The 113,303-nt window shown below is 70.3% G+C and carries 104 protein-coding genes (1 of these 104 running past the window's edge); 48 read left to right on the top strand and 56 right to left on the bottom strand.

The annotated features are described in order from the left end of the window. Both Aco03nite_RS36540 and Aco03nite_RS36535 read right to left on the bottom strand, forming a co-directional pair. Positions 1–242: the 5' portion of an alpha/beta hydrolase family protein gene (locus Aco03nite_RS36540; protein ID WP_203804418.1), read on the bottom strand. It extends 820 nt beyond the left edge of the window; 242 of the gene's 1,062 nt are visible here — the first part of the coding sequence; its start codon is at positions 240–242; its stop codon lies beyond the left edge, outside the window. A gap of 45 nt (positions 243–287) precedes the next feature. Then, complete coding sequence (locus Aco03nite_RS36535) at positions 288–1,145, bottom strand: Clp protease N-terminal domain-containing protein (RefSeq protein WP_203804415.1); 858 nt, start codon at positions 1,143–1,145, stop codon at positions 288–290. Positions 1,146–1,330: 185 nt separating this feature from the next. Here Aco03nite_RS36535 and Aco03nite_RS36530 point away from each other — a divergent pair, with 185 nt between their 5' ends. The 3 genes from Aco03nite_RS36530 to Aco03nite_RS36520 all read left to right on the top strand — a co-directional run bounded on the left by Aco03nite_RS36530 (position 1,331) and on the right by Aco03nite_RS36520 (position 4,506). Then, the gene (locus Aco03nite_RS36530) at positions 1,331–2,899 is read left to right on the top strand and encodes a methyl-accepting chemotaxis protein (RefSeq protein ID WP_203804413.1); all 1,569 of its coding nucleotides are present in this window, start codon (positions 1,331–1,333) and stop codon (positions 2,897–2,899) included. Positions 2,900–2,993: 94 nt separating this feature from the next. Further along, positions 2,994–3,587, top strand: coding sequence for a DedA family protein (locus Aco03nite_RS36525; protein ID WP_203804411.1), 594 nt, complete (start codon positions 2,994–2,996; stop codon positions 3,585–3,587). Between the two features lie 10 nt (positions 3,588–3,597). Next, positions 3,598–4,506, top strand: coding sequence for a DUF1295 domain-containing protein (locus Aco03nite_RS36520; RefSeq protein ID WP_203804409.1), 909 nt, complete (start codon positions 3,598–3,600; stop codon positions 4,504–4,506). Here the strand turns inward: Aco03nite_RS36520 and Aco03nite_RS36515 are convergent, their stop codons facing one another. Further along, a complete protein-coding gene (locus Aco03nite_RS36515) occupies positions 4,507–5,139 on the bottom strand; it encodes a hypothetical protein (protein ID WP_203804407.1) in 633 nt (210 codons plus the stop codon). Between the two features lie 41 nt (positions 5,140–5,180). Between Aco03nite_RS36515 and Aco03nite_RS36510 the strand changes: the two genes are divergently transcribed. Next, positions 5,181–5,882 (top strand): VOC family protein, encoded by a 702-nt coding sequence (locus Aco03nite_RS36510; protein ID WP_203804405.1) that lies wholly within the window; start codon positions 5,181–5,183, stop codon positions 5,880–5,882. A 358-nt stretch (positions 5,883–6,240) separates the two neighbouring features. Here Aco03nite_RS36510 and Aco03nite_RS36505 read toward each other — a convergent pair whose 3' ends face one another. The 4 genes from Aco03nite_RS36505 to Aco03nite_RS36490 are packed head-to-tail and all read right to left on the bottom strand — an operon-like array spanning position 6,241 to position 10,161. Continuing rightward, positions 6,241–7,062 carry an ABC transporter ATP-binding protein gene (locus Aco03nite_RS36505; RefSeq protein ID WP_203804403.1) on the bottom strand — a complete coding sequence of 274 codons (822 nt, stop codon included), beginning with the start codon at positions 7,060–7,062 and terminating at the stop codon, positions 6,241–6,243. After that, the gene (locus Aco03nite_RS36500) at positions 7,059–8,093 is read right to left on the bottom strand and encodes a FecCD family ABC transporter permease (protein ID WP_203804401.1); all 1,035 of its coding nucleotides are present in this window, start codon (positions 8,091–8,093) and stop codon (positions 7,059–7,061) included. The genes Aco03nite_RS36505 and Aco03nite_RS36500 overlap by 4 nt, the downstream gene beginning before the upstream one ends. Continuing rightward, entirely contained in the window at positions 8,090–9,124 is a 1,035-nt protein-coding gene (locus Aco03nite_RS36495) for a FecCD family ABC transporter permease (protein WP_203804399.1), read from the bottom strand. The genes Aco03nite_RS36500 and Aco03nite_RS36495 overlap by 4 nt, the downstream gene beginning before the upstream one ends. Further along, positions 9,124–10,161 carry an iron-siderophore ABC transporter substrate-binding protein gene (locus Aco03nite_RS36490; RefSeq protein ID WP_203804396.1) on the bottom strand — a complete coding sequence of 346 codons (1,038 nt, stop codon included), beginning with the start codon at positions 10,159–10,161 and terminating at the stop codon, positions 9,124–9,126. Before Aco03nite_RS36490 ends, Aco03nite_RS36495 begins: the two co-directional genes overlap by 1 nt. Before the next feature lie 116 nt (positions 10,162–10,277). On the opposite strand from Aco03nite_RS36490, the gene Aco03nite_RS36485 reads away from it, so the two are divergent. The 4 genes from Aco03nite_RS36485 to Aco03nite_RS36470 all read left to right on the top strand — a co-directional run bounded on the left by Aco03nite_RS36485 (position 10,278) and on the right by Aco03nite_RS36470 (position 13,874). Continuing rightward, on the top strand, positions 10,278–10,892 hold the full coding sequence (locus Aco03nite_RS36485) for an alpha/beta hydrolase (protein WP_203804393.1): 615 nt from the start codon (positions 10,278–10,280) through the stop codon (positions 10,890–10,892). A gap of 89 nt (positions 10,893–10,981) precedes the next feature. Further along, positions 10,982–11,770, top strand: a complete 789-nt coding sequence (locus tag Aco03nite_RS36480) for an RNA polymerase sigma factor SigF (RefSeq protein ID WP_203804390.1) — start codon at positions 10,982–10,984, stop codon at positions 11,768–11,770. Between the two features lie 12 nt (positions 11,771–11,782). Beyond that, positions 11,783–13,348, top strand: a complete 1,566-nt coding sequence (locus Aco03nite_RS36475; protein WP_203804388.1) for a DUF885 domain-containing protein — start codon at positions 11,783–11,785, stop codon at positions 13,346–13,348. A gap of 61 nt (positions 13,349–13,409) precedes the next feature. Next, on the top strand, positions 13,410–13,874 hold the full coding sequence (locus Aco03nite_RS36470; protein WP_203804385.1) for a hypothetical protein: 465 nt from the start codon (positions 13,410–13,412) through the stop codon (positions 13,872–13,874). Positions 13,875–14,115: 241 nt separating this feature from the next. Here Aco03nite_RS36470 and Aco03nite_RS36465 read toward each other — a convergent pair whose 3' ends face one another. The 7 genes from Aco03nite_RS36465 to Aco03nite_RS36435 all read right to left on the bottom strand — a co-directional run bounded on the left by Aco03nite_RS36465 (position 14,116) and on the right by Aco03nite_RS36435 (position 20,286). Continuing rightward, complete coding sequence (locus Aco03nite_RS36465; RefSeq protein WP_203804382.1) at positions 14,116–15,309, bottom strand: BNR repeat-containing protein; 1,194 nt, start codon at positions 15,307–15,309, stop codon at positions 14,116–14,118. 150 nt (positions 15,310–15,459) lie between these two features. Further along, positions 15,460–16,563, bottom strand: coding sequence for an NAD(P)-binding domain-containing protein (locus tag Aco03nite_RS36460; protein ID WP_203804378.1), 1,104 nt, complete (start codon positions 16,561–16,563; stop codon positions 15,460–15,462). A gap of 65 nt (positions 16,564–16,628) precedes the next feature. Then, complete coding sequence (locus Aco03nite_RS36455; protein ID WP_203804375.1) at positions 16,629–18,035, bottom strand: WD40 repeat domain-containing protein; 1,407 nt, start codon at positions 18,033–18,035, stop codon at positions 16,629–16,631. After that, a complete protein-coding gene (locus Aco03nite_RS36450) occupies positions 18,032–18,583 on the bottom strand; it encodes an RNA polymerase sigma factor (RefSeq protein ID WP_203804372.1) in 552 nt (183 codons plus the stop codon). Before Aco03nite_RS36450 ends, Aco03nite_RS36455 begins: the two co-directional genes overlap by 4 nt. A gap of 2 nt (positions 18,584–18,585) precedes the next feature. After that, positions 18,586–18,804, bottom strand: a complete 219-nt coding sequence (locus tag Aco03nite_RS36445; protein WP_203804368.1) for a hypothetical protein — start codon at positions 18,802–18,804, stop codon at positions 18,586–18,588. 169 nt (positions 18,805–18,973) lie between these two features. After that, a complete protein-coding gene (locus Aco03nite_RS36440) occupies positions 18,974–19,321 on the bottom strand; it encodes a MerR family transcriptional regulator (RefSeq protein WP_203804365.1) in 348 nt (115 codons plus the stop codon). A 17-nt stretch (positions 19,322–19,338) separates the two neighbouring features. Next, the gene (locus Aco03nite_RS36435) at positions 19,339–20,286 is read right to left on the bottom strand and encodes an MDR family NADP-dependent oxidoreductase (protein ID WP_203804362.1); all 948 of its coding nucleotides are present in this window, start codon (positions 20,284–20,286) and stop codon (positions 19,339–19,341) included. A gap of 123 nt (positions 20,287–20,409) precedes the next feature. On the opposite strand from Aco03nite_RS36435, the gene Aco03nite_RS36430 reads away from it, so the two are divergent. Further along, positions 20,410–20,610, top strand: coding sequence for a hypothetical protein (locus Aco03nite_RS36430; protein WP_203804359.1), 201 nt, complete (start codon positions 20,410–20,412; stop codon positions 20,608–20,610). 105 nt (positions 20,611–20,715) lie between these two features. After that, positions 20,716–22,266, top strand: a complete 1,551-nt coding sequence (murJ, locus tag Aco03nite_RS36425; protein WP_203804471.1) for a murein biosynthesis integral membrane protein MurJ — start codon at positions 20,716–20,718, stop codon at positions 22,264–22,266. 39 nt (positions 22,267–22,305) lie between these two features. On the opposite strand, the gene Aco03nite_RS36420 is transcribed toward murJ, so the two are convergent. Further along, a complete protein-coding gene (locus Aco03nite_RS36420; RefSeq protein ID WP_203804356.1) occupies positions 22,306–24,477 on the bottom strand; it encodes a DUF4132 domain-containing protein in 2,172 nt (723 codons plus the stop codon). A gap of 102 nt (positions 24,478–24,579) precedes the next feature. Between Aco03nite_RS36420 and Aco03nite_RS36415 the strand changes: the two genes are divergently transcribed. Beyond that, positions 24,580–24,960: a PPOX class F420-dependent oxidoreductase gene (locus Aco03nite_RS36415; protein ID WP_203804353.1), complete on the top strand. Its 381-nt coding sequence runs from the start codon at positions 24,580–24,582 to the stop codon at positions 24,958–24,960. 57 nt (positions 24,961–25,017) lie between these two features. Here the strand turns inward: Aco03nite_RS36415 and Aco03nite_RS36410 are convergent, their stop codons facing one another. From Aco03nite_RS36410 to Aco03nite_RS36395, 4 genes are all read right to left on the bottom strand, one after another. Then, positions 25,018–25,404: a DUF2750 domain-containing protein gene (locus Aco03nite_RS36410; protein ID WP_203804350.1), complete on the bottom strand. Its 387-nt coding sequence runs from the start codon at positions 25,402–25,404 to the stop codon at positions 25,018–25,020. A 181-nt stretch (positions 25,405–25,585) separates the two neighbouring features. After that, positions 25,586–26,962 (bottom strand): S28 family serine protease, encoded by a 1,377-nt coding sequence (locus Aco03nite_RS36405; protein WP_203804348.1) that lies wholly within the window; start codon positions 26,960–26,962, stop codon positions 25,586–25,588. A gap of 69 nt (positions 26,963–27,031) precedes the next feature. After that, positions 27,032–27,802 (bottom strand): tyrosinase family protein, encoded by a 771-nt coding sequence (locus Aco03nite_RS36400; RefSeq protein WP_203804346.1) that lies wholly within the window; start codon positions 27,800–27,802, stop codon positions 27,032–27,034. 63 nt (positions 27,803–27,865) lie between these two features. Continuing rightward, complete coding sequence (locus tag Aco03nite_RS36395; RefSeq protein WP_203804344.1) at positions 27,866–28,390, bottom strand: tyrosinase family oxidase copper chaperone; 525 nt, start codon at positions 28,388–28,390, stop codon at positions 27,866–27,868. Positions 28,391–28,635: 245 nt separating this feature from the next. Here Aco03nite_RS36395 and Aco03nite_RS36390 point away from each other — a divergent pair, with 245 nt between their 5' ends. The 3 genes from Aco03nite_RS36390 (at position 28,636) to Aco03nite_RS36380 (ending at position 31,576) form a co-directional block, all read left to right on the top strand. Continuing rightward, a complete protein-coding gene (locus Aco03nite_RS36390) occupies positions 28,636–29,154 on the top strand; it encodes a tyrosinase family oxidase copper chaperone (RefSeq protein WP_203804342.1) in 519 nt (172 codons plus the stop codon). Positions 29,155–29,341: 187 nt separating this feature from the next. Further along, on the top strand, positions 29,342–30,751 hold the full coding sequence (locus Aco03nite_RS36385; protein WP_203804340.1) for an amino acid permease: 1,410 nt from the start codon (positions 29,342–29,344) through the stop codon (positions 30,749–30,751). Between the two features lie 225 nt (positions 30,752–30,976). Beyond that, complete coding sequence (locus tag Aco03nite_RS36380; protein WP_203804338.1) at positions 30,977–31,576, top strand: STAS domain-containing protein; 600 nt, start codon at positions 30,977–30,979, stop codon at positions 31,574–31,576. 121 nt (positions 31,577–31,697) lie between these two features. Here the strand turns inward: Aco03nite_RS36380 and Aco03nite_RS36375 are convergent, their stop codons facing one another. Then, positions 31,698–32,447, bottom strand: a complete 750-nt coding sequence (locus tag Aco03nite_RS36375) for an AfsR/SARP family transcriptional regulator (RefSeq protein WP_203804335.1) — start codon at positions 32,445–32,447, stop codon at positions 31,698–31,700. A gap of 227 nt (positions 32,448–32,674) precedes the next feature. Between Aco03nite_RS36375 and Aco03nite_RS36370 the strand changes: the two genes are divergently transcribed. After that, complete coding sequence (locus Aco03nite_RS36370) at positions 32,675–34,426, top strand: serine/threonine protein kinase (protein ID WP_203804332.1); 1,752 nt, start codon at positions 32,675–32,677, stop codon at positions 34,424–34,426. A gap of 136 nt (positions 34,427–34,562) precedes the next feature. After that, complete coding sequence (locus Aco03nite_RS36365; RefSeq protein ID WP_203804330.1) at positions 34,563–35,759, top strand: MFS transporter; 1,197 nt, start codon at positions 34,563–34,565, stop codon at positions 35,757–35,759. A 350-nt stretch (positions 35,760–36,109) separates the two neighbouring features. On the opposite strand, the gene Aco03nite_RS36360 is transcribed toward Aco03nite_RS36365, so the two are convergent. Both Aco03nite_RS36360 and Aco03nite_RS36355 read right to left on the bottom strand, forming a co-directional pair. After that, positions 36,110–36,889: a polysaccharide lyase family 7 protein gene (locus Aco03nite_RS36360; RefSeq protein ID WP_239145733.1), complete on the bottom strand. Its 780-nt coding sequence runs from the start codon at positions 36,887–36,889 to the stop codon at positions 36,110–36,112. 86 nt (positions 36,890–36,975) lie between these two features. Then, positions 36,976–37,977 carry an ArsR/SmtB family transcription factor gene (locus Aco03nite_RS36355; RefSeq protein WP_203804328.1) on the bottom strand — a complete coding sequence of 334 codons (1,002 nt, stop codon included), beginning with the start codon at positions 37,975–37,977 and terminating at the stop codon, positions 36,976–36,978. A gap of 55 nt (positions 37,978–38,032) precedes the next feature. On the opposite strand from Aco03nite_RS36355, the gene Aco03nite_RS36350 reads away from it, so the two are divergent. Continuing rightward, positions 38,033–39,244, top strand: a complete 1,212-nt coding sequence (locus tag Aco03nite_RS36350; protein WP_239145732.1) for an MFS transporter — start codon at positions 38,033–38,035, stop codon at positions 39,242–39,244. Here Aco03nite_RS36350 and Aco03nite_RS36345 read toward each other — a convergent pair. Continuing rightward, complete coding sequence (locus Aco03nite_RS36345; protein ID WP_203804324.1) at positions 39,178–39,741, bottom strand: TetR/AcrR family transcriptional regulator; 564 nt, start codon at positions 39,739–39,741, stop codon at positions 39,178–39,180. The two genes, Aco03nite_RS36350 and Aco03nite_RS36345, sit on opposite strands and share 67 nt — an antisense overlap. A gap of 63 nt (positions 39,742–39,804) precedes the next feature. Here Aco03nite_RS36345 and Aco03nite_RS36340 point away from each other — a divergent pair, with 63 nt between their 5' ends. After that, complete coding sequence (locus tag Aco03nite_RS36340) at positions 39,805–40,623, top strand: SDR family NAD(P)-dependent oxidoreductase (protein ID WP_203804322.1); 819 nt, start codon at positions 39,805–39,807, stop codon at positions 40,621–40,623. 18 nt (positions 40,624–40,641) lie between these two features. On the opposite strand, the gene Aco03nite_RS36335 is transcribed toward Aco03nite_RS36340, so the two are convergent. Beyond that, on the bottom strand, positions 40,642–41,673 hold the full coding sequence (locus tag Aco03nite_RS36335) for an MBL fold metallo-hydrolase (protein WP_203804321.1): 1,032 nt from the start codon (positions 41,671–41,673) through the stop codon (positions 40,642–40,644). A gap of 79 nt (positions 41,674–41,752) precedes the next feature. Here Aco03nite_RS36335 and Aco03nite_RS36330 point away from each other — a divergent pair, with 79 nt between their 5' ends. Continuing rightward, positions 41,753–42,343, top strand: a complete 591-nt coding sequence (locus Aco03nite_RS36330; protein ID WP_203804319.1) for a TetR/AcrR family transcriptional regulator — start codon at positions 41,753–41,755, stop codon at positions 42,341–42,343. Between the two features lie 244 nt (positions 42,344–42,587). Here Aco03nite_RS36330 and Aco03nite_RS36325 read toward each other — a convergent pair whose 3' ends face one another. Then, positions 42,588–44,843, bottom strand: a complete 2,256-nt coding sequence (locus Aco03nite_RS36325) for a WD40 repeat domain-containing protein (protein WP_203804316.1) — start codon at positions 44,841–44,843, stop codon at positions 42,588–42,590. A gap of 54 nt (positions 44,844–44,897) precedes the next feature. Here Aco03nite_RS36325 and Aco03nite_RS36320 point away from each other — a divergent pair, with 54 nt between their 5' ends. Continuing rightward, a complete protein-coding gene (locus Aco03nite_RS36320; protein ID WP_203804314.1) occupies positions 44,898–45,770 on the top strand; it encodes a DUF6461 domain-containing protein in 873 nt (290 codons plus the stop codon). A 45-nt stretch (positions 45,771–45,815) separates the two neighbouring features. Here Aco03nite_RS36320 and Aco03nite_RS36315 read toward each other — a convergent pair whose 3' ends face one another. Both Aco03nite_RS36315 and Aco03nite_RS36310 read right to left on the bottom strand, forming a co-directional pair. Next, positions 45,816–46,814 carry a hypothetical protein gene (locus Aco03nite_RS36315; RefSeq protein ID WP_203804311.1) on the bottom strand — a complete coding sequence of 333 codons (999 nt, stop codon included), beginning with the start codon at positions 46,812–46,814 and terminating at the stop codon, positions 45,816–45,818. Continuing rightward, a complete protein-coding gene (locus Aco03nite_RS36310) occupies positions 46,811–47,140 on the bottom strand; it encodes a PadR family transcriptional regulator (protein ID WP_203804309.1) in 330 nt (109 codons plus the stop codon). The genes Aco03nite_RS36315 and Aco03nite_RS36310 overlap by 4 nt, the downstream gene beginning before the upstream one ends. A gap of 159 nt (positions 47,141–47,299) precedes the next feature. Between Aco03nite_RS36310 and Aco03nite_RS36305 the strand changes: the two genes are divergently transcribed. The 3 genes from Aco03nite_RS36305 to Aco03nite_RS36295 all read left to right on the top strand — a co-directional run bounded on the left by Aco03nite_RS36305 (position 47,300) and on the right by Aco03nite_RS36295 (position 50,353). Then, positions 47,300–48,385, top strand: a complete 1,086-nt coding sequence (locus Aco03nite_RS36305) for an acyltransferase family protein (protein WP_203804307.1) — start codon at positions 47,300–47,302, stop codon at positions 48,383–48,385. Positions 48,386–48,659: 274 nt separating this feature from the next. Further along, complete coding sequence (locus tag Aco03nite_RS36300) at positions 48,660–49,559, top strand: hypothetical protein (RefSeq protein ID WP_203804305.1); 900 nt, start codon at positions 48,660–48,662, stop codon at positions 49,557–49,559. Continuing rightward, positions 49,556–50,353, top strand: a complete 798-nt coding sequence (locus Aco03nite_RS36295; protein ID WP_203804303.1) for a hypothetical protein — start codon at positions 49,556–49,558, stop codon at positions 50,351–50,353. The genes Aco03nite_RS36300 and Aco03nite_RS36295 overlap by 4 nt, the downstream gene beginning before the upstream one ends. A gap of 291 nt (positions 50,354–50,644) precedes the next feature. On the opposite strand, the gene Aco03nite_RS36290 is transcribed toward Aco03nite_RS36295, so the two are convergent. From Aco03nite_RS36290 to Aco03nite_RS36280, 3 genes are read right to left on the bottom strand one after another with little or no spacing between them, the layout of a single operon-like run. Beyond that, positions 50,645–52,972: a putative bifunctional diguanylate cyclase/phosphodiesterase gene (locus Aco03nite_RS36290; protein ID WP_239145731.1), complete on the bottom strand. Its 2,328-nt coding sequence runs from the start codon at positions 52,970–52,972 to the stop codon at positions 50,645–50,647. A gap of 45 nt (positions 52,973–53,017) precedes the next feature. After that, complete coding sequence (locus Aco03nite_RS36285) at positions 53,018–54,775, bottom strand: WD40 repeat domain-containing protein (protein WP_203804301.1); 1,758 nt, start codon at positions 54,773–54,775, stop codon at positions 53,018–53,020. Further along, positions 54,768–55,325, bottom strand: a complete 558-nt coding sequence (locus Aco03nite_RS36280) for a TetR/AcrR family transcriptional regulator (protein ID WP_203804299.1) — start codon at positions 55,323–55,325, stop codon at positions 54,768–54,770. The genes Aco03nite_RS36285 and Aco03nite_RS36280 overlap by 8 nt, the downstream gene beginning before the upstream one ends. A gap of 108 nt (positions 55,326–55,433) precedes the next feature. Between Aco03nite_RS36280 and Aco03nite_RS36275 the strand changes: the two genes are divergently transcribed. The 3 genes from Aco03nite_RS36275 to Aco03nite_RS36265 are packed head-to-tail and all read left to right on the top strand — an operon-like array spanning position 55,434 to position 58,705. Further along, positions 55,434–56,261, top strand: coding sequence for an enoyl-CoA hydratase/isomerase family protein (locus tag Aco03nite_RS36275; RefSeq protein ID WP_203804296.1), 828 nt, complete (start codon positions 55,434–55,436; stop codon positions 56,259–56,261). Positions 56,262–56,288: 27 nt separating this feature from the next. Continuing rightward, positions 56,289–57,386, top strand: coding sequence for a hypothetical protein (locus Aco03nite_RS36270; RefSeq protein WP_203804293.1), 1,098 nt, complete (start codon positions 56,289–56,291; stop codon positions 57,384–57,386). Positions 57,387–57,433: 47 nt separating this feature from the next. Then, positions 57,434–58,705 carry a GDSL-type esterase/lipase family protein gene (locus Aco03nite_RS36265; RefSeq protein ID WP_203804291.1) on the top strand — a complete coding sequence of 424 codons (1,272 nt, stop codon included), beginning with the start codon at positions 57,434–57,436 and terminating at the stop codon, positions 58,703–58,705. Here the strand turns inward: Aco03nite_RS36265 and Aco03nite_RS36260 are convergent. Next, positions 58,702–59,103 carry a hypothetical protein gene (locus tag Aco03nite_RS36260; RefSeq protein WP_203804289.1) on the bottom strand — a complete coding sequence of 134 codons (402 nt, stop codon included), beginning with the start codon at positions 59,101–59,103 and terminating at the stop codon, positions 58,702–58,704. The genes Aco03nite_RS36265 and Aco03nite_RS36260 overlap by 4 nt on opposite strands. Before the next feature lie 83 nt (positions 59,104–59,186). Between Aco03nite_RS36260 and Aco03nite_RS36255 the strand changes: the two genes are divergently transcribed. Continuing rightward, the gene (locus tag Aco03nite_RS36255) at positions 59,187–59,963 is read left to right on the top strand and encodes an inositol monophosphatase family protein (RefSeq protein WP_203804287.1); all 777 of its coding nucleotides are present in this window, start codon (positions 59,187–59,189) and stop codon (positions 59,961–59,963) included. A gap of 3 nt (positions 59,964–59,966) precedes the next feature. Here the strand turns inward: Aco03nite_RS36255 and Aco03nite_RS36250 are convergent, their stop codons facing one another. Further along, the gene (locus Aco03nite_RS36250) at positions 59,967–61,508 is read right to left on the bottom strand and encodes an MDR family MFS transporter (RefSeq protein ID WP_203804285.1); all 1,542 of its coding nucleotides are present in this window, start codon (positions 61,506–61,508) and stop codon (positions 59,967–59,969) included. 100 nt (positions 61,509–61,608) lie between these two features. Here Aco03nite_RS36250 and Aco03nite_RS36245 point away from each other — a divergent pair, with 100 nt between their 5' ends. Continuing rightward, on the top strand, positions 61,609–63,921 hold the full coding sequence (locus tag Aco03nite_RS36245; RefSeq protein ID WP_203804283.1) for a phosphoenolpyruvate synthase: 2,313 nt from the start codon (positions 61,609–61,611) through the stop codon (positions 63,919–63,921). Here Aco03nite_RS36245 and Aco03nite_RS36240 read toward each other — a convergent pair. Further along, a complete protein-coding gene (locus Aco03nite_RS36240; RefSeq protein WP_203804281.1) occupies positions 63,909–65,999 on the bottom strand; it encodes a serine/threonine protein kinase in 2,091 nt (696 codons plus the stop codon). The genes Aco03nite_RS36245 and Aco03nite_RS36240 overlap by 13 nt on opposite strands. A 45-nt stretch (positions 66,000–66,044) precedes the next feature. Between Aco03nite_RS36240 and Aco03nite_RS36235 the strand changes: the two genes are divergently transcribed. Genes Aco03nite_RS36235 through Aco03nite_RS36225 form a run of 3 tightly spaced genes read left to right on the top strand, consistent with a single transcriptional unit; the run spans position 66,045 to position 70,094 of the window. Continuing rightward, entirely contained in the window at positions 66,045–67,232 is a 1,188-nt protein-coding gene (locus tag Aco03nite_RS36235; RefSeq protein WP_203804279.1) for a cytochrome P450, read from the top strand. 53 nt (positions 67,233–67,285) lie between these two features. Beyond that, positions 67,286–67,444, top strand: a complete 159-nt coding sequence (locus tag Aco03nite_RS36230) for a hypothetical protein (protein WP_203804276.1) — start codon at positions 67,286–67,288, stop codon at positions 67,442–67,444. Between the two features lie 40 nt (positions 67,445–67,484). After that, positions 67,485–70,094 (top strand): tetratricopeptide repeat protein, encoded by a 2,610-nt coding sequence (locus tag Aco03nite_RS36225; RefSeq protein WP_203804259.1) that lies wholly within the window; start codon positions 67,485–67,487, stop codon positions 70,092–70,094. On the opposite strand, the gene Aco03nite_RS36220 is transcribed toward Aco03nite_RS36225, so the two are convergent. The 3 genes from Aco03nite_RS36220 to Aco03nite_RS36210 form a co-directional block, all read right to left on the bottom strand. Further along, a complete protein-coding gene (locus Aco03nite_RS36220) occupies positions 70,061–70,282 on the bottom strand; it encodes a hypothetical protein (RefSeq protein ID WP_203804256.1) in 222 nt (73 codons plus the stop codon). The genes Aco03nite_RS36225 and Aco03nite_RS36220 overlap by 34 nt on opposite strands. A gap of 159 nt (positions 70,283–70,441) precedes the next feature. Then, a complete protein-coding gene (locus tag Aco03nite_RS36215; protein WP_203804253.1) occupies positions 70,442–71,713 on the bottom strand; it encodes a multidrug effflux MFS transporter in 1,272 nt (423 codons plus the stop codon). A 97-nt stretch (positions 71,714–71,810) separates the two neighbouring features. Beyond that, positions 71,811–74,480 (bottom strand): hypothetical protein, encoded by a 2,670-nt coding sequence (locus Aco03nite_RS36210; protein WP_203804250.1) that lies wholly within the window; start codon positions 74,478–74,480, stop codon positions 71,811–71,813. Positions 74,481–74,692: 212 nt separating this feature from the next. Here Aco03nite_RS36210 and Aco03nite_RS36205 point away from each other — a divergent pair, with 212 nt between their 5' ends. The 3 genes from Aco03nite_RS36205 to Aco03nite_RS36195 are packed head-to-tail and all read left to right on the top strand — an operon-like array spanning position 74,693 to position 75,955. Further along, positions 74,693–74,971, top strand: coding sequence for an alpha/beta fold hydrolase (locus Aco03nite_RS36205; protein ID WP_203804247.1), 279 nt, complete (start codon positions 74,693–74,695; stop codon positions 74,969–74,971). 8 nt (positions 74,972–74,979) lie between these two features. Next, a complete protein-coding gene (locus Aco03nite_RS36200) occupies positions 74,980–75,690 on the top strand; it encodes a hypothetical protein (protein ID WP_203804244.1) in 711 nt (236 codons plus the stop codon). Positions 75,691–75,748: 58 nt separating this feature from the next. After that, positions 75,749–75,955: a hypothetical protein gene (locus tag Aco03nite_RS36195; RefSeq protein ID WP_203804241.1), complete on the top strand. Its 207-nt coding sequence runs from the start codon at positions 75,749–75,751 to the stop codon at positions 75,953–75,955. Here Aco03nite_RS36195 and Aco03nite_RS36190 read toward each other — a convergent pair. Next, positions 75,952–76,374, bottom strand: a complete 423-nt coding sequence (locus Aco03nite_RS36190; RefSeq protein ID WP_203804238.1) for a hypothetical protein — start codon at positions 76,372–76,374, stop codon at positions 75,952–75,954. The genes Aco03nite_RS36195 and Aco03nite_RS36190 overlap by 4 nt on opposite strands. 212 nt (positions 76,375–76,586) lie before the next feature. Next, positions 76,587–78,194 (bottom strand): peptide chain release factor 3, encoded by a 1,608-nt coding sequence (locus tag Aco03nite_RS36185; protein ID WP_203804235.1) that lies wholly within the window; start codon positions 78,192–78,194, stop codon positions 76,587–76,589. Positions 78,195–78,383: 189 nt separating this feature from the next. Here Aco03nite_RS36185 and Aco03nite_RS36180 point away from each other — a divergent pair, with 189 nt between their 5' ends. Next, the gene (locus Aco03nite_RS36180; protein WP_203804223.1) at positions 78,384–79,217 is read left to right on the top strand and encodes a GDSL-type esterase/lipase family protein; all 834 of its coding nucleotides are present in this window, start codon (positions 78,384–78,386) and stop codon (positions 79,215–79,217) included. Between the two features lie 8 nt (positions 79,218–79,225). Continuing rightward, positions 79,226–80,245, top strand: coding sequence for an SGNH/GDSL hydrolase family protein (locus tag Aco03nite_RS36175; protein WP_203804221.1), 1,020 nt, complete (start codon positions 79,226–79,228; stop codon positions 80,243–80,245). Between the two features lie 46 nt (positions 80,246–80,291). Here Aco03nite_RS36175 and lon read toward each other — a convergent pair whose 3' ends face one another. After that, positions 80,292–82,595 (bottom strand): endopeptidase La, encoded by a 2,304-nt coding sequence (gene lon / locus Aco03nite_RS36170; RefSeq protein ID WP_275415936.1) that lies wholly within the window; start codon positions 82,593–82,595, stop codon positions 80,292–80,294. A 155-nt stretch (positions 82,596–82,750) separates the two neighbouring features. Here lon and Aco03nite_RS36165 point away from each other — a divergent pair, with 155 nt between their 5' ends. Continuing rightward, the gene (locus tag Aco03nite_RS36165; RefSeq protein WP_203804219.1) at positions 82,751–82,915 is read left to right on the top strand and encodes a hypothetical protein; all 165 of its coding nucleotides are present in this window, start codon (positions 82,751–82,753) and stop codon (positions 82,913–82,915) included. On the opposite strand, the gene Aco03nite_RS36160 is transcribed toward Aco03nite_RS36165, so the two are convergent. From Aco03nite_RS36160 to Aco03nite_RS53445, 5 genes are all read right to left on the bottom strand, one after another. Beyond that, positions 82,888–83,796 carry an SDR family NAD(P)-dependent oxidoreductase gene (locus Aco03nite_RS36160; RefSeq protein WP_203804217.1) on the bottom strand — a complete coding sequence of 303 codons (909 nt, stop codon included), beginning with the start codon at positions 83,794–83,796 and terminating at the stop codon, positions 82,888–82,890. The genes Aco03nite_RS36165 and Aco03nite_RS36160 overlap by 28 nt on opposite strands. A gap of 15 nt (positions 83,797–83,811) precedes the next feature. Beyond that, positions 83,812–84,285: a phosphatase domain-containing protein gene (locus Aco03nite_RS36155; RefSeq protein WP_203804205.1), complete on the bottom strand. Its 474-nt coding sequence runs from the start codon at positions 84,283–84,285 to the stop codon at positions 83,812–83,814. Positions 84,286–84,410: 125 nt separating this feature from the next. After that, positions 84,411–84,941: a hypothetical protein gene (locus Aco03nite_RS36150; RefSeq protein ID WP_203804204.1), complete on the bottom strand. Its 531-nt coding sequence runs from the start codon at positions 84,939–84,941 to the stop codon at positions 84,411–84,413. A gap of 30 nt (positions 84,942–84,971) precedes the next feature. Next, a complete protein-coding gene (locus Aco03nite_RS36145; RefSeq protein ID WP_203804203.1) occupies positions 84,972–85,178 on the bottom strand; it encodes a hypothetical protein in 207 nt (68 codons plus the stop codon). Between the two features lie 112 nt (positions 85,179–85,290). After that, positions 85,291–88,095 (bottom strand): glycosyl hydrolase, encoded by a 2,805-nt coding sequence (locus tag Aco03nite_RS53445; protein ID WP_239145729.1) that lies wholly within the window; start codon positions 88,093–88,095, stop codon positions 85,291–85,293. Positions 88,096–88,424: 329 nt separating this feature from the next. On the opposite strand from Aco03nite_RS53445, the gene Aco03nite_RS36135 reads away from it, so the two are divergent. Further along, positions 88,425–89,441, top strand: coding sequence for an aminoglycoside phosphotransferase family protein (locus Aco03nite_RS36135; RefSeq protein ID WP_239145728.1), 1,017 nt, complete (start codon positions 88,425–88,427; stop codon positions 89,439–89,441). 337 nt (positions 89,442–89,778) lie between these two features. On the opposite strand, the gene Aco03nite_RS36125 is transcribed toward Aco03nite_RS36135, so the two are convergent. Then, entirely contained in the window at positions 89,779–90,597 is an 819-nt protein-coding gene (locus Aco03nite_RS36125) for an SDR family NAD(P)-dependent oxidoreductase (RefSeq protein WP_203804202.1), read from the bottom strand. Between the two features lie 60 nt (positions 90,598–90,657). On the opposite strand from Aco03nite_RS36125, the gene Aco03nite_RS36120 reads away from it, so the two are divergent. Continuing rightward, complete coding sequence (locus tag Aco03nite_RS36120; protein WP_203804201.1) at positions 90,658–91,149, top strand: MarR family winged helix-turn-helix transcriptional regulator; 492 nt, start codon at positions 90,658–90,660, stop codon at positions 91,147–91,149. Between the two features lie 84 nt (positions 91,150–91,233). Here Aco03nite_RS36120 and Aco03nite_RS36115 read toward each other — a convergent pair whose 3' ends face one another. Further along, positions 91,234–92,463: a sigma-70 family RNA polymerase sigma factor gene (locus Aco03nite_RS36115; RefSeq protein WP_203804192.1), complete on the bottom strand. Its 1,230-nt coding sequence runs from the start codon at positions 92,461–92,463 to the stop codon at positions 91,234–91,236. A 123-nt stretch (positions 92,464–92,586) separates the two neighbouring features. Between Aco03nite_RS36115 and Aco03nite_RS36110 the strand changes: the two genes are divergently transcribed. The 3 genes from Aco03nite_RS36110 (at position 92,587) to Aco03nite_RS36100 (ending at position 95,897) form a co-directional block, all read left to right on the top strand. Beyond that, on the top strand, positions 92,587–94,080 hold the full coding sequence (locus Aco03nite_RS36110; protein ID WP_203804190.1) for a GGDEF domain-containing protein: 1,494 nt from the start codon (positions 92,587–92,589) through the stop codon (positions 94,078–94,080). A 114-nt stretch (positions 94,081–94,194) separates the two neighbouring features. Continuing rightward, on the top strand, positions 94,195–95,151 hold the full coding sequence (locus tag Aco03nite_RS36105) for a glycoside hydrolase (RefSeq protein ID WP_239145727.1): 957 nt from the start codon (positions 94,195–94,197) through the stop codon (positions 95,149–95,151). A 2-nt stretch (positions 95,152–95,153) separates the two neighbouring features. Beyond that, positions 95,154–95,897, top strand: coding sequence for a hypothetical protein (locus Aco03nite_RS36100; RefSeq protein WP_203804457.1), 744 nt, complete (start codon positions 95,154–95,156; stop codon positions 95,895–95,897). On the opposite strand, the gene Aco03nite_RS36095 is transcribed toward Aco03nite_RS36100, so the two are convergent. The 7 genes from Aco03nite_RS36095 to Aco03nite_RS36065 all read right to left on the bottom strand — a co-directional run bounded on the left by Aco03nite_RS36095 (position 95,898) and on the right by Aco03nite_RS36065 (position 102,496). Further along, positions 95,898–96,143: a MarR family winged helix-turn-helix transcriptional regulator gene (locus tag Aco03nite_RS36095; RefSeq protein ID WP_203804186.1), complete on the bottom strand. Its 246-nt coding sequence runs from the start codon at positions 96,141–96,143 to the stop codon at positions 95,898–95,900. 98 nt (positions 96,144–96,241) lie between these two features. Then, entirely contained in the window at positions 96,242–96,958 is a 717-nt protein-coding gene (locus tag Aco03nite_RS36090) for a hypothetical protein (protein ID WP_203804170.1), read from the bottom strand. Positions 96,959–96,968: 10 nt separating this feature from the next. Continuing rightward, a complete protein-coding gene (locus Aco03nite_RS36085) occupies positions 96,969–97,787 on the bottom strand; it encodes a carbohydrate ABC transporter permease (RefSeq protein WP_203804167.1) in 819 nt (272 codons plus the stop codon). After that, positions 97,777–98,664 (bottom strand): carbohydrate ABC transporter permease, encoded by an 888-nt coding sequence (locus tag Aco03nite_RS36080; RefSeq protein WP_203804164.1) that lies wholly within the window; start codon positions 98,662–98,664, stop codon positions 97,777–97,779. Before Aco03nite_RS36080 ends, Aco03nite_RS36085 begins: the two co-directional genes overlap by 11 nt. Then, positions 98,661–99,887, bottom strand: coding sequence for an ABC transporter substrate-binding protein (locus Aco03nite_RS36075; RefSeq protein WP_203804161.1), 1,227 nt, complete (start codon positions 99,885–99,887; stop codon positions 98,661–98,663). Before Aco03nite_RS36075 ends, Aco03nite_RS36080 begins: the two co-directional genes overlap by 4 nt. A 13-nt stretch (positions 99,888–99,900) precedes the next feature. Continuing rightward, entirely contained in the window at positions 99,901–101,490 is a 1,590-nt protein-coding gene (locus Aco03nite_RS36070; protein ID WP_203804455.1) for an FAD-dependent oxidoreductase, read from the bottom strand. A gap of 1 nt (position 101,491) precedes the next feature. Beyond that, complete coding sequence (locus Aco03nite_RS36065; RefSeq protein ID WP_239145726.1) at positions 101,492–102,496, bottom strand: LacI family DNA-binding transcriptional regulator; 1,005 nt, start codon at positions 102,494–102,496, stop codon at positions 101,492–101,494. A 190-nt stretch (positions 102,497–102,686) separates the two neighbouring features. On the opposite strand from Aco03nite_RS36065, the gene Aco03nite_RS36060 reads away from it, so the two are divergent. Continuing rightward, on the top strand, positions 102,687–103,625 hold the full coding sequence (locus Aco03nite_RS36060; protein WP_239145725.1) for a glycoside hydrolase family protein: 939 nt from the start codon (positions 102,687–102,689) through the stop codon (positions 103,623–103,625). A 10-nt stretch (positions 103,626–103,635) separates the two neighbouring features. On the opposite strand, the gene Aco03nite_RS54280 is transcribed toward Aco03nite_RS36060, so the two are convergent. Beyond that, complete coding sequence (locus Aco03nite_RS54280) at positions 103,636–104,706, bottom strand: RsbRD N-terminal domain-containing protein (RefSeq protein ID WP_203804158.1); 1,071 nt, start codon at positions 104,704–104,706, stop codon at positions 103,636–103,638. Positions 104,707–104,836: 130 nt separating this feature from the next. On the opposite strand from Aco03nite_RS54280, the gene Aco03nite_RS36050 reads away from it, so the two are divergent. The 4 genes from Aco03nite_RS36050 (at position 104,837) to Aco03nite_RS36035 (ending at position 109,978) form a co-directional block, all read left to right on the top strand. Then, positions 104,837–106,063, top strand: coding sequence for a flavin-containing monooxygenase (locus tag Aco03nite_RS36050; protein ID WP_203804155.1), 1,227 nt, complete (start codon positions 104,837–104,839; stop codon positions 106,061–106,063). Beyond that, a complete protein-coding gene (locus Aco03nite_RS36045) occupies positions 106,060–106,884 on the top strand; it encodes an SDR family NAD(P)-dependent oxidoreductase (protein ID WP_239145724.1) in 825 nt (274 codons plus the stop codon). The genes Aco03nite_RS36050 and Aco03nite_RS36045 overlap by 4 nt, the downstream gene beginning before the upstream one ends. Further along, positions 106,881–108,170 (top strand): MFS transporter, encoded by a 1,290-nt coding sequence (locus Aco03nite_RS36040; protein ID WP_239145723.1) that lies wholly within the window; start codon positions 106,881–106,883, stop codon positions 108,168–108,170. The genes Aco03nite_RS36045 and Aco03nite_RS36040 overlap by 4 nt, the downstream gene beginning before the upstream one ends. Before the next feature lie 149 nt (positions 108,171–108,319). Further along, positions 108,320–109,978 carry a GGDEF domain-containing protein gene (locus tag Aco03nite_RS36035; RefSeq protein WP_203804152.1) on the top strand — a complete coding sequence of 553 codons (1,659 nt, stop codon included), beginning with the start codon at positions 108,320–108,322 and terminating at the stop codon, positions 109,976–109,978. Here Aco03nite_RS36035 and Aco03nite_RS36030 read toward each other — a convergent pair. After that, positions 109,916–110,464, bottom strand: coding sequence for a hypothetical protein (locus tag Aco03nite_RS36030; protein WP_203804150.1), 549 nt, complete (start codon positions 110,462–110,464; stop codon positions 109,916–109,918). The two genes, Aco03nite_RS36035 and Aco03nite_RS36030, sit on opposite strands and share 63 nt — an antisense overlap. Positions 110,465–110,771: 307 nt before the next feature. Then, entirely contained in the window at positions 110,772–111,425 is a 654-nt protein-coding gene (locus tag Aco03nite_RS36025) for a tetratricopeptide repeat protein (protein WP_203804148.1), read from the bottom strand. Positions 111,426–111,854: 429 nt separating this feature from the next. Here Aco03nite_RS36025 and Aco03nite_RS36020 point away from each other — a divergent pair, with 429 nt between their 5' ends. Beyond that, complete coding sequence (locus Aco03nite_RS36020; protein WP_239145722.1) at positions 111,855–113,132, top strand: aminotransferase class I/II-fold pyridoxal phosphate-dependent enzyme; 1,278 nt, start codon at positions 111,855–111,857, stop codon at positions 113,130–113,132. The last annotated feature ends 171 nt before the right edge of the window (positions 113,133–113,303 follow it).

Here is a 113,303-nt window from a genome sequence, read left to right as displayed (position 1 = left end):
GGGTTGACGATGGCGGCGATACCGGGGGAGACCCAGTCGGCGCGCCGGTGACCCCGGATCGTGCGGGCCGGGTACCACACCTGGACCATCAGTTCGCGGTACGGCTCGAACGCCACCCACGGGTCGGGGCGGGAGCGGTCGACCAGGTGCGCGACGGCGGTGCCGACGTGCGCCCGGCCGGTCGGATGCGGAAGGACGAGTGCAGTGGTCGCCAGGACGGCGGTGAGAAGTGTCGCCAGCATGCCCCGACTCTCCGGCGTGCCGGGGCACCGCGGTAGTCGCCGATGTCACCGGCCCGATGTGGATTCCGCACCACCGAACCCGTGCGGAATGCACAGTCCCAGGTGACGCAGCAGCCGCACCGACCGGTTGTCCTCGTGCTGGAGCAGCATCCGCAGCAGGTGGGTGGTGTCCCGGCGCTCCCGGCCCGGGTTGGCGAGCAGCCGCTTCGGGCGGACCCGGTCGCGGCCCAGGTCCACCGACGCCGAGACGGCCGCCGCCCGCTCGTGGTCCAGGCCCCGGGCCAACAGCTCCCGGGTGCCGGCGTAGATCTCCGGGGCGCCCATCAGATGCGGGTACGCCTCGGCCACCTCCAGGGTGCCGAGCATCGCCACCAGCACGTCGTCGGTCCGGACCCGCCGGGACTGCCGGCGGGCGATCACCTCGGCCTCCCAGCGCGCCCACATCAGCGGCGCCGGGGCGTAGATGAACGTGATCGGGACGATGCCGAAGGCCCGGAACTTCAGCCCCTTGAACGCCACCCGGCCGAGCAGCCGGTCCCGGCACTCGCGCAGCTCCGGCTTGACCGGGTCGGGACGCTCCGGAACCCGGCCGTCGCGGACCGCGGCCGGATCCACCCCGCACTCGGCGAGCATCAGCGCGGCGTGCGACCGGTCGTCGGCCAGCAGATCGCCGAGCGTCAGCGACTCCCCGTGCACGTCCGGGCCGGACCGGCGATCCGTCTCGGCCCGCAGCACGTGCCCCACGACGTTCGGGGTGACGTCGAAGCGGTTCAGCCGCTCCCGGACCCCGTCGTCGTGCAGGAGCAGGGCGGTCAGCAGGTGGTCGCTGCCCACTCTGCCGCGGGTCTCGTCGTTCTCGTCGGCGAGGGTCGCGGCGGAGCGTCGGATCTGGTCATCGGCCATGCACCGAACAGTAGGGATCCGCGGCCGCCGCCGCCTCGGGCGGGAGACGGACATCCGGCTCTACCGAAAGGCATAGGCGGCGCCCGCGGAGACGTCCGGCGGCCGGAATCCGGCGGCCTGCCGTTCCTCAACTCGGCCCGGGTGGTGCCGATCCCACCATTACGGCAAGTCAAGAGGGAGAAGGAATGGGCATCGGCGGGTTCTTCGACAACCGGTCACTGCGTTTCAAGATCGGGTCGGCGGCCGCGGCGGCCACCGCGGCCGGTCTGCTCGTCGGCGGCGTGGCCATCTCCACCATCGTCGATCTGAACGATCAGGCGGAACAGGAGCTGCGCCGGACCACCCTGATCGACAAATCGGTCGGCAACCTGGGCCGCAGCTTCGAGGCGTACATCGGCGGCGCGTCCGGTGTCCAGCTCTACCCGTCGATCGCGGCCGCGATCACCGCGGGCATGGAGCAGAACAAGAAGGACATCGAGGCGGCGCTGCAGAGTCTCGCCGCCGCGCTGCCCGGCGACCCGGCGGTCACCGCCATGCAGCAGGACTGGGCGAAGTTCCTCGAGTTCGTGACCACCGACCGCAGCAAGCTCAGCAAGACCGAGCTCGCCGCCGCCTTCGAGGAGTACAACACCCTCCACGGCGCCCTGACCGCCGACCAGGCCGCCCTGCAGGCGCGGGTGGAGGCCATGGTCGACCAGCGGGTCGCCGAGGCCGACCAGTCGGCGCGGGAGGCGATGTACCTGATCGGCGGCCTGCTCGCCAGTGGCGTCGGGCTCAGCCTGCTGATCGGTTTCCAGACGGCGTCGCGGGTCCGGCGTACCGTCAACGGGGTCTCGCACGTGGCCCAGGGTCTCGCCGACGGTGACCTGACCCGCACCACCGGGGTGACCAGCACCGACGAGATCGGCCGGATGGCGATCGCCCTGGACAAGGCGGTCGGCCGCCTGCGTGCCGACATCGTGCAGCTGGCCGGCAACGCCGGCAGCCTGCAGGGCTCGGCCGGGCAGCTCACCGCGGTCTCCGGCTCGGTCGACTCGGCCGCCGCCGAGGCGTCCACCCAGGCCCGCAACGTGTCCGACGCGGCCGCGGTGGTCTCCAACCACCTGCAGATCGTGTCGGCCGGCTCGCAGGAGATGGGTTCGGCGATCCGCGACATCAGCGTCTCCACCGCGGAGGCCACCGAGGTCGTCGCGCAGGCCGTCCGGGCCGCCGCGCAGACCAACGCGATGGTCGGCCGGCTCGGCGAGTCGTCCGCGGAGATCGCCACCGTGGTCAAGGTGATCACCGCGATCGCCGAGCAGACCAACCTGCTCGCCCTGAACGCCACCATCGAGGCCGCCCGCGCCGGTGAACTGGGCAAGGGCTTCGCGGTGGTGGCCGGTGAGGTCAAGGACCTGGCCCAGGAGACCGCCAAGGCGACCGAGGACATCTCCCGCCGGGTCGCGGCGATCCAGGACGACACCACCGGGGCGGTCCAGGCCATCGGCGAGATCTCCGAGATCATCGAGCGGGTCAACGGCCTGCAGCTGACCATCGCCTCGGCGGTGGAGGAGCAGACCGCGACCACGCAGGAGATGAACCGGACGCTCACCGACGCGGCCGGCAGCGCCGGTGACATCGCGAACACGATCACCGGGGTGTCGGCCGCGACCGGGCGTACCACCAGCTCGGCCAACGAGACCCGCAAGGCGGCGCAGGAGCTGACCTCGACCGCCGGGCAGCTCCAGGCCCTGGTGTCACGCTTCCGGTACTGACAGCTGACGCTGCGTCAGGTGGTGCCAGCACTACCCGAGAGGGTCGAGCTGGCACCATCGCGCGGGGTGGTGCGCGTCGAATACGGTCGGTCGCATGGTTGACCACCTGATGCCGCTGCTCTCCTCGCCGTGGCTCTACGTGATCGTCGTCGTGCTGGTGACCGTCGACGGGTTCCTGCCCGTCGTGCCGTCCGAGGTCGTCGTGATCAGCCTCGGCGCGCTGTCGGCGACCGGCCGGCCACACCTGCTCCTGCTGGGTGTGGCGGTGGTCGTCGGCGGGGTGACCGGTGACCGGGTGACCTATCTGCTCGGCCGGCGGGCCGGGGCGAGGTTCACCGGCGGGCGGCTGGCGATCGCCCGGCAGAAGGCGGAGGCGGCGCTGAGCCGGTTCGGCGGGGCCGCGATCCTGCTGGGCCGCTTCCTGCCGTACGGGCGGACGGCCACCGGCCTGGTCGCCGGGTCCGCGGCACTGCCGATCCTCCGGTTCGGCGCGGCCAGCCTGGTGGCGAGCATCGGCTGGGCGATCTACTCGATCGGTCTCGGCCGTCTGGGTGGCGAGCTGTTCGCCCACTCGCCGCTGCTCGGGGCCGGCTGCGGGATCCTCTTCGGGATGTCCCTGGCCGGTGTTTACGCGATCTGTGAGAAGCGACGGGCGTCGATCCGCGAACGCGAGCTGATCCGCACATAGCCTCGGAGGCATGTCCAACGCGTCGAGGCCGTTCGGGTTCGCCGTCGTGACGCTGCTCTACGCGGCTACCGGACTGTTCACGTGGCTCGTGGTGGTGGTGCTGCTGCCGGGCCGGCAACCGCTGCTGCTCACCCTCTACGCCGACGTCGCCGCCACGCTGCTGGTGTTCGCGGCCGCCACCGCGGCGGAGAACGCGAGCCTCTACGACCCGTACTGGAGCGTCGTCCCCGCGGTGATCGTGGTGGTGTGGATCCTGACGGCCGGCGGCGGGACCGCCCGGCAGCTGGCGGTGCTGCTGCTGGTGGCGGTCTGGGCGGTCCGGCTGACCGCCAACTGGGCCCGGTCCTGGCAGGGCCTGACCCACGAGGACTGGCGGTACGAACAGCTGCGCGAGGACGGCCCGCCCGGTGTCCCGTTCTGGCTGGTCAACCTGGTCGGTATCCATCTCGTGCCGACCCTGGTGGTCTTCGGCGGGCTGCTCGCGGTCTGGCCGGCCGTCACCGTCACCGACCGCGGGTTCGGTCTGCTGGACGTGCTGGCCGTGCTGGTGACCGCCGCCGCGATCCTGATCGAGACGACCGCCGACCGGCAGCTGCACCGGTTCGCCGCCGAGCCGGGGAATCGCGGCCGGATCATCGACGAGGGCCTGTGGCAGTACTCCCGGCACCCCAACTATCTGGGCGAGATCCTGTTCTGGTGGGGCCTGTGGCTGTTCGGCCTGGCCGCCGCCCCGTCCTGGTGGTGGACGGTCATCGGCCCGATCGGCATGGTGCTGCTGTTCGTCTTCGTCAGCGTCCCGATGATGGACCGCCGGTCGCTGGCCCGCCGCCCGGACTACGCCCGGCACATGCGCCGCGTTCCGGCCCTGCTGCCCCGCCGCCCGGCCGGCGACGACAACGCCCGCCACCGCCGCGACTGATCAGGCGGTCTTCTTGGTCTCGATCTCGGCGCGCAGATCGACGAACTCGGCGACCGCCGGGTCCTTCCGGGAGCCGAGCCAGATCAGCAGGCCGACGCTGCCCTCGTCGGCCCAGCTGCAGGCCGGGTGTTCACTGTCCTCGAACTCGACGAGACCGCACTTCGCGGCGCCGCCCAGGGGGCCGGGGCCGACGTCGTCCACGCCGAGCACGGTGATCTCGGCGTCGTTGAGCATCATGATCTGCCCGAGGGCCGTGCGCTCCTGATCGCGCTCGTCGGTCGGGCGGGCGAAGGCGAGCACCAGGACGTCGTCGCCGGCGCCCGCCGTGCCGTAGACCCGCACGAACGAATCGGTGATCTCGTCGTCATCGGCGATCTCCTTCTTCATTTCGGCGCTCCACGCGTCGAACTGCGCCCCGGTCACCGCGGGACGGCCGCCGAGGGCTGCCGGCTCCACGACGGAGACCGTCGTCTCTTTCGGCCCGCCGGTCTGCAGCCGGATGACGACGGCAGCGACGACGACGGCGCCGAGCGCGAGGGCGATCGCCGCCGGGATCAGGAAGCGGGACTTCCGGTTCGCCGGTGGGGTCGCGCTGTAGTACGGAGGGACGTCCAGAAGAGGGGGGTGCGACACGAGGTCAGGATCATAGTGGACGGTGTGGCAGGATCGGCGGTATGGGGCTGCGACCGGTCATGGTCAATATCAAGGCTGTGGACCACGTGGCCGTCGGGCGGTTCTGGGCCGGGGCGCTCGGCTGGACCGCGCACAGCCGGTCGACCACCTGGGTGGCGCCCGGCGACGAGTTCGTCTGGCCGGATCCGGTGGTGATCGGTGTCGACGTCGTCCCGGTGCCCGGGGCGAAGACCGCGAAAAATCAAGTGCACCTCGACTTGGCGTACGAGAAAGGCCTGGTGGACCGGGTTCGGGACCTCGGCGCCACACCCGTGGACATCGGGCAGGGCGACGTGCCGTGGACGGTCCTCGCCGACCCGGAGGGCAACGAGTTCTGCGTCCTGGAGCCCCGGGACGTCTACCGGGACACCGGGCCGATCGCCGCGATCGTGGTCGACAGCCCGGATCCGCGGGTGTCGGCCCGGTTCTGGGGCGCGGCGATCGACTGGACACCCCGGCAGGTCACCGGCGACTTCGCGGCGCTGCGCGCGGGATCCGGGGACGGGCCGTTCCTGGAGTTCCTGCGGGCGCCCGGTGGTGGCGATCGGCTGCATCTCGACCTGCTGCCCACGGACGAGCATGCCGAGGTGGAGCGGTTGCGGGCGCTCGGCGCTACCGATCTGGACGTGGGGCAGGGTGCTGTTCCGTGGACGGTTCTCGCCGATCCGGCCGGGCTCGGCTTCTGCGTGCTGAACCCGGAATGAGCGACGGGACTCGTTCCGCATACCGCGCATAGGAATCCCCTGGCGAGGACCGCAGATCATTCTCCTCGAAACGGATGCCGACCAGGATGCAACCGGTGGCGGCGGCCGCGAAGAACAGGTGACCCACGGTCATCCGCGGGGTCGCCCAGAACGCGACGACCAGCAGCCAGCCGGCGGCGTAGAGCACCCCGATCCGCTGTCGATCGCCAAGGCCGCCGGGACCGGCAGGCGGGCCGGTCCGTCCATTCCGCCGGCCAGGAAGATCACCGCCCAGACGACGCTACCGAGAAAGGCCGCATAGGCGACCAGCGCGTAGAACATGGTTCCAGCGTCGGCCGCCGGACGGGCCGCTGACCCATCAGCCCACTGTAGGGCCCGGCTCCCGCACGTGGTGGCGGCCGATCGGGAGCATCAGGGGCTTGCCGGAGACCGGGTCGATGATGACGGTGCTGTCCAGGCCGAACACCGCGCGTACACAGTCCTCGGTCAGCACCTCGGCGGGGTCGCCCGCCGCGTGCAGGCCGCCGTCGGCCAGGGCGATCAGGTGGTCCGCGTAGCGGGCCGCCAGGTTCAGGTCGTGCAGGACCATCACGATGGTGGTGCCGCGGTTGCGGTTCAGGTCGGTCAGCAGGTCCAGGACCTCGATCTGGTGGCTGACGTCCAGGAACGTGGTCGGCTCGTCGAGCAGCAGCACGTCGGTCTGCTGGGCCAGGGCCATCGCGATCCACACCCGCTGCCGCTGGCCGCCGGAGAGTTCGTCCACCGACCGGTCCGCCAGCGACGCGGTGTGCGTGGCGTCCAGGGCGGCGGCGACCGCCTTGTCGTCGTCGGCGTTCCAGCGGGACAGGATCCGCTGGTGCGGGTTGCGGCCCCGGCCGACCAGGTCGGCGACGGTGATGCCCTCCGGCGCGATCGGCGACTGGGGGAGCAGGCCGAGGGTGCGGGCCAGCTCCTTGGCGGGCATCCTGTGGACCTCGCGGCCGTCCAGCAGCACGTGGCCGCCGCGCGGGGCGAGCAGCCGCGACATGGAGCGCAGCAGCGTCGACTTGCCGCAGGCGTTGGCCCCGACGATCGCGGTGATCCTCCCGGGCGGCAGGAGCAGGTCGAGCGAGTCGATGACCACGCGGTCGGCGTACCCGACGGTCAGGGTTTCGACCTCGAGGGTGTGTTCGGTGGTCACAGTGAGCCTCCCGCGCGGTTGGTGCGCACCAACAGGAAGATGAGATAGGGAGCGCCGAGCACGCCGGTGACCACGCCGACCGGGAACCGGGTGTCGAAGGCGAACTGGCCGATGAAGTCGGCGAGCAGCACCAGCAGCGAGCCGACCACCGCGGACGGCAGCAGCAGCGAGCCGCCGGGGCCGACCATCCGGGCGGCGATCGGCCCGGCCAGGAAGGCGACGAACGCGATGGGGCCGGTGGCCGAGGTGGCGAACGCGATCAGGCCGACGGCGGCGACGATCGAGATCAGGCGGGTACGTTCCAGCCGGGTGCCGAGGGCCGCCGCGGTGTCGTCGCCGAGCTGCAGCATCGTCAGGTTGCGGGCCTGTACGAGCAGGATCGGCCCGAACACCGCCAGCGCCACCAGCACCGGGACGGCCTCGTCCCAGGTGGAGCCGTTGAGGCTGCCGTTGAGCCAGCGGGTGGCGGCCTGCAGGTCCCACTGCCCGGCCTGGTCGAGGACGTAGGAGGTGGCGCTGTTCAGCATGGCGGCGATGCCGATGCCGATCAGCACGAGCCGGGTGCCCGCCACCCCGTCCTTGAACGACAGCAGGTAGATGAGCACGGCGACACCGAGCGCGGCGACGATGGCGAACGCCGAGACACCCGCCTCACCGAGGTTCAGCACGATGATCGCGAAGGCGGCCGCGGCCCCGGCGGCGGAACTGATGCCGATGATGTCCGGGCTGGCCAGGGGGTTGCGCAGCATGGTCTGGAAGGTGACGCCGCCGATCCCGAAGCACAGCCCGGTGATCAGGGCCAGGACCGCGCGGGGCAGCCGCAGCTCACCCACGGTGAACGAGGCGCCGGGCACGGTCTCGCCGAGGAGCACCCGGAACACCTCGTCCGGGGTGTAGAAGGTCTGCCCGACCATCAGCGAGACGGCGAAGATCGCGACGACGGCCACGGTGAGGCCGCCGAGCACGGCCCGGCGGCGACGGCCGCGCCGGACCCGTCCCCGGGTGACGGCTTCGAGCGTCGTGGTGCTCACAACTCACGTACTTTCTGGCGGCGGACGATGTAGATGAAGAAGGGTGCGCCGATCAGGGCGGTGATGATGCCGGCCGCGATCTCGTCCGGCCGGTTCACCACCCGGCCGACCACGTCGGCGGCGGTCAGCAGGGCCGCGCCGACCAGCGTGGCGAACGGCATCAGCCACCGGTGGTCGAGGCCGACGAGCAACCGGCACATGTGCGGGACGATCAGGCCGACGAATGCGATCGGGCCGGCGATGGCCGTCGCGCCGCCGCACAGCACGACAGCGCCGAAGGCGGCGATGCCTCGGACCAGGGCGACCCGCTCACCGAGGCCGGCGGCGAGTTCGTCGCCGAGCGCGAGGGAGTTCAGGGCGCGAGCGCTGAGCAGACAGATGGCCAGGCCGCCGAGCAGGAACGGCAGCACCTGGACGATGCTGTCCCAGGACGCGCCGCCGACCCCGCCGACCTGCCAGGACTGGAAGTTCTCGGCGACGTCGCCGCGCGGTAGCACCACCGCGACGACCAGGGACGCCAGGGCGGCGGAGGTGGCCGCGCCGGCCAGTGCGATCTTGAGCGGGGTGGCCCCGCCCCGGCCGAGCGAGCCGACCCCGTAGACGAACAGGGCGGAGATCGCGGCGCCGGCGATCGCGGCCCAGATGTACTGGGTGGCGGTGACCAGGCCGACGGTGGTCATGCCCACGGCGATGGCGAGCATGGCGCCCATGTTGACGCCGAGGATGCCGGGGTCGGCGAGCGGGTTGCGGGTGACACCCTGCATCACCGTGCCGGACAGGGCCAGGGCCGCGCCGACCAGGGCGGCCAGGACGGTCCGCGGGATGCGTTTGACCACCGCGGCCTGGTTGAGGGTCTCATCGGTGCCGCCGAACGCGGCGACGATGTCGGACCAGCCGACGATGCGGGAGCCGAAGGCCACCGACGCCAGCATGACGAGGACGAGCACGGCCAGGACGACGAGGAGCCACCCCAGACGCACCCGGGCCGGGCGCCGCAGTGTCGCGACGTCCGGCCCTGTGGCTGATGTCATCAGATCTTGTCGGCCGCGGCGCCGAGCAGGTCGACGTAGTCCTTCAGCACGAAGGAGACGGCGAGCGGGGTCGGGTTGGCGGCGGTGGCCACCGGGGTGCTGCCGGGCAGCGACACGAACGAGCCGCGGGCGATCGCCGGGACCTTCGAGAGCAGCGGGTCCTTCTGCAGCGTGGCGAGCGTGGTGCCCTTCTCGTCGGCGTAGGTCACGATGATGTCGACGTCGCTGAGGTTCTGGACCTGCTCGGCGCTCTGGGTGAGGCTGAACTCCTCGGTGGTGGAGGAGGCCTTCTCGATGCTGGCCGGGTGCTTCATCCCGAGGTCGGTGAAGAACTGCGCGCGGGTGTCGTGCGTGGTGTAGAAGCTGATCTTGCTGAGGTCGGTCGGGTCGATGTGGGTCAGGAACATCACCGACTTGCCGGCCAGCTTCGGGTAGCGGGCCGCCTCGGCCTTCATCTCCCCTTCGATCCTGGTGATCAGCGCGTCGCCCTCGGTCGCCAGGCCCAGGGCCTTGCTCTCCAGCTTGATGCTGTCGCGCCACGAGGTCGCCCACGGCTTCTTCGGGTACGCCACGACCGGCGCGATCTTGCTCAGCGTGTCGTAGTCCTGCTGGGTCAGACCCGAGTAGGCGGCCAGGATCACGTCCGGCTTGGTGTTGGCGACACCCTCGAAGTCGATGCCGTCGGTCTCGTCGAACAGGACCGGGGTCGGCGCGCCGAGTTCCTTGAGCTTCGCGGCGTCCCACGGCAGCAGGCCGTCGCCGTCCTCGTCACCGAAGTTGGCCTTGGCGTAGCCGACCGGGACGATGCCCAGGGCCAGCGGGACCTCGTGGTTGGCCCAGTTGACGGTGGCGACCCGTTCGGGCTTCTTCTCGATGGTGGTGGTGCCGAAGGCGTGCTCGACAGTGATCGGGAACGAGACGGAGGCGGCGCTGCCGGAGGCGGCGGGCTTCTCCTCGCTGTCGGACGAGCCACAGGCGGCCAGGGCCAGTGCGGTGGTCGCGGCGACGATTCCGGCAAGGAACCGGGATGCACGCATGCTATGAACTCCCAAACTTTACTGATAAGGCTTGGCTAACCTAACAGTAAGAGTTTTCGCAGTTCGACCCCACCCATAAAGTTGACGCTTCAACCTTTCCGGCCTACCGTTCGACCATGACCAACCCCGTCGTGGCCACCGCCGGCTCCACCGACCCGGCCGCTCCGCTCGTCGTCCTGCTGCACGGGCGCGGCTCGCACGAGCAGGAGATCCTCGGGCTCGCCGGGCACCTGCCCGCGGACTGTGCCTACGCCGCGGTGCGCGCCCCGATCGCCGAGGGCGGCGGCTTCGCCTGGTTCGCCAACCGGGGCATCGGCCGGCCGGTCCCGGAGTCGCTGCGGGCGAACGTCGACTGGTTCCGGGCCTGGCTCGACACCGCCGCCCCGGCCGGGCGCCCGGTGGTCCTGATCGGCTTCAGCGGGGGAGCGGCCTTCGCCGGCGGCCTGCTGCTCGACGACCCGCAGCGGTGGGCGGGGGCCGCGATCCTCTACGGCACCCTGCCGTTCGACGCCGGTGTCCCCACCGGGCCCGGCCGGCTCGACGGCGTCCCGGTCTTCGTCGCCCAGGGCGACCACGACACCGTCATCCCCCGTGAGCTGCTCGATCGCACCTGGAACTACGTCCGGGACGAGTCCGGCGCGACCGCCACCACCCGCCGTGACCCGGTAGGCCACAGCATCGCCGCACCAGCCCTGACAGCGCTTTCCGCATGGATTCACCGGATCGGCTGACAAACGATGTTTGCCCTCCGGCAAGCATGGGAAACGGGGTTGTCGTTCCAGCCCCGCCCCGGTTCTCACGCTCGCCCGAGGAGCACAGCATGACCGTCATGACCGCCACACGCAGCGAGTCCGCCGCCAGCACCGAGCCGGCCAGCGAACTGATCAACACGATGGCGGCCCTGCCGGCCGGCCACCCGTCCCGGGCCCGGCTGCGCGACCAGGCCATCGAGGCGTGGATGCCGCTCGCCCGGCACCTCGCCAACCGCTACGCCAACCGGGGCGAACCCCGCGACGACCTGCACCAGGTCGCCCTCCTCGGCCTGATCAAGGCGGTCGACCGGTTCGAGGCCGACCGGGGCGTCGACTTCGCCGGCTTCGCCATCCCGACGATCGTCGGTGAGCTCAAGCGCCACTTCCGGGACAAGACCTGGTCGGTACGGGTGCCGCGCCGCCTGCAGGAGCTGCGCCTCGCGATCACCGGCGCCAACAGCACGCTCAGCCACACCCTGGGCCGCTCGCCGACCGTCACCGACATCGCCGACTACCTCAACATCAGCGAGGACGAGGTCCTGGAAGGCCTCGAGGGCGCCCGCGCCTACAACTCGACGAGCCTCGCCACCCCGGTCACCGAGGGCGGCACCGAACTCGGCGAGACCCTCGGCAGCGAGGACACCGGCTTCGCGGAGGCCGAGGCCCGCATCGCCCTCGGCCCGGCCCTGGCCAGCCTCGACGAGCGCGAGCAGAAGATCGTCAGCCTGCGCTTCTACGGCAACCTGACGCAGAGCCAGATCGCCGAGCAGATCGGCATCTCGCAGATGCACGTGTCCCGCCTGCTGGCCAAGGCGCTCACCAAGCTCCGGAGCCAGCTGGACGGAGCCATCGCCTGACATCATCAGCTGGTGGACGTACGACAGCTGGGTGTTGAATTCTTCGACCGCCTCAACCGTCATGATCCGCTGGGCGCGAGCCTGGTCGGGTTGACCACCTACGACGCGTTCCTCCCCGATCCGCGTCACTCGGCCGACCTGGCCGCCGCACGGTATTTCCGTGCGGTGGCCAGGTCGGCCTCTTCTCTTGCTGTCGGGGCCTCTTCTCTTGCTGTCGACGACACCGACCGGGACGTCCTGCGCTGGATGGCCGACGCCGCCGCCGACGAGGCCGAACACTGTCTGTGGGAGGCGAACGCGTCGGCGATGGTCTACGGCTCGCCGCAGGCGTCGTACTTCATGGCCGGTGGTGATCAGCGACTGCCTGGCGCGGCCGCGTTCTTCGACGGCCTCGCCGACCGGTACCGCGACGCCGCGTCCCGGGGCCGGCCCAGCACCCGGTTCGGGTTGCAACAGGCCGCGGCCCAGCTGGACGCTCACCTGGAGCGTCCCGTTCCCGTTCTGCCGGCCGGCGTTCGCGCGGCCATGATCCGGCTCCGCGACGCCTACCTCGGTGAGCTGTCCGAGAACGCCCGTGACGACGAGCACGCCGGCATCCTGGCGGTGCGCGGGGGAGAGGCCGGTTACCGCGCCGCCGTCGCCGCCCACACCACCCTGCCGTCGACCCCGCGCGAGGTCCACGACCTGGGCCTGTCCCTCCTCGCCGATCTGGACGAGCAGTGGTCGACGATCGGCAAGGAGGCTTTCGGCATCACCGACCCGGTTGCGGTACGGGCGAAGCTGCGCGACGACCCGTCCCTCCGGTTCACCACCGCCGCCGAGATCATGGCGACGGTGGCCGCGGCGCTGGACCGGGTGTCCGCCCGCACGCCCGAGATCACCGCGCTCGCCGCGTCCGCCCCGTGCGCGTTCGCCGAGGTCCCGCCCGAGGACGCGGACTCGGCCCCGGCCGCCTACTACCGCCCGCCCGCGGTCGACGGCAGCCAGCCCGGCACCGTCTTCATCCACACCGCGGATCCCGGGCAGCGCTCCCGTTTCGCCCTGGAGGCGCTCACGTTCCACGAGGCGGTCCCCGGCCACCACTTCCAGATCGTCGCCGCCCAGGGTCTGACCGAACTACCTGATTTCCGCCGGTACGTGGACACCAGGCTCGGTGCCTACGTCGAGGGCTGGGCCCTGTACGCCGAACAGCTGGCCGACGAGATGGGCCTGTACTCGTCCCCGCTGACCCGTCTGGGCCGGGTGTCCCTGGCCGCGCTGCGAGCCGCCCGCCTGGTCACGGACACCGGCCTGCACGCGTTCGGCTGGTCCCGCCGGCAGTCCCGGGACTTCCTGACAGCCGGCACGGTGATGTCAAGCCGCGACGTACGCCAGGAGACCGACCGTTACATCGCCTGGCCCGGTCAGGCCCTGGCGTACAGCGTCGGCGCCCGCGAGATCCTGCGCCTGCGGGAGTCCGCACGCACGTCCCTGGGCAGCCGTTTCGACCTGGCCGCTTTCCACGACCAGGTCCTCGGAGCCGGCATCGTCCCGATGACGGTCCTGTCCACGATCATCAACCGCTGGGCCGCTGCTTAGGGGACACCTCAGGGATTCCGCGGGATGTGCCGTCGTCCCGCCCGGCCGTAGCGTCGGCGTCATGACGGCACCCACCCGTTTCACCAGGCCGCTGCAGAACCTGGTCGTGGCCTGCTCGCTGGCCTTCGTGATCGGTACCGCACTGCAGGCTTTCGTCATCATCGACGAACAGGCCATCTTCGACATAATGCGCACCGCCGGTGCGTCGCCGGAGCAGGCCGCGACCGACGCGCCCGGCTTCCTGCTCGGCTTCCGCGCCGTGGGCTGCGTCTACCTGCTGGGCAACATGGTCGGCCTGCTGGCCCGAACCGGCCGGCCCGCAGTGTTCTGGACAGTCCTGGCGGTGAACCTGACCCAGGCGGCCGGCGTGGTAGTCATCCCACCGGAAGTCTTCGAGGTGACCCTGACCCGTTTCGGCCCAGCAGGCCTGCTCCCGTCCTACCTGACCGACGGCGGAGCAGCCCTGCTGACCCTGCTGCTCCTGACATCCCTCGCCAGATTCCGAACCCCGTGGGCCCACCAGTGAACCCCCGCGTCACCCCACCCGGAGCCCTCCACCCGCGACCGGCATGCGGAACATGCCTTGGGCCGGTCGGCTGTCCGGGGCCGGGACGGATCGAACCGTTCATCGGTGTCCGGCGGGCGAGCGGTGAGAGCCGCCATCGGCCCGGCGGTCGCCGAACGATCCGGGGTGGCGTCCCGCCTCGCGTGACGAGGCGGGACGGGCCGTTGCTTCTGCGGAGATGAGAAGCGTACAAAAAAGAGGGTCAGGGGTTGACTTTCCAGTCCTGGACGTCGATTTGGCTTCCGCCGTAGCGGGGAGTGAAGATGCTCAGGGTGTTCGTCGACTTCAGGCGCTGGTGGTCGATCAGCGGGTCGGAGAAATAGATCGCCGACGACGTGTAACGGATCGTCCAATCGGTCCACGTCGACGCCTTCGACGCCGTCTGGATGTGCAGCTTCTTCGTGCTCGAATCGCCGCTGACCACATACAGATTGTCGGCTGAATCCACCGCTATGTCGCCTCGGGACGAGCGCTCCAGGAACGGGGTGTAGACCTGGTGCCAGGCCTTGCTCGCCTTGTCCCGCCAATAGTGCACCAGGACCGCGGTCTCCCGGGCAGCCGTGAAATCGGTGTTGTCGGCGGACGACGCGGGCAGGTGTGAGGCGAGCACGTGCACGATGCCTGCCGCGTCCACCACCTGCGACTCCTGGTTGATCAGGCCCCGGTTCTGGCCGATTCCCCACACCTTCAGCGTGCTCGCATCGGCCTTCAGCGGGCCGGCCAGCACAGTTCCGGCATTGTTGCGCCAGGTGCGGCCCTTGTCCCTGCTGTACGCGTAGTACAGATCGTGATTGGTGCTGGCGTTCGACGTCTCCCGCACCGTCCACGTGGCGTGCAGCAGCGGATTCGACGGGTCGACATTGTCGTACTCGATGCCGAACAGATAGGCGTTGTTCCCGGCCGTGGTGCCGTCGATGAACGTGCCGACATGGGTCCAGGCGCCGCCGGCGTACTCGTACAGGACCTCGTCGCCCGTCCCGCTGTATCCGGTCCGGATCGCCATCTGCAGGGTGCCGTCGGGGTGGGCGAAGAACTGCGGATAGGTGACCACGTCCATCGCGGTGGCGGTCAACTTCGTCTGCACCGCCCCGAAACCACTGGTGGACCAGGTCGCCGCGGTGGCCAGCCCGGCCACCGATTTGCGGTAACGGAACTGCGACGAGTGGGTGTCGAACGCCAGATGAATGGTGCCGTCGGACGGGGCGATGCCGATGCTGATGGTGTTGTGCGAATCGGTCGACGTGGTCACGTAATCGGTCAGCCGCAGATGCGACCAGGCACCGGACGGCACCTGCCGGCGGGACAGGTTCACGTAGCCGCTCTGGTCCCAGAACGCCGCATACTGCCAATTGCCGTACGTGACGATGCCGTCCTGCTGGAACGACTCGCCGTTCATGTAACCGGTGTAGGTCAGGGCGGTCCGCCCCGACGTGGTCAGGACGGTGGTGGTACACCGCGGTGACGGTCGGCGCGGCGGCGGTGGCCGGATGGCCGGGAATCGTCGCGGCGACGACCGCGCACACCAGCGCCAGGGGAATGGATCGTTTCATGTGCACCTCGAAGGGGATTCGGGGGAAGGTGCTGTGGTGAGGAAACTATAGAGGGCGTTCACTGCCTCCCGTCCGGCCCGATTGGCGCCCACCGTCGACTGCGACGGCCCGAAACCGACCAGGTGGACCCGCGGATCGGCGGCCACCCGGGTGCCGATCAGGCGGATGCCGCCCTGCTCGTTGCGCAGGTGCAGCGGGTCGAGGTGGGCCAGCGACGCCTTGAACCCGGTCGCCCACAGGATCGTGTCGACGGTGGTGAACGAGCCGTCCGCCTCGCGCACCCCGTACGGTTCGATCCCGGTGAACATCGGCCGCCGATCGAGCGCGCCACGGTCCCGGGCCGCGACCGCGTAGGGCGTCCAGATCAGCCCGGTGTACGACACCACACTCCCGGTCGGGCGCCCCGCCTCGACGTCGGCGGTCACCTTCGTGATGGTCTCCCGCCCGGCCACCTCGGGTTCGAACGCCTCGCGGAAGACCGGCTCGCGCCGCGTGTACCAGAACGTCTTCGCCACCCGGGAGATCTCTTCGATCAGCTGTACGGCGGTGATGCCGCCGCCGACGACCGCGACCCGTCTCCCGGCGAACTCCGGCGCGGCGACGTACTCCCGGGCGTGCAGTTGCCGCCCGGTGAACGTGTCCGAGCCCGGGTACTCGGGCCGGACCGGGTTGTCCCAGGTCCCGGTGGCGTTGATGACCGCCCGGGTGGCCCACGGCCCGCGATCGGTCTCGACGATCAGCCCACCGTCCGGCCCGTCGTGCACCGACGTGACCCGCACCGGCCGTTCGATCGGCAGCTCGGCCTGCTCCTCGAAGGACGCGAAATATCTGGGTACGGCGGTCCGGCTCGGTTCGCCCGGATCGATGGGCGGTTTCGGAAACCCCGGCAGGTCGAAGATCCCGTTGACGGTGGCCATCCGCAGCGACTCCCACCGCTCCCGCCACGCCCCACCGGCCCCGTCCGACGCATCCAGCACGACGAACGTAGAGCCGCCGGAAGAATCTTGAAGTGCGCTGCCGAACCCACGCCGCCGGAGGTGGTAGCCAGCCGAGAGTCCCGACTGCCCACCACCCACGACCACCAACTTCGCCGTCCTCATGGGCACCAGAACCAGCCCGCGACAACCGCTATTTCCACCCCGATCCCGATGTGATCAGGACCGCCTCATTCTGTCGCTGGGCATGCCGACAAGCTGGAATCAGTCCCGGGGAGGTACCGTGCGCGTTCGTCCGGGGTGAAGTCACGTCCCACCCGATCACAGATCAGCCGAGCCTTCTCCCTGGCGGTCGTTGCCGACGGGATCATCCCGGCAGCGACCGCCCAGAATCGCACGGTCCCATCAGCGCCGGCGCTAGCGAGTTGTCTATTGTCTGGGCTGTAGGCCAACGCATACACCTGGTCGGTGTAAGTGGACAGCGGTCGAGATTCTCCGGTCGCCAGATCCCATATCCGGATTCCGCCACCGCTACTAGGGATGGCGATTCTTTTACCGTCTGGGCTATAGGACACCGCATGCACCTGACCGGTGCAAGTGGACAGCATTCTGGATTCGCCGGTCGCCAGATCCCATATCCAGATTCCGCCATCGCTGCTGCTGCTAGCGAGTTGTCGACCGTCTGGGCTGTAGGCCACCGCATGCACCTGGTCGTTGCTGCCGAACGAGGCTCGGATACTGCCGGTCGCCAGGTCCCATATCCGGATTCCGCCATCATTGCTGGTACTGGCCAGTTGTCGACCGTCTGGGCTGTAGGCCACCGCATACACAGGACCGTTGCTGCCGAACGAGGCTCGGATACTGCCGGTCGCCAGATCCCACATCCGGATTCCACCATCACTACTGCCGCTGGCGAGGTGTTTACCGTCGGGACTGTAGGCCACCGCGTTCACCTGGCCAGTATGGTTGGTCAGGGGCCGGGATCCGCCGGTCGCCAGATCCCATACTCGGACCGTCTCGTCGAAGCCGGCTCCGGCAACGAGCCGGCCGTCTGGGCTGATCGCCAGCGCTCGAACGGGTTTCGGGCTACCGGTTAGATAACGGGTGATGGGCTGATCGGTAGCGCTACTGAGGCTTTCGGCGGCCTCATCGGTTTGACTAGTTCGATAGGCCTGGACAGCCAGCAGATCGGCAACTACCGGATTGGTGGACCGAAGACCTTTCGATTGCGCAGCGAGCTGCTTCGACCGCGATACCTGGTCACCGGCGATGGGCCACCGCAAGGCCGCTGCACTGGCGGCAACGAGGACCACCGTGAGCAGACCTGCCAACGCCCAGTCCAGACGCCGCCCGGATTTCCGGCCGAATTGCTCCGCACACTTTGCGGCGGTCGGTGCCAGATCGATGAACATTCTGGACCGTGCTGGATCTTTGTCGGCGAGATGCTGAGAACAGCCGGTCACGACAGCGCTGCGAGTCGGCGTCGGAGCCGAAAGCTGTGCGATTCTGGCCCTGGCCTGAGCCAGGCTTGCTGCGGGGTTCAGGGCCATCCCGGCGACTGCGCCTATTTCGGCGAGCCGGAGGATGCGGCGTTCCTCTGCGGTCAGTTCGATCGGCAGGTCGTCTCGTATGGTCACGACGTCCCTTCCAGATAGTCCTTCACCAGCCTCCGAGCCCGGAGCAGGTGGTTGCGCGCCGTGGATGGCTTCAAGCCGAGTTCACGGGCGACCTCGTTCGGTGTGTAGCCCTCGATGATCCGGAGCATGATGTGCCGGGCCTGCGGGGACAGCTTTTCCTTGATGAACTTCATCGCCTGAGCCGCCTCGTCGCCGTCCATCACCGTTTTCTCGACGTCGCTGCCACAGTTCCACCGGCCGGCTCCGGGCATGAATCCGAAACTGATCCGCTGACGAATGCCGGCCTGCCGGAAACGGCTGATCACCTCCCGGTGCAGGGCGACGAAGGTGTAATTGCTCCGGGTTCGCCAGTCGATCGCCTCCCACCTTTCCCAGATCTTGATCAGAACGTCCTGGACCAGTTCGGGAGCGGAGTCGCGAGGGCATCCGAGGACGATGGCCCGGGCCACTAGGCGGTTGTGGATTCGTAGATAAAATTGGTCATAGGTGTCCTGCTGGAGATTGAGTGGAAGATCAGGCGGATCAGACGGCTTGACAGCCTGCTCCATCGTCAATCCTCTCGACCCTGCGGCCGGTCACGGACGGCGTGGATCTCGGTGCCGGTTCCGTGCTGGTCATGGATCCGGACCGCGATGGCGGTAGTCGTTTCGGGCAACTCCCGGAGTGCGCTGCGCACGGTGCGGCGCATCGCGTTTCCCCGCACATATATCACCAACGACTGCACCAATCCATTGGTGATGCTCACTAAAAGCGCGGCCTTCCAGTCCATCTCTGCTCCCTTGCATCCGTGCAGCTCCGCACGGGTGTCACGGGGATATACGCACGGTCGGCCAAAGCGTCTAACTCAAAGGAGGCGATTTTTCCGTAGGTACGGAAACGGCAAGGAATGTGAAACACCGACACCATTGGTCCCACAAATAGACAGGATTTTCCGGGCGTCAGGCCCGTGCTGTGATCCTCGCCGCCAAGCGGTCGCGGAGGGTGGTCAGGCGGGTGATCTCGGCGTTCAGGGCCTCGACGCGGCGGCCGGCGATGCCGTCGGAGCTGGAGCAGCCGCCCGAGGTGTCGATCAGGTCCAGGCGGTCGGCGCAGCCCCGCAGGTCGCCGACGGTCAGGCCGGCGGCCAGCAGCTCGCGGACGGTGCGGATCCGGGCCACGTCGCGCGGGGTGTAGACGCGCTGGCCGGTGCCGGATCGCTGCGGGGCGGGGAGCAGCCCGTTCTCCTCGTAGAAGCGCAGTGCCCGTGGTGTGGCGCCGGCCGCCGCTGCCGCGTCCCCGATCCGCATCGATGCCCCCTCGTGAGTCAGACCGCCACGATCACCGTGCCCGCGTAACGCCCGGTCAGCGCGTCCTGCACCGCCTGGGGCGCGGCCGCGAGACCGTCGACCCGGGCGTACCGAAAATTGATCCTGGGTAGGAGCCACTCCGGTGTCTCCTCCTGGCCACTGTAGCCAGTGACGGTGATCTGTTTCAGGATCAGCGCGAACGTGTCGATCTCCACCGGCGCGGTGGTGCCCGGGCCGGTCGCCGACAGCTGCCCGGACAACGCCCCGACCAGCGCGAACCGGGCGTGCGGCCGGGCCACCGCGAGCGCCGCCCGCAGGTCGTCGCCGCCGGTGTTGTCGAAGAACACGTCGATGCCGTCCGGGGCGGCCGCCGCCAGCTGATCGGCGTCACCGCGGGCCACCACCGCGTCGTACCCGAAATCGGTCAGCATCTGCTCGGCCTTCCACGCCGAACCGGTGCCGCCGATCACCCGCCCGGCCCCCAGCAGCTTCGCCACCTGCCCGGCGACCGACCCCAGCGACCCGGCGCCACCCGAGACGAACACCGTGTCACCGGGCTGGAGCCGCGCCGCCCGGGTGAACGCCCCGTGCGCGGTGGGCACCTGGGCGAGATGCGGCACCGGATCACCGTCGAGCCGGGTGAGGCCGGCGGCCGGCAGCACCGCGTACTCCCGCCACCCCAGCATGTGTTTCACCAGGTCACCGTCTTTCAAGCCGCTGTCGGCGGGCGCCTGCACGACCTCACCGATCGCCGGCCCGAACAGCGTGTCACCCACGGTCAGCCCCGGCATCGGCGCGCCGCTGACCCCGGCGAGCAGAGTCCGCAGCGCCGCGAACACGGTGAACCACCTGTTGCGCACCAGCACCTCCCCGGCCCCGGCCACCGGCATCGGCGCCTCGGCCACCACGAAGTCGTCCGCCACCGGGAGTCCCCGAGGAATCCTGGCCACCCTGATCTCCCGCATGCCAACCCCTTTTTTCGAAGGAAGGCCGGAAAGCTAACCCCTTCCCCGTACGTCAGAGGCAAGCGCCGATCCCGTCCAGTGACTTCACAGACCGGCCAGGTCGAGGGTCAGGGTGAGGCTTGAGTGTGTTCCGCCACGACCACCCTGCTGCTCGACCCGGCAAGCCGGACGATCTTCGACATCGTGGTGAGGGAGGCGATCCACGACCCGCCCGCGACCGACGCCGCCGAGGTGATCCGGCAGGTCCGCGCCGTACGACGCCCCGATGTTCGGTCATCCGGGAGCCGATCACCCTGGTCGATGCCGATCGTGCGGCCGCGGTGATCGCCGCGGTGGCTCGCGAGGGGGTCCTGAACAGCGAGGTTGATCGCAACCGGTAGACAGTGAGCCGTGACAGAAGGATCTTCGATCAGGTCGGCGGGGCGGAATCTGGCCATCGCGACGCTCGCGTCCCGGGTGGCCGGGTTCGTGCGTATCGTCGTGCTGGCCGCTGCTCTCGGGCTCGGCACCCGGCTGCTGGACACCTACAACGTGGCCAACACGCTGCCGAACCAGGTGTACGAGCTGGTCGTCGGCGGGACCATGGCCAGCATCGTGGTGCCGCTGCTGACCCGGGCGTCGATCCGGGAGTCCGACGGCGGGGTGCTCTACGCGCAGCGGCTGCTGTCGCTGATCGTCTACGTGCTCGGCACCATCACGGTCGTGGCGATCGCCGCCGCGCCGCTGCTGATCGACCTGTACGCGCCCGGCTTCACCCCGGAACAGCGGGACCTGGCGATCGTTTTCAGTCGCTACTTCTTCCCGCAGATCCTGTTCTACGGCATCAGCGCCACCGCCGCCGCGGTCCTCAACATCCGCGGCCTGTTCGGGGCACCGGCCTGGGCGCCACTGGTGAACAGCGTGATCGTGATCATTGTCGGTCTCACCTACGCCGCGGTCGGCGGCAGCACCAGCACCACCCTCGGTGACGGGCATCTGCTGCTGCTCTCGCTGGGCACCACGGCCGGGGTGTTCGCGCAGATGACCCTGGTGGTGTGGGCGCTGCGCCGGACCGGGTTCCCGATCCGGCTGCACCTGGACCCGCGCGGCATCGGCATCCGGCAGATCGGCAAACTCGGGCTCTGGGTGCTGCTGGCGGTCGTCACCCAGCAGGTCCTGGTGGCCGCGGCGACCCGGGCCGCGTCGTGGAGCGGGGCCGGTGGCATCACCGCGTTCCAGAACGCGAACGCGATCTTCCACGTGCCGTTCGCGGTCGTCGCCGTCTCGATCATGACGGCGATGCTGCCGCGGCTCAGCCAGTACGCGGCCCGTGACGAGCACAACCGGGTGGTCACCGGGCTGTCCCGGGCGGTCCGGACCGCGCTGGTGGTGATGGCCCCGATCTCGGCGGCGTTCATCCTGCTCGGCCCGCAGATCGCGACTGTTCTCTTCGATCACGGCAACAGCAGTTCCGCGACGGTACGGGTCCTCGGGCTGGTGCTGGCCGCCTACGGACTGACACTGGTCCCGTTCACTTCCTACATGATTCTGCAACGGGGTCTCTACGCCCTGCAGGACACGAAGACGGCCGCGTTGATCACGGCCGCTGTCGCCGCGGTCGGGGTGGCGGGCTGCGCGATCGCCGGATGGCTGCTGCCGGCCGAGGACATCGTGATCGCCATCCCGGTGGCCTATGCCGCCGCCTATTTCACCGGGCTCAACCTGACCGCGTTCGTCCTGCGCCGCCGGCTGGGTTACATCGACGGGAAGCGACTCCTGCGTACCCACGCCAGGGTCTTTGTGGCAGTTGCCGTGGCCGTGGCCTGCGCGGGCGGCGCGATGTGGGCGATCAGCGGTGCGGGATGGGCGAACGCGCTGGTCACCGGCATCGTCGCGGGGCTGGCCGGCGGCGTCGGCTACCTGTTCGCCGGCCGCCTGCTGCGCCTGGCCGAGCTGCGCCACCTGCTGAACGCGGCCCTGCCCGGCATCCGCACCTGGTAACCGGCCCGGCGCGCCGGAAAGCGAAATCTGGAAGCGGGCTCAATCGGTCGTGCCGTACAGCACGACCAGCGCTTCGGACAAAACGGCCGGATCAACCTCACCCAGCGGCGTACGCCGAACCGGCTGCCAGTTCTCCGACCACTCCGCGTCGACCCAGATCTCGGTGACCCGATGCTCGGTGTCCGGCGGGTACTGGGAGGTCGGCATGCCGGGGGAGAACTCGGCGAGCAGCACCAGCCCACCGGCCAGCCGCCGCCGCAGCCGGGTGTGGACGCGGCTGCCGATGTGGTACCCGTTGCCGTGCCAGCCGTTGCTCATCAGCTTCACCAGCCGGTGGCCGTCCAGCGGCCCGAAACCGGGCAGCGAGGTGGCCGACAGTTCCGCATCGGTGAGCGTCACGACCGGGCGTCCGAGCTGCGGGAAAGGCGACAGGATCTCGTAATCGGCGAACAGCCGCGCCCACGCGCCGAGATCCCCGCGCAGATCGGCCGGATGCACGATCCCCAGCGGCGTGTCCGGCCCGACCGCGGCGGTGTCGTCGTGCAGGTCGGCCAGGCTGCCGTCCTCGGCGATCCGCAGCGCCCGCACCAGGCGCCGGCCGTCGAACTCGCCCCACAACAGCCGCCGTGCGAGCGGCCCGAGGACCGGATGCGGCAGCAGTACGCCGGGAATGTCCCGTGCCGGGCGCAGCCGCCGCCGCAGCATGTCGCGTTCCAGCCGTCCCGCCTGCTCCACCGCGCTCGCCCGCAGATCCTTCTTGAACTGCAGAAATTGCTGGTACGCCTGGGGAGCCGTGTCCTTGACCCCGGGCTTCGGCGGGCGGGCCAGCACCCGGCCGTCGGCGTTCACCACGTGCGCGACCAGATGCTCGTCCGGCCGGACCCGGAACGACCGGGTTCCGTAGTCGACGACCACCCCGGTGTCTAGGCCGTGGGTGATCGCCAGCCGGTCCGCGAGCTGGGTCACCGACAGTCCCCGGACCGCCGCGGCCCGGGTGAGGTAGACGGTGGCCCGGTCGTTGGTGGGCCCGCCCGACATGTTCTCCTCGATCGCCAGCAGATGCCGCAGCGCCACGTCCGAACCGGCCGTGGCCAGCACCGCGAACCCGTCGACCGCGCGGGCGTGCCGGCTCTTCGCGGGCCAGGAGCGGACCAGTGGCGCCAGCGCGTCCATCGTGGTGTCGTCGCCCAGGTGCGCCTGCGCGAGCAGCACCCACGACTCGGCCGGTGGCATCCCGGCGGTCACCCAGTCGTCCAGCATCGCCCGGCCGAAGGCGGCCAGACTGCTCCGGTCGGCGCTGGTGAGCAGCTCGGCCAGTGCCGGATCGGCCTCGCGGACCAGCGGCTGGGCGGCGGCTGACGACGCCACCACCAGCGGCACCGGGCGGTCCGGGTCGCCCGGCGCGGGCTCCGGCGCCTCGTCCAGCGACGACCGGGTCAGTGCGGTGAGCAGCCGGGTGACGTGGTCCTCGGGCAGGACGCCGCCGTGTGCGGCCCGGATCTCCGGAAGCTGGCCGGCGGCCATCCGGTTCCTGCCGGCGGGCAGTTCCGGTTCCGTATCCAGCAGGGCTTCGACCAGTTCTTGCGCTTGTTCGCCGTACCCGCAAGCCGTTTTGATCAGAAGCGGACCGTGACCGGCCGCCGACAGGAACCGCAGCGCCGCCTCCGCGTTCTGCCGCGCCCGCCCCGGCTTGCCCGCGGCTGCCGGGATCAGCGCCCGCGCCGCCGCCTCCGGATGCCGGCCCAGCCACAGCCGCGCCCACAGCCGGGCCGACCCGAGATGCCGCAACCAGCCCGCGACCAGCGCCGCCGCCTCCGGCCCGCGGAACGGCAACACGAGAAGCCCCAGCTCGTCGGCGCTCTCGGCGGCCTCACCCAGCGCGTACGCCCGGGCGTCCAGTTCGAACCGGGCCACCGCCACCCGCCCGAGATCCACCCGCTGCCGATGCCGCAAGAACGCGGTCGTGCTCAGCAAGGCGCGGGCAGGGGAGTCCGGCCCTTTCGCAAAAAGCCACGGAACCTGCTCGGGCTCCAGATCGGAGAGCTTGTCCGCACTGCTGACGGCCTTGGCCCAGTCGTCCTGCTCGAGCCCGTGCTCGAGAGCATCGGCCCGGGCCCACCACCGCTCACGCTCGCCATCAGCCCAGGCCATGACGGTCACATCGGCACAGACCAGCCCCTCGACCACGACCGGCCCACGTCGCCTGCCCACCGCCAGCCTCCACACTTCTAGGGTCCGCAGACCGTACCGTGCGGCACCCGGCGCGGTTGCCCGGCCCGATCGTGTGACGCGCGGCCGGTAGGGTTCATGGTCATGAATGCCGGGGCGGAGTTCGCCAGAAGTAAGCAGGTCAGTCTCACCACCTACCGGAAGGACGGCACCGCGGTGTCCACTCCGGTCTGGCATGTCGCTGACGGGGGCACGCTGACCATCATCTCCGAGGCGGAAGCCTGGAAGGTCAAGCGGATCCGGAACAACCCCCGGGTCGAGGTCACCGCCTGTGACATTCGGGGGAAGGTTGCCGACGGGGCCGTGGCGGTTCCCGGGACCGCGCGGGTGCTCGGGGACGCGGAGAGCCTCGCGGCCCGGGATCTGATCGCCCGGCGCTACATCATGTCCCGGGTGGGGAACTGGCTCGCCAAAGCGTTCCGGGTCAAGCGCAAGCCGATCGTCGGGATCGTCGTCACGCTCTGAGCGATCCCGGGAACGGGCCGCGCGCCGCGGGCCTCGGGCGGCCGGCGGCGCTGTTGATCAGCGCCGTGTCGACAGGCGGGCGCGGAAGTCGGCGAGGGGGATCACGGCCGCGTTGACCTCCTCGACCGGGAAGATCGCGATGTCGGCGTGGTCCTCCTCCAGCTGGGGGATCCACTCCTTCAGGAAGACGTCGGTGCGGATGCGGATGGCGTGTTCGCCGTCCACGTCGCCCTCGTTCTCCAGGCGGGCCACCGTCGCGTGCGGCCAGATGGGCAGGAGGTTGCGGCGGCGGCCGTCCTCGGTGAACAGGATGTCGCCCTCGTCGCCCCAGACCCACAGCTCGCCCTTGGCGGCGATCGCCTCGAAGGTCCGGGTGACCCGGGCCTCGGCGTCGAGCTTGAGCAGCTGCTCCGCCTCCCGGCGGGAAATGTCATCCGATGCCACGATATCTCCGGTTTCGCCGTGCTGGTGTACCGCACGCGATGCTATCGGGCACCGCGTGCGGAACACCGGGCGGCCGGTCGAGCGCGGTCGGCGCCGGTCACCAGAAGGCCGGTCAGGGCAGAAGTCGACGATCCCCGAAAGGCCGTTCGGAGCAGACGCCGGCGGTTACCGAAAGTGCTGGTCAGGGCAGGCGGCGGCGGTCGCCCAGCTGGTCGTCGAAGGGTAGGTCCAGGGCCTGCTGCGGGGCCAGCGTGGCGCTGACTCCGGCCCAGCGGCGCAGCAGGGCCGTGGCCGCGGCGTTGTCGGCGGGGTTCAGGCGGGCGATGTTGGCGCCGTGGTTGGCGCCGGGGGCCACGAAGACGGCCGAGTCCCGCCGGCTCGGGACGAAGCGTTCGGCGCCCCACGGGTCGTTCTCGCCGTACACAAAAAGCATTTTCTCCGATTTTGTACGAACCCAGAGATCCACGTCGATCATCGGAACCGGATTGTGTGGCCGGCGAAGTTCCTTCGGCAGGGACGAGTTGGCGGTGTAGAGGCCGGGATAGGCGCGGAGTTTCCGCAGATGCTCGAACTTCAAGCTGGGCCAGCCGAGCTGGGTGGCCGCCTGGTAGTAGTACGGCCAGTAGAACTCGAGCCCCTGATCGGTGTAGAAGCTCCACCCGGCGACCCCGTCGATCCACTCCCACAGCTCGTCGTCGGTGGCAGTCGCGGCGGGCACCGAGGCACAGTCGGCGAGCAGGCTGTACTGCCAGAACGCCCACGCCGTGTCCAGGACGGCCATCTCGAACGAGCGGTCCGCGGTGCCGAGGGTGCGGGTGAAGGTCCAGCCGTTCTCCGCGGCGGCGGCCTCCAGGCGGGGCACCAGACGGTCGCGCCGGAGCAGGGCCTGCCGTTGCACCTCGTTCAGGGCGGCCCGGCACTCCGGGGTGCCGACGGTCGCGAGGAACCGGTCGTACGCCGCATCCTCGGGGTTGATCTTGTCGTTGGGCGCCACGTAGGCGACCACGCCGTCCACGTCGCCCGGATAGAAGCGGCGGTGGTAGACCGAGGTCATGCCGCCCTTGCTGCCGCCGGTCTGGATCCAGCGGGCCGGGTAGACGGTCTTGAGCGCGCCGACGATCCGGTGCTCGTCGGTGGCCTCCTGCCAGATGTTCAGATCCGACCAGTCGGCGGGCGCGGGCCGGGACGGGGTGAAGAACCGGTGCTCGACCGACACCTGGTTGGCGCCGAGCAGGGCGGTCGGCTCGGTCTGGGTCGGGCGCGGCGCGGCGGCCAAACCGTAACCGCTGGTGGAGAGCACCACCGGCTGGGTCTCCGACCGGTGCAGCAGGGTGAGCCGCTGCTCGAAACTTCCCTGGCCGGGATGCCGGTGGTCGGCGGGCTGCCGGTAGGTGAGGACGAAGAACCGGTAGCCGGTGCCCTGTGTCTCGGACACGACGGTCAGCCCGGGGATGTCGGTCAGCCGGTCCAGGAGCGGATCGTCGGCGGCACGGGCGGCGGTGGCGGGGGAGAGGGCCATCAGGAGGGCGCCGGCGGCGGCCACGATGCGAAGTCTCACGCCCGCACGATATCGACGATCGGCTATCACCGCGAGGGGCGGCCGTCTGGACCCGGCCGCCCCGCCGGCTCAGCTGTAGCTGTAGCCCAGGTCGCTGATGTTCCGGACCGACGCCGGGGTGCGGCCGAACGGCTGCATCGTCTCGGTGTTGTCCACCACGCCGCCGACGTTGCCGCGCGGCTGGTACGTGTCGACGCCACGGTTCTGCTGCCAGCGCCACCACAGCCGGTCGATGTTGCAGTGGTGCAGCCAGAACACCGGGTCGTTGGGCGCCTCCCGGGTGCCCATGTGCCCGCCGACGTAGTTGTGCACCCGGTTGTGCAGCTCGATCTCGTTGCGGTTGCGGTAGCTGTTGGACACGCCGCCGTTCCACGGGGACTGGTCGTACACCGTGTAACTCTGCACCGCGTTGACCGTCGAGACGCTGGGGCGGGAGGCGGCCTGCCCCAGCCGGCGCTGCAGGAAGTTGGTCTGGATGCTGCTGCGGTACAGCGACCAGCCCCACGACGGGCTGAAGTTGCCGCGGCTGACGCTGCCGTTGGTGACCGCGCCGCAGAAGTCGGCGGTGAACGGCGAGGCCGGGCCGGTCCAGTCCCAGTACGGCAGGAACATGTCCGGGTCGTCACTGACCGCCTGCAGGTCCAGTTCCAGCAGCCGCAGGTACTCGCGGTGCCACGGGAAGAACGACGGCGACTGGTGCGCGTGACTGATGTTGTCGTTCGTCCGGTTGAAGAACGTGATGTGCTGGTCGATGTACCAGTTGTAGTTGCGCCCGTTCGGGGACGAGGACTTGAGCTGCCGGAGCGCGGTGGCGAACGCGGTCTTCTCCGCGCTCGTCATGGCAGCGATGCTCTTACGGACGGCCATGGATCTCCGGTGCCTTTCTGGAGGTTGTCGCAGTCGTCAGTGGGTGTGCTCTTCGGCTGATTCGCCGCTCAGTTCGAGATCACCCAGAATGTCGACGACTTTCTTTCCCAGGCTCCGCAGGCAGTCCGCGTTCGGTTCGAGTTCGACCGGGTCGTAGTGGTTGATCGCACTGATCAAACCGATTCCGACGTACGGTTTCCGGCCGTCCGTGGGAAAGAACATGGTGGGGATGGCGGTCATCGCGAGCGCCCGGTTGTTGACGAACACCTCGTTCTGCCTGGCCAGCCCTAGGGTCCGGGTGATGTCGGCGCCCAGATTCTTCAGATTCCCGAGATCGAGATTTCCGAGTACGCCCATCTTGTACCGTCCCCGGATCCGTTTGCCCCGGTAGACCTCGTTGAAGTCGTCCGGGTCCGGTCCGGCTTTCCGGCCTTTGGCGGTGGGCCCCGGAGCCGGCGCCTCCGGGCTGGCCAGGGCCTGGGCCCCGACGAGCGCGGACGCGGCGGTGGCGGCTCCGGCCGCACCGTAGCGCAGAACGTCGCGACGTTTCACATCAGCCATGGAGATCCTTCTCTGGGAGGTGATTTGTCGTGTTCCGGCCCATGTAAGCAGATCGGCTTCCTCTCACATAATCGTGTCCATCGGGCGTAGGAATCATCATGAATAATGTCACCTGAAGGATCCGGTCATTCGGGCCGGGGCCGTGTCGTTGAATTGTTCCCGGGTAGTATCGGGATATCGTCGGCAGCCCTATCCGGAAATACTCTTTCGAACGTCGATGAATGGCGTGTTGGGTGATGATTTCAATGAAGATCTCCAAACAGATCACCGTCCTGATCGCGACGGCCGGTGCGCTGGCCGCCGCGGGCACGGCGATGGCCGCCACCACCGCGGTCTCCTCCGCTACGGTTTCCGCTCCTGACGTGGACCAGGCGCCCAGGAAGACCGGTTTCTACGAGAACTATCACGGCGTCCAGATCATGGGCTGGGGCAGCGGCAAGACGGCCTGCTCGTACGTCGACGGCATCCGCCTGGTGGTCTATCCGCAGGCGGACGGGCAGTACACCAGCGCGGTGGTGGCCTTCAAGCCGGAGAAGTCCGTCCGTAACATCACCAAGGCCACGGTCAAGGTGCTCGACGGCCTGAAGCTCGCACACCCGGAGGAGCCGAGCGCGACCTGCCCCGACCTGCTCCTCCCGGTGCCCGCCGCCACCCCCTCGACCTCCGCCCCGGCGTCGGCGTCCGCGTCGCCCTCCGCCTCGGCCTCGGTCCCCGCATCGGCCACGCCCTCCGCGGCCGTCACCTCCAGGCCCGCCAAGGGCTGACAGGTCAGCGTGCCGGGCCGGGGATCCCACACACCTTCCCGGTCCGGCACGCCGCCCCCGCCGCTTTCATCCACGGGTTCCGATGTTCGGCAACTCGGGCGGTCCGAGTTTTCGGATCACGGTGTTGCGGTTGCGTCCGGCTCCACGTGGGCAGACGGTGATCGGAGACGGCGTGAGGGGGCGCAGCATGGCGAAAGCGGGAGTGTTCGCGATCCGGGATGTCGGGTCGCTGGTCGACCGGGCGGGGGAGGAGGGGGCCGAACTCAAACGGGCCGTCGGGCGCACCCAGCTGACCGCGATGGGGGTCGGCGCGATCATCGGCACCGGCATCTTCGTGGTGATCGGCAAAGGGGCCGGGATCGCCGGGCCCGCGGTGATCCTGTCGTTCGTGCTGGCCGCGGTGGCCTGCGTGTTCTCGGCGCTGTCCTACGCCGAGCTGGCGTCGTCGATCCCGGTGTCCGGCAGCGCCTACACCTACACCTACGCCACCCTGGGCGAACTGGTCGCGTGGGTGATCGGCTGGGACCTGATCCTGGAGTACGGGGTGTCCGTCGCCGGCATCGCGATCGGCTGGGGCGGCAACCTGAACGCGTTCCTGGACGCGGCGTTCGGGGTCGCGCTCCCGGACGCGATCGCGAAGTCGCCGGAGGACGGTGGCGTCTTCAACCTGCCGGCCGTCGTGGTGGTGCTCGCCATCACGTTCCTGCTGGTCCGCGGGGTGTCCGAGAGTGCCCGGGTCAACCTGGTGATGGTCGGGATCAAGCTCGCGGTGCTGGTCTTCTTCATCGTGGTGGCGTTCGCCAACTTCAGCACCGCCAACTTCCAGCCGTTCGCCCCGGCCGGCGCCGACGGGGTGACCGCCGCCGCGGCGATCATCTTCTTCGCGTACATCGGCTTCGACGCGGTCTCCACCGGCAGCGAGGAAGCCCGCAACCCGGCCCGTGACCTGCCCTGGGCGATCATCGGCTCGCTCGTCATCTGCACGGTGTTCTACGTGCTGACCACGGTCGGCGCGCTCGGCATCGCCAGCCCGGACCAGATGAAGGACAGCGACGCGCCGCTGGCCGCCGCCCTCGACCAGGGGGCCGGGATGAGCTGGGCGGCCGGGATCCTGGCCCTGGGCGCGGTGGTCGCGATCACCAGCGTCGTCCTGGTGATCTTCTACGGTCAGACCCGGATCTTCTTCGCCATGTGCCGGGACGGTCTGCTGCCCCGGCGGATGGCGACGGTCAATCAGCGGTACGGCACCCCGGCCCGGCTGACGATCACGCTCGGGGTGCTGATCTCGATCCTGGCCGCGCTGATCCCGCTCGGCACCATCGTGGAGCTGGTCAACATCGGCACCCTGTTCGCGTTCGTGGTGGTCAACATCGGGGTGATCGTGTTGCGCCGGACCCGCCCGGACATGCCACGGCCGTACCGGGTGCCGTGGTCGCCCGTACTCCCGCTGATCGGTGTGGGTTTCGCCGTCTATCTGATGTCCGACCTGCCGCTGGACACCTGGATCCGGTTCGGGGTGTGGCTGCTCGCCGGGTTGTTGATCTACGGCCTCTACGGGTACCGGCACAGCCTGCTGCGCACCGGCGGCGACCGCTGAGAAGTGCGTCCGGTGTGGACGGGCGGTGCGGGCCCGCCACACCGGACACCGAGTGATCAGCTCGCCCAGGACTCTGCCGGGGGCGTGCGACGGTCTACGAGCGGTCCCGTGACAGTCGTGCGACATTTCCCGATCTCGCCGTACTGTCACGTGTCTGTCACATGGTCGCGGAGTCACAGTCAAATCGGTCGGCGAAGCTCGGTGGTGACAGGGAGGAGCGGGCGGATGACTGCGGTATCGGCCGGACACGGCGCGGGAGTACAACTGATCTGTGACGGGTGCGGCACCAGCACGACGTCCGACGGCTGCGGGATGCACGACACCGAGGTCGTCTACGTCGCGATGGAGTCCAGCGGCTGGACCGGGACGGCGTTCGCCCGGGGCCCGCACCACTGCCCCGCCTGCGCCGCCGACCTGGTGATCCTGCCGCCCGGCCCGCGGCCCCGGCACGCCGGCACCGACCGGGTCAAGCTCCGCCTCGAACCGACCGCCGCGATCGTGACCGTCGACGGCGACGTCGACCTGGACGCGGCAGTCGAGCTGTGGTCGGTGCTCGAAGCGGCCGCCTCGGCCCGGCTCACCGTCGTCGTCGACCTCGCCGCGGCCGGCACCGTCGACTCGATCGGGGTCGGCGCCCTGGTCCGCGGGCGCAACACCGTGCAACGGCGGCGCGGGGAGCTGGTGCTCGCCGGGGCGTCGCCGTTCCTGCAGGCGGTGCTGCGGACCATGCGGCTGGCCACGGCGTTCCCGGTGTTCCGTACCGTCGAGCACGCCCTGACCGTGACCCGCGGCCGGCGGGCCATGACCAGCGGGACGGCATGCTGACCAGCAGGTGCACACCCCCGTTCCGGATGTGGCTGGCCTGGCGGGTGTTCTCGGCCCGCACCCACGACCGGCACCGTCGTTGCCGGCAACGGTTGCGGCCGCGCGGGCGGCGGCCCGGGCGTTAGCTCATCGCCAGCGGGTCGGGTGGGAACAGGTCGTGGCCGTCCCACGGGTCGACCGGCACCGGGTGGTCCGGTTCCGGCTGCATGACCCGGGTCTGCGGCAGAGACTTCTCCTTCGGTGGGATCAGCTCGACCATGGTTCTGGCGAGTTCCGCCTTGGTGCTCGCGGCCATCGGAGCCTGAGCCGGCATCACGCGGGTCTGCGCGGGTGAGGGCGCAGGTGCCGGGGAAGGCGCCGGGGGCGCCAGCAGTTCGGCGGCCGTCGCCCGCTCCGCGCCCAGTTTCGCCCGCGCCGCGTCGAACACCGGCCCGGTCAGCCCGGTCAGCGGCTCGGACCGCCACTTCTCCAGCACCCGCCGCACCTCACCGGTGGCCTCGCCGAGGTTGCCGGTCCGGTGCTCGTCCCGGGCCCGGCCCACGGCCGCCCGGAACGCCCCGGTGTCGACGGTGCTCTCCGGCGCGCGCAGCACGTAACCACCGTCGGTGAACGCGATCAGCGACGTCCGGTACGGGTCGAGGACCCGGCGCAGCCCGCCGATGTAGCGCAGCACGATGTCCTCGCCGTTCTCCGGCGGATCGGTGCCCCACAACACGCCGATGATCTCGGCGATGGACACCGGCTGCCCGGCCCGCAACAGCAGCAGCCCGAGCACCGCCTGCTGGTTACGCGGCCCGACGTCGACCGGTTCGTCGCCCCGATACGCGCGAACCGGCCCGAGAACCTCGAACCGCAGCGCATCGTCGCCCATCCCGAACTCCCTCGACCAGCGGATTCTCCCGTGGCCATTCTGCAACAGCGCGTCGATCAGACGGTGCTCGGCGGCTTCCGGCCCGACCGGCGGGGTGCGAATCGCCGATCCCGGGACGGCCCGGATATGTAAGGAATGCTGCCCGTTTCCTGGGCGTATGCCGTTGGTGATCGTCCGGTACGCTCGCGGCCCATGTGCCCCGTCACGTCTACAGAGGAACGCCGATCGTGACTCTGCCGTTGCGCCCCAACGATCCCGCCCGGCTGGGGCGGTACGAACTGATCGGCCGCCTGGGCGAGGGCGGGATGGGAAGTGTCTACCTCGGCCGGACGCCGGACGGCAGACAGGTCGCGGTCAAAGTCATCCGGCCGGAGTACGCCGACCAGGACGAGTTCCGGGCCCGGTTCCGCAGCGAGGTGGAGAGCGCCCGCAAGGTGCCGTCGTTCAGCACCGCCGCGGTGGTCGACGCCGACCCCGACCACTCGACGCCGTACCTGGTGGTCGAGTACGTGGACGGGCCCAGTCTCACCCGGGTGGTCGCCGAGCGCGGCCCGCTGACCGGCGGTGACCTGCATGGTGTGGCGATCGGGACGGCCACCGCCCTGACCGCCATCCACGGCGCCGGGGTGATCCACCGGGATCTGAAACCTTCCAACGTGCTGTTCTCGCTCGGCTCGCCGAAGGTGATCGACTTCGGGATCGCGCGGGCCTTCGAGGCGACCACCGACCACACCCGCTCCGGGCAGGTCGTCGGCACCGTGTCGTACATGGCCCCGGAACGATTCGACCTCAAGAGTGACGCCGTGGGGCCGGCCGCCGACGTCTTCTCCTGGGGCGCCGTCGTCACCTACGCGGCCACCGGGCGCACCCCGTTCCACGCCGATACGCCGACCGGGGTGGTCGCCGGGATCCTCACCAAGGAACCCAACCTGGACGGGGTTCCGGAGCCGCTGCGCACCATCGTGACCCGGGCGCTGGCCAAGAACCCGGCCGACCGGCCGACCGCCACCGCCCTGCTCGACATGCTGATCCACCCCGACCGGATTCCCCCGGCCCCGGTGGAGAAGCCGGCCGACCAGCCGGTGGAGATGCCGCCGGGAAAGCCGTCCGCACCGTCGCTGGAGGAGCCGGCCAAGGGCAGCCGCCGGGTTCTCGTCGCGGCCGCGGCGGGCGTGGCAGTCGTGCTGCTCGGGGTGTCGGTGGGGGCCTGGGCGCTGACCCGGACCACGGACCCGGTGATCGCGATGCCGCAGGCGATGACCTCCGGCGCCGCCGGGCCCGCCGTGTCGGCGGCCACCCGGCCATCGGCCAGCGCCCCCGCCCCGGCCGCCGCTGCCGGCGGTGGCGCCACCCACCGGCCGGCCACCGGTGCCGGTTCCGGAGGCGACGGCGCCGTCACCACCCCGTCCCGGACGGCGGCCTCGCCCTCGCGTACCAAAGCAGGCACCTCCGCAGTGGAGACGTCGAAACAGACCGGTCTGCCGAAGGTCAAGGTCGCCGATGGCGCCGCCACCGAGTCGAAGGCCTATTTCGTACGGAACCTCGGCACCGGCCACTGCTTCGACATGCCCTCGTACGAGTCGAATCCCAGCGAGACCCCGATCGCGCACTTCGCGTGCCGCCCGACCGAGGTCGACAACCAGGAGTGGAAGTTCATCCCCCGGTCCACCGGTGAGGGTTACCACCTGTACTGGATCCAGAACATCGTCGACGGGATGTGTGTCGACGTGCCCGGCGCGTACGCGGTGGAGGCGGGCACCGGGCTGATGTCGATGGGCTGTTACGACAGCCCGGACAACCAGTACTACCGGCTCGAGCCGAAGGGGATCTCGGGTGGGCTGCGCTACTTCTGGCTGCGGGAGGTCGTGTCGGATCTATGTGTCGCCGCCTCCGGGACCATGGGTGACCAGCTGGTTCTCAAGGCGTGCGGGGCGGGCGACAACCTGCGGTGGGCGCTGCTGACCAGATCCGAGTTCTGAGCCGCTCGTCACCACCGGCTTGTGGGCCGGGGTGAATTCGAGCAGGCTGGGTGCTGCGCCACGGCCTGTTGATGCGGGCTGTGCGCGGTGCCCGCCCGGACACCGGTGACCTTCGCTTGTCGAGGAGTGACACCGGATGTCCCCGGGTTCCTTCCTGTCCGTGTTCCGTCAGCCCGGTGTGTGCCGTCCGGCCGCCGGAGCGGTGCTCGCCTCCCTCCCGGTCGGGATGCTCGGCCTCGCCGTGCTCCTGCTCGTGCAACGCTCCGAAGGCGGGTTCGCGTCCGCCGGGCTGGCCGTCGGGTTCCTCGGGGCCGGGACCGCTCTCGGCATGGTCGTGCAGGGGCGTCTGATCGACCGCCTCGGGCAGACGAGAGTTCTGCTGACCGCGGCCGGGGTGCAGACGCTCGCGATCGTGGGGCTGGTGCTGGCCGGGAACTCCGGAGTCCTCGCCGCGGTCCTGGTGTGCGCATTCCTGTCCGGTGCCTGCGAGCCCCAGGTCAACGCCAGCATGCGGGCGTTGTGGCCGACACTGGTGCCGGTGCCGATGCTGCCCACCGCGATGACCCTGTCGTCGGTGATGTTCGAGGCCCCGGTGCTGGTGGGGCCGCTGCTGCTGACGGCCGCCCTGCCGTTCACCACCCCGGCCACCGCGATCCTGCTGTGTGCGGCCCTGTTCACCGGCGGAGCCCTGCTCCTGGCGACCAGCCGGGCCTCCCGCTCCTGGCAGGCCGTGCGGGGAGTGCCGGGGGACCGGCGGGCCGGGCTCGCGGGTGCTCTGAGCAGTGCCGGAGTGCGGACCGCTCTGCTTGCCGGGATCGGTCATGGGCTGGTCATCGGCATGGTTCAGGTGTCGGCGGCGGCGCTGTTCACCGAGCGGGCCGGGCTGATGTACGCGGCGATCTCGGTCGGCAGTCTGACCGGGGCCCTGGTCTGGGGGACCAGGCTGCAGGGTGGGCGTCCGGCCCTGCGGATCGCCGGGCTGCTCCTGCTGTGCGGGCTCGCCGCCGGGGCGGCCGCGCTGACGGGCACGCCGCTGGTGTTCGCCGGTGCGCTGTTCGTCCTGGGGCTCGGTCTGGGGCCGACCGGGGTGCTCAAGTTCAGCCTGGCCGGGCGCACCGCGCCGCCCGGGCGCGCTGTCGAGGCCTTCACGATGATCGCCGCGGCCGGGGTGAGCGCCATCGCCGCCGGTTCGACTCTGGCCGGTGCGATCGCCGATCGTTCGGGCCCGGTCACCGCCCTGATCGCGGCGGCTGCCGTGGCCACCACGGTCGCGGCGATCCTGGCCGCCCGCGAATCCCGGCGGAACCACCTGGTCGGCGCTTTCCACTCGTGACGCGGCGAGGCGCGCCAGGCCGGCCGCATCTCTGTCGGCCGTGTTCCCGCCGGTCGCGTCTCTGTCGGCCGCGTTCCCTCCGGCCGAGTCTCTGTCAGCCGCGCCCCTTCTGGCTGAGTCTCTGCCGGCCGCACCCTTCCGGCCGCACCCTTCCGGCCGCACCCTTCCGGCCTCACCTTTCTGGGCTCACCTTTCCGGCCGCGCCTCTGCCAGGCGTGGCCGGGCGGCAAGGGCCTGCAACCCAGCCTCCTAGGATGCCAAACGCGGTGTGGCGACGCTTTCCTCGCCGCGGCCGGCGGCGACGCTGACGGTGCAGGGGAAAACCCCTGCACCCCGGGCTTCGGGCTGGATCAGGCGTGTTTCACGGTCAGCGTGTAGAACTTCACCTTCGCGCCGTTGGTGGTGCTCTCCGAGGACGACTGGTTGTAGGAGCCGGCCTTGAAATACTGGCGGTAGGGATGGAATGCCGACGGGATCGTGTACGTGGTCCGCGTACCGTTGATCGTCAGGTTCAGTTTTTTGCCGTTGACGTTCAGGGTGTAGGTCCATTTTGTGCCCAGCGCGACACTGCCCACCTTGTGCAGGGTCTGCCCGCTGGCGTCGGGGGAGTTCTGGGTTCCCAGGTAGATGTCGCCGTTGGGCCGGTAGTACAGCTCGGCCAGCGGTTTTGTCGACGTTCCGCCGGTGCCGAGTTTCACCTGGCCGACCGCCACGTTCTTGGTCACCGAGACGATGCGGAGTTGGGCGTTCAGCGTGTGGTCGCCGGACAGGGTCCAGTTCGCGGCGCTGCCGTCCGGGTTCATCTCGCGCAGTTCGGAGCGGGCATAGTTCGAGTTCGGTGTGGTCACGCCTTTTTCCGGGGCCCAGAACGTCATCGAGCCGTCGTTCTTGTCGGTCCAGAAGTAGGACGGGTTCGTGTAACCGGCTTTGAGCCGCGCCGCGGAGATGGTCTCGGGGCTGCCGGGGGATCCGACGGGCAGTTGCAGCGACCACACGGACAGGTCGAAGTTGCCGCCGGGCGGCAGCGCCGGGTCGAGGGCCGCGGCGGAGGCGGTGCCGGTCCCGGCGATGCCGAGGGATCCGGCCGTCACCGTGGACAGGGCGGCGGTGAACAGGGTGCGTCGTTGCACGGGCTCGACCTCTTCGCTTCGGGGATGGTGCGTCAAGGGGACCAGCCCTCTCAGCGACCCCGCAAGAACGACAACCTTAAATATCCTTAACAGCTGTCGAGAGGAGGCGCGGCGGCGGGAGCCGGTGGTACGGCGGCGGCCAGCAGCCGGTCGGCCAGGTCCGTTCGGTGGTAGAGCATCGAGCGGCCGTGTCGTGTGCTGGTCAGCAGGCCCGCCGCGCGCAGGGCCCGGAGGTGCTGGTTGACCGCGGTGGGGGTCACCCCGAGGCGGGTGGCGAGTTCGGTCGACGAGGTGGGTGTGCCGAGGCGGGCCAGGAGTCCGGCCCGGTGGGTGCCGAGGAGGCCGGCCAGGGCGCCGGGTGCGGGCAGGGGTTCGGCCTCCCACAGGCTGGCGCTGCCGCGGGCCAGGTAGAGGATGTGTGGCTGCATGGTGGCGGACACCGGTGCGGAGACGCCGCGGTTCCACATCGACGGGATGAGGGTGAGGCCGCCTTCGGTGCGGCGGTGGTAGCTGAGGCCGGATCCCAGGTGTACCTCGACGGTGTCGCCGGTGAGTCGCACTCCGGGGGACAGGCCGGCGAACATGGCGGCTAAACCGTGCTGGGCGATCTCGCGGCCGCGGTGGGTGACGTCGCCTTCGAGGAGGGCGCGCATCCGGGGCCAGTGCGGGGCGAAGCAGAGTTTCCAGTAGCCGTCGAGGGCTTCCACGGCCCGGCCGAGGGCGCCGGGGTGGTGCCACGGGGCGGGGATGTGCTGTTCGTCGCCGTACAGCTGCAGCAGTTCGGTCCGGATGGTGTCGGCGGGTGTGGTGGTGAGGGCGGTGAGTTCGTCCTCGACCCGGGTGAGCGGGGAGTGTGGTGGGGGCGTGAGGAAGTCGGGGGTCCAGCGCCACTCGGTGATCAGCGCGTACAGCATCTCGGTGTCGAGTTTGTCGCGCAGGGGTTGGGTGGCGCGGATCCACGGCAGGTGGACGGGGTAGCGGCCGGGGTCGCGCCAGGTGCGCAGGGACATGACGAGTTCGGCGAGTGGGGAGATCGCGAACCGGACGCCCGCCAGGTCGTGTCCGTCGAGCTGATAGAGCACGGGCATGAAGCAATACGCTACATCGATCGCTTGTGGTTCGTCGAAGCGGTCGACTGTCGAGGTGAAAACGATCGAACGTGCCCTGATGTGGGCGACGGTGGCGGGGTCGACGTCCAAGGGGCTGATGTACAGCGTCAGCGCGCTGTTCTTCACGACCGTCGTCGGGTTGAGTCCGGCGACCGTGGGTGCGGGGCTGACCGTGGCCGGTTTCGTCGGGGTGCTGACGTCCTATCTGGGCGGCCGGCTCAGTGACCGGTTCGGGCCGCGGCGGGTGCTGCTGGGTGTGGTGGTGACGCAGGCGGGCGCGCTGGTGGCGTATGCGATGACCCGTAACGCGGTGATGTTCGTGCTGGTGGCGTGTGTGGCGGTGGGTGCCGAGTCGATGTTGCGGACGGCACGGGTGACGTTGGTGGCGCGGGCGTTCACCGGTGCGGGGCGGATCGCGGTGCGGGCCCGGTTGCGGGTGGTGGACAACGTGTCGATCGCGGCGGGTTCCGGGGCGGCGGCGGTGGCGCTGGCGGTGGGTACCCGGCCGGCGTATCTGACGGCGGTGCTGAGTGCGGCGGCGCTGACGTTGTCGTCGACGGTGGCGTTGCGGCGGTTGCCGGACGTCGCGGTCGACGTGGCGGAGAAGTCCGGGGCGGCGCCGTTGCGGGATCGGCGGTATCTGTCGGTGGTGGCGTTGCACTCGGTGATCGCGATCCAGTTCGTGCTGCTCACCGTGGGGATGCCGTTGTGGGTGGCGGGGCATACGACGGCGCCGCACGCGACGGTGGCGTTGTTGCTGGTGCTGAACACGTTGCTGGTGACGTTCTTCCAGGTGCGGGCGACGCGGCTGGTGACCGATGTGCCGTCCGCGGGCCGGGCGGTCCGCAACGGGACGGTGTTGTTGCTGGTGGCGTGTGTGGCGTACGCGGCGGCGGGTTATCCGGGGACGTGGGCGGCGGTGGGTCTGCTGGTGGTGGCGGTGGCGGCGCACACGTTCGGGGAGATCGTGTCCGAGGCGGGTGGCTGGGAGCTGGCGTTCGAGTTGGCCGATCCGGCGAACACCGGTGCCTATCAGGGGGTGAGTCAGGCCGGGATGGCGATCGGGCGGGCGTTCGCGCCGATCGTGGTGGCGTCGACGGCGATCGGGCTGGGGCTGCCGGGCTGGTTGCTGCTGGGTGGGGTGTTCGTGGCGGCGGGCACCGGGACGCGGTTGATCACTCAGGGCAGCAGGACGCGGGCGAATCGTTCGAGTTCGGCGTCGTCCAGTGGGGTGTCGCGGATCTGAGGCCACATGACGGTGCCCTGCATGGCGAGGTAGGCGACGGTGCGGACGTCGGTGGTGATCTCGCCGCGGTCGACGGCGCGGGTCAGGAGCCTTTCGAGCATGGCGATCGTACGGTCGTTGGCGGCTCTGACGACGGCTTGTGAGTCGGGTTCGCCGGCGGCGGCGATCAGTGCGCGTCCTTCGGGGAGTGCCGAGTTGGCTCTGATCAGGGCGAGTGCGGCGATCAGGTCGCCGCGGGCGGTGCCGGTGTCGGGGTCGGTGTCGTAGCGCTGCAGGACCGGTTCGACGACCGTGGCGAGCAGGGCGGTCTTGGTGGGCCAGCGCCGGTAGACGGTGGTGCGGCTGACGCCGGCGGTGCGGGCGACGGCGTCCATGGCGAGGCGGGCGAAGCCGACCCGGTCGAGTTCGGTGAGGGCGGCGGCGCGGACGCTCTCGATGACGTGGGTGCTGCGGGGGCCGCGTTGCACGCCGCGGGTGCGTCGGGGTTCGTCGGTCATCGGCTCGAACCTTATCGGGCGCCGATCTTGCGGACAATGGCAACAGTGTGTTGCCATTGCGGCATGTCGACTTCTGAGGTCTCCCGCAAATCCCTCTCCGAGCTGATCTCGCTGTCCGGTCGCCGTGCGGTCGTCACCGGCGGCGCCCGGGGGCTCGGCGCGGCCATCGCGTCCCGGCTGGCCGAGGCCGGCGCCGACCTGCTGATCGGCGACATCGAGGAGGGTCTGGCAGTGCGGACCGCCGAAGACCTCTCCCGGCGGTACGGGGTGAGCGCCCTCGGAGCCGCCCTGGACGTCACCGACTCGGGCTCGGTCAGCGCGCTCGCCGACCGGGCCGTCAGCGAACTCGGCGGGCTGGAGATCTGGGTCAACAACGCCGGGATCTTCCCGGCCATGCCGGTTCTGGAGATGACCGACGAGCTGTGGGACCGGGTGCAGGCCGTCAACGCCCGCGGCACCTTCGTCGGCGCCCGGGAGGCCGCCCGCCGGATGACCGGCGGCGGCGCCATCGTCAACATCATCTCGACGGCCGGGTTCCGGGCGAGTGCTCCGGGGCTGGCCGCCTACGTCAGTTCCAAGCACGCGGCCCGCGGTCTGACCCGGGAGCTGGCCCTGGAACTGGCCCCGGCCGGCATCCGGGTGCTCGGTGTCGCCCCGAGTCACGTGCCGACCGAGGGCAACATCCTGGCCGCGCAGGAGGCGATGGCCGCCCTGGCCGCGCAGGGGGTCGAGCTGCCGCCGACGCCGCTGATGGTGAACGGCCCGATCGGCCGGCCCGGGGTTCCCGACGACATCGCCCGGGTCGTGCTGTTCTGTGCCTCCGACCTGGCGAACTTCATGACCGGCAGCACGCTGATCGCCGACGGCGGCAGTATCGCCTGAGCGCCCGGCGGCCGGGGATCAGGCGATCTGCTGCCACCAGGCGTCGATCTCCGGCGGGTTGTCCACGTCGACCCGCTCGCCGGGGCGGGGGATGGCCAGGCGGACGTCGCGGGCCTTGGCCTCGCGCCAGGTGCGCTCCGGCGGCTCGGCCCACTGGTGCGGGGCCAGGTCGAAGGTGGCCCAGTGCACCGGGATCATCAGGCCGCCGCGCACGTCCAGGTGGGTGGTGACACCCTCCTCGGGGAACATGTGGATGTCGGCCCAGTCCGGGCTGTACGCCCCGACCTGCACCAGGGTGGCGTCGAACGGGCCGTGTTCGGCGCCGATGTCGGCGAAGCCGGGGAAGTAGCCGGTGTCGCCGGAGTAGAAGACGCTCCGGTTCGGGCCCTTGATCACCCAGCTGGCCCAGAGGGTGTCGTCGCGGCTGACCCCGCGGCGGCCGGAGAAGTGCCGGGCCGGGGTGGCGACCAGTGCGATGTCGCCGACGGTGGTGCTCTCGTTCCAGTCCAGCTCGACGATGTTGGCCTCGGGCACCTGCCAGGTCTCCAGGTGCGCGCCGACGCCGAGCGGGACCACGAACAGCATGCCCGGCTGCAGGGTGGCCAGTTGCTGGACGGTCGGCATGTCCAGGTGGTCGTAGTGGTCGTGGGAGATGACCACGGCGTCCAGGGCGGGCAGGTCGGCGAGCGGGACCGGCGCCTCGTGCAGTCGTTTCGGGCCGGCCAGCCGGGACGGCGAGCAGCGGTTGCTCCACACCGGGTCGAGCATGATCCGGTGGCCGTCGATCTCGACGAGGGCGGAGGAGTGCCCGTACCACGTGATGTGCAGTCCGGTTTTCTCTCCGGCGGTCGGGTTCATCACCGGGACCGGGCCGTGCGGGCGCCGGCTGCCGAGTGCGGAGGCGGCCACCCGGGGGATCGCGGTCAGGGGGATGCCGGTGGCGGTGGGCACGGTGTTGCGGAACCGGCCTTCGGAGAACTGGGGTGAGGCTTCCACCCGGGTACGGCGTGCGCCGGCGGCCTTACCGCCGAGCTGGGCAGCGATGGTCATGACGCAAATGTAGGCGGTGATCACAATGTAGTCAACGCATACTATGTTGGCGTCGCTCACATCACGGTAGGGTGGGGGTATGAAGATCCGCCCTTACCACCACGGGGACCTTCGGGCCACGCTGCTGACACTCGCCGAGGACACCCTGCGCGGCCGGGGCGCCGCCGAGCTGTCGTTGCGGGAGCTGGCCCGCGAGGCAGGCGTCAGCCCGGCCGCGCCGAGCCGCCACTTCAAGACCAAACAGGCGCTGCTGGACGCCCTGGCGATGGAGGGCTTCGACCGCCTCGACGAGGTGATGACCGCGGCGCTGCACGAGGCCGGCGACGCTTTCACCGACCGCCTGGACCGGCTGGCCCGGGCCTACATGAGCTTCTCCGTCGACAACGCCGCCCTGCTGGAGCTGATGTACTCCCGCAAACACGACCCGGACGCCGCCGAGGAGTTGGTGGCGGCCACCCGGCGCCTGACCGGCCTGGTGAACCGCGTGATCGAAGACGGTCAACGACGCGGCGAGGTCCGCCCCGGCGACGTCGACCTGCTGGTGCTGCCGCTGGCCGCCGCCTTGCAGGGGCTCACCGCCCTGCTGCAGAGCGGAGGCTTCTCCACCACCCAGATCGAACAGGGCCTGACCGAGACGATCGCCTTCATCCAGCGCGGCTACGCCCCCTGAGCCGTTTCCCGGTGGCGGCCGCCCGCCGCCGGAGCGCGGGCGGGACTGCGAGTCCCCCGGCCCGGTGGACGTGCTCGGGTCAGAGGCGCGGGATCTCCCGGACCTGGCGGTCGGGCGACGTGAGGGACGTGGGACTTCCTGGGTCTGGTGGGCGTGTGCGGGTCGGAGGTGTAGGACCTCCCAGGTCTGGTGGACGTGCGTGGTGAGGAATGCGGATTCGCTGGGTCCGGTGGGTGAGTGCTGGTCAGGGGCGTGGGATCTGCCAGATCCGGATGGTTCCGGCCCAGTCGCCGGCCGCGACGTGGATGTGGCCGTCGGCCTTGATCGCGGCGACGCACGTGAACTGGCCGGTGCCGGTGCGGACCGGCGACGCGGCCTGCCGGCCGGTGCGGGCGTCCCAGGTGAGCACCGCGTCGGCGGCGGCCTGCAGGACCAGGCCGTCGACCAGGAGGAGTTGCTGGTTCCAGCCGGCCTCGCCCCGGAAGTCGGCGACCGGTTCGCCGGTGGCGACGTCGTGGACGTAGATGTCGCCGGTCTCCTCCGGCCAGACGCCCTCACCGGACGCCCGGTTCTTGTCGGCGTCAACACCGTGCGCCACCACCAGCCGACCGTCCACCAGTCCGAACGCGCCATGACAACCGTCGTCGGTGGTCGTTGTCGGCGGCCGGACCGGTGCGGCGGCGGCCACATCCCAGAGGGTGATCCGCTCACCGTCCTCCCAGGAGGAACCGCCGGTCACGGCCGAACCGCCGCTCACCGTCAGAGCCAGCAGGCGCCCGTCGAGCACCGCCAGATCCAGCAGCGTCGCCGGTCCCGGCAGCCGCATCGTCGCATGCCCGGTCCCGGTCGCGGCGTCCCACACCCGCAGCACCATCCCGTCGACGGCAGCCATCAGCGGCCGGTCATCCACGACGGTCGCCGCCAGCTGCCCACCGCCGGGAAGTGGTTCGGTCAGGCGCCTGCCGCCGGGATTTGGCTTCGCCGGGCGCTCACCGTCGGGAAATGGCTCACCGAGCGGAGTGCCGGCCACTGGATCCCACCGCCGAACCCCTGATCCGACACCATCCGAGCTGTCGCTGGGTCTCGGAACGCCGCCGGGAGTGGCCGATCGGTCATCACCATCCGAGTTGTCGCTGGAAGTTGGAACGCCACGGGGAGAGGGCGAAATGCCGGTAGGAGTGTCGCTGTCGGGAAGCTGGGCGTCATCGGGGACGGGGCTGCTGGAGAACAGGATGTCTCCGCCGAAGGTCAGGCCGGCGACGGGGCCGGATGTGATCGGGGCGCCGACGGGGGCGCCGGTGAGTGGATCCCACCGGCGGATCGTGCCGTCGTCTCCACCGGAAGCGAAGAGTGGGCGGCCGCCCACTATGCCGCCGGTGATCGCGCTGACCCGTTCGCCGTGGCCGGGGTGGCGCAGCGGGCCGTCGAGCGGCCACATCCGCACGGTGCCCGAGGCGTCGGCTGACACCGCTACCTCGCGTCCCTGCCATTGGGCCAGCGTGACGGCGGTGACCGGGGCGGTGTGGCCGGTCCACGGTCCGCCGATCAGCTGGCCGGGATTGCCGAGTCGGCCGGGATTGCCGAGCGGCTGGCCGGGATTGCCGAGCAGTTGGCCGGGATTGCCGAGCGGCTGTCCGGGATTGACGTTCCACACCCGTACCGAACCGTCGGCGGATCCGGTGACCAGGTGCGCGTGGTCGTCGTTCTCGCGGTAGCGGCCTGCGGTGATCACTTCCGGACGGCGCATGATCTCGGTGCGCCGGACGTCGTCCCAGAGGTGGAAACCGTCGTCGCCGATGATCACGTCGACCGGATGGTCCTCGGGGAGTTCGGGCAGCGGTACCCGGGTGAAGGGGACGCCCTCCTCGACGTCGTAGAAGATCGCCGGATCACCGTTGAGCACGGCGAGGATGCGCCCGGCCCGCTGCGCCCAGCCGCCGAACGATCGGACCGCCCCACCGTAGTACGGCGACCGGACTCCGCTCACCGACAGTTCCCCGGCCCGTCCGGCGGTCACCGTCAGTGGCCCGAGCGTGGTGGCGGAGGGGATCGGGGCGGGCGTGCCGATCTCCGTACCGGCAAGGATGTCCCAGCCTCGAACCGTGTCGTCATCGGACACCGTGACCACCTCCCGGCCCCCGGCCAGGCCGACACCGACGGCCACCGGCGACGCAGGCCCGGAGATCGCCGGTCCGATCGGCACCCCGGTCGAGGCGTCCCGCACCGCGATCGTGCCCCGGGCCGTGACGGTGGCCAGGAGCACCCGGCCGTCGCCTTGCCCGAGGGTGACCAGGTGGGCGCTGTGCAGCAGGGACCGGTCGGGCAGCAGTGCCCCGGTGTCCAGGTCGGCGAACCGTACCGGCAGCCCTTCGTCGTCGGTGCCGGCGAAGACCAGCACCGTCCGGTCGCCGACCAGCCCCGCTGTGATCGTCTCCGGTCGCAACGTGCCCAGCGACTCACGCATCACGAGGTCGGCGTCCCAGCCGCTCTGCTCCGACATGGGCGACAACCTATCGAAGCGAAACCACGGCCCCGGGCCTGCCAGACTGCGTGCATGGACGACTACGAGCCGGTGGATCCGCCGGAACTGCACTCGGCGGCGATGTTCGGGATGTCCGGTGGCCAGGTCGAGGCGCTGATCCGTGGTACGCCGGATGTCGACGGGCTGTGGTGGGGGCGCACGCCGCTGTTCGAGGCGGTGCTGAACCGGGAGCCCGAGATCGCCGGGCTCCTGGTCGCGGCCGGCGCCGATCCGTGGCTCGAGCAGATGGACGGCTGGTCGCCGGCGCGGCTGGCGCTGGCCGGTCCGGAGCCGGGGCTGTTCGGGCCGGTGCCGCCGGAGGTGTGCTTGACGGGCGAGGAGCAGGCCGCCGTGTCGCGGGCGGAGCGGATCATCGCGGTGCTGGCCGGTGAGGAGCCGTACGCGGCGAGTTTTGCCTGTGTCGCCGAGGTCGGCGTGGCCGAGGTCGCCCGTCGCCTGAAAGGGGAGCCGGTCGAGGTCGGCGACTTCGACGAGTGGGTGATGGAGCAGGGGGAGGCCGAGGACGAGGTGGTGGGGGTGACCGCGGTGCCGGGTGGCTGTGCGGTCGTCCGGTGGAACGGCTTCTCCGCGTCCACGCCCGGGGTGATGGCGCTGCTCACCGCCGGTACCCGGGGTTACGGCATGTACGGCAACCCGAAGAGCGGTAATCAGGGCTGCTGGTTCCGGGACGGCGCCGAGCTGGACTCGGATCTGCATCCTGGTGGCGGTCAGGTGTCACCGGACGACACCGGCGACGAGGTGTTGCGGATCTTTCTGTATCAGGGGCATGCGATGGCGTACTGCTGCGATGTGGTGGGTCTGGAACCCCGGGACGCGCGGGCCTTCACCGGTCCGCCGGACCTGTTGCTGCGCCTGCCCGCCATGGAGTTCTGGCCGGCCCGGTGAACGGCCGGACCCCGGGGTGAGGTCCGGCCGTTCACCGGGCCGGGGTCAGGCCATGACCTCGCGGTCGGCGTGCCGGGACGGGCGGGCGACGATCGCGGCGATCGCGAGCAGACCGAACCCGAAGATCCACAGTTGCTGGAGGTCACCGGGTGACAGCAGCCAGCCCTCGCCCAGGTCCAGGGCCCGCAGCGTGTCGATGGTCGGGCCGAAGGCGAAACCGTCGCCGTGCAGCACCTCGCCGTTGCCCAGCGGGTCGGTGACCGTCAGGTACCGCACCAGGGACGTGACGAAGCCGAGCGCGGACGGGATGGTCAGGGCCAGGCCGGCGGCGGTGAGCACCGCGCCGGGCAGTGGACGGCCGGCTTCCCGGATCCGGTGGGTCAGCGCCACCCCGGTCAGCCAGCCGGCGACCAGGCCGAGCAGGGCGCCGGCGACGGTCAGCGGCACGTAGGCGGCGGTCCGCTGGGGCCAGCCGGCGAGGGACAGGTACGGCACCCCGTTGGCGTCCGGGTAGGCGTAGACGGTCAGGTGGACCCCTTCGCTCTCGGCGCTGAAGTGGGTGTTGTCCAGGACTCCGCCGGCGGCGGTGCCGGTCAGCAGTGGGCCGGTGCGCCAGCCCTCGGCGGCCAGTTTCTGCCGGGCCGACTCGGCGGCCGCGGCGGTGTCGGTGCCGGCCGGGACGGTGCTGCCGGCCGACAGGTTGTGGCCGTAGGTGGAGCCGGTCACCTCACCGGGCAGCACCTGCTGGGCCAGGGGGATGGCCTCGGGCAGGGTGGCGTAGGTGAGGGCGCCGAGCCAGGAGCCGGCGGCCGCGCCGAACGCCCCGCCGATCAGCAGTGTCAGGATGGCCGCGACCAGGGCGAACGGGCGGCGTACCGGGGGCCGGAAACGTTCCCGGAGTCCGTCGATCATCAGCATCCTCTTGGCTTCGGCGGTGGGCCGGCCGGTCGGGCCGGCCATCTCCAGCAGGGTGTCGATCAGCTCGGCGCCGTGCTTGCGGCGGATCCGGGCCGGGTACGCGGCGAGAACGGTCCAGTCGGTCATGCCGCACCTCCGGCGACGTCGGGGCGCAGGGCGAGCTGGCGGTCGGCGGCGTCGGCGCGGCGGCGCAGTCGCGCGGACTGGTCGGCCAGGGCGGCGGCGCCGTCGTCGCTGAGCCGGTAGTAGCGGCGCAGCCGGCCGTCGACGGCCTCCTCCCGGTCGACGGCGATCAGCCCCTGCTGGTCCAGGCGGTCCAGGGCGCCGTAGAGGGTGCCGGGGCGGAGGTTCACCTCCCCGTCGGACAGGCGGGTCACGGCTTGGACGATTCCGTAACCGTGCAGCGGCTGAGCCGCGAGCACGGTCAGGATCAGATAGGTGGGTTCCTGCACGTCGAAGACAGTACGGTCACCGATGTATAACGTCAACCGTAGTGTTCCACCTATTGCTGTGCGTGATCGCCGTCCGGTTGATCAAGAGCATCCGTTCGGCGCACGACAGCGTTCCCGGCAGGAATTACCTTGTGGGACGGCCCAGCCGAGGGGGAAGACGTGCAGCCGAACCGGGACAGGTATTTCGACGCGTTACGGGCGTTGGCGATCATCCGGGTGGTCCTGTTCCACGCGTTCCCGTTCGCCACCCTCGAACTGATCTTCCCGTCGATGGGGGTGATGTTCGCGCTCGGCGGCTCGCTGATGGTCAAGTCCCTGGACCGCAGCGCCGTCGGGGCGGTGCGCAACCGGATCCGGCGGCTGCTGCCCGCGCTGTGGGCGATGGGCCTGATCCTGGTGCCGCTGATGTTCCACTACGGATGGCCGGACCACCCGTCCTGGCCCCGGCTGCTGCTGTGGATCGTGCCGATCGCCGACCCGCCGTCCAGCGAGTTCGGCTACTCCGCGGCCGGTGTGCTGTGGTACCTGGTGACGTACCTGTGGCTGGTCCTGCTCTCGCCGTTGCTCCTCGCCCTGTACCGGCGCGCGCACCTGGTGACGGTGCTGCTGCCGCTGGCCGGGCTGGTCGCGCTGACGATGTACCCCGGGGTGTTCGGGGAGACCGCCGGCTGGGTGCTGCAGAACGTCCTGGCGTACGCCTCCTGCTGGGTCCTCGGCATGGCCCACCGTGAGGGCGACCTGGCCCGGGTGCATCCGGCCGCCGTGATCACCGTCGGCGCGGCCTGCATCGGCGGGGCGCTGGCCTGGGCGTGGACCCACCCGATCGAGAACCACATGGACCTGACCAGCATCCCGGTGGCGTACGCGATCTACGCGATCGGTTTTGTCCTGCTCCTGCTGCGCTGGTCCCCGCCGATGGGCTGGCTGGCCCGCACCCGGCCGCTGGACGGCTTCGTGTCGATGGTCAACAACCGTGCGGTGACCATCTACCTGTGGCACAACGTGGCCATCACCATCGCGGTCGCGTTGTTCGACCCGCTGCAACTCTGGAAGATCCCGACCCAGGGCCTGGAGTACGTCGCCGACTTCAGCATCGCGATGGCCCTGCTGGCGGTCGCGGTCCTGGCGCTGGGCTGGGTCGAGGACGTCGCCGCCCGCCGCCGCCCCCGGATCTCCCCGTTCGTCAAACGGGTCGCGCTTCCGGCCGGCCCGGCCCGCGGGGTGGCGTCGGTGCCGATTCGCTGACGGTCAGGATCTTCCCGGGGGAGTGGAATTCGGGGCTCCGGAAAATCTGCTCGAACATCCCTGGGAACGCATGTTGACCAGCGTTGAATAGCTCGATAGGGGTTCGCTCGGTGACGCCCGCATAACCGTCATCGAGAAGTTCGGACATATGCTCCTGGTTCCACATCTTCGTAGACTTCATACTGATGTCTCGTTATGAGTGCTTTTCGTTTCGCGCCACGACCGGAGAAGGGTGGGGCGATGTCCGGAACATTTGCGGTCCGGGTGATGCCCGATGACCGCCGTCGAGCGATATCAACCCGAGCTTCGCGAATTCCTGCTCGCTGCAGGGCCGTCGTTCATCGCGACCGCGGGGCTCATCGCCAATATTATCCAGATCGTCACGGTGGGCAGTGTCACCACCGCCGGGCTGGTGGCTTTCGGTTTCGCCGTGACGGCGACCCTGGCACTCACCGGGGCCAACCTCGTGAGCCGTGGGCGGAAGGACGCCAAAGCGGCGGACGAGCTTGAAGTGGTGCGAACCGCCTTGGCGGCCTTCGCCGCATACCGGCCGTATCGGGAAGAATTGATCATTGTCTTCGACGTCGGCACCGATCAGATCGAGGAGCACCATGTCACGACGGCCCTGCAACAGGGCAACGTGGTCTCCTGGTGCAACCTTGAACCGGTCACACGTGGCCCGATCCAGAAAAGCCTGGATTGGGATGACCTCCATCTTGACGTTTACCGACCGGGGAACTCGTCCGGGACGGCCCGGCGTGCCGTCCCGATCCGGCTGCCGGGTCGCTCCAATCCCGCTCTGATCCTCTTCGCGCCGCCCTCGGCAAGTGTGGAATGGAACGCGGACTACTTGTCGCCGTCGTTCTGGGATCCGTTGCGGCGCGACCACGCGCAGCGGTTCGAATGGACTCCGCCGGCGGTCGGGCCGGACGAGCCGCCGGGCCGGCGCAGCCCGGTCCGGATGGTCACCTTTCGCTTCCGGGTGCCTGCCACGCTGGGGACGCTTGATGAACCTTTGAAGCCACTCCCGGATGGTGTCACCTTCCGGCGTGACCCGACAGGGATGCACGAATACACGATCGAGAACACGGCCGGGCTCCCCGGTGACGCCGGGTCTCCGTTCAAGCCGATCATCCTGTCCCTGAAGCTGATCCCACGAGAGGCGGCGACATGACGGCGTACGTGCGGCTGGCCAGGGTGGGGGGCGTCGCGGCTTGGGTGGTCCCGGTGGTGGTGACCTCTATCAACCTCCTACTCGTGGTCGGTGTCAGTGCCGGTCCCCGGGCGGCGCTGACCGGGGCTGGCTCCCTGTTGGCCGTCGTCGCCGTACTGCTGTTCGGGTTGCGCAGGCCAGCGACGGTGCCGGAACCCCCGGATCCGCTCAGTGTGTTCACCGAGGACTTGGAACTGACGGTCTGGGTCGGTGCCACTGCCAGAGAGGACCGTGTCCGGGAACGCCGCCGTACCCGGCCCGCGCGGCGGATCGAGACACGGACACTCCGGTTGGTCTCGCCCTATCCGGTGGCCGACACCGACAAGGTGTCGATCACCCCGGTGGTACGGGTGACGAACCTGCCGGACATCGAGACAAGCTGGATGCCGATCGACGATGCCGGGCGGGGGTTCGTCCACTTCGTTCCGGCGGTGAACGGCGAGGCATTGGAGTGGGAACTCGACTATCACGTCGCCGGTGGGTTATGGAGCCCACTTAGATCGGTCGGTCTCGATGTCTTTAAATACGACTTCCGGACGCCATTATTCATGATGGGTGATTTCACGGTCCGATTCGTGTTCGGGATGGCCGTGGGGACGATCTCGGTCCAGGAGCGTAACCGGTACGGCGAACAGCGACTGGAGATCGACGAGGCGGCTGGCACGAAATCCATCGTCTGGACGATGGGATCATCGATTCCAGCCACCAGGTACGAGTGGGATATCCGCATCGAATGGGTGGATTCCGCGACTTGATCAAGCCCTCGGCAGTTACCATCATTGACGGCATGATTCTGATCATGAACGGAGCGGGCTACGCGAAGTCCGCTGTTTGTCAATGGGGGCGATGATGTCGAGACGTCACATCGACCGGGGTGGCGAAGGCTCCGCCGGCTGACCATATGGCGTGATGGACAGCGGCGACGGGCGACAGCCCGTCACCGCTGTTACCTCCATACCGGCACGATCAGGCGATCAGCGAGGTCGTCATTGGTACCACAGCGAGGGACCTCAGCCGAGTTCACCCAACGCAGGCTTGTCAGCCGGTCACTCAGGCCCAGTCTTGGCGCTGACCATCCGGGTGTCCTCGGCGCGCTGGGGCTTGCCGAACAACCAGCCCTGGGCCAGGTCGCAGCCCTGTTCACGCAGCCAGTCGCGCTGGGCCTCGGTCTCCACGCCCTCGGCCACCACCCGCAGGTCCAGGGCGCTGGTCATGGCCAGCACCGCCCGCACGATCTGCTCGTTGGCGCCCTGCCGGCCCACGTCGGAGACGAACGAGCGGTCCAGTTTCACGATGCCGACCGGCAGCCGGTTGAGGTAGCTCAACGACGAGTAGCCGGTGCCGAAGTCGTCGATGGCCAGCACCACACCCAGGTCGTGCAGGGCGTTCAACGTACTCAGAGCGGTGTCGATGTCCTCCATCACGCCCGACTCGGTGATCTCCAGCCACAACGCCGACGGCGGCAGCCCGGTGGAGGCGAGCACGTCACGGACCACGGCGACCAGTTTGCGGTCGCGCAGCTGGCGGACCGACACGTTCACCGACATGTGCAGCGGATGGGCTTCCGGCCCGCGTTCGGCCCGCCACTGGGCGAGCCGGCCGGCCGCCTCCCGCAGCAGCCACGCGCCGGCCTCGACGATCATGCCGGTCTCCTCGGCGACCGGGATGAACCGCAGCGGCGGGATCGCCCCCAGCTCCGGATGCTCCCAGCGCATCAGGGTCTCGAACCCGTCCAGCTCGCCGCTGGCCAGGTCGATGATCGGCTGGTAGGTGGCGTACAGCTCGCCGCGCCGCAGCGCCCCGCGCAGCGCCTGTTCCAGGGTGATCCGGTCGTGCAGCCGGTCCCGCAGCGACGTGTCGAACAGCGCCCACGTGTTGCGCCCGGACTCCTTCGCCTGGTACATCGCGGTGTCGGCGTCACGGATCAGTTCGACGGCCTCGCTGCCGCCGCTCGCCTTGGCCACCCCGATCGACGCGGACACCACCACGTCACCGACGGACAGTGCGAACGGGCGCCCGAACAGGTCGAGGACCCGGCCGGCCACCGATTCGGCGAGGATGCTGTGCGACGGGCTGGACAGTGCGATCACGAACTCGTCGCCGCCGATGCGACAGACCAGATCGCTGCTGCGTACGTGGGAGCTCAGTCGCGTGGCCACCGCGCACAGCAGCTCGTCCCCGACCTGGTGCCCCCAGTGATCGTTGATCATCTTGAACCGGTCGAGGTCGATGAAGAGCAGACTGATCTCCTGCTGCCCGGCGGTGGCCTGATCACCCCAGGTGGTGATGGTGTCCTGCAGCAGCCCCCGGTTCGGCAGATCGGTCAGCGCGTCGTGGGTGGCCCGCCGCCGGATCGAGTCCTCGGCCCGGGCCCGGGAGTTGCTCGACCACGCCACCCGGAACAGCACCACCGTCACCAGCACCAGCACCAGCACGCCGCGGACGTTCTTGTCCAGCGACCCCTGCGGCGGCTGCAGCGTCGCGACGACCACCGGGATCAGCAGCGTCAGCATGATCGCCAGCATCCGCCGTTTGGAGATCTTGCGGACCAGCCGCTGCTGCGGGGTGACCAGCATCCGCCGCGACGGGTGCAGGGCGGCCGCGCCGAGCAGCAGCAGCGCCGCGGTGTGCAGGGACAGGACCAGATCCGCCGGTACGCCGGCCAGCGCACCGTCCCCGATCAGGTAGAGCAGGTCACCGGCGAACAGACTGGCCGTGCCGAGCAGCGCCGTCCAGAACGACGGCGCGCGATGACCCCCGGCCAGGCCCAGCTGGGCCACCAGCGCCAGCAGCACCACGTCGACGATCGGGAAGAACGCGTTGGCGAACTGGACCGCCGGCTGCCCGGTGCGCTCGATCGCCGGCGCCACCACGAACGTCCACGCCATGCACGCGAACGTGGCGCCGACCAGCACCGCATCGATCCACGCCGGGTCCTCCGGGTCGGCGCGGCGCTGCAGCAGGATCCGGGCCGCCGCGTACGCCGCCAGCAGATATCCGGCGATGACCACCCCGTCCAGCGGCAGCGACACCGTGGTCGGCGGGGACCTGTCGTCGCCGACCAGCACGGTCCGCAGCACCATCCCGGCGACGATCAGCAGCCCGGCCAGGTACAGGTGCCGCAGCGGCACCTGGCCTTCCGGGGTCGCGGTCCGGGCGGCGTACCAGATCGACGCGACCCCGCTGAGCACCGCGGTCACCGACAGCAGCGCCTGCAGCGGCGCCGGCACCATCGGCAGCACGGCCGGCACCAGCACCGCCGCGACGACCAGCCGCCACGCCACGGACCGGCTGCGCCGCAGCGACGAGCCCTGGGCCGCGGCCGGCGCGGAACGCTCGGCGTCGGTGCGCGCGGAGGCGAGCACGGGGGTCACGCCCCTCCCATCGGCATGCCCCCGCATCGCCTGAGCGCTGCCCGGCTACGTGATCACCCACAGGAAGGGTGGCCAGTCGCGGGCGGCGGCCAGCAGCGCGGTCCGGCCACGCCACCGGGTGAGCGTCATCGCGGTGGTCTTCATCGGGGTGACCCGGCGGCTCATGTCGATGCCCCTGCCGATCTTCGCGCCGGTGACCGCGTCCCAGACCTGGATCCTCGGGTACGTGCTGGTGGCGGTCGCCATGATCGGCCGGCCGTCGTGGTCGCCGAAGGTGACGGCGCCTACCCCGAGACCACCGCAGTCCACCCGCAGCAGCCGCTCGCCGGTGCCGGCGTCCCAGATCCGAACCTCGCCGCCGAAGTCGCAGCCCGCGGCGAGGACCCGCCGGTCCCCGACCAGGCCACCGGCGAGTACCCCGGGGGAGAACATCTCCGCCGAATGGTCGCCGAAGACACCGGTGTGCCGGGCGCCGGTGGCGGCGTCGTACAGCGTGATCGCGTGGTCCTCCAGGACCGCCAGCATCGGCCGGCCGTCGTGCTCGACCCACACCGGCGCGGCGACCAGCCCGGCGTACTGCGGGGCCAGCGCCACGTCGACAGCGGTCTCGCCGGTGGCCAGGTCCAGGACCCGCAGTCGTGGCTCCTCGCCGTCGGTGGGGTAGAGCAGCGCGGCCCGGCCCCGGTCGTCGGGCACCACCCGGTGCAGGTCGAGGCCGCAGTCCAGACGGGCGACCGGCCGGCCGCCGGCGACGTCCCAGATCATCAGCTGCTCGCCGGGCAGCACCGCGACCGTGCGCCCGTCCAGGCGGGTGAGCCCGGCCGGCGGGCCGACCGCACCGCCGTAGAAGGGCGAGCCGATCGGCTCGCCGGTGGCCGTGTCCCGTACGATAAGGGTGTTGCCGTGGTCCGCGACCGCGACCAGCCCGCCGCCCAGAACCGGATCGTCGACGGTCTCCACCGCCTGCGCGCCCGGCAGCCGCAGCGCGGCACGCGTCTCGTACTCCTCGGTGTACCAGGTCACCAGCGTCGTCAGATCGGCGTCGACGGTGATCGCGCGGACACTGCCGACGTCGGCGGCCGGCCCGGTCAGCGGCGGCAGGGTGACCTCCTCGCCGGCGAACACGTCCCACGCCCACGGCGCCGCGCCGTCGATCCGGGTGCCCGGCACCGCGACGGCCAGCAGCCGCCCGCCGATCTCGGCGATCGTCCACACCGTGCCGTCCGGCACCGAGAACGTGGCGACTGCCTTACCGGTCAGCACGTCGCGCAGCTCACGGGCGCCGTCGTGGGCGCGGGCGGCCAGCAGCCGGCCCTGGAAGGCGACGAACCGGGCGCTTTTGTACCCGCGGCTGGCCAGCTGTGTCCCGTCGGCCACCCGCCACGCCTTGATCCACGCGCTGCCGGCCACCGCGACCACGTCGTCGCCGTCGACCGCGGCCACCGCGACCGACACACCGGTCCGCTCGTGGTGGATCTCGGCGCCGACCGGTGCGCCGGTGGCCGCGTCCCGGACCCGGACCACACCCGTGGCCGACGCGGTGGCCAGCAGCGTCCGGTCGCCGCACCGGCCCAGCGCGATCGCCCGAGGCGGCCGCCGGCCGTGCAGCCCGGCCCGGTCCGGCAGCGGCACCCCGGTCTCCAGATCCAGCGCCCGCAACGGCAACCGGTCGTCGGACCGCCCGCCGAACAGGACCACCGTGCCGTCGGCGACCATCACCGTCTCCGGCTCGAAATCGCCGAGGTGCGCGCCCGGGACGAATTCGCGTCTCTGGTCGTAGTACCGGATCCAGCCGTCAGTCACGAGGGGACAGTCCGTTCAGGGTCAGGGTCACCATGCGGGTGACCTGGTGGTCGGGGGACTGCTGGGCCGCCCAGGCCGCGCCGGAGGTCAGCGCCAGCAGCTCGTCGGTGGTCACGTCGGAGCGGATCTCGCCGGCCTGCCGGGCGCGGTCCAGCAGGCCGGACGCCCCGGCCCGCATCGCCGCGCACGAGGCGTGCAGCTGCGACCGGTCGTCGTGCAGGGCGGCCAGCACCGAGCCGGGCAGCCCCCGATAGGACGTGGAGCCCTCGGCCATGGCGATCAGCCAGGTCCGCAGCGCCACGCCGGGGGAGGGATGGATCAAGAGCTCCTCGGCGTACGCGGTGAGCCGGTCGAAGTTCTGGCCCATCAGGGCTTCCAGCAGCGCCTCCCGGGTGGGGAAGTGCCGGTAGAGCGTCCCGATGCCGACACCCGCACGCCGCGCCACCTCCCGCAGCGAGACGTCGGTCCCGTGCTCGGCGAACGCCTCCCGGGCGGTGTCCAGCAGCGTCTGATGGTTGCGCCGGCCGTCGGCACGGGCTGCTTCGGTCAAGGTGGACACTCCCCGTTGACGGGCGGAGCACTGCTCCGAATACTGGGTGGAGCGGTGCTCCGGTTAATCCGGCGCCCATCATATCCGTACGCCCGGAAAGGATCGTCGATGTCCCCGCACCCCGAGCAATGGCAGGCCCGAGCCGGTCGCTTCGTGGAACCACCGCACCTCGACCACTACGCCGAGAGATACGCCGACTACTTCGCCTTCACCCGCCGCGACGGCATCCTGGAGATGCGGATGCACACCGGCGGCGACGCGGTCCGCTACAGCCTGGGCCTGCACAACGCCTGGGGCCAGGCCTGGCGGGAGATCGGCGCCGACCCGGAGAACGAGGTCCTGATCATCACCGGCACCGGCGACCACTGGATCCACCCCGGCGACCCGGCCGGGCTCGCCGACATGATGCGCCCGCCCCGGCCCGAGCACTTCACCCACGGCGTGATCTACCACGACGCCGCGAAACTGGTGGAGAACTTCGTCTTCGGCATCGACATCCCGACCATCGCCGCGGTCAACGGGCCCAGCCCCGGGCACACCGAGTTCGCGCTGCTCAGCGACATCACCCTGGCCGCCGAGACGGCCACTTTCCTCGACCCGCACCTGCTCGCCGGCACGGCACCGGGTGACGGGCTGCAATTGACCCTGCAGGAGCTGCTCGGTACGAAGAGAGCGGCCTACCACCTCTACACCGGCGAACCGATCGACGCCCGTACCGCCGAGGAGGTGGGCCTGGTCAACGAGGTCCTCACGGCGGACCGGCTGCTGCCCCGCGCCTGGGAGATCGCCACGTCGATCCGCTCCCGGCCCCGGGCGGCCCGGCGGCTGACCCACGCCATCGTGTCCCGGCCCTGGAAACGGCGGCTCGTGCAGGACTTCGGGTACGGGCTCGCGCATGAGATGTTCGGCATCTCCGCGGACCGCGTCTTCGGCTGACCGGAGCCCGTCCCGCAAGATCACCGCATGCTGTCTGTCCTGCGCCGGTGGAGCCTGCTCGCCGGATTCGTGACCGCCGGGTTCACGCTGATCGCGGCGGCCTTCGCGGTCGCCGCGATCGGGCCCGCCCCGCAGCTGCGGTCGGCGGTCGCGCTGATCCCGATGGCGGCCCTGGTCGTGCTGCTGACCTGCGGGCAGATGCTGATCCTGCCGGTGGCCGGGGACATCGCGGCCCGGCTCGCCGGGGAACGGCACCTGGGCGCGCACCTCGGCGCCCTGGCCACCGCCGGCGGGGTCGGTGTGCTGGTGACCCGCCCGGTCGTCGGGCGGCTGCTGGAGCACGAGCCGGTCGCGCCGTGGGCCCTGCTGGCCGGGCTGGCGGCGCTGGCCGCGCTGATGATGTGGGGGATCCAAGCGCCTGCCGGACGTGACCCGGGTCTCATGACCACGCTGTTGAGCGACTGCTCAAAAGAGCTATTCTCGTGTTTGAGCGGTTGCTCAAAAGTCTTCGAGGAGGCGGTTATGGCCGAGGTGAGTGCCCTGATCGGCGTGGATCGGGCGATGCGGATCGTGCGGATGACCGGCACCGCCCTGGTCACCGGCGTCGCCGGTGGGACCGTGACCGCCGCTCTGACCCTGCTGATGGCCCGCGACGTGGCACCCGTCGCGCTCATCCTCGGCATCGTGGTGCCCGGCCTGCTCGCGGCCCTGATCGCCGGGCGGATCGTGCTGCCCGGCGAAGCCCTCGCCGACCGGTGGATCGTCGCGGCGGGCGGTGCCGGCGCCCTGCTGATCGCGGTGTCGCAGGCCGCCGCCACGGACACGGCGGTCACCTTGAGCGACCTGGCCTCGGGCGTGGCGATCGCCGTCGTCTACGGCAGCGTGTACGGGCTGATCGCGGCCGTCCCGGCGATCGCGGTGCTGGTCCCGGTCGTGCTGCTGCTGTGGGCCCGGGTCACCTGGCGGGTGCTGCAGAGCGTGGTGGTCGTCGCCGTGATGGCCTGGACCGCTGCTTTCACCCTGCTGCTCGGCACCGAGACGAACATCCCGGCCACCCTGCTGGCCTGCACCGCCGCCGTCCTGGCCGGGATCGGCGCGGTCCACGCCACCCGGCCGGCCTCCTGACCCCGGCCCAACCTCGGGCCCCGGGTGCGGGCGGCGGCGGTGGCCCGGTGGAGGCGGCCGGACCGGAGACTGCACCGGAGGTTCTGATCGATACCGTCCTGCCGGCCGCCACCGGTGCCCCCGCCGCCGCGGTCGACGACGTCGGCATTCGGTCCCGGGTCGCGGTGTGGGGGCCGGCCGTGGAGGTGGCCCCGGCGGCCACCGGCACCTTCGACGACGTCACGATCCGCCACGTCGTCTACGCCTCCGGCGGAGGAACCCGGCCGCGGGTACGGGTCTCCAACCTGCACGGGACCACGCCGCTGGCGGTCGGTCACGTGGATCTCGCCGAGCAGAGCCTCGGCGGTGTCGCCGTGCCGGGCAGCCACCACCGGCTGACCTTCGGCGGGCTCGGGTCGGTGACGGTCCCGGCCGGGACGGAGTTGTTCAGCGACCCGGCCGACATGACGATCACCGCCGGGTCGAACCTGCTGATCAGCATCTACCTGCCGGAGGACACCGGCCCGGCGACCGCGCACCGGGCCGGGCTGACCAGAACCTACGTGTCGACGGCGGGTGACCACGCGGCCGACGACGGCAGCGAGAACTACCCACACCTCAAGTACCAGGCGTCCTGGTACTTCCTGAGCGGCCTGGACCTGCTCAGCCCGGTGGCGACGGGAACGGTCGTGGCGTTCGGTGACTCGATCACCGACGGGTACGGCTCGACGGCGCTCACCAACCGGCGGTACCCGGACTATCTGGCCCGCCGGATCGCCGCCGCCCGGGGCGGGGCGAACCGCACCGTGGTGAACGCGGGAATGGCGAACAACCGGGTGCTGCGGGACGTGGGTGACGGGGCCGCGGGTGGCCGCAGCGCGCTGAGCCGGTTCGGGCACGACGCGCTCGGCTTCGAGAACGTGCGGGCCGTGATCCTGCTCGAAGGTGTCAACGACATCATGGACGACGTCACCGCGGCCCAGCTGCAGGAGGGCTACCGGCAGCTGGTGGCGACGGCACACGAGCGCGGGGTGCCGGTGTACGGCGCGACGATCCTGCCGTTCGGTGGGTCCAAGGCGTACAACGCCCGGCGGGAAGCGGTCCGGCAGCAGGTCAACACCGGGATCCGGGCCGGAAACGTGTTCGACGGATACTTCGACTTCGACGCGAAGGTCTGCGATCCGGCCGACCGCACCCGTTTGCGGGCCGACTACGCCCTCGACGACAAGCTGCATCTCACCGACGCTGGTATGAGCGCCCTGGCCGATGCGGTCGACCTTCGTGTGATCGGGGCGGGCGTGGTGTGGCAGTTGCCGGCCGCGCCCTGCTGGGCCGCTTAGTACCAGACCTTGAAGGCGACCACCTGGGGCGCCGGGTCGATGTAGTCGACCTGGTAGAGCACCCGGAACCGGGCGCCCGCCGGGATGCCGGTGGCCAGCACGGTCCGGGTGCCGGCGCAGGCTTCGACCGGGTCGGAGTAGAGGCTGCCGACCGCCACCAGGAACGTCTGGCAGGTGTCGGACGGGTCGGCGGTGTCGCGTACGTCGGAGATGGAGATCGTGGTGCACCGGCTGTTGGTGTCGGTGACGGGAGTGGTGGAGATCCGGCCCGCGGCGTAGAAGTCGGGGGTCGGAGCGGCCGCGACGCAGCGCTGCGGTGCGGCGGAGGCGGAGGTGGGAACGAGGGTCACCAGGGCCGCCACCGTGGCGGCGGTCATGATGCCGGTCAATGTCTTCATGTCGTCACCGTCGGCCGCCGCCACGGATGATCACTGTGCGTACCGGAAATCTGGCACGTAGTAGTGAGATAACGTGGGCGGCGATGACTCGTGACCTCCTCGCCGCCCGGGACCTCGCCGCCGAACTCGCGGTCCGCGCCGGCCAACTGCAGATCGACCGCCGCGACACCCTGCGGATGGGCGCGCCCAAGGCGCACGCCAACGACGTCGTCTCGGACGTCGACATCGCCAGCGAGCGCCTCATCGTCGACGGCATCCACGCGGCCTGGCCCGCCGACGCCATGCAGGCCGAGGAAGGACACGGCCGCGACGGTACGAGTGGGTGGTCCTGGATCATCGACCCGCTCGACGGCACCCGCAACTACATCAGCCGCACCGGGCCCTGGTCGGTGTGCATCGCGCTGTACGAGGGCGACCGGCCCCGGATGGCCGTCGTGCACGACCCGGCCGCGGGGGAGACCTTCACCGCCGTCGACGGCGGCGGCGCCTTCCTCAACCACCAGCCGATCTCGGTGTCCGCCGGCCCGCCGCTGGCCGAGGCCCTGATCGGCATCAGTTTCCAGCCCAACGTGAAGACCAAGACCCGGGTCGGCGCCCTGCTGCACGATCTGCTTCCGCTGTGCGGCGACATCCGCCGGATCCCGGCCGCGCTGAACCTGGTCTACCAGGCCGCCGGGCGTCTGGACGGCGGCCTGGCCCTGGACACGAACCTGTGGGACATCGCCGCCGGCGCCCTGATCGCCCGGGAGGCGGGTGTCACGCTCGGCGGCCGGTCCGGCGACCACACCACCGAACTGACCATCGGCGCAGCCCCGGCCCTGTGGCCGGAGCTGGCCGAGAAAGCGCGCGCGGCAGCGTAGAAACTAGGCCTTCTTGCCGCGCAGCGGGACCTGCCGGACGAACAGGGCCACCACGATGCCGGCCGCGGCGACCACGCTGCCCCACAGGAACAGGTGGGTGATGCCGCCGGTGACCGCCTGCTGGAAGGCGTGCCGGACCGCTTCCGGCAGGGCCTTGAGCGCCGCCGGCGTCATCGACGCGATCTCGCCCGCCCCGGTTCCGGTGCCGGCGGCCGCCGACTCGGTCAGCGACGCCGTCAGGTGGTGGGTGTAGACCGCGCCGAGGATCGACACGCCCAGTGAGCTGCCCATGTTGCGCAGGAACGTGGACGCGCCGGTGCCGGCGCCGATGTCCCGCAGATCCAGGCTGTTCTGTGCGATCAGGGTGCTGGTCTGCATCAGGCAGCCCATCCCGGCGCCGAGGACGACCATGTAGAACGCGGTCGTCGTCGGCGACGTGCCGGTGTCGACCGTGGTGAACAGGAACATGCCCACCGCGACCAGGGCCGAGCCGACGATCGGGAAGATCCGGTACCGGCCGGTCCGGCCGATGATCTGCCCGGCCGCGATGCTGACCACCATGACCGCGGCCATCAGCGGCATCAGCAGCAGGCCGCTGCTGGTGGCCGAGGCGCCCTGCACGAACTGCTGGTACTGCGGCAGGTAGCCGATGGCGCCGAACAGGGCGAAACCGGAGACGAAGGCGATGCCGCCGGCCAGGACGAAGTTGCGGTTGGCGAAGATGTGCAGCGGCATGATCGGCTCGCTCTGCCAGCGCTCGACCATGATGAACGCGACCAGCCCGGCGACGGTCAGTGCGGCCAGCCCGAGGATCTGCGGGGAGGCCCAGTCGTACTGGGTGCCGCCCCAGGTGGCGATCAGCACCAGCGCGGTGATCCAGACGGTGAGCAGCGCGGTGCCGAACCAGTCGATGCGGGCCTTGCCGGTGCCGCGCGGCAGCCGGGCCAGGGTGATCCAGGAGACGACCAGGGTGACCAGGCCGAGCGGCAGGTTCACGTAGAACGCCCAGCGCCAGTCCAGGTGGTCGGTGATGAAACCGCCGATCAGCGGGCCACCGATCATCGCGACCGGCATCACGGCCATCATGACGCCCTGGTACTTGCTGCGGTCGGTGGGCGGGATCATCTCGCCGATGATCGACAGGACGCCGACCATCAGGCCACCGGCGCCCAGGCCCTGGACCGCGCGGAAGCCGATCAGCTCGGGCATGTTCTGCGCCATGCCGCACAGCACCGACCCGAGCAGGAACAGCGCCACCGCGGAGACTAACGTGATCCGGCGGCCGAACAGGTCGCCGAGCTTGCCCCAGATCGGGGTGGCGACCGTGGTGGCCAGGATGTAACCGGTGGTCACCCAGGACAGGTGCTCCAGGCCGCCGAGGTCGCCGACGATCGTGGGCAGCGCCGGCGCGACGATCATGTTGTCGAGCTGGGCGAGCAGCATGGCGATCACCAGGCCGCTCATCGTCACCAGGATCTCGCGGTGACTGAATCCCAGCCCGGCCGGCTCCCGTGCCGTGACGTCCGGTGCGGCGGTCGTCGTCATGCGGTCCCCCTGTCGTAACCTGCCGACGAGACCGCCGGACGGTCTTACCTATCGGGGCGGCGCACAGAGTATTGAGTTGGTGACTGGTTGTGATTGGGTTATGACCGAGCTCGTGGTGGACCTGCGTGACCTGGACCGGACCCACAGCGCCGTCGCGGGTGGCAAGGGCGCGAACCTGGGGGAACTCACGCGCATCGACGGGGTGCGGGTTCCGGCCGGATTCGTGGTGACCACCGCGGCCACCGAGATGTCCGCGGACCTCAGGGCGGAGATCACCGCCCGGGTCGGCGACGGCGCCTACGCCGTGCGCTCCAGCGCCACCGCCGAGGATCTGCCCACCGCCTCGTTCGCCGGCCAGCAGGACTCCTATCTGAACGTCACCGGCGCGGCCGCGGTGATCGAGCACGTCCAGCAGTGCTGGGCATCGCTGAACACCGCGCGGGCGGTGGCCTACCGGGAGCATCGCGGCATCGCGCACGACGCGGTGCGGATGGCGGTGGTCGTCCAGGAAATGGTCGATCCCGAGGTCAGTGGGGTGCTTTTCACCGCTGATCCGGTGAGCGGGAATCGCACCGTCGCGGTCGGGGAGGCCGTTTCCGGGCTCGGCGAGGCGCTGGTCTCCGGGCGGGCCGCCGCGGACCGGTTCCGTGTCGGGGCGGAGAACGGTTCGCTGCTGACCACGGCGCAGGTCGATGAACTCGGGGCGCTCGGCCGGCGGATCGAAGCGCATTTCGGCAGCCCGCAGGACATCGAATGGTGCCTGGCCGGCGGACGGTTCTGGATCGTGCAGAGCCGCCCGATCACCACGCTGTTCCCGATTCCGGTGGCCGACGACGGCGCGAAGCATCTGTACGTCTCGGTCGGGCACCAGCAGATGATGACCGACGCGATGAAACCACTCGGGTATTCGATGTGGCAGCTCACCGCGATGGCGCCGATGCACGAGGCGGGCGGGCGGCTGTTCGTCGACGTCGCCGCCCGGCTGGCCGATCCGGTGATCCGGCCCGCCCTGCTCGACATGATGGGCAAAGGCGATCCGGTGATCCGCGACGCCCTGGAAACCGTTCTGGAACGCGACGGGCCCCTCGAATCCGGGCCGGTGCCGCCGCTCTCGGTGCCCTCTCCCGATCCGGCGATCGTCCCGGAACTGATCGCGAGCAGCGAGGAATCGATCCGGGCGTTGCGGCACGAGATCGCGGACAAGACCGGGACCGCCCTGTTCGACTTCCTGCTCGACGACGCCTTCCCCGAGCACAAGCGCTCGCTCGGCGACCCCCGGAGCATGCAGGCGATCATGGCCGGGATGGGCGCCACCTGGTGGCTCAACGACCGGCTGGCCCAATGGCTGGGGGAGAAGAACGCCGCCGACACCCTCACTCTCTCCGCCCCCGGCAACATCACCTCGGAAATGGGCCTGGACCTGCTGGATCTCGCCGACGTCGTGCGCCGGCACCCGGACACGGTCACCGTTCTGGAGACCGCCGGCGACGATTTCCTGGACCATCTGCCGGCCGAGGTCCGCGACGCTTTCCAGGGCTATCTGGACCGTTACGGCATGCGCTGCGTGGCCGAGATCGACATCACCCGCCCCCGGTGGATCGAACACCCCCGCACCTTGCTGCCGCTGATCCTGGACAACGTCCGCCATTTCCCGCCCGGCGAGGCGCGCCGCCGATTCGAGCGCGGCGCACGGCAGGCGGCGGCCAAGACCCGGGAATTGCTGGTACGCCTACGAGCCCTGCCCGACGGCGAGGCCAAAGCCGCCGAGACGGAGCAGATGATCGACCGTCTGCGGGCATTCATCGGCTACCGGGAGTACCCGAAATACGCGATCGTGGCCCGCTATCTCGTCTACAAGAAAGCCCTGCTCGCCGAGGCGCAGCGGCTGCCGCTCGCCGATCACGAGGACGCCTTCCATCTGACGTTCCAGGAATTGCACGCCGCCGTACGCACCGGAAAGGTCGACGAGGAGCTGATCCGCCGCCGTAAGGACGAGTTCCGGTGGTTCCAGACCCTGGCGACGCCCCGGGTGCTGACCTCCGACGGCGAGATCGTGCACGGCTCGTACCGCCGCGACGACGCACCACCCGGCGCCCTGATCGGCCTGCCGGTGTCCGCCGGAACCGTGGAGGGCCGGGCCCGCGTGGTCCGGGACATGGCCGGCGCCGACTTCGCCCCCGGCGACATCCTGGTCACCCCGTTCACCGACCCCAGCTGGACCCCGGCGCTGGTCGTGGTGACGGGCCTGGTCACCGAGGTCGGCGGTCAGATGACCCACGGCGCGGTGATCGCCCGCGAGTACGGCCTGCCCGCCGTCGTCGGCGTGCAGTCGGCCACCACGCTGATCCCGGACGGCGCCCGGATCCGGGTGCACGGCACCGACGGCTGGGTGGAGATCGTTCAGGGGACGTAACGCTCGGCCATCGCGGTGACGACACCGTCCTTGACCGTGATGTCGTACCAGGAGTAGCTCTCCAGGCGCTTGATCGCCGCCTCGGGGGTGATCTTGCAGGTGCCGACGGTCACCGGGTTGCCGGCGCACTTCTGCGGATCCTCGAAGACGCTGAACATCTTCAGGTCGGGGGACAGCGGCAGGGTCACCGTCATGTTGCTGTCCTCGGTCAGCCAGGCCCGCTCGCACGGCGCCTCCTCGGACGGCTGCAGCCCGAACGCCTCGCAGTACTCCGGCCCGGTCATGAACAGCACCGGCTCCACCACCACCGACCGGGGCTTGGTGTAGATCGCGTGCACCTCGACCGTCGACGTGGAACTGCCCTTGCGGACGTCGGTGAACGTCAGCGACGTGGCCGGCGCGACCGGCTGGACCGTGCCGTCGTCGACCGGGCGGATCTCGGCGTCCGCGAAGACCACACTGACCAGCGCCTCCTGATTCTTCGAGGCGTCGATCGGGCCGACCCCGAACAGGACCGTGCCGGCCAGCAGACCCGGATCGTTGAGGGTCGCGTACAGGATCACCTCGTCGTCCACGGCGACCGAGGCATCCGTGCCGCTCAGCGTCAGGACCACCTTCCGGCGCTGGCCGGGAGCGAACAGATCGGACTCCTGTGAACCCAGGGTCTCGCTGCGCAGCGCGCCCTCGTGCCGGATCCGGATCAACTGCGGGCACAGATCCAGCCAGTACGACTTGTCAGCGGTGGCCCGGAACTGCACCTCGGCACAGGACAGCTCGGTGTCGGTGGCGGCGGTGAACGAGATCTGCTGGTCACCGGCGAACGTCTCGCCGGGGCCCTTGCACATCATCGAGTACGACTCGGTGGAGACGTGCATCCCGTTCTTGAACGTGCACCGCCCGGTGGAGACCTCGCCCGTATCGGTGTTCCACTGGCCACGCCGGTCCAGGGCGTCCACCACCCACGGGCCACGGACCGCGCCGGGCACCGGCATGCTGGCCTGCACGGCCGGGAACGCGTCGTAGCCGACCGGCTCGTCGTCCCCACGGCTGAACAGGCCGACGGCTGTCGCCAGCAACGTGGCGGCGACGGTGGCGGCCACGACCGTCCGCAATCGGCGGCTCTTGCGGGGTTGTGCCGGTGGAACCGGAAGGCCGAGACGGGGGCCGCCGCCGGAGACGTGGTGACCGGACAGCTGGGCGGCCTCGGCGGCCTCACGCAGCCGCGGGTCGATCGCGGGCGGCCGGTGGAAACCGTTCGGGTCGGTGTTCTGGGCCAGCAGCAGGTTGAGCAGCTCGTGCGCGGTCGGCCGGTCCTCCGGATCCTTGGCCAGCGCCAGCGCCACCAGATCGGCGAGCGGCCCGGACAGCCCGGTCAGGTCCGGCGGCTGGGTGAGGATGCGGGCGGCCACGGCCACCGGCGAATCGGCGCGGAACGGGGTGCGCCCGGTGCCCGCGTACGCGATGACCGCGCCCCAGGCGAACACGTCGGCGGCCGGGGTGATGTCCCGGTGGATGCCGTCGAACCGCTCCGGCGCCATGTACGCCACCGTTCCCACCATCTGGTCCGGGTGGGTGTGCTGACTGGTCACCTCCATCGCGCGGGCGATCCCGAAATCGATCACCTTGGGCCCGCCGAGGTCGAACAGCACGTTGCGCGGTTTCAGGTCACGGTGGATCACGCCGGCGCCGTGGATGGCGGTCAGTGCGGTGGCCACGCCGACCGCGACGCTCTGCAGGCGGCTGCCGGTGAGCGGGCCCTCCTTGGCCACCACCTCGTCCAGGCTGGGCCCGTCCACGTACTCCACGACCAGGTACGGGGTGTGGTGCTCCGGATCGGCGTCGAGGACCGCGGCGGTGCAGAACGGCGGCACCTGCCGGGCCCGTTTCACCTCGCTGCGGAACCGGCCCCGGAACTCCTCCTCGTGGGCGTACTCCGACTTGATGATCTTGATCGCGACCAGCGCGCCGTCGTCACGCCGGCCCAGGAAGACCGCGCCCATGCCGCCCTCGCCGAGCCGGGCCAACAGTTCGTAGCCACCGATTGACGCCGGGTCACCGGGACGAAGGGGGCTTTTCATCGGGCATACAGTACGCAGTTGAAACGAATTCGGTGGAGGAGGGTCATGGACTTCGAGGCCGCGCTGACGTCACTGTTCACACCGGAGGGACGCACCGATCCGTACCCCGCCTACGACGTGCTCCGCGGGCACGCCCCGCTCTTCACCGCCCTCGACGGGCGCTGGTTCGTCACCACCCACGCCCTGACCAGCCGACTCCTGCGCGATCCCGGGCTGCGGGTCAACGACGCCGCCGTCTACGACCAGTTCTGGCCGGACTGGCGGGAGAACCGCGGCGTCGGCTCGATCGTCGAGTCGATGCTGATGACCAACCCGCCCGACCACACCCGGATCCGCCGGGCCGCCGCCGCCACCTTCACCCCGCGCCGCGTCGCCGGGCTCCGCGACGTGATCAGCGACACGGCCACCGGCCTGATCGAGGCGATGCCCGCCCGGGCCGACTTCGTGACCGCTTTCGCCTACCCGCTGCCGATCGCGGTGATCTGCGCCCTGCTCGGCGTCCCGGACACCGACCGCACCTGGTTCCGGCAGCGCGCCGCCGACCTGACCGTGGTCCTCGAACCGATCAGCAGCGAGGAGGAGATGGCCCGCGCCGACACCGCCGGGCGCGAGCTGGAGGACTACTTCACCGGGCTGATCGCCGACCGCCGCCGCACCCCGCGCGAGGACCTGACCAGCGCGCTCGCCGCCGACACCGGGTTGTCCGGGCGCGAGCTGCTGGCCAACCTGGTGCTGCTCCTGGTCGCCGGATTCGAGACCACCACCAACCTGTTGGGTACGGGGATCAGGATCCTGCTCGACCATCCCGCCCAGGCGTCCCGTCTGCGGGCCGACCCCGCGCTGGCGCCGGCCTTCGTCGAGGAGATCCTGCGCCACGACTCACCGGTCCAGATGGCCGCCCGGACCGCGAGCGAGGTCCTCGACCTGGGCGACGGCCGATATCTACCACCCGGTGCCGAGTTCATGCTGCTGCTCGGCGCCGCCAACCGCGACCCGGACCGTTACCCCGACCCGCACCGTTTCGACCCGGACCGCACCAACATCCAGCCGGTGTCGTTCGGCGGCGGCGCCCACTACTGCCTGGGCGCGCCGCTGGCCCGCCTGGAGGCGCAGATGGCGTTCCCGCTGCTGCTGACGATGCTGCCGGATCTGGCGGTGGCCGCCACTCCGACGTTCCGCGATCGCCTGACGTTGCGCGGCTACGCCGAACTGCCGGTGACCACCCACGGTTGAGATCCGGGCCGCCGGGGAATCCCCTGATCAACCCCGGTATGAAGGAGATCGACATGCGTTCCCTGGTGACCACCCTGGTGGTCTTCGCGGTGATCCTGATGCTACTCGGCCTGTTCCTGAAGGCCGTCAAGTGGCTGCTGATCCTCGGCGCGGTAGCCCTGGTGGCCGCCATCGTCCTGGGAGTGGTGAACGGCCGCCGAGCCCTGAAATAGCCCTGCGCCGCACCGGCCGCGGAGACAGTAGATTGTCGATATGGTGCGGAATGTGGCCGTGGGGCTGCCCGACCCGGGTGCGGCCACCAGCCTGGACGGGCTCGCGGAACAGCTGCGGGCGTTGAAGGTCTGGGCCGGTGACCCGTCGTACCGGACGATCAGGAATCGCGTCAACGACGTGTGGAGCGCGGCGGGCCGGCCGGCTGCCGAGATGGCCGGCAAGACCACGGTGGTCGACTGCTTCCGGCCGGGCCGGCGCCGGTTGAACACCGAGCTGGTGCTCACGGTCGTGCGGGCCCTGCACCCGGACCGGGGTTACCTGGAGCAGTGGCGTCAGGCGTTGCGGATCGTCGACGGGCGGGACCGGGCGGCCGCGCGGGTCCATGTCCAGGACACTCTGCCACCGGACCTGGCCGAGTTCACCGGCCGCACCGCCGAGCTGGGCCGCCTCGGCCGGATCCTCGACGACAGCCGCCGCGACGGCGGCACGGTGGTGATCTCCGCGATCGAGGGGATGGCCGGGGTCGGCAAGACGCGCCTGGCCGTCCACGTCGGGCACACGCTCACCGCGGAGCAGCCGTTCGACCGGGTGCTGTTCGTGAACCTGCGCGGGTTCCACCCGGATCCCACCCAGCCGCCGGCCGATCCGGCCGCCGTCCTCGACGGGTTCCTGGGCCTGCTGGGCGTGCCCGGACCGGAGATCCCGCACGACCTGGCGGCCCGGGTCGCGCTCTACCGGCGCCGGCTCACCGGTCTCCGCGCCCTGGTGGTGCTGGACGACGCCGCCGACGCGGCCCAGGTGCGGCACCTGCTGCCGCACACGCCGGGCTGTCTCGTCCTGGTCACCAGCCGGCGTCATCTGGCCGGCCTGCCGGACACCACCCACCTCACCGTCGACGTCTTCACCGCCGGCGAGGCCCGGCAGTTCCTCACCCGGGCGACACCCCTGATCCCGGTCGGCGACGATCCCGGCGCGGTGGCCCGGATCGCCGGGCGCTGCGGCCACCTGCCGCTCGCGCTCGGGCTGATGGCCGGGCACATGCGGGCCAAACCGGGCTGGACGATGACCGACCACGCCGACTGGCTCGACGACCGCCACCAGGACCGGCGTCTGGACGACGGCATCGCGCTGGCCCTGGACCTGTCCTACCGGCACCTTCCCCTGGAGCGGGCCCGGCTGCTGCGGCTGCTCGCCCTGCACCCCGGCCACGACCTGGACGCCTACGCCGCCGCGGCCCTGACCGGCACCGACCTGGCCACCGCCGGGGACGAGCTGCGGCAGCTCTGCGACGACCATCTGCTGCAGCAGGGCACACCGGGCCGGTTCACCTTCCACGACCTGGTGCGCGCGTACGCCACCGGCCGGGCCCACGACGAGGACCGCCCGGCCGCCCGGCGGGCCGCCCTGACCTGCCTGTTCGACCACTACCTCACCACCGCCGCGACCGCGATCGACGTCCTGCACCCCGCCGAGGCCCACCTGCGGCCCGCGGTCCCGCCGGTGGCCGCGCCCGCGCCCGCGCTGGCCGATCCGGATGCCGCCCGAGGCTGGCTGGACGCCGAACGGCCCACCCTGGTCGCCGTCGCCGCGCACGCCGCCACCCACGGATGGCCGGGTCACGCCACCCGGTTCTCCCGTGTCCTGTACCGCTACCTCGAAGGCGGCTACCACCTCGACGCCGTGGCCGTGCACGGCCACGCCTACCGGGCCGCCCGGGACGCCGGCGACCCGGCTGAGATGGCCAGCGCCGTGAACAACCTGGGGGTCGCGCACCGGAAACAGAGCCGCTACGAGCTGGCCGCCGAGTGCTGCCGGGAGGCGCTGGCCCTGTTCCGGCAGACCGGCGACCTGACGGGTGAGTCACGGGCGCTGAACAACCTCGGCACCATCGCGGTCCAGTCCGGCGATCATCAGGAGGCGGTCGACTACTACGAGCGGGCCCTGACCCTGGACCGTCGTCTCGGCGACCGGGCCAACGAGGCGATCGTGCTGGCCAACCTGGGCAACCACCAGGGGCGGATGGGCCGGTACGAGGTGGCCGCCGAACACCTGGAGCAGGCGCTGACCCAGCTCCCGAAAGGCGGCAGCCCGACCGTCGAGGCGAGCATGCTCAACGGTCTGGCCCACGTCGAGGTGCAGTCGGGGCGGTTCGAGCCGGCCGGTGAGCACCTGCGGCGGGCACGGGAGCTGTGCCGGCAGGTCGGTGACCGCGACGGCGAGGCGTACGTGCTGGACAGTCTCGGGCTGCTGGAGATCCGCCTCGGCCGGCATGCGCGGGCCACCGCGTACCATCAGCAGGCTCTGGTGATCTTCCAGGAGTCCGGCGACCGTGACGGCGAGGCCTGGGCGCTCAACGGTCTCGGCGAGGCCGCCCACGCCGGCGGCCGCCCGTCCGAGGCACTCGACCGGCATGCCGCCGCCCACGAGGTCGCCGTCGTCATCGGCCATCGTGAGCAGCAGGCCCGCGCCTGTGCCGGCACGGGCCGGGCGCACCGGGCCCTCGGTGACCCGGAGCCGGCCCGTGAGCAGTTCCGGCGGGCCCTGGCGCTCTACACCGACCTCGGCCTGTCCGGAGCCGACGAGGTCCGCCTGCTGCTGGCGGCCCTCGACGAGCCTCAGGAGGAGACGAGCCCGCGGGCGGGTGACTGAACCCGGGTGTCCTCGTCGGTGAGGACCCGGCTCAGGCGTTTGGCGAAGACGCGGGCCGACTGCAGAGTCGCGGCCGCGGTGTCGTGGCGGGCTCCCGGGCGGACCTGGCGTGGTGATTCCAGGTGGTCGCGGAGCGCCTGTAGTTCGGCGAGATGGGCTTCGAGGAGGTTCAAGACTTCGCTGTGCATCGGCGGCCACGCTATGTCACGAAAGTGAACAAGCCGCCGCCCGGAAGCCGGACGGCGGCTCGATCAAGTACCCGCACCCGCCGGAAAATGGCGGCTGAACTGCGAAAACTAGGCTCGGTAACTCGCCGTTGAGATGCCTGTCACCTGAACGTGAGGTGTCTAATGGGCGACGGCCACCGCTTTCACCGGCTCGGTCGCGACCAGCCGGTGCGGGCGGACCACCAGGTACAGGACCGCCAGCGCGGACAGCATGCTGCCGAAGACGACCGCGGCCATCGCCGACGCGCCGACCCCGAACAGGCCGACCAGCGGGGCGGCCAGCGCGCCGACACCGTTCTGGACCGCGCCGAGCAGCGCCGCGGCGGTTCCGGCGGCCTCGCCGTGCCGGGACAGCGCCAGGGCGGGGGCGTTCGGCATGACCAGGCCGACCATGGCGAGCACCAGCCAGAGCGGGATCAGCACCCCGGTCAGGCCGCCGATCCCGGTGGCGGTGAGGACCACCAGCACCAGCCCGAAGCCGAGGCCGGCGATCAGCGCACCGGTCATGATCTGCTGGGGCTTCCAGCGGCGCAGCAGCCGCACGTTGAACTGGGTGGCCCCGATCAGGCCGACGGCGCCGCCCGCGAAGATCAGCGCGAACTGCTGCTCGGTCATCCCGTACTCGTCCTGGAAGACGTACGACGAGCCGCTGACGTACGCGAACAGCGCCGCCATCGCCAGGCCGGCGACCAGGATCAGGCCCACGTAGACCCGGTCGGTGAGCAGCCGGCCGTAGTCCCGGGCGGTCCCGATCACACCACCGCTGCGGCGCCGGGCCGGCGGCAGCGTCTCCGGCAGGGTCAGCGCCGACACCCCCATGATGGTGACCGCGACGACGGTCAGCACCACGAACACGCCCCGCCACGACGTCCAGTTCAGCACCAGGCCGCCGATGGTCGGCGCGAGGATCGGGGCGACCCCGACGACCAGCATCAGCCGGGAGAACAGCCGGGCCGCCGAGTTGTCCGAGAACAGGTCCCGCACCATCGCCATGGCCACCACGGAGGCCGCCGCGGCGCCCAGGCCCTGCAGCACCCGCAGCGCGCCGAGGACCGCGACGTTCGGGGCGATCACACAGAACACCGAGGCCAGCACGTGCACCGCGATGCCGGCCAGCAGCGGCCACCGGCGGCCGAACGCGTCGGACAGCGGCCCGACCAGCAGCTGGCCGAACGCCAGGCCGACCAGCGTGCCGGTCAGGGTCAGCTGCACGGCGGCGGCGGTGGTGTGCAGGTCGCCGGTGATCGCCGGCAGGGACGGCAGGTACATGTCGATGGTCAGCGGGCCGAGCGCGGTCAGCAGGCCGAGGACCAGCACGATCCGGAAGCGGCGGCCGAGCGGTAACAGCTCTGCTGGCGAGAGGGACGGGTTTTCGGTACGGGAGTGAGCCACGACTGTCGACAAGTCGCCGCATGCCGGGGTTCTTCCGGTCCCGCGGATTTGGTAACGGTGGTCACTGGCCCCGCGGCCGGTGACCACCGTTGCGCTGTCAGTCGGTGACGGTGCCGTCGAAGACCGGACCGTCGACCGGCTCGCTGAAGTCCGGCGGGAACACCAGGGTCGCGAACCGGACATGTTCGTCACCTTCGGTCACCGGGTCGGTGATCGTCGGGACGGTGAACTCGATGCTCGTCGTGCCCGCCGGGATCTCCAGGAACGGCTGGAGGCTGGTGCCGGACAGCGGCCGGGACGGTTCCGGATCCTGGCTGGAGTTAGCGGTGAACCAATCCGGGTCGACGTCGGTCGTCGACAGTTCCGGCCCGGTCTGCGGCACCCGCGGCAGCAGGATCAGGTAGATCGACGCGCCGGCCGGTTCGGACAGGGTGATCGTCCAGGTCAGCGCCGTGCCCTCGGCCGCGGTCACCGACGGGGTTACGGTGCCGGCCGGCATCGGGTCGTCCTCCCGGATCCGGACGCCGCCGTCGTAGTCGCCGATCACCGCGTTGCTGACCGCCTTCGCGGCCAGGACGCTCCGCCGGTCACCGCCGTAGATGGTGTCCCCGGTCACCGGGACCTCGACCCGCTCGGTGCCCGGCCGGACGGTGGCCGTCCAGGACCGGACCTCGGCGGTCAGCGAATCGCCCAGGAAGAACCTGACCACGGCATTCTTCTTTCCGCGTACGGCTACCGGCACCGTCCAGGTGACGGAACCCGAGTCGCCCTCCACGGCGGTCACCTCGCCGACGTCCACCCGGTCCAGTGCGGCCGGCCGCGGATCGGGCACGCCGGGCCGCCAGCCCCAGGCGTCGATCAGGTACGCGGTACCCGTACCGCCGGAAGTGATGTCCAGGCGGGTGACGGCCCGCACGTCGCGGGGCAACGCCAGCCGGACCTCCTGCGCCCAGCTGCCCTTGGTCGCCTCGGTGTCGGGCAGGCCGGTGAGGGTGGCCGTGCCCAGGTCGAGGCGCCGCCCCCGGTCGTCGGTGACGGCGATCCGGTACGGGGTGGCCGGGGCGTTCGGCGGCACGACCAGGCGCATCGCCAGGGACTGTGCTCCGGCGACCGGCATCGGTGTGGCCGGCCGCAGGGTGGCGGTGCCGGTGGTCAGCGCCACCGCCCAGCGGCCCTCCTCGGGCCACAGCAGCGGGACGAAGTGCGGCGAGTCGAACGTCTCGTCGCAGAGGTTCTCCCGGACGCGGCCGGCGTGCTCGCAGAGCCGGGCGGCGCCGCTGATCCGCAGGCCCGGGTCCGGGACGATCACCGGGGTCCGGTTCGCGCCGATCGCGTGGGTCAGCGCCCGCGCCGGGCCGGCCGACGGCGCCCGGACTCCGGAGCCGTCCAGCAGCGGGCGGGCCCGTTCGTCACCGGCGACGAACAACCGGGCCGCGGTGGCCACGTACGTCGCCCCGGCGGTCTGCTGCTGCTCGGCGGTGAGCCGGATGCTCGACACCCCGGCCGTGCAGACCGGATCGTCGACGACCTGGAAATCGTCGATCGACGGGGCGGCCGCCTGTCCCGGCGTCCACTCGGTGTTGAAGTAGTTGTGGTTCGTGCCGACCAGGTAGACCGAGCTGTGCAGGGCCCGGCCGGAGCTGACCCCGCGGGTGGCGTCCACGTACATCTGGCCCTGCAGGTTCCGCACGTCGCCGTCGCAGCCGGGCAGGATCGTGGCCGACGGCACGTCCGGTTGCGGGTTCTGACCGAAAGCGGTCGGCCCGATCGGCACCAGCCCGCGGATCGTCCAGCGGACCGTGCCCTGGAAGTCGTCGGTCGCGGCGGGCGGCGGGGTGAGGCTGTCGATCGCCGCCCGGTTGATGCCCTCGCCGCCGCGGGAATGGCCCACCAGCAGGACCTTGTCCAGGTCGGCGCGGGGTGCCGAGCGGACGATCGCGGGCGCCGTGGCCCGGCCGGCGCCGGACCAGTCGGCCCAGTGCGCGAGGTGTTCGCGGATCAGCGACGAGCGGGTCTGCGCGCCGCCGTCGGTGTCGATCGTGTCCTGGCCGTTGATGCCGTTGGCCGAGATTGACACGGTGACGTAGCCCTGCGAGGCCAGCAGCCGCTGCGACTGCAGGTAGCCGCGGTGGCTGGGCACCGCCTGCGAACCGGCCGGGCAGGGCCAGCCGAGCAGGATGTCGGTCATCTCCGGGCCGGAGTAGCAGGTCCAGTGCCGGCCGTGCAGGAACAGCGCCAGCGGCCGTTTGCCCGGGGCGTTCGTCGGGGCGACCACGACCGCCTGCATCTCGACCTTCGCCGGATACGTCGACAGGGTGATGCCGGGCAGGGTGTACTCGCCGGTGGTCGTGGCGTACCGGCCGGGCACGCCCGGGTCGGTCGAGTGCGCGGGCCGGACCGGGACGGCGGACGGAGTGCCCGTCACCCGGCGTTGCGGGGCGGGCGCCGACGCGTCGGCCCGCTCGCCGCCGATCCGGACCTGGAGGTCGGCCGGGTCGCCGCTGACGCCGCCCGGCAGGGTGAACGTCCGCAGGTCGGCGGCGCCCCGGGCCCGCCCGAGCAGCCGGTCCCCGGACCAGAACTCGACCGCGGCGTCACCCGGCGGGATCAGCTTGTCGCTGGTCCAGGTCAGAGCCTTCCCGGTCAAGGACCAACCCGGCGGCAGTACGGACGACGCCGGCTCGGGCGGGTCGGCCCGGGCCGGCGCCGGCGTGTTTCCCAGCAGCAGTGTGCTCGCCGCCAGGACGGCGATCATGGCTCTTCGCATGCAACCCGTTCTACCCAGCGCATGCAAATATGTCGATTCAGGCGTTGCAGTCGAGGGTGGACGTCTCGTTGGTCGACGGCGTGACCTTGTCGCTGTCGAAAGCCCCGCTGGTCCGGCCGCCGCCGTTGACCGCCGACAGGTAGTGGCCGTCGAACAGCCGGATCCGGCTGCGAGATCGGCCGGATGTGGGCGGACGCCGTACGGCGATATCGGTGGGGTCTGGGTTGGTCCCAGGAAGACCTCGCGGCGAAGACCGGCCTGGGCGTGCGCGGCATCCGCTCCCCGGGATCCAGGCGCCCAGCCTGGTCCTGCACCGGCAGGGCAGCCGGGCGGTCCGCTTCCCCCTGGGCCGGGCCCTGGCCACCGCGATCCCCGGCGCGACGTTGTCCGCGTTACCGGGCCGCATGCAGCCGATAGACGCCGAACACGGCGAAACCGCAGCCCGGACGATGCTGGACTTCCTCGCCCGCCACCACGGCGCCTCTGCTTGAATCGTGGTGTGACGGAGTGGGCGTCTCTCCAGGGCACATACGGATCCGCCGAGCAGATCCCCGGACTCCTGGCGGCGGCCGCGGATGCCGAGGACGGCGAGGTCTGGGACGAGCTGTGGACCCATCTGTGTCATCAGGGCACGGTCTACAGCGCCAGTTACGCCGCACTTCCCGCGCTCGCGAGGATGAGCCGCGACCGCGAACCCGCCGGCCGCTCGGCTCCGCTGCACCTCGCAGCGTCGATCGTGGCGGCGACCGACGGGCCGGAGGACCCCGTGGACGTGCGGCGGCGCTACGAGCGGGAGATCGCCGAACTCCATGCGGTGGCCACCCACAACCTGCCGTACGCGACGACCGATGTGGATCTTCTCTACGGCTTGGAAGCGCTCATGGCCTTCGAGAACGGCGGCGTGTGGCAACGCGATCTCCACCGCCTCGCCGACGACGAGGTGGAGGTCGATTGCCCGTCCTGCGACGAGCACCTGGTTCTGGACGTCACCGGGCCGGTCTTCCGCATGGAGAGCATCGCGGACGGTTCCCTGCCTCCGACGCTGATGACACCGGTCGATCACCTGGCAACAACCATCGAGGGCCGCCTCCTGGACCTCACCCGAGCGCACGGCCGGGAGCCCCTCTCCGCCCGGATGCAGCGCTTCTTCGGGCGTGCGACCTGCCCTGCCTGCCACGCGCTGTTCCACCTCGCCCAGCCTTTCCCGTGACTCCGGGCGGGCGCTCCGATGTCGCCCGTGTGCGTCGCCGGGAAGGCAGAATGCGGCCGTGGACGCGGACACCGACGACCTCGACTGCGAGGAGATGCTCTACGTGGCATCGAGGGCTGCCGACGACGAGGAGGAGTTCTGGGCGGCGCTGCCGGACCAGGGGGAGCACCTGCCGCCCGGGCCGGAGGGGGAGCACGTCGACTTCGAGGACGAGGAGCGGATGCGCCGGCTACTGCCTCGCCTGACCGCGGTCTTCTACGACTAGGGGTGGTGTACGTCGACGTCGCCCTCGTGGGCCAGCTCGGTGAACCAGTCGGCCTCCGCGGTGGGGAGCCAGGTGGTCCCGGCCCAGAAGTCGCGGACCTCGGTCTCCTGCTGGGGTGAGGACGGCTGGCCGGTGAGCCAGATGCCGGCGTAGTGGAGGCTCGGCGCCTCGGCGGTTTCGACGCCCACCTCGGCGGCGCGCACGCAACTCTGCTTGCCGCACGGGCCGTCGCCGGGCGTGGCGGTGTACTTGACCATCGCTTTCAGGGTTCCGAACGAGTAGATGTCGGTCACCCCGCCGTACACGGCGTCGTCGGCCGGTTCCATCGAGACCAGGCCGGGCGGCAGGTGTTCCGGCACCACGGCGAAGTGGATGCCCTTCCCGGCCTGCCGGGCCAGGTCGATGTCGTGCGCCGCCACCTGCAGCGGGGTACGGGCCGAGCAGCCGCTGATACGCCTGCTCGGCGGCGTCCTCCCGCTGGTAGCGGCGCACCTGTCCCAACACGCCGACCCCGGCACACAGCCCGGCCACCACCACGACCACAGCGATCATCACCCGTTTCACGACCGGTGACGCTAGCATCACCGTCGATGCCTCCGGGTGGAGATGTTCGACCCGGAGGCATGGCCGGCTACGTCGGGTTGATGTCGATCGGGGCGTCCAGGTAGAGGTCGGGGTGGCGGCCGGCGATGGTGCGCATGCGCCAGCGGTGGGGGAAGACGGCGAGCAGGGCGCCGTCGCGGACGCGGGTCATCACCTCGACGTTCGACTCGGAGCGCAGGATCTCCTTGCCGGGCGCGTCGGTGACCGCGGCGATCTCGTACGGCAGGAACTCGAGTTTGACCTTGACCCCGAATTCGGCCTCCAGGCGGTACGTCGCCACCTCGAACTGCATCGGGCCGACCGCCGCGAAGACGGGAGTGCCGTCGCCGCGCATGTCGGAGCGCAGGACCTGGATGACGCCCTCGCCGTCGAGTTGTTCGATGCCGCGGCGGAAGCGCTTGAACGCGCCGGTGTCGTCGGTGCGCACGACCGCGAAGTGCTCCGGCGGGAACGACGGGAGCGGCGGGTACTGCACCTTCTTGTCGGCGTAGAGCGTGTCGCCGATGCCGAGCGCGGTCGCGTTGACCAGGCCGACCACGTCGCCGGGGAACGCCTCGTCGATGGTGTCGCGGCCCTGCCCGAAGATCTGCTGGGCGTACTTGGTGGTGAAGGGTTTCCCGGTGGTGGCGTGCGTGACGATCATGCCGCGCTCGAACCGGCCGGAGCAGATCCGCATGAAGGCGACCTGGTCCCGGTGCGCTTTGTTCATGTTCGCCTGGATCTTGAAGACGAAGCCGGAGAACCCGGCGTCGACCGGCTGCTCGTTGCCGGCGGCGGTGGGGCGCGGGCCGGCCGGCGGGGCCAGCTCGACCAGGATGTCGAGCAGCTGCCGGACGCCGAGGTTGGCGACGGCCGCGCCGAACAGCACCGGGGTGCTGGTGGCGGCCAGGAACGTCTCCTGGTCGTGGTCGGCGCCGGTCATGGTGAGCAGTTCGAGCTCTTCGTTCGCGGTGGTCCACTCGTCGCCGAACCGCTCGGCGGCCTCGGCGTCGGTCATGTCCTCCTCGATGGCGAGGTCGGCGCCGCCGGGGGAGCGCTGCATCCGGGTGAACTGCCCGGTGCGGCGGTCGATGACGCCCTTGAAGTGCCCGGCGATCCCGACCGGCCAGGTCAGCGGGGTGGGTTTGAGCCCGATCCGCTGTTCGATCTCGTCCATCAGGGCGAGCGCGTCGTGGCCGGGGCGGTCCCACTTGTTGATGAAGGTGATCACCGGGATGCTGCGCTGGCGGCACACCTCGAACAGCTTCAGCGTCTGCGGTTCCAGGCCCTTCGCGGCGTCCAGCAGCATGACCGCGCTGTCGACGGCGGTCAGCACCCGGTACGTGTCCTCGGAGAAGTCGGCGTGGCCGGGGGTGTCGAGGAGGTTGACGACGGTGTCGCCGAAGGAGAACTGGAGCGCGGCCGACGTGACCGAGATGCCACGCTGCTGCTCCATGGCCATCCAGTCGGAGACCACACCCTTGCGGTCGCCCTTGCCGTGCACCGCGCCGGCCTGGCCGATCACGCGCGCGTGCAGGGCGAGCGCCTCGGTCATCGTCGATTTACCGGCGTCGGGGTGCGAGATCACCGCGAACGTCCGCCGCCGGGCCGCCTCGACGCCGACACCACCTGAGGAGGCCAGCACGCTCTGACTCACGAATCCCACACTCTCTTCACCACCGTAGCCAACCCTTCCACCTTACGGTCGTCGCCGTACGGCAACGCGGAAGGCCTCCTTGACTTCGATGTTTGTCGATGCTTAATCTCGCGGTAACAGGCGACTGTGAAACGTTCCATCCCCGAAATATCCGGAATGTCGCAGCCGCGAATCCCCCCTGGAGGCCCCATGCGCCTGCTTCGCCTGCTCCTCGCCACCGCACTCGCGGTGCCCACCCTGCTCGCCGCGCCGGCGATCGCAGACCTGCCCGACTGCGGTGTGAAACCCGCGAACGCCGCTGCAGCAGCAGCCACCACCACGGTCTGGATCGCCGGTGACTCGACGGTGGCCAACCCCAGCTCGGGCACCACCTGCCCGGTCGGCTGGGGCGCCCAGTTCGACCCGCTGTTCAACTCCGACGTCGTGGTCAACAACCTGGCCATCGGCGGCCGCAGCATCCAGACCTGGCTCTACGAGGGCAACGTCACCTCCACCATCGGCTCCGACGGTGAGTGCGTGCTCAGCTCGACCGCCTACTCGTCGCGCTGGCAGCAGGTGCTCAACGGCATCAAGGCCGGTGACTACCTGTTCATCCAGTTCGGCATCAACGACGGCTCGGCCACCTGCCCGCGGCACGTCGGCACCAGCCGCTACCAGTCGCTGATGACCTACATGGCGAACACCGCGAAGGCCAAGGGCGCCAACCCGGTGCTGCTCACCGCGGTCGCCGCGATCACCTGCTCGGGCAGCACCGCGGTCAAGAACCGCGGCTTCGTCACCCAGACGCAGGCCGCCGCCTCCGCCACCGGGTCGCCGCTGATCGACCTGCAGACACTCAGCGTGAACCACTACAACGCGGTCAAGCTGTGCCCGAACAACGGCGACTACAACTCCGGGCTCGTCGGGCAGTACTTCTGCGCCGACCACACGCACTTCGAGGCGTACGGCGCGCTGCAGATCGCCCGCCTGATCACCGGGGCGCTGCGCAGCCAGAACATCCCCCTCGCCGCCTACCTCCTCTAGGAGCAGCCATGCGCATCCGGACGATTCTCACCGCGCTGCTGCTCACCCTGGGCGTGCTCGCGGTCCCGGCGCCCGCCCTCGCGGCCGGCGAACCCACCGACCCCAACATCGAGTACGTCGGACGATGGAGCAGCACCTACGTCCCGCAGTGGGCCGGCGCCTACCTGCGGGTCGGGTTCACCGGCACCACCGTCGCGCTCAAACAGCGCAACGCCATCGAGTTCTGGTACAGCATCGACGGCGGGGCGTACCAGAAGAAGTCGAACGTCAGCGGCACCGTCAACCTGACCCCGACGCCACTGGCGAACGGGAACCACACGCTGCTGGTGTCGTACCGGATCGTGGCCGGCAGCTACACCGGGGACGCGATCTTCCAGGGGCTCGCGCTGGGTTCCGGGCAGAGCACGTACAAGCTGGCCGCCCCGGCGAAGGGCGTCGAGTTCGTCGGCGACTCGATCACCGCCGGGTACACGGCGACGAACATGTCCCTGTCGGCGTACCCGTGGCTCATCGGGGAGAACCTGAAGACGTCACACACCCAGATCGCGCTCAGCGGCGCCTGCCTGCGCGAACTCACCGCCGCGCAGAGCACCCGGGGCATCCGCTGTTACGGGCTGGAGAACCGGTACACCAAGCTCGGTTTCCAGGACGGGTCGCTGGACTGGAACTTCGGGCGCTATCAACCGGCCGTGGTCGTCGTCAACATCGGCACCAACGACTCGGGACATGGAGTCAACAGCGCCGATTTCCGTACGGGGTACACGAACCTGCTCCGGATCGTCCGCGAGAAGAACCCGAACGCCCGCATCCTGGCGCTACGGATCTTCAAGGGATCGTGGGCCGCCGAAACGCGTCAGTCCGTGCTCGACAGGCAGGCCGCCGGTGACGCCAAGGTCAGCTACGTCGACACCACGGGCTGGTGGGACGGCGCCACGATGAGCGGCGACGGCACCCACCCGAACGACTACGGCCACCAGGTCCTGGCGACCAAGCTCCAGCCGTTCGTCTCCGCCGCGCTCGCTTCGTGACAGCGCCGGGGACACCCGTGACCACGGGTGTCCCCGGCGACTCCGATCAGGCGGTGGCCAGCTCCGACACCGGCTCCAGCGCCGACTCCAGGATCTCCCGGACGTCCGAGACCACGTGCACGGTCAGGGACTCCAGGACGTCGGCGGGCACGTCGTCCAGGTCCGGCTCGTTGCGTTCCGGGATGTAGACCTCGGTCAGCCCGGACCGCTGGGCGGCCAGCAGCTTCTGCTTGACGCCACCGATCGGCAGCACCCGGCCGGTCAGCGACACCTCACCGGTCATCCCCACCTCGGCCCGCACGTTGCGGCCCAGCAGCAGCGACACCAGCGCGGTCACCATCGTGACACCCGCCGACGGGCCGTCCTTCGGCACCGCCCCGGCCGGCACGTGCAGGTGGATCGGGTGGTCCAGCTGCTCCGGCGAGATGCCGAGGTCACCGGCGTGGGCCCGGACGTACGACAGGGCGATCTGCGCCGACTCCTTCATCACGTCGCCGAGCTGGCCGGTCACCGACAGCCCGCCCTTGGTGCCGGGCAGCAGCGACGCCTCGATCCAGAGCACGTCACCGCCCATCCCGGTGACCGCGAGACCGGTGGCCACCCCGGGAACCGCGGTGCGCTCACCCGACTCGGGGGTGAACCGCGGCCGCCCGATCAGGTCCTTCAGGTCGCCGGTGTCCACGGTGGCCGGCAGCTCCCGCAGCGACACCTTCCGGAACGCCTTGGCCAGGAGACGTTCCATCGACCGTACGCCGGCCTCGCGGGTGTAGTTGGCGGCGATCTCGCGCAGGGCGTCCTCGGTGACCGTCACCTCCCCGTCGGTCAGCGCGGCCCGCTCCAGCTGGCGGGGGATCAGGAAGTCCCGGGCGATGGCGACCTTGTCGTTCTCGGTGTAGCCGTCGATGCCGATCAGCTCCATCCGGTCGAACAGCGCCTGCGGGATGGTGTCCAGCACGTTGGCGGTCGCGATGAACAGCACGTCCGACAGGTCCAGGTCGAGATCCAAATAGTGGTCGCGGAACGTGTGGTTCTGCGCCGGGTCCAGGACCTCCAGCAGGGCCGCCGCCGGGTCGCCGCGGTAGTCGCTGCCGACCTTGTCCACCTCGTCGAGCAGCACCACCGGGTTCATCGAGCCGGACTCGCGGATGGCGCGGACGATCCGGCCGGGCAGCGCGCCGACATAGGTGCGCCGGTGGCCACGGATCTCCGCCTCGTCCCGGACACCGCCGAGGGCGACCCGGACGAACTTCCTTCCCAGCGTACGGGCGACCGACTCACCGAGCGAGGTCTTGCCGACCCCGGGCGGGCCGGCCAGCAGCACCACCGCGCCCGAGCCGCGCCCGCCGACCGTCTCCAGGCCACGCTGCTCGCGCCGGGCCCGCACCCCCAGGTACTCGACGATGCGTTCCTTCACCTCGTCCAGACCGTGGTGGTCGGCGTCCAGCACCGCACGGGCCGCGACCAGGTCGGTGTTGTCGGTGGTCCGGGTGTTCCACGGCAGATCCAGAACCGTGTCCAGCCAGGTGCGGATCCAGCCCGCCTCCGGGTTCTGGTCACCGGCCCGTTCCAGCTTGCCGACCTCGCGCAGCGCCGCCTCACGGACCGCGTCCGGCAGGTCGGCGCCCTCCACCCGGGCCCGGTAGTCGTCGGTGGCGCCGTCCTCACCCTCGCCGAGTTCCTTGCGGATCGCCTTGAGCTGCTCGCGCAGCAGGTACTCGCGGTTGCGCTTCTCGACGTTCTCCCGGACGTCCTTCTCGATCGTCTCGTTGACCTCGGACTCGGCCAGGAAATCCTTCGTCCACTCGATCAGCTGCCGCAGCCGGGTCTCGACGTCCGGTGTCTCCAGCAGCTCACGCTTGCGGTCGTTGTCCAGGTAGGGCGCCCAGCCGGCGGTGTCGGCCAGGTCGCTGGGGTCGTCGATGGCGCTGACCGAGTCGATGACCTGCCACGCCTCACGACGCTGCAGCACCGTCACGACCAGCTTCTTGTACTCGGCGGCGAGCTCGCGTACCGCATCGTCGGTCTTCTGGGGTTCCACCGGCTCGGCCTCGACCCAGAGGGCCGCGCCGGGGCCGGTCACACCGCTGCCGATGCGGGCGCGGGGGCCGGTGCGCAGGACGGCCGCGGGGGAGCCGCCACGGATCTTGCCGACCTGCTCCAGGGTGGCCACCACGCCATAGGACGCGTAGCGGTCCTCCAGCCGCGGGGCGATCAGCAGCTCGGATCCGGCCGAGGTGCGGGCCGCGTCGACGGCGGCCTGGGCGGCCTCGTCCAGAACGACGGGGACGACCATGCCCGGAAGCAGGACGATGTCATCGAGGAACAGCACGGGGAGACGCTTGCTGGTCACTGTGGTTACCTCCGGGAAGTTGAGTACGTCACGCTCAACTCCGGACCCCGCGCCGATCTTCCCCCGTTCACCGTCAGCGAACACCAGCGGGGCCCCGGCGGGCCTGGATACGCTCCTGACGTGCACTCACCCAGATCGCCGAGATCGTCGCCGAGGTGCACCGGCGCGGGCTGAAAGCCGCCGACACCGCGCTGTACGACGCCGAACACGGTGGCCGGGACCGGGTGGCCCGTCAGACCCCGGCCCGTCAGACCCCGGCCCGTCAGACCCCGGCCCGTCAGGCGCCGGCCCTTCAGGTTCCGGCCCGGCCCAGCCACTGACCGAACCGGCGCCGCAACCGCCCGCGCCGGTGACCGCCGTGCACCGCGCCCGACGACGGAGGCTCGAACAGCGCCCCCGGCCCGGAAGCCGCCGGCTGCGGTCCGGTCAGCAACGTCGCGCTCCACCACGCCACAGCGGTCTCGGTGGCGTGCGGCGCGATCCGGTGCGCGACAAGCGCCAGATGCCCGACCACCCCCGTGGTGACCTGACGGCGTGGCCGGCGCGCGCACCCGACGATGGTGGCGGCCAGGCGCTCCGGCGCGTAGGCGGGAGGAATGGCCCGCAGCCGGCGGCCGGTGTGGTTGGCCGCCCGTACAAAAAACGGGGTGTCGACCGGCCCCGGCAACACCAGACAGACCTTGATCCGGCGGTGGCGGGCCACCTCCTGCTGAAGATTGAGCGCCAGCCCGCGGATGGCGAACTTCGACATCGAGTACAGCGGGATCATCGGGTTCGGGAACAGCGACAACAGCGACCCGACGATGATCAGTGTGCCGTGCTCCTGCCGCCGGAAGACGCCCATCGCGGCCCGCGCGCACAGGGCGGTTCCGAAGACGTTCACCTCCACCAGCCGGCGCAGCTCGGCCACCGGCTCCGAACCGAGCGGACCGGCGACCCCGACGGCCACCGCCTCCACCCACACGTCGATCCGGTGCTCCGCCAGCGTGCCGACAGCGTCCGGGTCGGTGATGTCGGCCGGCGCCACCAGCACGTCGGCGCCCCGGTCGCGGCACTCACGGGCCACGTCGGCGAGGGCTTCGGCGCTGCGGGAGACCAGGATCAGCCTCGTTGCGCCGTGGGTTCGTTCGGCGGCGAAGGCCAGCGCGGTGGCCCGGCCGATCCCACTCGACGCTCCGGTGATCAGCACGGTTCGGCTCATTCCCGCTGGTTACCCTCAGGTGCGGCCGTCACGCTCCTGGGCTTCACGCAGCGATTTCTGGTAGCCCACCCAGTCGGCCAGGCGTACCGGAAAGCCCTCTTTCTCGAGGGTTCTCACCACCGCCGGATCGTCGTCGACGACCACCGCGACGGATCCCAGCTTCCGCAACTGCCCGAGCTTGTAGTCCCGGGCGGGCCGCCGGTCGTGATCCGGCCGCATCAGCAGCGTCCCCGCGGGCAGCCCGTGATCGGCGAACCACTTCTCGGTGACCCGCCGCAGTCGTTCCGGCCGCCCGGTCAGCCAGACGATCCGATGACCGACCGCATACTCCCGAACCAGAGCGACCCCGTCATCAAGCACCGGATCCCGGTGAGCGGCGGCAAAGAACCCGATCCAGTTCTTGGGCCGCCCAGCAACAAACCGAAGCCGATGCCGAACATCAGCAACAACCCCATCCACATCGAACACCGCAACCGGCGCCTCAGCCATGCCCGCCTCCGGCCGCTTCGGCCACGCTTGGTTCAGGTGTTGCCATGGCGCTGATCGTGTCCGTTTCCGCCCATCGGGACAACCCGTTTACGGACGCTGACCCACACGGGGAGACCCGGAGGTTGTCACTCGCAGAAAGTGGGGTGGGCGGCGATTCGGGTCACCGGGCCGGAACCGTCGCGGTTGTCGCTGGTCCACAGGAGGTCCGGGGCGGACGGGGTGCGGATGGCGTAGAAGCCGAACACCTCGTCGTACTTGCCGGTGGCCGCGGGGATCAAGGACAGCGCCTTCGGTACGGTCGTCGTCGTGCCCACCCCGTAGGGCATGTCCAACCGTGGTGACAGACGGCCCGGCGTGACACTCCACGCGGCGACCGTCTCCGGGGCGCCCGCCTTCGACGCCACCGTGACGGTCAGGTTCTTCCAGGTGAAGGCGCGTTCCTTGACGTCCGTCGGGCCGGCCAGCTCGCACGGCGTCAGGCCCCGTACCCGGGTGGGCCTCCCGAATCGGGCGCTCACCTCGGCCCGCATCCGTGCCGCCGGACCGCCGACGGCGACGGTTCCGACGGCGTCGGCGGTCAGGGTGAGCCGGGACGGTGCGGCGGGCGGCACGAGGGTCGCGGCCAGGGACAGGAACACTGTGGTCAACAGGTGCATGTCCCGATCAACGACGGCCCGGCCCGCCGATCACTGGGACTGGCCGGGCTGAATGATCGAGTGCAGGAACGCCACCCCGGCGGGAACGGTGGCCAGCCCGGCGAGCAGTGACTTCGACACGTTCTCACCGGAGACGTAGGTCAGCCCGCCGACCACACCTCCGGCCACGACGGAGATGGTGAGAATGACGGTGGTGCGCAGCGTCATCAGGCCCGGCCTCGTACGACTGCTTCTCATCAGGAGAACCCCTCTGCGATTCGGAACTGCCTTGCCTGTCGGCAGCTCCGCGCAGATGTTCACCACACCTGTCTGTCGGCAACCCGACAGACAGGTGTGGTGTTTCAACAGCTCAGCACGCTCCGTAGACGCGGAATTCGAAGAGCGAGTAGCCGTACGGCGTCGCCCGGGTCGTGCCGTTGATCCGGACGTAGCGGGCGTTTCCGCTCAGGGTCACCGTGTCGGTGCCACCGTCACCGGCGGTCACCGTGGCGGCGGTGGTCCAGGTGGTTCCGTTCGTCGAGGTCTGGATGGTGTACGCGGTGGCGTACGCGGCCTCCCACACCAGCTCGGCCCGGCTCAGGTTCCGCGCGGAACCCAGGTCCACCTGTAGCCACTGCGGGTCGGCGAACGCGCTGGACCAGCGGGTGGCCGCGTTGCCGTCGACCGCGTTGGACGCCGGGTGGTCGGCGTTCTCGACGGAGGACGCGGTTGCCGTGCGGCCCTGGGACAGCAGGCATGTGTCCGGGGTGGGGGAGGAGCTTCCGGCGTTGCCGCCGCTCCAGGTCAGACCACCGGTGGTGGCGGTCTTCCCGGCGGCCACCGCGAGCGTGCGGCCGTCGGAGAACGTCACGGTCAGGGGGCTGCCGGTGATGTTCGAGGCGACGTACGTCCGGACACCGTTCTTGACGAACACCTTCGCCAGGGGATGGTTGGCGGTGACGGTCTTGTCGACGGTGCCGAGCGCTGCCAGGTTACGGATCCAGTGGAAGGTGTGGGCTTTGCTCTCACCCTCCTCGGACGTGTAGTTGCCGCCACTGGCCCGGAACTTCGCCAGCGCCGCGTCCCCGTCGCCGAGGGCCAGGTACTGCCAGTGCATGTCCCGCCACTGCTGCGGTTCACCACCGTTGTTACGGACCAGCTCGGCGTACGTGTCCCGTACCGACTGCGGGTGGTCGCCGAGGTAGAGCTGACCACCGGTCATCGGCAGCATGTTGATCCCGACGACCAGCGCGTGCTCGCCACTGAACCAGGTGGCGTACGCCCCGCCGGAACCCCACACGATCGCCGCGTAGTTGTGCCCCCACTGGCTGGGGAAGTTCTCGCCGGTGACGTCGAACCAGTACTCGTTGATCGCCGCGGCCTGGGTGGTGTGCAGCCAGATCCCGGCGTCCCGGACCGCCGTGTTCCCGGTCGCCTGACCCCACTGGATCAGCGCGTTGGCGAAGTTCTGCCCCTCCGACGACGACTCCTGGTTGTTGCCCGCGCCGAACGCGCCGTGCCCGGACGCCCAGTCGTGACCGGCGTAGATGTCGAAGTCACGCAGGTACGGGAACCGGGTGTCGGTGCGGTCGTAGTTGTTGGCGTCCCGGATCAGCAGGTCGACCATGCCGCCGTACTGGCCGGTGCTCGCCCAGGCCGGATCGAACTTGGCCAGGGTCGCGGCGGCGGCGATGTAATAACCGTAGTGGAAGTGATGGTCGTTGAGATCCTCGTCGGAGGCATACGACGCGGGATAGCCGATCAGCGTGCCCCAGTTGCGGTCGTAGTAGAAAACTCGCGACGACTTCCCGGAAGAAGCGGTGAACCAGTCGGTGATCCGCGTCCGGATGACGTTCAGCGCGGAGTCGCGGACGGTCGTCAGATCCAGCTGGTCGGCGATCTCCGCGATCCGCGCGGCACGACCCAGACCCTTGCCCGTCCAGTACGTGTCATCGCCCCGGAAATCGGCGGGGTTGCCGAGCTCGGCGTTCAGATAGCCGGTGACCGTGGCCAGGTCAGCGCCGGTGTTGTCGGCGACCGCCGGGATCTCCGGCAGCACACCGGTGTACTTCATCGACGTCTGGAACCGGTCGCCCGTCACGATCTTCATCCGGCCGCGGGGCGAGACGTACGTCCGGGTGGCCGGGGTGGAACCGGTCAGATAGCGCCACTGGTGCGGGTAGAGCGCGATCACCGTGCCCGAGCCGCTGCCCTCACGTGCGGTGGTGGTGAACCCGTACGTCGTGTTGACCGTTCCTGATCCCTGGTTGTAGGAGTAGGAGACCCGGGTTCCGGTCACGTGGTTGTGCGCGAACGGGTTCCACGAGTCGGCCAGGGCGATCTTGTCGGCGGTGCTGTCCGCGGTCGTCGTCGGCAACACGCCGACCGTGAAGTACCCCTTGCCGGCCAGCGTGGACCGGAAGGTGTTGCCGCTCGCGGTCCAGGTCGCCCCGGTCGGCGCCCACGCCACGTAGTCCTGACCGGCGATCGAGAAACCGAGCCGGTTACCGGTGTTGGACCACGCCGTCGGCGGTCCGGTCACGGTCAGCAGCGCGTCGCCGCCGGTCGACTGGAAGTACGTCAGGGGCAGGCCGTGTCCGACAGTGGCCTTCAGCGTGCGGGTGCCGTCACTCCACGACGGCGTGACGGTCCAATCGGTCCAGTTGTCGACGAGCGCCTTCGGCGCGTTCAAACCCGACACACCCACGACCACTTTTTGCGCGTACGGGTAGTGATACTCGCCGAGTCCGGTGGGGCTGCCGCTGATCGCGGGCGTCTGCTCGTACGAGAAGCCCAGTCCGGTGGCCGTCGGGCGGTACGCGACCGGGTGGGCGTACAGCGGCTGGGAGAAGTTGCAGTCGTCGCCCTTCTTGAACAGCAGCGACGACCACCAGTCGTTGGTCGGCACCGCTCCGGCGGGTGCGTTCGCGGTGACGTTCTCCCGGGGATTCGTCGAGATCGAGCCACAGCCGGACGGCAGTTTCGCCCCGGCCGGCAGCGTCTCGGTGTAGCTGCCCGCGCCGACGGGCGCTGCTCCGGCGGCCGCCTGCCCGGCGGGTGCGGCTTCGGCGGTTCCGGCGGCCGCTACGGCGAGGACGCCTGATCCGAGCGCGACCGCCCCGGCCATGGCGAGTCCGGTCCATCGGCGGCTACGGGGTTCAGGGGGTGCGGTCATGAACGAACCTCCAAGGGGGATGAGGTGCGCAAAGGCGCGTGAGAGCGCTCTCCGAAACCGTGACCGTAACCGGTACCGTTAAGACCGTCAATGTTTCCGGGAAATTAAATGTGCACGTCGCAGGACGTCCCGCGGGGCCGATCCCGTTTCGAGCGGTGGCCCACGGTGCGGTCCCCTCCTGGCCGTGCCGGGTTCGAGCGGTGGCCCGCGGTGCGGTCCCCTCCTGGCCGTGCCGGTTTCGGGTGGTGGCCCGCGGCGCGGATCCTTATCCGGGGCGCCGCGCATGGCGGGCGCCCCGCCGGCTTGACCGTGGCCGCTAGCGTTTCGGGGTGACCCACTCCGAGCTCGAGATCACCGCCGATCTGATCCGGGAGTTGCTGCGGGAGCAGCATCCGGCCCTCGCGGACCGGGCGATCCGGCTCGGGGCCCGCGGCTGGGACAACCAGATGTGGCGGCTCGGCGACGACCTGGCCGTCCGGATGCCGTGGGTTGTCGCGGAGTCCGACGAACGGGTGCTCAGCGAGCACACCTGGGTGCCCGAGCTGGCTCCGGCTCTGCCGTTGCCGATTCCGGTGCCGCTGCACCTCGGCGTGCCGTCGGAACGCTTCCCGCGCCCGTGGATCGTCACCACCTGGGTTCCCGGCGAACCCGCCGACCGCGCGCCCGTCACCGGGGAACGGTCGGCGGAGTCCGCCGAGTCGCTGGCCACCTTCCTCACCGCTCTGCACCGGCCCGCGCCCGCCGATGCCCCGGCCGGACGAGAACGGGGCGGACCGCTGACCGAACGGGATGCCGGTTTCGAGCGCGGCGTCGCGGTGGCCACCGAGCGAGGGCTGATCGAGGATCCGGATGCGATCCGGGCGGTCTGGCAGGACGCACTCGCCGCCCCGGCCTGGGGCGGCCCGCCCCTGTGGATCCACGCCGACCTGCACCCGGCCAACGTCCTGACCACGGACGGAACTCTCTCCGGCGTGATCGACTTCGGCGACCTGTGCGCCGGCGACCCGGCCTACGACCTGTCCGCCGCCTGGCTCCTGCTCCCGTCCCGGACCAGCGCCGGCTCCGACTCCGGCTCCGACTCCGGTTCTGGTTCCGGTTCTGGTTCTGGTTCCGGCTTTGGCCCCGAGGATTCCGGACAAGCCACGGGCGACCTCTCCGGGGTCGACCGTTTCCATGAGATCTATCGGGCGGATGCCGCGACCCGTCGCCGCGCCCGGGGCTGGGCGATGGCCCGAGTCCTGAGCGGACTCCTGATCGGCGACAACGGCGACCGCGGCCTCCCCGGCGGCAAACCTTCCTGGGCTCCGCCGGCCCGAGCCGCCCTGCACCGCCTACTCACGACCTGACCGCCAGGCCCGATCAGCGGCAACGGCGACCGTAGCCTCGCCGGCGGTAAACCTTCCTGGGGTCCGCCGGCCCGAGCCGCCCTGCACCGCTTACTCACGGCTTGACCACCAGGCCCGATCGGCGGCAACGGCGACCGTGGCCCTCCCGGCGGCAATTCTTCCTGCCTCCCGGCGGAAATCCTTTCTGCCGCTCACCGGCTCGTGCCGCCTTGTGCTGCCTTCTCGCGACCTGATCGTCTTGGCCGACCGGAAACCGCAGTGGCACGGTGGGCGGCGAGCCGAGATCCCGCCGGCCGCACGGTGACGATCCGCGACTCAGCCGGTTGCGCCGTGCCGATCAGCCGGGGGCGCCGGTCAGGTCGCGGGCCTCGTGCAGGCCCAGCTTGCGGTTGAGGGCGGCGGCCAGTTTCGTGACGGTGCGGCGGGGGAGGAAACGGGCGACGACGGTCATCGCCTGGTTGGTGAACCGGCCCGGGTAGGACGCGGTGTGCCGGCGGGCGTAGTCGTCCAGGATGTCGGCGGCCACCCGGTCCGGGGTGTCGCTGAACGCCGGGTTCACCTCCATCGTGCTGGTGTCGAAGAAGGACGTGTCGGTGGCGCCGGGGTGGGCGGCCATCACGTGCACGCCGGTGCCGCGCAACTCTTCGGCGAGCGCCTCGGTGAAGGAGAGCACGAACGCCTTGGTCGCGCCGTAACTGGCCTGGTAGGGCAGCGGCTGGAAGGCGGCTGTCGAGGCCACGTTCACGATCCCGCCGGAACCCCTTTCGATCATCGAGCGGCCCAGGTCGTACGTCAATCTGGTCAAGCCTGTGATGTTGAGGTCGATCGAACTCTGGTGTCGCTCCAGCGGACTGATCAGGAACGGTCCGGCGGTGCCCATGCCGGCGTTGTTGATCAGCAGGTCGACGCTGTGTCCGCCGAGTGCTTCGAGCAGCCGGCCGGTGCCGTCGGGGGTGCCCAGGTCGGCCGGGATCGGCGTGACCGTGACGGCGGGGAACCGGGTGCGGATGTCGTCGGCGACGGCGAGCAGTGTCTGTTCGGCGCGGGCCACCAGGATCACGTCGGCGCCGCGGCGGGCGAGGTCGACGGCGAGTGCTCGGCCGATGCCCTTGGATGCGCCGGTGACCAGGGCGGTTCGCCCACGGAAGTCGTCCATGAAACCCTCCGATACTTCAAGTCTTGAAGCTTCTGCGAAGGCTAGCATAAGGTTCAAGACTTGAAGCATTCGAAGCTTGGTGGCGTGGAGAAGTGTGGCGGCATGAAGAAGGGTGACGGCATGGAACCGGCCGACCTGGCCGCGGTGGTGGCGGCGAACCACGAGCTGTTCCTGCTGGCCAACGACCGCCTGACCGAGGTGTTCGCCGAGCACCGGCTGACCCCCGCGACCGCGCACGCGCTCTGGCTGCTCGACCCGGCACAGCCGCCGCCGTCGATGAAGATGATGGCCGAGCGGCTCTACTGCAACGCCTCGAACCTGACGTTTGTCACCAACCAGCTGATCGATCGCGGACTCGCCGACCGGGAGACCGATCCGGCCGACCGCCGCCTGCGGGTCCTGGTGCTCACCGAGCGTGGCCGCCGGGTCCGCAGCGAGATCATCGGCGCCACGCTGCGGCAGACACCGTTCGCGGCTCTCGACACCGCCGAGGTCGCCCAGTTGCGCGCGCTGCTGGAGAAAGCCCTGGGCGCTGGACCCGGATCGGAGTAAACGGTGCTGGACCCGGGTCAGAGTAAACGGCGCTGGACCAGGGTCAGAGTAAGTGGTGCTGGACCCGGACCAGTGTGAACGGTGTCAGACCCGGACCAGGGTGAACATGGTGTCCGTCAACGCCCCCGGGTCCAGGCGCAGGTCACGGCCACCGGCGCGGAGGAAACGGTCCGGGTAGTTCACCGACGTGAACCGGACCGTGCCCGCCGCCACACCCGGCCGGGTGCAGAACGTGGCGTCCTCACGGAACAACAGGCTGTCCTCCACCTCGTCGAGCACCAACTGGAACGAGGAGTGCCGGACGTACCGGCCGTCGGCGTACCGCAGGGAGAAGCATTTCCGGTCGGTGAAACCGGGAACCATGGTCAGTGCGGCGCCGGGTGTGCCGGTCATGACCGCGAGACGATCACCGTCGAGATCGACCACCGCGTCCGGGCGGCCCGCCGGGTGCAGCACCATCGTCGCCGGCGGAGCCTGATCGGCGCCGTGCAGGCGGGGCAGGATCACCGCCAGCCCGGCGGCCACCACGGCGACCGTCGCCGCCACCTTGATCCGGGAGAGCTGGGCGAACCAGTCGGTCCCCGGGCCCAGCGGATCGAGCGTGGCCACCATCGGCGACGCGCCGAGCAGCAGCCGGTCCACCGGCACCAGCCCCGTACCCGCCGGACCGCACCGGCCGCAGCCGCGCAGGTGTCTGGCGAACCGTTTGCGCCACCGGGGTGACGGCTCGCCGTCCCAGCCGGTGGTGTCCAGGTCGGGGCAGCGCGGCTCGGTTTCGAGCGCGGCCACCAGGCGCCGGCACAGTTCCAGCTGACGTCGCATCCGTTGCAGGCGGACCCGGGCGTGCGCCGCGCCGATGCCGAGACCGGCCACCACCTCGGCCCGGGTCCGTTCGCCGGTCAGCTCCCGCCACCATCGCAGGGCGAGTTCCCGGTCGTCCGGGTTGAGCCAGCGGGTGGCCCGGGCGGTCTGCCGCCGCTGCGCCGACAGGTCCAGTCGCAGCAGCGCGACGCCGGTGAACTCGGCGTCCGGATCCGGGACGTCGGACAGCGCCGTGGACCGGTCGCGCTCCAGCAGCCACCGTCGTCGGCGGCCACTGATCTGGTGCATCGCGATGGCGACCAGCCAGGACCGGAAACTCTCCGGTGTACGCAGCCCGGCCAGGTCCCGGTGCGCCCGCAGCACCGTCTCCTGCACCACGTCGTCGACGTCGGCGTGCCCGTCCAGGGCCCGCCCGACGATCCGGTAGAGCATCGGCAGGTGCGCGGCCATCAGCTCCTCGGCGGCCGCCCGGTCGCCGGCCCGCGCCGCCACGACAAGACGCCGGCTGCCGCCCGCCGGCGATTCCGCGTCTCCACCAAGCCATTCAATGACGACGATGTTACAGGCCTGGCCCGCCGGGGCTAAGCGTCCGGGCGCGCGTGCCGATGGATGGTTGTGTCGGTTCCGCGATGGCGAGCGTGGCACGTCGTCGTCGGCGGGTGCGCCGTGCTGGCGACGCCCTCCGTCGTGCTCCCCGGCAGCACGATCGCCGTCGTCTGCTACCTGGCCGGCCTGTGCCTGATCGGCGGGTACCTCGTCGCGGCGGCCCGGTCCCTGCCGCCCGGCCGGCGGCGGGCGTGGCTGCCGCTGATCGTCATGGTGGCGCTCGGGGCCACCGGTCCGGCCGTCTTCCAGCTGGCCGGACTGCCCGGAGCGCCGGCCGCCGCCCTGAACGACGTGGCGCTGCTGCTCTGGCTGGGGGTCTATCCGCCGGCCGCCCTGGCCGTGCACCGGATGCTGGCCGGGCGGGCCCTGCCGCGGCCGGTACGCCGGGCGATCGTCAAGGACGTCCTGGTGGTGACCGCGGCGGCCCTGATGTTCGCCTGGTACCTGCTGATCCGCCCGGCCCTGCCCGGCGTCGTCGACGGTGACCGCTGGGGTGTCATCGCCGTGTTCTGCTACCCGCTGGGCGACGTGGTGCTGCTCGCGCTGGCCGTGACGGTGCTGCTGATCCCGGGCCGCCGAACCGTCCCGGAGCACCTGATCGTCGCCGGATTCGGGTTGTCCCTGCTGGTCGACGTCGCCAACACGCTGCTGCCGGTGTCGGCGACCGACGCGAATGTCTGGTACATGCCGACGTACCTGGTCATCAACGCTCTGTTGACCGCGGCCACGGTGCATCCGGACCGGGACGCGGCGATCCGCCCGGTCAGCCGGTCGGAACCGGCGCCGGGCATGCGCGGCTGGCGGATGGCCCTGCTCGGCGCCGCCCTCTGCGGGGTGGGGCTGAGCACGATCGTCCTGCCGCACCGCGGCTGGGAGCGGGGACCCGCGGCCGCGTGCATGACCGTCATGATCGTGGTCATCCTCTCCCGGCTGCGGCGGGCCGTCGCCGACCTCGAGGACGCCGAGCGGACGCTGCGCCACCAGGCCACCCACGACCAGCTGACCGGACTCGCCAACCGCTCCCGGCTGCTGACCGACATGCGCGACGCGGTGCACGACGCGCCCACGCTGTTCTTCGTCGACCTGGACGGTTTCAAGGCGGTCAACGACACGCACGGGCACCACTGCGGCGACGTGGTCCTGCAGACGGTCGCCGCACGCCTCACCCGGATCGTCCGGAGCACCGACACGGTGGCCCGGCTGGGCGGCGACGAGTTCGTGGTGGTCTGCACCGCCCTGGACACCGCCGCCACGGCGAGCCTGTCGCAGCGGATCGAGTCGGTGCTGGCCGAACCGATCGATGTCGGCGACTGCACGGTGGCCATCGGCGCCTCGATCGGCGTCCTGACCCTGCCGGCCACCGTCACGATGACCGAACAGCAGACCGACAACCTGATAAGCGAGTTGCTGAGTACGGCGGACGCAGCCATGTACGAGGCGAAACGCGCCGGCGGCGGCACCCGGACGGTCGAGCACACGCCGTTGTTTTCGGTCATCCGCTGAGGGCCGGCGGCCGGAAAAGTGTTACGCCGGGCGGCTCGAAATGCTCGGTTTATCCATTTTGGGAGCGCTCCCGATGCCATCGATCCTCATGAGAAGCCTCCTCGCTCTGGTGTCGTGGCGCTGTCGTCCGCCGGGGCCACAGCTCCGGCCGCCGCCCTCGACATCACCGTGAACGCGGCGACCGGATATCAGACGGTCGACGGGTTCGGGGCGGCGGTCTCGATCTGGGGGAGCGCCTGGTCGACGGCGGAGACGCAGACCCTGGTCGGGCTCGGCACGAACCAGTTCGGGCTGTCGATCGTCCGGACCGGGATCTCGCCGGTCGCCGGTGAATGGGGAACTCAGGTCAACGCGCCGAAGGTCGCCAAAGCGTACGGCAGCGGGGTGAAGATCCTGGCCACGCCGTGGACCGCACCGCCGGAGTGGAAGACCAACAACAGCCGGATCAACGGCGGAAAACTCCAGACCGACAATTACGACGAGTACGCCGGACATCTCAACAATTACGTCCAGTACATGCGCGGACAGGGCGTGCCGATCGACGTCACATCGGTGCAGAACGAGCCGGACTGGCATCCCGCCTACGATTCGATGGACTGGAGCGGCGACGAACTGCGCAATTTCGCCCGCGATCAGGGCGCCCGCATCCAGAACACGAAACTGATGGTGGCCGAGGCGGTGAACCTGAACTACGGGTACACCGATCTCACCCTGAACGACGCGAACGCCCGTGACGATATCGGCTACATCGGCGGCCATCTGTACGGCACCGGAGCGGCCGGGCGGCTCGGCCCCTATCCGTTGGCCGCGCAGTCCGCGAAGCCGATGTGGATGACCGCATGGAATCTGCACGCCGCCGACGGGAACGGCTCGAACATCTGGGGCGACCCGGCGAATCAGGCCGTGTGGAACGAGACCCTGGACGACATCATGCGCACCGTGCACCGGTCGATGGAGGCGAAGAACCGTGAACGCGGCCGTCCCATCCACCGGAATCGACGGGGCACAGGTCACGGTGAGCGTCCCGGCGCGCAGCATCTCCACAGTGGTCCCGACACACTGACCGGATGAGAATGCAGGCGATGCTCCGGCTGGAAAGGGGCGTTGCCGACCCCGTACAAACCCTGCGGCGGTACGCCCCTTTGGCCGACGAGATCGGCGCCACCGGTGTGGACGTCGACATCGAACGCGCGGACCTGCTGTTGTCCGGCGCCCGCGTCGCCGCGAACGAGAAACAGGCCATGCACGTGATGGCCGAACCGTTGTTGAGCCGTTTCGGCTGGCGCACCGAGGATTTCGTCTATTCGCCGAACGTCCGATACGCCGAAACCGTCGAGCCCCCGTCGGGCCCACCGGCCACCCGGCTGGTGATCGATCGAGCCGACCAGTACCTCGGCTGGGAGGGTGCTACCCACGGCGTCGCCCTGGCCCCCGACCGTGTCCTGGAGATCAAGCCGGGGGAGTCCGACATGGTGGCGCGCCTGTTCGTCACGGTCGCCGCCACCACGATCACCGGCACCGTGGCGGCCCTGGACCCGTGGCTGACGCTCGTCGAGCCCACCGCCGCCGGCGTGGACCGGGGCCGGGCGACCCTGCTCTACGTCACCACCGCCGAGCTGCGCACCGAGGCGACACGACTGGGCCTGGCCCCGATCACGACGGCCCGCATCGAGGCGGACGCCGACCATGTCATCGAGACCGCGACGACCCCCGACGGCACGACCCTCTGGCTGCGCCGGGGCGCCGACCCGCTCTCCCCCTACTGGCCCGGAATCCTGGAGCCGCGAGAGATGGTGATCAACGAGATGGATGGTTGATCATCCAGTGGCGGTCGTGCCGGCCGTGACCCGGTCGGCGATCTCGGTGGCCGCGGCGAGCCGGTCCCGGCCGGCGTCGGTGAGGACCACGACGCGCGCCCGGCGGTCGTTCGGGACCGGTTCACGGGTGGCGAGAACGAGCCGTTCCAGGTCGTCGACGGCGCGCAGCATCACCGACTTGTCACTGTGCAGCTCGCTGATCAGCCGCGCCTGGGTGACCGGTCCGACCCGGGCGATCGTGCTCATCACGCCTTAGAGCCGGCCGTCCAGCTCGGAGGCCCGCAACGCCTGGCCGAACACCACGGCGATCGTCGCCTTTCTCCTGCTGATCGCCCTCGTCCACCTCAGTTCGGTCCGGGAGTCGCGCTGAGGGTCGACTTCAGGTGGGTGGCGAAGGACTGGCGGCGGCTTGTTGCGGGGCCGAAGTCGGCGTTGTTCAAGGCCTTTGTCAGGGTCGAACGTTCGTCGTCGGTGAAGCGGCGCCAGTTTCGGTCGGTTGTTTCCATGGCGTGGTACTGCTCGTTCGGCGTTACCGGGCGGATGATGGCGGACGCCAGCGTTTCTGCGTCGACCAGCCTCGGGTCGCCCTTCATCAGGCCGAGCAGGAGTACCCGTACCGGGCCGGTGGCCTGTGGGAAGAGGTTCCTGATCTCGGTGGGGTCGAACTTGCGCTGGCGGGCGAACGCCGACGCCCGGTCGACCAGCTGGTCCTGGATCTGGGTGCGGGCGGCCTTGAACTCGTCGCCGGCCAGCTGGGAGTGCACCACACCGTAGGCTTCGGCGATGGCCGGCAACTCGGTGTGATTGAGCAGCCGGGCCGCCCCGGGCGCCCCGTGTTCGGCGATCTCGCGGACCAGGCGCAGCTCGAAACCGTCCGTGTTGACCGCGATCGCCTGTAGGTAGGGCAGCACGAACGGGCTGATCAGCAGCACCCCGCCGGTGATCACCAGGACGGCCAGGGCGGCGCCGGCGCCGGGTGTGGACACCACCCGCCAGGTGGCGGCGGTCAGGATCACGAACCCGGCGGCGGCGACCGCATAAACTGACCAGCGTCGATTCACAGAGGAATGATCACCCTTTGAGACCGGTGTGCGCCAGCCCTTCGATGAACTGTCGCTGGGCCAGCACGAAGACGATCAGCACCGGGATGGCTGTCATCGACGCGGCGGACAACTGCACGTTCCACAGCTGCCCCTGGTACGCGTCGGTGAACTGGGTCAGCGCCTGCGGAAGCGTGTACCTGGTCCGGGTCGAGAGGTAGACGACCGGTTCCAGGTACAGGTTCCAGCTGTGCAGGAACGTGAAGATCGCGACCGCGCCGAGGGCCGGCCGGGCCAGCGGCAGCGCGATCCGCCGGAAGATCGCCGGGCGGCCCAGGCCGTCGATGCGGGCCGCCTCCTCCAGCTCGGCCGGCAGCGTGATGAAGAACTGCCGCATGATGAACGTCGCCAGCACACTCGGCGGTCCCAGCATCGGTACCAGGATCAGCGGCCAGTGTGTGTCCACCATGCCGAGACTGTTGAAGATCCGGAACAGCGGCACGATCGTCACCTCGCTCGGGATGAGCAGGCCGGTCAGCACCACCAGGAACAGCACGTTCTGCCCGGGGAACCGGATCCGGGCGAACGCGTACCCGGCCATCGACGCCACCACCAGCGTCCCGATCGTCACCACGACGGCGATGTACGCGCTGTTGAAATACTGCTGCGCGAACGGCTGCATGGTGAACACCTGCCGCCAGGGCTCGGCGGTGAACGACGAGGGCCACAACGACGGCGAGAAGATCTCCGCGTTCGGCTTGAACGAGCTGGTGACCATCCACCAGGTGGGGAAGACGAACGGCACGCAGAGGACGAGCAGCAGCCCGTAAAGGACGACCTTAGTTCTCATGGAACACCCACCTCTTGCGCATCTGCCACTGGAGCACGGTCAGCGCCAGCACGATGAGGAACAGCACGACGGACAGCGTGGATCCGTAACCGAACGCGTGGAACTGGAACGCCTGCTGATAGAGGTAATAGACGAGCACCGTGGTGGAATTGCCCGGCCCGCCCTGGGTGAGCACACTGATCTGCGCGAACACCTGCAACGAACCGACCACGGTGATGATCGAGGTGAGCAGAACGGTCGGGCTGATCAGCGGCAGCGTGATCCGGCGGAACACCGTCCACGGCCCGGCGCCGTCGGTGCGCGCCGCTTCGTACAGTTCCTGTGGAACCCCCTGCAACGCGGCCAGGAACAGCACCATGTTGAGCCCCACGTTCTTGAACACCTGCACGATCACCACCGAGGCCATCGCGGTGCCGCCGGAGCGGAGCCAGTTCGGGCCGTCGATTCCCAGCGTGTCGAGAAAGCCGTTGATCCCGCCGTTGTCCTGCAGCAGGAAACCCCACACGATGGTCCAGGCCAGCAGCGACACCACGACCGGGGAGAAGAACAGCACCCGGAAGAACGTGGTGCCCCGCAACCTCTGATTCAGCAGAACGGCGAGCGCCAGCGCCAGGCCGAGGTTCACCACCACCAGACCGATCGAGAACAAACCCGTCGCCCGGAGTACGGCCGGAAAACCGGGATCGTCGAGCAGCCGTCGGTAGTTCTCGGTGCCGACGAAGTCGAAGGTGTCGGCGAGGACGTTCCATTCGTGCAGGCTGTACCAGACGACCAGCACGAGCGGAACGAAGACGAAGGCGGCGGCACCGAACAGAGCCGGGGTGATGAACAGATAGCCGGTCAGGTGGTCCCGCCGCCGGGTGGTCCAATAGCTCATTTCGCCAGCAGCGGGTCGATGGCCGCGCACACTCCGGTCAATACCGCCGTTACGTCGGCGTCGGCCTTCCACAGCGGATCGAGGGCGGCCCGAACGGCCTGGCCGATCTCGGCGCTGCCGGTGTGGCTGGGTTTCACCACGCCGTTGGCGATGCCGTCGACCACCACGGTCTGCAGTTGTTCCGGCTCGAGCAACGGGTTCGCCTGCGCCAATGTGGAAGCGTTCAGCTGCGACTGCCGTGGCGGCGGGAAGAACTGCGCGAGCTTCGCGGAATTCGCCGGGTTGGTGAAGAACGTGACGAAGGCGGCTGCCGCGTCGGCATTCTTGCCCTTCTTGAGTACGCCGAGACCGCCCTGCCCGATCACCGAGTACGGCCCGGACGGCCCGGCCGGCAACGGCACCAGCGTCCACCCGAACTTCGCGTCCTTCAGCAGCGACGCCCGGGAGATCTGCGCGATCGTCATGGCCGACTCACCGGCGAAGAAGTCGGCGGCCACCCCGGGCGCGGGCAGCGCCTTGGCGGTGAAGATCGCCTGGTGCAGGAAGGTCATCGCGTCGACCATCGGCTGCTGTGTGAATCCACAGGTCTTCCCGTCGGCACTCCACGCCTCGGCGCCCCAGCCGCGGAAGACGGTGGCCAGGTTGGTCCAGTCCTTGTAGTCGAAGTCGCGGACCACCAGGCCCTGCTTCCCGGTCTTCGCGGCGGTGGCCGAGGCGACGGCGACCGTCTTCTCCCAGGTCCAGCCGGCGCCGGTGGGCAGGGTCTGCCCGGCGGAGGCGAGCAGGTCGGTGTTGACGAAGACCCCGAACGGCGAGGTGGAGAACGGGTAGCCCATCAGTGTGCCGTCGCGCCGCCACAGCGCGGTCGCCGCGGGGGAGAGGTCGTCGGCGTTGGCGATGCCGTCGAGCGGGACCAGCGCGCCGGACGCCACGAAGTCGGGGGCGGCGCTCTCCAGGATCCAGGCGATGTCGGGCGCGTTGCCGCCGGCGATCTGGGTGGTCACCGTGGTGGTGTAGTTCTCCAGCGGCAACGCGTCGAACGTAACCGAGATGTCGGGGTTCGAAGCCTGGTATTCGGCAGCGATGGCGTTGAACAACTCCACGTGAGCCGGGTTGGCCGACCAGGTCGTCATGCGCAGGGTGATCGGGCCGTCGTCGGCGGCGGTCGAAGAACACCCGGCAAGCAGCGTTATGGCGATGAATGAGGACAATATGCGTCGCATTGCGGAACTCCTCTCAGTACCCGCTGATGTCGGGCCAGCGCAGCTCGACACCCTCGGCGATCAAGCGCTCCTGAAACGAAGCGAGCAGCGGGGGAGTGTTACGGACGGCTCGGGGGGACACCCGGTGATCGAGGCAGAAGGCGGCCAGCGCCCCCGCTACCTCCCCGGCGTTCCACTCCACCGGATGCAGCCGGTACGACCCGTTGGTGATGTGCGTGGTGCCGATGTTCTTGCCGGCCGCCAGCAGGTTCTCCACCCGCTGCGGGATCAGTGCGCCGAGCGGGATCTCGAACGGGCACGACGCGACGTCGATGTAGTTGTCCCCGCCGGTCGAGGGATGCAGATCGATGCGATACATCCCGACACCGATCGAATCATCGTACGAAACCGCGCCCTTGTCGCCTCTGACCTGCAACGACAGATCCTGTTCGAGGACCGTGCGCTCGGCCCGGATCCGCCGTGACTCACGCACGTAGGGCGCCATCGCCAACCCGTCGGAGCCGCCGATGACGTCGCCGCGCAGTCGCAGGCCGGGCCAGCCGGTGCCGCCGTCCGGGCGCGGCGCCGCGGTCTGCAGCCAGTACAGCACCGAGAACGACAGCTCCCGGGCCGCGCGCTCGACGGCGCCGGGGTCGGGCGCGTCCACGTACGGCCGCTCGAAGTAGTCGATCATCGGCCAGTTGACCAGGCAGATGTCGCTCGGGTAGTGCCCGCCGGTGAAGTTGCGCCGCGCCGCGATCCGCCGGAACGTCCACAGGTTGCTGTCCCCGGCGTTGACCCGCTGATCGGCGTTCACCAGCCACGGGTCGTCGTCCGGGTTGGGGGTGAACGAGCGGGTCGACGTCTGCAGCGTGCGCGGGTTCGGCGTCTGCCAGGACAGCATCGGCGCGCCCCAGAACGGGGGTTGATAGGTGCGCCAGAAGTCGTACGCCGCGGGCCGGTCGATGGTGTGATCGCCGTCCACGTGATCGATCGCGAAACACACCGACAGCGCCTGCATGTTGGCCGGATCGCCGGCCGCCGGAGCGCTCGGCTCCCCGGTCTCGGCCTGCGACTCCGCCCCGGTGACGTATTCGGTTCCGGTCAGCGGCAGCAGTTCCCCGGTCTCGGTGGCGTCCAGGACGAACGGGGCATGAGCCACCACGTCCTCACCGGAGAAATGGAGCGTCACGGCCGTGACCCGATCACCGTCGGTGGAAGCGGCCACCGGCACAGCGGGTTGCAACACGGTCAGCCGCCCCGACCCCCGATAGGGCGCCAGCATCGCCTCGATCACCGCGACCGCCACCCGGGGCTCGTGACACAGCCTGCTCACATGCCCCGCGCCCGGGTTCAGGTCACGGGTGTGCCGCGCCCGGTCGGTCAGCGGATAGTGCGCCCGGTAGTAGTCGCGGATCCCGTCCCGCAAAGCCCGGTAACTGGCGGTCACCCCGAACCGCTCCACCCAGCTGTGCTCGTCCGGCGGCACCCCCTGGCTGGTCAGCTGGCCGCCGAGCCACGCGTACTGCTCGGTGAGCAGCACCGACTTCCCGGCCCGCAACGCGGCCAGTGCCGCTGCCACCCCGCCGAGTCCACCGCCGACGACCAGCACGTCCGCATGCATCTCACGCACGGGCCACCGCCAGCGTCGTCCCGGCCACCGGCTGGCACGGCAGCAGCCGCTGCATCGTGCCGCCGGTCCCGTCGATGATCGCCGACAGCACCTCCACGGCCTGCCAGCCCATCTCCCGCCGCGGGATCCGGAATCCGGTGAACTCCAGATCGGTTCCGGCCGGCCGGGTCGGATCCCCGAGAGCCACAAAAGACAGATCCTGCGGTACGCCCAACAACCGGCGCTGCGCCTCGGCGGCCAGGATCGCCCCGTCCGCGAACTCCTCCATGAAAATCGCCGTAACCCCCTGGTCCAGTAGTGAATCCATGACGTCCACCGGCTCGCCGAACCGGATGTGCACGCCGGTGATCCCGGCCCGGTCGACGGCCTCGGTGAAACCGCGCAGCCGGTCGGTGTGCGACTCGGCACCCGAGCCCTCACCCACGTACGCGATCCGGGTGTGACCCAGCTCGACCGCCCGCCGCACCTGCGCCGCCGTGGCCGCCGGGTAGTCGGCGCCCACATAGGGCACCGGCCCGCCCGCGTCGTCGCGCCGGCCCACGCTGACGAACGGCTGCCCCTCGGCGAGCAGCCGGGCCAACTCCTCCGGGTCCAGCCAGCGGCCCAGCAGGATGCAGCCGTCGGCCAACCGCAGCCGGTTGCCGGAGTGGAAGATCCGCCGCCGCCCGTCCACCACCGGCGCGCTGGTGAACAGCAGCAGGTCACAGCCGATGCTCTCGGCGCACTCCTCGATGCCGACCAGAAACGGGTGGTAGAAGTCGCCGAGCCCGGCCGGGAAGACCGGCTCGTAGGTGAACACGCCCAGGAACCGGTTGCGCTGCTCGGCGAGCCGCCGGGCGATCGGGTCGGCGACGTAACCGGTGCGGCGGATCGCGGCCAGCACCCGTTCCCGGGTCTCCGGGGCGATCCGGACCGCGGCGTCGTCGCGCTCATTCAGCACGATCGAGACGGTGGTCTGGCTGACGCCGGTCATGCGGGCGATGTCCTGCTGCGTCACCCGCCGGCTGCTCGGTGGCACCGTGGCGTGTCCCCTCTGTCACGTTGGTAATACGCATTAACAAAGTGGGTCACGGCCGACCGGCCCGTCAAGGAATCTCCAGGACTAATAGGTATTAGCACCTTGACCTCGACGGTTAACGATGACGAAACTTCGACGCATCCCCCGTACCCGCAGAAAGGGTTTGATCGTGGATCGACGCACCCTGATCGCTGGAACCGCCGGCCTGGCCGGATTCGCCGCCCTGCCGCAGCCCGCACGAGCAGCCGGACCGGCCGGCATGCCCACCTACACCTACCTGCGCGACGCCCTGCGGATGCCGCTGAACTACAACCCGACCGGGGAGTTCATCTTCCCGTGCATCCGCGGCGTCTACGACAAGATCAGCGGCTACCGCGGCCGCTACTACCTGTACTACGCCCCGCACGAGAAGCCCGGCGGCATCTGCGTCGCCTGGGCGAACTCCCTGGCCGGGCCGTTCACCGAGTACACCGGCAGCCCGGTGATCGACAACGTGCTGCCCAGCACCACTGTCACGCACGTGTCGTCACCGCACGTGACGTGGATCCCCGCGGCCCGCCAGTTCTACCTCTACTTCCACGGGGAGAACTCCACGACCCGGGTCGCGCGCTCGTCCGACGGCCTCACCTTCACCGACGAGACACCCATTCTCAGTACGCGTCTCGTGCCCGGCCTGACCGAGACGTCCTACGCCCGGGTGTTCGCCCACAGCGGCCGTTACGTGATGGTCTACATGGGAGTGCTGGCCGGAAAGCGGCGCATCTACCACGGCTGGTCACCGAACGGCTGGGACCAATGGACGTTCGCGCAGACCGCCCTGGTGAACCCGGAACCCGACGGCCTCACCGACATCTCCGGCCCGCACGTGGTGACACGCAACGGAACCACCTACGTCGCCTACCACGGCAACGACGGGCGAATGCGGATCACCGAGGTCGGCAACGCCTTCGACCGCGAGGTCCACCTGGGCGTCTTCCATACCCCGATCCCCTCCGACAACGGTCGCGTGGCGGCCCCGTCCTTCGGCACCGACGGCGGCGTGCAGTACATGTTCTACGAGGCCGGCGCCCGGCTGAACGCGCGCATCTGCATCGCCCGCGCGCTGTGACCCGAACGCCTTAACGGGCCTCTCTCAGCCAGGTGCGGCACAGCCACCAGGCGTTGGGGTCGGACGGGTCGATGCCTGTCACCTCGGTGAAGCGGCGGACCCGGTTGCGGACCGTGTTCGGATGGACGAACAGGGCCGTTCCGGCGGCCGTCACGTCGCGGTCGTGGTCCAGCCAGGCCAGCACCGCCCGGGCCACCGGCTCGGCGTTCGGGCCGAGGGTGGTCCAGGCCTGCTGGTGCCGGTCCAGCAGCGCCTCGGCCAGGTCCGCCCGGTCGGTCAGCGCCGCCTGCCAGGCCACGTCGGCGATGTGCACCATCCCGGTCCGGCCGGTCGACTCGGCGGTGGTCAGCGCGGCGAGGGCCATCCGTTTCGCGGGGGCCAGCCGGTCTGGTTCGGCGGGACCGGCCAGCCCGGCGGCGACGGCGACCCGGCCGGACGGCTTCCGCGCCGACACCCCGATGAACAGGTCGTCCACCACCGCGCCGAGCTGCGTCGGCTCGTCGTAGCCGGGGCGGGCCACCAGCAGCCACAACCGGCCGTGGACCGGCAGTCCCGCCTCGGCGACCGCGAGTGCCGCCGCGGAACCGCCCTGCAGCAGCCGCCGCAGGATCGCCGCGTCCCGGGGGCGCGGGTCGGCGGTCGCCTTCGTCAGCCGGTGCGCGGTGATCAGCCGGGACCGGACGGCGTCGGCCCAGTCGTCGTACAGCTCGCGGGCGTCCAACAGCAGTTCCGGGTCGACGTCCTCGGCCCGGGCCACCTCCCGCGCCCGCTGCCAGATCGCCCGCTCGGAGACGTGGATGGCGGCGAGGACCGCCTCGATCGGCACCCCCTGCCGGGCCCGGGTGACCCCCAGCTCCTCCACGAACGACAGATCCGCCTCGGTCGGCCCGCGCCGGGCGGCCAGGGCCCGGGTGGCGGCGGTGAGCAGCGCCCGGGTGTGCCCGGCGATGTCCGACGGTTGCAGCACCGACACCTCCCGCACGGTCGCCCGCACCCCGGAGACCACCGCCGGCAACAGCTCGTCGTCACCCATCACCCGTTCGATGAGGTTGATCATGGCGGTCCAGCCGTCAGCGGTCATGAACGACATGCTGCCGCCCGGTTGTGGTGGCCCACAACCTTCTGGGCCAACGGCGTGCGCCACACCATGGGCAGCCCGGCCGGCAGGCCCTACCGTTGGCAGGCACTACCACTTTGTAGGAGACAAGTCCATGCGTGTCGCCGTGATCGGTGCGGGAGCGGCCGGCCTGACCACGGTCAAAGCGCTGCTCGACGCGGGCTGCGACTCGGTCGCCTACGAACGGCGGGACCGGCCCGGTGGCCTGTGGACCGACACGTACGACTCGCTGCATCTGAACACCAGCAAGGGGCGCACCGAGTTCGCCGGTCTCCCGATGCCCGCCGACTGGCCCGACTATCCGTCGGCCACGCTGGTCGCCGGCTATCTGGCCGACTACGCGGACCGATTCGGGCTGGTGAGGCACATCAGGTTCGGTCACGAGGTGGAACGGGTCGAACGGGCGCCGGGCTGGACCGTCGACGGGGAACCGTACGACGCGGTGGTCGTCGCCAACGGGCACAACTGGAGCCCGCGGCGGCCGGAGTACCCGGGGACGTTCGACGGCATCCAGATGCACGCGCACGACTACCGCAGCGCCGACGTCTTCCGGGAGCATCGGGTGCTGGTCGTCGGGATGGGCAACTCCGCGATGGACATCGCCGTGGACGCGTCGCACACCGCCGACGGACCGGTCCTGCTCTCCGCCCGGCACGGCGTGCACATCGTCCCGAAGTACCTGTTCGGCCGGCCGACCGATGCGACCGGGGCGGCCCTGGCCCGGCTGCCGTGGCGGCTGCGGCAGCGGATCGCCGAGACCATGCTGCGGCTGGCCGTCGGGACGCCGCAACGGTACGGGCTGCCCGCTCCGGCCGGTGGCCTGCTGCAGAATCATCCGACGATCAGCGACACCATCCTGCACCGGCTCACCCACGGTGAGGTGTCGGCCCGGCCCGGCATCACCCGGCTGGACGGGAAACACGTCGAGTTCACCGACGGCAGCCGGGAGGCGGTCGACCTGATCGTCTGGGCCACCGGATACCGGGTGCACATCCCGTTCCTGTCGGCGCGGTGGCTGGGGGAGGACCCGGAGCGGCTGCCGCTCTACCGGCACGTGTTCCACCTCGACGACCCGACGCTGGCGTTCGTCGGATTGATGCAGTCCACCGGGTCGGCGTTTCCGGTGGTGGAGGCCCAGGGTCGGCTGGTGGCGGCGTACCTCGGCAAGGAAGTTGATCTGCCCTCGCCCGCGGACCGGAAGCGTGCCGTCGATTGTGACCTGCGCGCCGCCGTCGACCGCTGGGGTGTGCACGCGCGCCCGCACCTGCGCATCGACTTCGACCAGTATCTATCCGATCTCTCCCGAGGAGACCGAAAATGAACAGCCGCCGCGACCCGCGCGGTATGCGGGTCCTGGTCACCGGCGCGTCCGGCACGTTCGGCCGGGCCGTCTGCACCCGGTTCGACCGGCTCGGCGCCCGCGTCGTCGGCCTGGACCGGGCGCCACGTGTCAACGACCCGGTCGAGGTGCTGCCCTGCGACATCACCGACGAGACCGCCGTGCCCGCGGCCGTCGCCGAGGCCACCCACCTGCTCGGCGGCCTCGACCTGCTGGTCAACAACGCCGGCGTCGGCGGCCCGGCCCCCGCCGAGTTCCCACCCGGCGCCGAGGCGCGCCGCCAGCTCGACGTCAACCTGCTCGGCACCTGGCGGGTCACCGCCGCCTGCGTGGAACCACTGGTCGCCGCCCGTGGGCGGATCGTGATGCTGACCTCGCGGATGGCGGTCATGCAACTGCCACTGGCCGCCGCCTACGGCGCCTCCAAAAGAGCATTGGTGGCGTACGCCGACGCGTTACGCCTGGAGATCGGCACGCACGTCGGGGTGACCTGCGTGTACCCGTCCGCGGTCCGCAGCCCGATCCACGCCTCGACCGCCGCCGCCGGACTGTCGCTGGAAGGAATGAGCAGGTACGAGCCGCTGGAGGGCGTGGTCGACGCCGTGCTCCGGGCAGCGATCAGTCGCCGGCCGTACCGCGATCTGACCACCACCAGGCGTGGCGCTGTCGAGTTCTTTCTCGCCCGGCACCTGCCCGCGCTCACCGACCGGATCGTCGCCCGCACCCTCGCCGGGCGGGTCCGCTCCGGCGCCTTCCAGGACGCCGATCTCGCCGCCGGGGTCGTCGACCGGTACTCCTCGTGAAACTACGGCGCGGCGACCTGATCGCCTACGCCACCGGATCCGTCGGCATGGGAGTCTGGGTCACCGTTCCCGGGCTGCTGCTGTTGTATTTCCTCACCCACACACTCGGGGTTCCGCCGCTGCTCGCCGGGCTGACCCTGCTGCTGCCGAAAATCGTCGACATCCTGATCCACCCGTACCTCGGCAACCGTTCCGATCACGCCGTCCGCCGCTCCGGGAACCGCCTCGGCATGCTCCGGTTCGGCCTTCTGCTCGCGGTGGCGATGGTCGGCATGTTCACCGTTCCGCCCGGGATCTCCGGTGTTCCGGCGGCCCTGTGGGTGGGCGGATGGTTCATCATCGGGAATCTGCTCTTCGCCTGTTTCCAGGTGCCGTACCTGACCACACCCTCCGATCTGGACGTCGGCTATCACGAGCGGACCCGGATCTTCACGTTCCGGATGCTGTTGTTGACCGTCGGGTTGCTCGGCGCCGGGGTGGCCGCTCCGGCGCTGGTCGCGGCCGGTGGGCGCGGCGACTACGGGCGGAGGGCCCTGCTGCTGTCCGGTGTCATGGTCGTCTCCGGGCTGATCGCCGTCATCGGGGTCCGGCGCCTCACCCGGGACCGGGTCGTCACGCCGGACGCCCATTCCCCCCTCGCCCTCGCCTGGCGGGACCGGGATTTCCGGGCGCTGGTGCTGTCCTATCTGTGCACCGGCACCACCACGCATCTGTTCCTGGCGGCGCTGCCGTTCTACACGGAGTACCTCTTCGGCGATACGGCATTGACTGCGGTGTTCATGGGCGCGTTCCTCGGACCGGCCGTCGTCGCGCTGCCGGTGTGGTTCGTGGTGTCCCGCCGGATCGGCAAACAACGGGGGCTGGTGATCTGTCAGACGGTTTTTGTGGTCGGCTCGCCACTGCCGCTTCTCGGGTACGGGGTGGTCCCGGCCGTCGTGGTGGTCGCCGTTCTGGGAATCGCGTTCGCAGGTCTGCAACTGTTCGCGTTCGCGATGCTGCCGGACGCGGTGGCCGCCGCCTCGGCCCCGGCCGGCTCCTACACCGGCGTGTGGACGGCCACCGAGGCCACCGGAACCGCGATCGGCCCGTACGTGTACTCGGCGGTCCTGGCGGCCGGTGGTTTCGCCGCCACCACCGAGGGCCACACCGTCACCCAGACGGCATCCGCGCATACGGCTCTGCTGCTCGGTTTCACCGTGGTGCCGGCAATTTTCATGGCGGTTGCCCTGTTCTTTCAGCTCCGCTGGACCCTGGACCGCCCGGTCACCGCGGTCGACATCTCGTAGCCGGGTCGCCTCGCCCGCGTCCTCGTCTTTCGCGTTCTCCTTGCCCGGCGTCTTCCTCGCCCTGCGTTCTCCTCGCCCGTGGTGGCGACTTTCCTCAACCCGAGGTCATATCGGCCGACGGTGTGGGCGTCGCCATATTCTCTTCAGGGATGCGCATGCCGCAGCAGTTGCTGGACGCCGGGAGCCCTGAGGCCCTGCTGACACGTGCCATGGTGCATTTCGGTCATGCGGAGCACGCCGCGGCCCGGGAACTGGCGGTGATGGCGGCCGCCTCCGGTGATCAGAATCTGCGCGCCCGGGCCCTGACCCTGCTGGTGCGCTGCCACCAGATGCTCGACGAGCAGGTCGAAGCCCTCGCTCTGGCCCGGGACGCGCTCGAGGTCTGCTGGGCGATCGGCGACACCGCCAGCGAGGCGATCGTGCACGCCACCGTCGCCCGGATCCTGCTGATCACGTCAGATCCGGTCAGCGCGATGGCGGAGATCATGACCGCGCTGGAGGTGGCCGAGGGCAGCGGCGACCTGACCGCCCGGATGACGGCCACCGCGACCGCCGGGACGGTCTACTACTACCTGGAGCAGTTGGACCACTGTTTCGAGTTCTGCGAACGGGCCGCCGAGATGGCCCGGATGCTCGGTGACGAGGTCACCAACGGCGCGATGATCGACACGATGGCCTGCGCCAACATGTCCCTGGCCGAACAGGCGCGGGCGGCCGGCGACGAGACGGCGGCTCTGGCGCTGAGCGGGATCGCGCAGGGCCAGTCCCGGGAGGCGGTCGAGGTCGCCCGCCGCAACGGCCACCGCCGGTACGAGGTCACCGCCCTGGGCAACCTCGCCGAGAGTCTGGCCTTTTGTGGGCGTACCGAAGAAGCGTTGGAATTGTTGGACGGATGGACGCAAGACCCCGCCCAGGACGCGCCCTCGATCGTCACCCACATGCTTGCCACGCACGGCGCGATCTGCCTGTCCGGGGGCCGCTATGCCGAGGCGATCGGGCATCTGCGCGCGGCGCTGGCGGCGGCCGAGAGCAAGGCCAGCGAGATGACGGCCGCGGAGCTGCTGGCCGACGCCTACGAACGCAACGGTGACCTGCGCGGTGCACTGGACACGTACAAAATTTTCCATTCGCTGTCCAAAACTGTCGCGTCCGAGGCGGCTCAACGATCCGGGCACATTGCGGTTGTACGCATGGAAACCGCTCAAGCCAAGGCCGCGGCGGAACAGGAGCGGGCTCGGGTGACCGCGTTGCAGCACGCCAACCAGGAGTTGCTGCGGCAGAGCCTCGAAGATCCGCTGACCGGCCTGGCGAACCGGCGGCACCTGGACGAGTTGATGGCCGGTGGACTGTCCGGGCACGCGATTCTGCTCGTCGACGTGGACCACTTCAAGCGGGTCAACGACGAGCACTCACACCTCGTCGGCGATCAGGTGCTGCGGCAGCTGGCGGTCCTGCTGCGTGACGCGTGCCGTGACGACGACACCGTGGTGCGGTTCGGCGGCGAGGAATTCGCGGTCCTGCTGTCCGAAACTGATCTGGCTACCGCGGCGAGTGTCGCGGAACGTCTGCGGGCGCGGGTGGCCGCTTTCGACTGGACCTCGATCGCGGCCGGGCTGGCGGTCACGGCCAGTGCCGGGTTGGCGCTCGGTGACGAATCGGGCGATCCGTCGGTGGTGCTGGCACGAGCCGACGAGCGCCTGTACGCGGCCAAGCACGCCGGCCGCAACCGAGTCCACAGCCCGTCGTCACCTGCCGAACAGCCTCTTGAGCCGGTCCTCCACTATCCGGGCGCCCAGCTCGAAGTTTGAGGGGCGGTCCCGGTTCGTCCGGTGGGCGAGCCAGAACAGAAAGGCCGCCACGGCCAGTACGATGTAGCCGGGCACCCAGCCGAATCCCTCGGCGAGCAGTGACCCGAGCCCCAGGAACAGGGCGAGCGCCGCCGACAACGCGAAGCCTACGACCCAGGTCAGCGAGACGACCGACTCCCGGATCGTGCCGGTCAGCGTCCCGTTCCCGTTCCCGTTTCCGTTCCTTTTCCCGTTCCTGTTGCCGTTCCCGTTCCTGTTGCCGTCCGCGTCCGTCGTGAATCGTCCCCGGAAGTGCGGTGCCATCTGCGTCGAAGTGAAACCGCTGGTCCGCAGCTTTACCAGGCCGGACCGGAAGAACCAGATGTGCGCAACGTTGTCCCGGTTCCAGATCCACTTGAAGCGCCGGTCGCCGAGCCTGCTCTCGAATTCTGCCAGCTTCCGGTCACTGACCCTGATCTTGACGGTCTTCGAGTGCATGGCGGCCACTCTACTTTTCGATCTTGCCAGCCCCCGGCCCGCTGCGGCCCTTCCCGTTGGGCCTCCGGCCGGCTCTCCCGCCAGCAACCCGTTCGCCGTGGCCTTCCCCGCGACCCTTTGGCCTTTCCTCCCGCCTGCCCTTGTTCGCTGCGTTTCTCCCGTCGGCTTCCGCTTGCGACTCTCGTCCGTCGGGGCCCTCTCGCGGCTCTCGTTCGCCGGGCCTTCCCGCGGCTCTCGCTGGCTGCCGGCTCTCCTGTCAGCTCTTGATCGTCGCGGCCTTCTGTCAGTTTTCGATCGCCGCCCTAGCCTCCTCCTGTCAGTTTTCGATCGCCGCCCTGGCCTCCTCGATCTGGCGGATGATCGCGTGGGCCTGCTGCGAAGTCGCGATGACGTGCGCCTCGTCCAGGATCGCGGTGGCATCGGAGTGCCGGTTCTGGGCGCTCGCGATGTAGGCCAGCCCGACCATGTTGGCGGCCACTCCCGACAGCGCGCCGATCCGCTGCCGCAGCCGGGACGACTCCTCCAGCAGTTCGCAGGCCTTGCTCAGCCGCCCGGCCATGTGCGCCGCGATCCCCAGATGCCGCAGAGCCTCGGCTTGCGTGGGAAGATCGCCGGCGTCCGACGCCGACTGCCGGGCCCGCTCGAACAACGCAACAGCGACCGCGTTGTCCCGCCGAATCACCTGATGCACACAGCCGATCCAGAACAGCGCCTCACCCTCACCCCGGCTGTCCGCAAGTGATCGGTAAAGCTCGGCGGCCCGCTCGAACAACGGCAGCTCAGCCGGATCCTCACCGCTTGCCCGGTCGGCAAGAAACCGTGCATGCAGAATTCGCCCACGAGCCAGAGCGGTATCGGCCTCCAGGTCGGCAAGCCCACTTTCGGCCCCGGCCAGCCCTTCGACGTCACCTCGATAAACCGCCTGCTCATACGCCTTCCGAGCCTGCTCGATCCGCTCTCCGGTACTCATTAGCCGCCCCCGCGCCGATGGACTGAAGCCGCAGAATAGTCCGAAGTGGCCCCCACCACCGACCCACTCCCCACCGCCAGCAGCTCAGCAGCTCAGCCCCGAATCCACACGCCACGACCCAGATGCGGGTGGTGCTGCTTCCCATTCGAAGGGCCCCTGTCCGCAAAAGCTGTTTCCAGCCGACCACCACCCTGTTCTCGCGGCCGCATCCTTCGCCGGTCCTGGCCTTCGCCGGTCCTGGCCTTCGCCGGTCCTGGCCTTCGCCGGTCCTGGCCTTCGCCGGTCCTGGCCTTCGGCTTGGCCTCGCCGCTCTTTTGGCTCGGCTTTGGTTTTCCTCGACGTGGGGCTCTGGGCGGTGGGTGGTGGGTGGTGGGCCTCACTTTGTCCTAGGACTTACTTTGTCATAGGACAAAGCTTTAAGGTGTCCGCATGGTGTTGATCAGTGGGCAGTCCGCGGCGGAGATCGCGGATTCGGTTCGGGGTCTGGTTCGGCGTGGGGATCTGACCGCCGGGTCTGCGTTGCCGCCCATTCGGGCCCTGGCTGCTGATCTGGCGGTCAACCGCAACACCGTTGCCTCCGCATATGCGCTGCTCGCGACGGCCGGGGTCGTCGATTCGCGACGGCGGGCGGGCACGATCGTGCTCGGCATTCCACAGACCGGCGGCGAAGGTGCGAGCGGCGGCACGGCCGTGAACCTGGCGTCCGGCAACCCCGACCCGGCGCTGTTGCCGGACTGGAGTGGCGCGTTCAACGGTTATGCGCCGGTGCTCTACGGCGCGGATCCGATGGACGAACGGCTGCGCGACTGGGCACTGCGGACGATGCCGGAGGGTCCGTCGGCGGGTGCGGTGTCGGTGGCCGGGGGAGCGGTCGACGCCGTCGAACGGCTCCTGGCGGTACACCTGATCAGGGGCGATGCGGTCGCGGTCGAGGATCCTGGGTTCTTCCTGTCGGTCGGCACGCTGCGGGTCGGCGGCTATCGCACGACAGGTATGACGGTCGATGCTGAGGGGGTGACTCCCGGCGCGTTGCGGGCCGCGCTTGCTTCCGGCGTACGCGCGGTCATCATCACGTCCCGAGCCCAGAATCCGACGGGCGCGAGCGTGACCGATTCTCGAGCCGTGCGACTCCGGGCCGAACTGGCCGCCTACCCGGACGTGCTGGTGATCGAGGACGACCACTTCTCCGCGCTTGCCGAAAGCCCATATCAGCAGGTCATCGCCCCGGAAACAACACGCTGGGCGATCGTACGATCGGTGTCGAAGTTCCTCGGCCCGGACCTGCGCCTAGCAGTCCTGCGCACCGACACCGACACCGCCGCCCGCCTGGCGGCTCGTCTGGGCCGCCCGTCCTGGGTGAGCCACCTGCTGCAGCACGTGGCCGCCGAGTTGTTGACCACCCCGGCGACCGAAAACGATCTGCACCAGGCGGCAACCGTCTACACCGAACGGCGGCGACAGCTGACCGAGGCGCTGGCCACTCACCGCATCCCGGTCTTCCCGGCCACCGACGGCCTGAACATCTGGATCCCGGTCCCACACAACCCCGATCAGATCGTGAAAGACCTGGCCACGAGCGGTTGGGCGATCCGGTCCGGCTCAGCGTTCGGCACCAATTCCCCTGCTGCGGTACGCGTGACCATTTCAACGCTCACCCCCACCCAAGCGACAGATTTCGCCACCACCCTCAGCACCGTCCTGTCCTAACACCGTCCTTTCCTAACACCGTCCTTTCTAACACCGTCCTGTCCTAGGACCGCCTGATACCAGGACCGCGTGATGCCAGGGCCTGCCTGTTGCTAGGACCGCCTGGTGTTAGGACCGCCTGGTGTTAGGGCTGCTTGGTGTTAGGACCACCCGTGCTAGGACCACCCGGTG

The organism is Actinoplanes couchii, assembly GCF_016862075.1.
In the GTDB taxonomy this organism is placed as follows: Bacteria; Actinomycetota; Actinomycetes; order Mycobacteriales; family Micromonosporaceae; genus Actinoplanes; species Actinoplanes couchii.
Note: the sequence above shows the minus strand (reverse complement) of the source record. Positions and strands in the feature narration are given on the sequence as shown.

Excerpts from the sequence above, each read along its gene's own strand:
- Aco03nite_RS36535 (WP_203804415.1), bottom strand. The coding sequence starts at position 1,145 with ATGGCCGATGACCAGATCCGACGCTCCGCCGCGACCCTCGCCGACGAG.
- Aco03nite_RS36180 (WP_203804223.1), top strand. The coding sequence starts at position 78,384 with ATGCGCCTGCTTCGCCTGCTCCTCGCCACCGCACTCGCGGTGCCCACC.
- Aco03nite_RS36100 (WP_203804457.1), top strand. The coding sequence starts at position 95,154 with ATGCAGGCGATGCTCCGGCTGGAAAGGGGCGTTGCCGACCCCGTACAA.
- Aco03nite_RS36325 (WP_203804316.1), bottom strand. The coding sequence starts at position 44,843 with ATGTCGGAGCAGAGCGGCTGGGACGCCGACCTCGTGATGCGTGAGTCG.
- Aco03nite_RS36375 (WP_203804335.1), bottom strand. The coding sequence starts at position 32,447 with ATGGGCGACGATGCGCTGCGGTTCGAGGTTCTCGGGCCGGTTCGCGCG.
- Aco03nite_RS36530 (WP_203804413.1), top strand. The coding sequence starts at position 1,331 with ATGGGCATCGGCGGGTTCTTCGACAACCGGTCACTGCGTTTCAAGATC.
- Aco03nite_RS36260 (WP_203804289.1), bottom strand. The coding sequence starts at position 59,103 with ATGAAGACATTGACCGGCATCATGACCGCCGCCACGGTGGCGGCCCTG.
- Aco03nite_RS36355 (WP_203804328.1), bottom strand. The coding sequence starts at position 37,977 with ATGCCCGTGCTCTATCAGCTCGACGGACACGACCTGGCGGGCGTCCGG.
- Aco03nite_RS36480 (WP_203804390.1), top strand. The coding sequence starts at position 10,982 with ATGACCGTCATGACCGCCACACGCAGCGAGTCCGCCGCCAGCACCGAG.
- Aco03nite_RS36440 (WP_203804365.1), bottom strand. The coding sequence starts at position 19,321 with ATGCGGATCGGGGACGCGGCAGCGGCGGCCGGCGCCACACCACGGGCA.
- Aco03nite_RS36335 (WP_203804321.1), bottom strand. The coding sequence starts at position 41,673 with ATGACCATCGCTGCCCAGCTCGGCGGTAAGGCCGCCGGCGCACGCCGT.
- Aco03nite_RS36445 (WP_203804368.1), bottom strand. The coding sequence starts at position 18,804 with ATGGACTGGAAGGCCGCGCTTTTAGTGAGCATCACCAATGGATTGGTG.
- Aco03nite_RS36450 (WP_203804372.1), bottom strand. The coding sequence starts at position 18,583 with ATGGAGCAGGCTGTCAAGCCGTCTGATCCGCCTGATCTTCCACTCAAT.
- Aco03nite_RS36320 (WP_203804314.1), top strand. The coding sequence starts at position 44,898 with ATGGACGACTACGAGCCGGTGGATCCGCCGGAACTGCACTCGGCGGCG.
- Aco03nite_RS36175 (WP_203804221.1), top strand. The coding sequence starts at position 79,226 with ATGCGCATCCGGACGATTCTCACCGCGCTGCTGCTCACCCTGGGCGTG.
- Aco03nite_RS36300 (WP_203804305.1), top strand. The coding sequence starts at position 48,660 with ATGACCGCCGTCGAGCGATATCAACCCGAGCTTCGCGAATTCCTGCTC.
- Aco03nite_RS36395 (WP_203804344.1), bottom strand. The coding sequence starts at position 28,390 with ATGGCTGATGTGAAACGTCGCGACGTTCTGCGCTACGGTGCGGCCGGA.
- Aco03nite_RS36225 (WP_203804259.1), top strand. The coding sequence starts at position 67,485 with ATGGTGCGGAATGTGGCCGTGGGGCTGCCCGACCCGGGTGCGGCCACC.
- Aco03nite_RS36210 (WP_203804250.1), bottom strand. The coding sequence starts at position 74,480 with ATGCGAAGAGCCATGATCGCCGTCCTGGCGGCGAGCACACTGCTGCTG.
- Aco03nite_RS36330 (WP_203804319.1), top strand. The coding sequence starts at position 41,753 with ATGAAGATCCGCCCTTACCACCACGGGGACCTTCGGGCCACGCTGCTG.
- Aco03nite_RS36025 (WP_203804148.1), bottom strand. The coding sequence starts at position 111,425 with ATGAGTACCGGAGAGCGGATCGAGCAGGCTCGGAAGGCGTATGAGCAG.
- Aco03nite_RS36245 (WP_203804283.1), top strand. The coding sequence starts at position 61,609 with ATGACCGAGCTCGTGGTGGACCTGCGTGACCTGGACCGGACCCACAGC.
- Aco03nite_RS53445 (WP_239145729.1), bottom strand. The coding sequence starts at position 88,095 with ATGACCGCACCCCCTGAACCCCGTAGCCGCCGATGGACCGGACTCGCC.
- Aco03nite_RS36220 (WP_203804256.1), bottom strand. The coding sequence starts at position 70,282 with ATGCACAGCGAAGTCTTGAACCTCCTCGAAGCCCATCTCGCCGAACTA.
- Aco03nite_RS36520 (WP_203804409.1), top strand. The coding sequence starts at position 3,598 with ATGTCCAACGCGTCGAGGCCGTTCGGGTTCGCCGTCGTGACGCTGCTC.
- Aco03nite_RS36385 (WP_203804340.1), top strand. The coding sequence starts at position 29,342 with ATGGCGAAAGCGGGAGTGTTCGCGATCCGGGATGTCGGGTCGCTGGTC.
- Aco03nite_RS36160 (WP_203804217.1), bottom strand. The coding sequence starts at position 83,796 with ATGAGCCGAACCGTGCTGATCACCGGAGCGTCGAGTGGGATCGGCCGG.
- Aco03nite_RS36380 (WP_203804338.1), top strand. The coding sequence starts at position 30,977 with ATGACTGCGGTATCGGCCGGACACGGCGCGGGAGTACAACTGATCTGT.
- Aco03nite_RS36020 (WP_239145722.1), top strand. The coding sequence starts at position 111,855 with ATGGTGTTGATCAGTGGGCAGTCCGCGGCGGAGATCGCGGATTCGGTT.
- Aco03nite_RS36365 (WP_203804330.1), top strand. The coding sequence starts at position 34,563 with ATGTCCCCGGGTTCCTTCCTGTCCGTGTTCCGTCAGCCCGGTGTGTGC.
- Aco03nite_RS36270 (WP_203804293.1), top strand. The coding sequence starts at position 56,289 with ATGCTGTCTGTCCTGCGCCGGTGGAGCCTGCTCGCCGGATTCGTGACC.
- Aco03nite_RS36045 (WP_239145724.1), top strand. The coding sequence starts at position 106,060 with ATGAACAGCCGCCGCGACCCGCGCGGTATGCGGGTCCTGGTCACCGGC.
- Aco03nite_RS36255 (WP_203804287.1), top strand. The coding sequence starts at position 59,187 with ATGACTCGTGACCTCCTCGCCGCCCGGGACCTCGCCGCCGAACTCGCG.
- Aco03nite_RS36510 (WP_203804405.1), top strand. The coding sequence starts at position 5,181 with ATGGGGCTGCGACCGGTCATGGTCAATATCAAGGCTGTGGACCACGTG.
- Aco03nite_RS36155 (WP_203804205.1), bottom strand. The coding sequence starts at position 84,285 with ATGGCTGAGGCGCCGGTTGCGGTGTTCGATGTGGATGGGGTTGTTGCT.
- Aco03nite_RS36435 (WP_203804362.1), bottom strand. The coding sequence starts at position 20,286 with ATGCGGGAGATCAGGGTGGCCAGGATTCCTCGGGGACTCCCGGTGGCG.
- Aco03nite_RS36080 (WP_203804164.1), bottom strand. The coding sequence starts at position 98,664 with ATGAGCTATTGGACCACCCGGCGGCGGGACCACCTGACCGGCTATCTG.
- Aco03nite_RS36145 (WP_203804203.1), bottom strand. The coding sequence starts at position 85,178 with ATGAGAAGCAGTCGTACGAGGCCGGGCCTGATGACGCTGCGCACCACC.
- Aco03nite_RS36525 (WP_203804411.1), top strand. The coding sequence starts at position 2,994 with ATGGTTGACCACCTGATGCCGCTGCTCTCCTCGCCGTGGCTCTACGTG.
- Aco03nite_RS36415 (WP_203804353.1), top strand. The coding sequence starts at position 24,580 with ATGAATGCCGGGGCGGAGTTCGCCAGAAGTAAGCAGGTCAGTCTCACC.
- Aco03nite_RS36485 (WP_203804393.1), top strand. The coding sequence starts at position 10,278 with ATGACCAACCCCGTCGTGGCCACCGCCGGCTCCACCGACCCGGCCGCT.
- Aco03nite_RS36125 (WP_203804202.1), bottom strand. The coding sequence starts at position 90,597 with ATGGACGACTTCCGTGGGCGAACCGCCCTGGTCACCGGCGCATCCAAG.
- Aco03nite_RS36315 (WP_203804311.1), bottom strand. The coding sequence starts at position 46,814 with ATGACCGACTGGACCGTTCTCGCCGCGTACCCGGCCCGGATCCGCCGC.
- Aco03nite_RS54280 (WP_203804158.1), bottom strand. The coding sequence starts at position 104,706 with ATGACCGCTGACGGCTGGACCGCCATGATCAACCTCATCGAACGGGTG.
- Aco03nite_RS36250 (WP_203804285.1), bottom strand. The coding sequence starts at position 61,508 with ATGACGACGACCGCCGCACCGGACGTCACGGCACGGGAGCCGGCCGGG.
- Aco03nite_RS36230 (WP_203804276.1), top strand. The coding sequence starts at position 67,286 with ATGCGTTCCCTGGTGACCACCCTGGTGGTCTTCGCGGTGATCCTGATG.
- Aco03nite_RS36295 (WP_203804303.1), top strand. The coding sequence starts at position 49,556 with ATGACGGCGTACGTGCGGCTGGCCAGGGTGGGGGGCGTCGCGGCTTGG.
- Aco03nite_RS36490 (WP_203804396.1), bottom strand. The coding sequence starts at position 10,161 with ATGCGTGCATCCCGGTTCCTTGCCGGAATCGTCGCCGCGACCACCGCA.
- Aco03nite_RS36400 (WP_203804346.1), bottom strand. The coding sequence starts at position 27,802 with ATGACGAGCGCGGAGAAGACCGCGTTCGCCACCGCGCTCCGGCAGCTC.
- Aco03nite_RS36275 (WP_203804296.1), top strand. The coding sequence starts at position 55,434 with ATGTCCCCGCACCCCGAGCAATGGCAGGCCCGAGCCGGTCGCTTCGTG.
- Aco03nite_RS36150 (WP_203804204.1), bottom strand. The coding sequence starts at position 84,941 with ATGCACCTGTTGACCACAGTGTTCCTGTCCCTGGCCGCGACCCTCGTG.
- Aco03nite_RS36470 (WP_203804385.1), top strand. The coding sequence starts at position 13,410 with ATGACGGCACCCACCCGTTTCACCAGGCCGCTGCAGAACCTGGTCGTG.
- Aco03nite_RS36465 (WP_203804382.1), bottom strand. The coding sequence starts at position 15,309 with ATGAACGGCGAGTCGTTCCAGCAGGACGGCATCGTCACGTACGGCAAT.
- Aco03nite_RS36495 (WP_203804399.1), bottom strand. The coding sequence starts at position 9,124 with ATGACATCAGCCACAGGGCCGGACGTCGCGACACTGCGGCGCCCGGCC.
- Aco03nite_RS36240 (WP_203804281.1), bottom strand. The coding sequence starts at position 65,999 with ATGAAAAGCCCCCTTCGTCCCGGTGACCCGGCGTCAATCGGTGGCTAC.
- Aco03nite_RS36075 (WP_203804161.1), bottom strand. The coding sequence starts at position 99,887 with ATGCGACGCATATTGTCCTCATTCATCGCCATAACGCTGCTTGCCGGG.
- Aco03nite_RS36340 (WP_203804322.1), top strand. The coding sequence starts at position 39,805 with ATGTCGACTTCTGAGGTCTCCCGCAAATCCCTCTCCGAGCTGATCTCG.
- Aco03nite_RS36095 (WP_203804186.1), bottom strand. The coding sequence starts at position 96,143 with ATGAGCACGATCGCCCGGGTCGGACCGGTCACCCAGGCGCGGCTGATC.
- Aco03nite_RS36460 (WP_203804378.1), bottom strand. The coding sequence starts at position 16,563 with ATGAGGACGGCGAAGTTGGTGGTCGTGGGTGGTGGGCAGTCGGGACTC.
- Aco03nite_RS36235 (WP_203804279.1), top strand. The coding sequence starts at position 66,045 with ATGGACTTCGAGGCCGCGCTGACGTCACTGTTCACACCGGAGGGACGC.
- Aco03nite_RS36345 (WP_203804324.1), bottom strand. The coding sequence starts at position 39,741 with ATGACCGACGAACCCCGACGCACCCGCGGCGTGCAACGCGGCCCCCGC.
- Aco03nite_RS36070 (WP_203804455.1), bottom strand. The coding sequence starts at position 101,490 with ATGCATGCGGACGTGCTGGTCGTCGGCGGTGGACTCGGCGGGGTGGCA.
- Aco03nite_RS36050 (WP_203804155.1), top strand. The coding sequence starts at position 104,837 with ATGCGTGTCGCCGTGATCGGTGCGGGAGCGGCCGGCCTGACCACGGTC.
- Aco03nite_RS36390 (WP_203804342.1), top strand. The coding sequence starts at position 28,636 with ATGAAGATCTCCAAACAGATCACCGTCCTGATCGCGACGGCCGGTGCG.
- Aco03nite_RS36035 (WP_203804152.1), top strand. The coding sequence starts at position 108,320 with ATGCGCATGCCGCAGCAGTTGCTGGACGCCGGGAGCCCTGAGGCCCTG.
- Aco03nite_RS36085 (WP_203804167.1), bottom strand. The coding sequence starts at position 97,787 with ATGAGAACTAAGGTCGTCCTTTACGGGCTGCTGCTCGTCCTCTGCGTG.